Annotated in this window: 98 protein-coding genes, 1 tRNA gene and 1 pseudogene; 34 read left to right on the top strand and 66 right to left on the bottom strand. The window is 72.7% G+C overall.

Annotated elements, in window-relative coordinates:
• Positions 1-90 precede the first annotated feature (90 nt).
• Positions 91-1,284 carry an acetyl-CoA C-acetyltransferase gene (locus ACIRG9_RS22420; protein ID WP_402859037.1) on the bottom strand — a complete coding sequence of 398 codons (1,194 nt, stop codon included), beginning with the start codon at positions 1,282-1,284 and terminating at the stop codon, positions 91-93.
• A gap of 60 nt (positions 1,285-1,344) precedes the next feature.
• Between ACIRG9_RS22420 and mce the strand changes: the two genes are divergently transcribed.
• The 5 genes from mce to ACIRG9_RS22395 all read left to right on the top strand — a co-directional run bounded on the left by mce (position 1,345) and on the right by ACIRG9_RS22395 (position 8,754).
• Positions 1,345-1,812 carry a methylmalonyl-CoA epimerase gene (gene mce / locus ACIRG9_RS22415; protein WP_402859034.1) on the top strand — a complete coding sequence of 156 codons (468 nt, stop codon included), beginning with the start codon at positions 1,345-1,347 and terminating at the stop codon, positions 1,810-1,812.
• Between the two features lie 246 nt (positions 1,813-2,058).
• Positions 2,059-3,414 carry a crotonyl-CoA carboxylase/reductase gene (gene ccrA, locus ACIRG9_RS22410; RefSeq protein ID WP_402859454.1) on the top strand — a complete coding sequence of 452 codons (1,356 nt, stop codon included), beginning with the start codon at positions 2,059-2,061 and terminating at the stop codon, positions 3,412-3,414.
• A gap of 309 nt (positions 3,415-3,723) precedes the next feature.
• Positions 3,724-4,974, top strand: a complete 1,251-nt coding sequence (locus tag ACIRG9_RS22405; protein WP_402859031.1) for a DivIVA domain-containing protein — start codon at positions 3,724-3,726, stop codon at positions 4,972-4,974.
• A gap of 168 nt (positions 4,975-5,142) precedes the next feature.
• The gene (locus ACIRG9_RS22400) at positions 5,143-7,413 is read left to right on the top strand and encodes a hypothetical protein (protein WP_402859029.1); all 2,271 of its coding nucleotides are present in this window, start codon (positions 5,143-5,145) and stop codon (positions 7,411-7,413) included.
• A gap of 90 nt (positions 7,414-7,503) precedes the next feature.
• A complete protein-coding gene (locus tag ACIRG9_RS22395; RefSeq protein ID WP_402859027.1) occupies positions 7,504-8,754 on the top strand; it encodes an AI-2E family transporter in 1,251 nt (416 codons plus the stop codon).
• A 4-nt stretch (positions 8,755-8,758) separates the two neighbouring features.
• Here ACIRG9_RS22395 and ACIRG9_RS22390 read toward each other — a convergent pair whose 3' ends face one another.
• The 6 genes from ACIRG9_RS22390 to ACIRG9_RS22365 all read right to left on the bottom strand — a co-directional run bounded on the left by ACIRG9_RS22390 (position 8,759) and on the right by ACIRG9_RS22365 (position 14,697).
• Positions 8,759-9,568, bottom strand: a complete 810-nt coding sequence (locus tag ACIRG9_RS22390; RefSeq protein WP_402859024.1) for an alpha/beta hydrolase — start codon at positions 9,566-9,568, stop codon at positions 8,759-8,761.
• 66 nt (positions 9,569-9,634) lie between these two features.
• Positions 9,635-9,961 carry a hypothetical protein gene (locus tag ACIRG9_RS22385; RefSeq protein WP_402859021.1) on the bottom strand — a complete coding sequence of 109 codons (327 nt, stop codon included), beginning with the start codon at positions 9,959-9,961 and terminating at the stop codon, positions 9,635-9,637.
• A gap of 68 nt (positions 9,962-10,029) precedes the next feature.
• Positions 10,030-11,082, bottom strand: a complete 1,053-nt coding sequence (locus ACIRG9_RS22380) for a hypothetical protein (protein WP_402859018.1) — start codon at positions 11,080-11,082, stop codon at positions 10,030-10,032.
• Positions 11,079-11,573, bottom strand: a complete 495-nt coding sequence (locus tag ACIRG9_RS22375; RefSeq protein WP_402859016.1) for a SigE family RNA polymerase sigma factor — start codon at positions 11,571-11,573, stop codon at positions 11,079-11,081. Before ACIRG9_RS22375 ends, ACIRG9_RS22380 begins: the two co-directional genes overlap by 4 nt.
• A 40-nt stretch (positions 11,574-11,613) precedes the next feature.
• The gene (locus ACIRG9_RS22370) at positions 11,614-13,458 is read right to left on the bottom strand and encodes a 3-hydroxyacyl-CoA dehydrogenase family protein (protein ID WP_402859014.1); all 1,845 of its coding nucleotides are present in this window, start codon (positions 13,456-13,458) and stop codon (positions 11,614-11,616) included.
• A gap of 174 nt (positions 13,459-13,632) precedes the next feature.
• The gene (locus tag ACIRG9_RS22365; RefSeq protein ID WP_402859011.1) at positions 13,633-14,697 is read right to left on the bottom strand and encodes an alpha/beta fold hydrolase; all 1,065 of its coding nucleotides are present in this window, start codon (positions 14,695-14,697) and stop codon (positions 13,633-13,635) included.
• A gap of 294 nt (positions 14,698-14,991) precedes the next feature.
• Between ACIRG9_RS22365 and ACIRG9_RS22360 the strand changes: the two genes are divergently transcribed.
• The gene (locus ACIRG9_RS22360) at positions 14,992-16,491 is read left to right on the top strand and encodes an aldehyde dehydrogenase family protein (protein ID WP_402859008.1); all 1,500 of its coding nucleotides are present in this window, start codon (positions 14,992-14,994) and stop codon (positions 16,489-16,491) included.
• Positions 16,492-16,531: 40 nt separating this feature from the next.
• Here the strand turns inward: ACIRG9_RS22360 and nucS are convergent, their stop codons facing one another.
• Positions 16,532-17,191, bottom strand: a complete 660-nt coding sequence (gene nucS, locus ACIRG9_RS22355) for an endonuclease NucS (protein ID WP_402859005.1) — start codon at positions 17,189-17,191, stop codon at positions 16,532-16,534.
• A gap of 71 nt (positions 17,192-17,262) precedes the next feature.
• Between nucS and ACIRG9_RS22350 the strand changes: the two genes are divergently transcribed.
• A complete protein-coding gene (locus tag ACIRG9_RS22350; protein WP_402859002.1) occupies positions 17,263-17,880 on the top strand; it encodes a DUF4126 domain-containing protein in 618 nt (205 codons plus the stop codon).
• An 18-nt stretch (positions 17,881-17,898) separates the two neighbouring features.
• On the opposite strand, the gene ACIRG9_RS22345 is transcribed toward ACIRG9_RS22350, so the two are convergent.
• From ACIRG9_RS22345 to ACIRG9_RS22335, 3 genes are all read right to left on the bottom strand, one after another.
• Positions 17,899-18,501 (bottom strand): zinc ribbon domain-containing protein, encoded by a 603-nt coding sequence (locus ACIRG9_RS22345; RefSeq protein ID WP_402858999.1) that lies wholly within the window; start codon positions 18,499-18,501, stop codon positions 17,899-17,901.
• 27 nt (positions 18,502-18,528) lie between these two features.
• Positions 18,529-18,948 (bottom strand): hypothetical protein, encoded by a 420-nt coding sequence (locus ACIRG9_RS22340; protein WP_402858997.1) that lies wholly within the window; start codon positions 18,946-18,948, stop codon positions 18,529-18,531.
• 512 nt (positions 18,949-19,460) lie between these two features.
• On the bottom strand, positions 19,461-20,051 hold the full coding sequence (locus ACIRG9_RS22335; protein ID WP_402858994.1) for a hypothetical protein: 591 nt from the start codon (positions 20,049-20,051) through the stop codon (positions 19,461-19,463).
• Positions 20,052-20,937: 886 nt separating this feature from the next.
• Between ACIRG9_RS22335 and ACIRG9_RS22330 the strand changes: the two genes are divergently transcribed.
• A complete protein-coding gene (locus tag ACIRG9_RS22330) occupies positions 20,938-21,234 on the top strand; it encodes a DUF1540 domain-containing protein (protein ID WP_402858991.1) in 297 nt (98 codons plus the stop codon).
• 63 nt (positions 21,235-21,297) lie between these two features.
• On the opposite strand, the gene ACIRG9_RS22325 is transcribed toward ACIRG9_RS22330, so the two are convergent.
• On the bottom strand, positions 21,298-23,304 hold the full coding sequence (locus ACIRG9_RS22325; protein WP_402858988.1) for a protein meaA: 2,007 nt from the start codon (positions 23,302-23,304) through the stop codon (positions 21,298-21,300).
• Between the two features lie 151 nt (positions 23,305-23,455).
• Between ACIRG9_RS22325 and ACIRG9_RS22320 the strand changes: the two genes are divergently transcribed.
• Together ACIRG9_RS22320 and ACIRG9_RS22315 are read left to right on the top strand one after the other, a co-directional pair.
• Positions 23,456-24,304 carry an ABC transporter ATP-binding protein gene (locus tag ACIRG9_RS22320; protein ID WP_402858985.1) on the top strand — a complete coding sequence of 283 codons (849 nt, stop codon included), beginning with the start codon at positions 23,456-23,458 and terminating at the stop codon, positions 24,302-24,304.
• A complete protein-coding gene (locus tag ACIRG9_RS22315; RefSeq protein ID WP_402858982.1) occupies positions 24,301-25,146 on the top strand; it encodes an ABC transporter permease in 846 nt (281 codons plus the stop codon). Before ACIRG9_RS22320 ends, ACIRG9_RS22315 begins: the two co-directional genes overlap by 4 nt.
• Before the next feature lie 116 nt (positions 25,147-25,262).
• On the opposite strand, the gene ACIRG9_RS22310 is transcribed toward ACIRG9_RS22315, so the two are convergent.
• Both ACIRG9_RS22310 and murA read right to left on the bottom strand, forming a co-directional pair.
• Positions 25,263-26,111 (bottom strand): 3-hydroxyacyl-CoA dehydrogenase family protein, encoded by an 849-nt coding sequence (locus ACIRG9_RS22310; RefSeq protein ID WP_402858979.1) that lies wholly within the window; start codon positions 26,109-26,111, stop codon positions 25,263-25,265.
• A 180-nt stretch (positions 26,112-26,291) separates the two neighbouring features.
• Positions 26,292-27,731: a UDP-N-acetylglucosamine 1-carboxyvinyltransferase gene (gene murA / locus ACIRG9_RS22305; protein ID WP_402858976.1), complete on the bottom strand. Its 1,440-nt coding sequence runs from the start codon at positions 27,729-27,731 to the stop codon at positions 26,292-26,294.
• Here murA and ACIRG9_RS22300 point away from each other — a divergent pair.
• Positions 27,730-28,302 carry a cob(I)yrinic acid a,c-diamide adenosyltransferase gene (locus ACIRG9_RS22300; protein WP_402858973.1) on the top strand — a complete coding sequence of 191 codons (573 nt, stop codon included), beginning with the start codon at positions 27,730-27,732 and terminating at the stop codon, positions 28,300-28,302. The genes murA and ACIRG9_RS22300 overlap by 2 nt on opposite strands.
• Positions 28,278-28,697, top strand: coding sequence for a VOC family protein (locus ACIRG9_RS22295; RefSeq protein WP_402858970.1), 420 nt, complete (start codon positions 28,278-28,280; stop codon positions 28,695-28,697). Before ACIRG9_RS22300 ends, ACIRG9_RS22295 begins: the two co-directional genes overlap by 25 nt.
• Before the next feature lie 155 nt (positions 28,698-28,852).
• Here the strand turns inward: ACIRG9_RS22295 and ACIRG9_RS22290 are convergent, their stop codons facing one another.
• The 18 genes from ACIRG9_RS22290 to prmC form a co-directional block, all read right to left on the bottom strand.
• Positions 28,853-29,446: a hypothetical protein gene (locus ACIRG9_RS22290; RefSeq protein ID WP_402858967.1), complete on the bottom strand. Its 594-nt coding sequence runs from the start codon at positions 29,444-29,446 to the stop codon at positions 28,853-28,855.
• 828 nt (positions 29,447-30,274) lie between these two features.
• Positions 30,275-30,730: a DUF2550 domain-containing protein gene (locus ACIRG9_RS22285; RefSeq protein ID WP_402858964.1), complete on the bottom strand. Its 456-nt coding sequence runs from the start codon at positions 30,728-30,730 to the stop codon at positions 30,275-30,277.
• A gap of 12 nt (positions 30,731-30,742) precedes the next feature.
• A complete protein-coding gene (locus ACIRG9_RS22280; RefSeq protein ID WP_402858961.1) occupies positions 30,743-31,021 on the bottom strand; it encodes a F0F1 ATP synthase subunit epsilon in 279 nt (92 codons plus the stop codon).
• Between the two features lie 129 nt (positions 31,022-31,150).
• Positions 31,151-32,296, bottom strand: a complete 1,146-nt coding sequence (locus tag ACIRG9_RS22275) for an LCP family protein (RefSeq protein WP_402859451.1) — start codon at positions 32,294-32,296, stop codon at positions 31,151-31,153.
• 212 nt (positions 32,297-32,508) lie between these two features.
• A complete protein-coding gene (gene atpD / locus ACIRG9_RS22270; protein ID WP_402858958.1) occupies positions 32,509-33,945 on the bottom strand; it encodes a F0F1 ATP synthase subunit beta in 1,437 nt (478 codons plus the stop codon).
• The gene (locus ACIRG9_RS22265) at positions 33,945-34,883 is read right to left on the bottom strand and encodes a F0F1 ATP synthase subunit gamma (protein WP_402858955.1); all 939 of its coding nucleotides are present in this window, start codon (positions 34,881-34,883) and stop codon (positions 33,945-33,947) included. The genes atpD and ACIRG9_RS22265 overlap by 1 nt, the downstream gene beginning before the upstream one ends.
• Positions 34,884-34,885: 2 nt before the next feature.
• The gene (atpA, locus tag ACIRG9_RS22260; protein ID WP_402858952.1) at positions 34,886-36,538 is read right to left on the bottom strand and encodes a F0F1 ATP synthase subunit alpha; all 1,653 of its coding nucleotides are present in this window, start codon (positions 36,536-36,538) and stop codon (positions 34,886-34,888) included.
• Positions 36,539-36,624: 86 nt separating this feature from the next.
• Positions 36,625-37,446: a F0F1 ATP synthase subunit delta gene (locus tag ACIRG9_RS22255; RefSeq protein WP_402858949.1), complete on the bottom strand. Its 822-nt coding sequence runs from the start codon at positions 37,444-37,446 to the stop codon at positions 36,625-36,627.
• Complete coding sequence (locus tag ACIRG9_RS22250; RefSeq protein ID WP_402858946.1) at positions 37,446-37,973, bottom strand: F0F1 ATP synthase subunit B; 528 nt, start codon at positions 37,971-37,973, stop codon at positions 37,446-37,448. The genes ACIRG9_RS22255 and ACIRG9_RS22250 overlap by 1 nt, the downstream gene beginning before the upstream one ends.
• A gap of 28 nt (positions 37,974-38,001) precedes the next feature.
• A complete protein-coding gene (locus ACIRG9_RS22245) occupies positions 38,002-38,244 on the bottom strand; it encodes a F0F1 ATP synthase subunit C (protein ID WP_402858943.1) in 243 nt (80 codons plus the stop codon).
• Between the two features lie 65 nt (positions 38,245-38,309).
• Positions 38,310-39,104, bottom strand: coding sequence for a F0F1 ATP synthase subunit A (gene atpB / locus ACIRG9_RS22240; RefSeq protein WP_402858940.1), 795 nt, complete (start codon positions 39,102-39,104; stop codon positions 38,310-38,312).
• Positions 39,105-39,115: 11 nt separating this feature from the next.
• Entirely contained in the window at positions 39,116-39,352 is a 237-nt protein-coding gene (locus ACIRG9_RS22235; protein ID WP_402858938.1) for an AtpZ/AtpI family protein, read from the bottom strand.
• A gap of 192 nt (positions 39,353-39,544) precedes the next feature.
• Complete coding sequence (locus ACIRG9_RS22230; protein WP_402858935.1) at positions 39,545-39,976, bottom strand: hypothetical protein; 432 nt, start codon at positions 39,974-39,976, stop codon at positions 39,545-39,547.
• Positions 39,969-41,258, bottom strand: a complete 1,290-nt coding sequence (gene glyA / locus ACIRG9_RS22225) for a serine hydroxymethyltransferase (protein WP_402858933.1) — start codon at positions 41,256-41,258, stop codon at positions 39,969-39,971. Before glyA ends, ACIRG9_RS22230 begins: the two co-directional genes overlap by 8 nt.
• 57 nt (positions 41,259-41,315) lie before the next feature.
• Positions 41,316-43,430 (bottom strand): transglycosylase domain-containing protein, encoded by a 2,115-nt coding sequence (locus ACIRG9_RS22220; protein ID WP_402858930.1) that lies wholly within the window; start codon positions 43,428-43,430, stop codon positions 41,316-41,318.
• 149 nt (positions 43,431-43,579) lie between these two features.
• Positions 43,580-44,191: a phosphotyrosine protein phosphatase gene (locus ACIRG9_RS22215; RefSeq protein ID WP_402858927.1), complete on the bottom strand. Its 612-nt coding sequence runs from the start codon at positions 44,189-44,191 to the stop codon at positions 43,580-43,582.
• A complete protein-coding gene (locus ACIRG9_RS22210) occupies positions 44,192-44,833 on the bottom strand; it encodes an L-threonylcarbamoyladenylate synthase (protein WP_402858924.1) in 642 nt (213 codons plus the stop codon).
• The gene (prmC, locus tag ACIRG9_RS22205; protein ID WP_402858921.1) at positions 44,833-45,780 is read right to left on the bottom strand and encodes a peptide chain release factor N(5)-glutamine methyltransferase; all 948 of its coding nucleotides are present in this window, start codon (positions 45,778-45,780) and stop codon (positions 44,833-44,835) included. The genes ACIRG9_RS22210 and prmC overlap by 1 nt, the downstream gene beginning before the upstream one ends.
• A gap of 73 nt (positions 45,781-45,853) precedes the next feature.
• Between prmC and ACIRG9_RS22200 the strand changes: the two genes are divergently transcribed.
• Positions 45,854-47,407 (top strand): GGDEF domain-containing protein, encoded by a 1,554-nt coding sequence (locus ACIRG9_RS22200; RefSeq protein ID WP_402858919.1) that lies wholly within the window; start codon positions 45,854-45,856, stop codon positions 47,405-47,407.
• Positions 47,408-47,508: 101 nt separating this feature from the next.
• On the opposite strand, the gene prfA is transcribed toward ACIRG9_RS22200, so the two are convergent.
• A complete protein-coding gene (prfA, locus tag ACIRG9_RS22195; protein WP_402858917.1) occupies positions 47,509-48,597 on the bottom strand; it encodes a peptide chain release factor 1 in 1,089 nt (362 codons plus the stop codon).
• A 116-nt stretch (positions 48,598-48,713) separates the two neighbouring features.
• Positions 48,714-48,938, bottom strand: a complete 225-nt coding sequence (rpmE, locus tag ACIRG9_RS22190; RefSeq protein ID WP_387107386.1) for a 50S ribosomal protein L31 — start codon at positions 48,936-48,938, stop codon at positions 48,714-48,716.
• Positions 48,939-49,205: 267 nt separating this feature from the next.
• Between rpmE and ACIRG9_RS22185 the strand changes: the two genes are divergently transcribed.
• Entirely contained in the window at positions 49,206-50,102 is an 897-nt protein-coding gene (locus ACIRG9_RS22185; protein ID WP_402858914.1) for an AAA family ATPase, read from the top strand.
• A gap of 82 nt (positions 50,103-50,184) precedes the next feature.
• On the opposite strand, the gene rho is transcribed toward ACIRG9_RS22185, so the two are convergent.
• Both rho and thrB read right to left on the bottom strand, forming a co-directional pair.
• Positions 50,185-52,209 carry a transcription termination factor Rho gene (gene rho / locus ACIRG9_RS22180; RefSeq protein ID WP_402858911.1) on the bottom strand — a complete coding sequence of 675 codons (2,025 nt, stop codon included), beginning with the start codon at positions 52,207-52,209 and terminating at the stop codon, positions 50,185-50,187.
• 295 nt (positions 52,210-52,504) lie between these two features.
• Positions 52,505-53,443 carry a homoserine kinase gene (thrB, locus tag ACIRG9_RS22175; RefSeq protein ID WP_402859448.1) on the bottom strand — a complete coding sequence of 313 codons (939 nt, stop codon included), beginning with the start codon at positions 53,441-53,443 and terminating at the stop codon, positions 52,505-52,507.
• 111 nt (positions 53,444-53,554) lie between these two features.
• Here thrB and ACIRG9_RS22170 point away from each other — a divergent pair, with 111 nt between their 5' ends.
• Positions 53,555-53,965: a hypothetical protein gene (locus ACIRG9_RS22170; protein ID WP_402858908.1), complete on the top strand. Its 411-nt coding sequence runs from the start codon at positions 53,555-53,557 to the stop codon at positions 53,963-53,965.
• A 28-nt stretch (positions 53,966-53,993) separates the two neighbouring features.
• Here ACIRG9_RS22170 and ACIRG9_RS22165 read toward each other — a convergent pair whose 3' ends face one another.
• The 7 genes from ACIRG9_RS22165 to argS form a co-directional block, all read right to left on the bottom strand.
• The gene (locus ACIRG9_RS22165; protein ID WP_402858905.1) at positions 53,994-55,238 is read right to left on the bottom strand and encodes an MFS transporter; all 1,245 of its coding nucleotides are present in this window, start codon (positions 55,236-55,238) and stop codon (positions 53,994-53,996) included.
• 21 nt (positions 55,239-55,259) lie between these two features.
• The gene (locus tag ACIRG9_RS22160; protein ID WP_402858902.1) at positions 55,260-56,069 is read right to left on the bottom strand and encodes a polysaccharide deacetylase family protein; all 810 of its coding nucleotides are present in this window, start codon (positions 56,067-56,069) and stop codon (positions 55,260-55,262) included.
• Positions 56,070-56,468: 399 nt separating this feature from the next.
• Positions 56,469-59,729 (bottom strand): efflux RND transporter permease subunit, encoded by a 3,261-nt coding sequence (locus tag ACIRG9_RS22155; RefSeq protein ID WP_402858899.1) that lies wholly within the window; start codon positions 59,727-59,729, stop codon positions 56,469-56,471.
• A gap of 215 nt (positions 59,730-59,944) precedes the next feature.
• Positions 59,945-60,994 carry a threonine synthase gene (gene thrC / locus ACIRG9_RS22150; RefSeq protein ID WP_402858896.1) on the bottom strand — a complete coding sequence of 350 codons (1,050 nt, stop codon included), beginning with the start codon at positions 60,992-60,994 and terminating at the stop codon, positions 59,945-59,947.
• A 115-nt stretch (positions 60,995-61,109) separates the two neighbouring features.
• Complete coding sequence (locus ACIRG9_RS22145; RefSeq protein WP_402859445.1) at positions 61,110-62,423, bottom strand: homoserine dehydrogenase; 1,314 nt, start codon at positions 62,421-62,423, stop codon at positions 61,110-61,112.
• An 8-nt stretch (positions 62,424-62,431) separates the two neighbouring features.
• A complete protein-coding gene (lysA, locus tag ACIRG9_RS22140; RefSeq protein ID WP_402858893.1) occupies positions 62,432-63,817 on the bottom strand; it encodes a diaminopimelate decarboxylase in 1,386 nt (461 codons plus the stop codon).
• A gap of 4 nt (positions 63,818-63,821) precedes the next feature.
• On the bottom strand, positions 63,822-65,489 hold the full coding sequence (gene argS / locus ACIRG9_RS22135; RefSeq protein ID WP_402858890.1) for an arginine--tRNA ligase: 1,668 nt from the start codon (positions 65,487-65,489) through the stop codon (positions 63,822-63,824).
• A 97-nt stretch (positions 65,490-65,586) separates the two neighbouring features.
• On the opposite strand from argS, the gene ACIRG9_RS22130 reads away from it, so the two are divergent.
• From ACIRG9_RS22130 to ACIRG9_RS22115, 4 genes are all read left to right on the top strand, one after another.
• Entirely contained in the window at positions 65,587-66,405 is an 819-nt protein-coding gene (locus ACIRG9_RS22130) for a DUF3105 domain-containing protein (protein ID WP_402858887.1), read from the top strand.
• A 10-nt stretch (positions 66,406-66,415) separates the two neighbouring features.
• Positions 66,416-67,084, top strand: coding sequence for a DUF305 domain-containing protein (locus ACIRG9_RS22125; RefSeq protein WP_402858884.1), 669 nt, complete (start codon positions 66,416-66,418; stop codon positions 67,082-67,084).
• A 183-nt stretch (positions 67,085-67,267) separates the two neighbouring features.
• Positions 67,268-67,963 carry a winged helix-turn-helix domain-containing protein gene (locus ACIRG9_RS22120; RefSeq protein ID WP_402859442.1) on the top strand — a complete coding sequence of 232 codons (696 nt, stop codon included), beginning with the start codon at positions 67,268-67,270 and terminating at the stop codon, positions 67,961-67,963.
• A gap of 162 nt (positions 67,964-68,125) precedes the next feature.
• Positions 68,126-68,197: transfer RNA gene (locus ACIRG9_RS22115), tRNA-Arg, on the top strand.
• 53 nt (positions 68,198-68,250) lie between these two features.
• On the opposite strand, the gene ligD is transcribed toward ACIRG9_RS22115, so the two are convergent.
• Both ligD and ACIRG9_RS22105 read right to left on the bottom strand, forming a co-directional pair.
• Positions 68,251-69,210, bottom strand: a complete 960-nt coding sequence (gene ligD / locus ACIRG9_RS22110; RefSeq protein WP_402858881.1) for a non-homologous end-joining DNA ligase — start codon at positions 69,208-69,210, stop codon at positions 68,251-68,253.
• Between the two features lie 49 nt (positions 69,211-69,259).
• Positions 69,260-70,039 carry an isocitrate lyase/phosphoenolpyruvate mutase family protein gene (locus tag ACIRG9_RS22105; RefSeq protein WP_402858878.1) on the bottom strand — a complete coding sequence of 260 codons (780 nt, stop codon included), beginning with the start codon at positions 70,037-70,039 and terminating at the stop codon, positions 69,260-69,262.
• 53 nt (positions 70,040-70,092) lie between these two features.
• Here ACIRG9_RS22105 and ACIRG9_RS22100 point away from each other — a divergent pair, with 53 nt between their 5' ends.
• Positions 70,093-71,529, top strand: a complete 1,437-nt coding sequence (locus tag ACIRG9_RS22100) for a PLP-dependent aminotransferase family protein (protein ID WP_402859439.1) — start codon at positions 70,093-70,095, stop codon at positions 71,527-71,529.
• Here ACIRG9_RS22100 and ACIRG9_RS22095 read toward each other — a convergent pair.
• On the bottom strand, positions 71,510-72,985 hold the full coding sequence (locus ACIRG9_RS22095; RefSeq protein ID WP_402858875.1) for an MFS transporter: 1,476 nt from the start codon (positions 72,983-72,985) through the stop codon (positions 71,510-71,512). The genes ACIRG9_RS22100 and ACIRG9_RS22095 overlap by 20 nt on opposite strands.
• A gap of 79 nt (positions 72,986-73,064) precedes the next feature.
• On the opposite strand from ACIRG9_RS22095, the gene ACIRG9_RS22090 reads away from it, so the two are divergent.
• From ACIRG9_RS22090 to ACIRG9_RS22080, 3 genes are all read left to right on the top strand, one after another.
• Complete coding sequence (locus tag ACIRG9_RS22090; protein WP_402858872.1) at positions 73,065-73,460, top strand: winged helix-turn-helix transcriptional regulator; 396 nt, start codon at positions 73,065-73,067, stop codon at positions 73,458-73,460.
• Between the two features lie 77 nt (positions 73,461-73,537).
• The gene (locus ACIRG9_RS22085) at positions 73,538-74,083 is read left to right on the top strand and encodes a TetR/AcrR family transcriptional regulator (protein ID WP_402858869.1); all 546 of its coding nucleotides are present in this window, start codon (positions 73,538-73,540) and stop codon (positions 74,081-74,083) included.
• Between the two features lie 35 nt (positions 74,084-74,118).
• Positions 74,119-76,332, top strand: a complete 2,214-nt coding sequence (locus ACIRG9_RS22080; RefSeq protein ID WP_402858866.1) for an MMPL family transporter — start codon at positions 74,119-74,121, stop codon at positions 76,330-76,332.
• 115 nt (positions 76,333-76,447) lie between these two features.
• Here ACIRG9_RS22080 and ACIRG9_RS22075 read toward each other — a convergent pair whose 3' ends face one another.
• Positions 76,448-77,704, bottom strand: coding sequence for an erythromycin esterase family protein (locus ACIRG9_RS22075; protein WP_402858863.1), 1,257 nt, complete (start codon positions 77,702-77,704; stop codon positions 76,448-76,450).
• Between the two features lie 127 nt (positions 77,705-77,831).
• Here ACIRG9_RS22075 and ACIRG9_RS22070 point away from each other — a divergent pair, with 127 nt between their 5' ends.
• A complete protein-coding gene (locus ACIRG9_RS22070; protein WP_402858860.1) occupies positions 77,832-78,023 on the top strand; it encodes a DUF2795 domain-containing protein in 192 nt (63 codons plus the stop codon).
• Between the two features lie 19 nt (positions 78,024-78,042).
• Here the strand turns inward: ACIRG9_RS22070 and erm are convergent.
• Positions 78,043-78,828, bottom strand: a pseudogene (gene erm / locus ACIRG9_RS22065) (ErmE/ErmH/ErmO/ErmR family 23S rRNA (adenine(2058)-N(6))-methyltransferase); the annotation flags it as partial.
• Positions 78,829-79,225: 397 nt separating this feature from the next.
• The gene (locus ACIRG9_RS22060) at positions 79,226-80,140 is read right to left on the bottom strand and encodes a Gfo/Idh/MocA family protein (RefSeq protein ID WP_402858857.1); all 915 of its coding nucleotides are present in this window, start codon (positions 80,138-80,140) and stop codon (positions 79,226-79,228) included.
• A gap of 190 nt (positions 80,141-80,330) precedes the next feature.
• On the opposite strand from ACIRG9_RS22060, the gene ACIRG9_RS22055 reads away from it, so the two are divergent.
• Entirely contained in the window at positions 80,331-80,726 is a 396-nt protein-coding gene (locus ACIRG9_RS22055; protein WP_402859436.1) for a hypothetical protein, read from the top strand.
• A complete protein-coding gene (locus ACIRG9_RS22050) occupies positions 80,719-81,123 on the top strand; it encodes a hypothetical protein (RefSeq protein ID WP_402858854.1) in 405 nt (134 codons plus the stop codon). Before ACIRG9_RS22055 ends, ACIRG9_RS22050 begins: the two co-directional genes overlap by 8 nt.
• A gap of 77 nt (positions 81,124-81,200) precedes the next feature.
• Here ACIRG9_RS22050 and fabG read toward each other — a convergent pair whose 3' ends face one another.
• Positions 81,201-81,959, bottom strand: a complete 759-nt coding sequence (fabG, locus tag ACIRG9_RS22045; RefSeq protein WP_402858851.1) for a 3-oxoacyl-ACP reductase FabG — start codon at positions 81,957-81,959, stop codon at positions 81,201-81,203.
• A gap of 55 nt (positions 81,960-82,014) precedes the next feature.
• A complete protein-coding gene (locus tag ACIRG9_RS22040) occupies positions 82,015-83,667 on the bottom strand; it encodes an alpha-amylase family protein (protein ID WP_402858848.1) in 1,653 nt (550 codons plus the stop codon).
• A gap of 77 nt (positions 83,668-83,744) precedes the next feature.
• On the opposite strand from ACIRG9_RS22040, the gene ACIRG9_RS22035 reads away from it, so the two are divergent.
• Positions 83,745-84,338: a DUF1349 domain-containing protein gene (locus tag ACIRG9_RS22035; protein WP_402858845.1), complete on the top strand. Its 594-nt coding sequence runs from the start codon at positions 83,745-83,747 to the stop codon at positions 84,336-84,338.
• Between the two features lie 43 nt (positions 84,339-84,381).
• Here ACIRG9_RS22035 and ACIRG9_RS22030 read toward each other — a convergent pair whose 3' ends face one another.
• The 4 genes from ACIRG9_RS22030 to lysX all read right to left on the bottom strand — a co-directional run bounded on the left by ACIRG9_RS22030 (position 84,382) and on the right by lysX (position 91,436).
• Positions 84,382-85,926 (bottom strand): cellulose binding domain-containing protein, encoded by a 1,545-nt coding sequence (locus tag ACIRG9_RS22030; RefSeq protein ID WP_402858842.1) that lies wholly within the window; start codon positions 85,924-85,926, stop codon positions 84,382-84,384.
• Between the two features lie 194 nt (positions 85,927-86,120).
• The gene (locus tag ACIRG9_RS22025; protein WP_402858839.1) at positions 86,121-87,554 is read right to left on the bottom strand and encodes a carbohydrate-binding protein; all 1,434 of its coding nucleotides are present in this window, start codon (positions 87,552-87,554) and stop codon (positions 86,121-86,123) included.
• Between the two features lie 75 nt (positions 87,555-87,629).
• Positions 87,630-88,025 carry a hypothetical protein gene (locus tag ACIRG9_RS22020; RefSeq protein ID WP_402858836.1) on the bottom strand — a complete coding sequence of 132 codons (396 nt, stop codon included), beginning with the start codon at positions 88,023-88,025 and terminating at the stop codon, positions 87,630-87,632.
• Between the two features lie 81 nt (positions 88,026-88,106).
• Positions 88,107-91,436: a bifunctional lysylphosphatidylglycerol synthetase/lysine--tRNA ligase LysX gene (gene lysX, locus ACIRG9_RS22015; protein ID WP_402858833.1), complete on the bottom strand. Its 3,330-nt coding sequence runs from the start codon at positions 91,434-91,436 to the stop codon at positions 88,107-88,109.
• A gap of 162 nt (positions 91,437-91,598) precedes the next feature.
• Between lysX and ACIRG9_RS22010 the strand changes: the two genes are divergently transcribed.
• Together ACIRG9_RS22010 and ACIRG9_RS22005 are read left to right on the top strand one after the other, a co-directional pair.
• Positions 91,599-92,969 carry an FAD-dependent oxidoreductase gene (locus ACIRG9_RS22010; RefSeq protein WP_402858830.1) on the top strand — a complete coding sequence of 457 codons (1,371 nt, stop codon included), beginning with the start codon at positions 91,599-91,601 and terminating at the stop codon, positions 92,967-92,969.
• A 132-nt stretch (positions 92,970-93,101) separates the two neighbouring features.
• Positions 93,102-94,523, top strand: coding sequence for a WGR domain-containing protein (locus ACIRG9_RS22005; RefSeq protein ID WP_402858827.1), 1,422 nt, complete (start codon positions 93,102-93,104; stop codon positions 94,521-94,523).
• Between the two features lie 48 nt (positions 94,524-94,571).
• Here the strand turns inward: ACIRG9_RS22005 and ACIRG9_RS22000 are convergent, their stop codons facing one another.
• A complete protein-coding gene (locus ACIRG9_RS22000) occupies positions 94,572-96,332 on the bottom strand; it encodes a hypothetical protein (protein ID WP_402858824.1) in 1,761 nt (586 codons plus the stop codon).
• Between the two features lie 16 nt (positions 96,333-96,348).
• A complete protein-coding gene (locus tag ACIRG9_RS21995; protein WP_402858821.1) occupies positions 96,349-97,074 on the bottom strand; it encodes a class I SAM-dependent methyltransferase in 726 nt (241 codons plus the stop codon).
• A gap of 133 nt (positions 97,075-97,207) precedes the next feature.
• Here ACIRG9_RS21995 and ACIRG9_RS21990 point away from each other — a divergent pair, with 133 nt between their 5' ends.
• Positions 97,208-98,077 carry an aminoglycoside phosphotransferase family protein gene (locus tag ACIRG9_RS21990; RefSeq protein WP_402858818.1) on the top strand — a complete coding sequence of 290 codons (870 nt, stop codon included), beginning with the start codon at positions 97,208-97,210 and terminating at the stop codon, positions 98,075-98,077.
• A gap of 6 nt (positions 98,078-98,083) precedes the next feature.
• Here the strand turns inward: ACIRG9_RS21990 and ACIRG9_RS21985 are convergent, their stop codons facing one another.
• Positions 98,084-98,893, bottom strand: a complete 810-nt coding sequence (locus ACIRG9_RS21985; protein WP_402858815.1) for an Fpg/Nei family DNA glycosylase — start codon at positions 98,891-98,893, stop codon at positions 98,084-98,086.
• A gap of 232 nt (positions 98,894-99,125) precedes the next feature.
• Between ACIRG9_RS21985 and ACIRG9_RS21980 the strand changes: the two genes are divergently transcribed.
• The 3 genes from ACIRG9_RS21980 (at position 99,126) to rocD (ending at position 102,428) form a co-directional block, all read left to right on the top strand.
• On the top strand, positions 99,126-100,025 hold the full coding sequence (locus tag ACIRG9_RS21980; protein ID WP_402859433.1) for a thrombospondin: 900 nt from the start codon (positions 99,126-99,128) through the stop codon (positions 100,023-100,025).
• Between the two features lie 373 nt (positions 100,026-100,398).
• On the top strand, positions 100,399-101,214 hold the full coding sequence (gene ddaH, locus ACIRG9_RS21975; RefSeq protein WP_402859430.1) for a dimethylargininase: 816 nt from the start codon (positions 100,399-100,401) through the stop codon (positions 101,212-101,214).
• Positions 101,214-102,428: an ornithine--oxo-acid transaminase gene (gene rocD, locus ACIRG9_RS21970; protein ID WP_402859427.1), complete on the top strand. Its 1,215-nt coding sequence runs from the start codon at positions 101,214-101,216 to the stop codon at positions 102,426-102,428. The genes ddaH and rocD overlap by 1 nt, the downstream gene beginning before the upstream one ends.
• A 137-nt stretch (positions 102,429-102,565) precedes the next feature.
• Here the strand turns inward: rocD and ACIRG9_RS21965 are convergent, their stop codons facing one another.
• The 6 genes from ACIRG9_RS21965 to ACIRG9_RS21940 all read right to left on the bottom strand — a co-directional run bounded on the left by ACIRG9_RS21965 (position 102,566) and on the right by ACIRG9_RS21940 (position 111,236).
• Complete coding sequence (locus ACIRG9_RS21965; RefSeq protein ID WP_402858812.1) at positions 102,566-103,714, bottom strand: FHA domain-containing protein; 1,149 nt, start codon at positions 103,712-103,714, stop codon at positions 102,566-102,568.
• A gap of 160 nt (positions 103,715-103,874) precedes the next feature.
• Positions 103,875-104,927 carry a fatty acid desaturase family protein gene (locus tag ACIRG9_RS21960; protein WP_402858809.1) on the bottom strand — a complete coding sequence of 351 codons (1,053 nt, stop codon included), beginning with the start codon at positions 104,925-104,927 and terminating at the stop codon, positions 103,875-103,877.
• A 121-nt stretch (positions 104,928-105,048) separates the two neighbouring features.
• Positions 105,049-108,648: an SCO7613 C-terminal domain-containing membrane protein gene (locus ACIRG9_RS21955; RefSeq protein ID WP_402858806.1), complete on the bottom strand. Its 3,600-nt coding sequence runs from the start codon at positions 108,646-108,648 to the stop codon at positions 105,049-105,051.
• Between the two features lie 358 nt (positions 108,649-109,006).
• Positions 109,007-109,324 carry a divalent-cation tolerance protein CutA gene (cutA, locus tag ACIRG9_RS21950; protein WP_402858803.1) on the bottom strand — a complete coding sequence of 106 codons (318 nt, stop codon included), beginning with the start codon at positions 109,322-109,324 and terminating at the stop codon, positions 109,007-109,009.
• Positions 109,325-109,380: 56 nt separating this feature from the next.
• Positions 109,381-110,403 (bottom strand): 1-acyl-sn-glycerol-3-phosphate acyltransferase, encoded by a 1,023-nt coding sequence (locus ACIRG9_RS21945; RefSeq protein ID WP_402858800.1) that lies wholly within the window; start codon positions 110,401-110,403, stop codon positions 109,381-109,383.
• Positions 110,403-111,236: a patatin-like phospholipase family protein gene (locus ACIRG9_RS21940; RefSeq protein WP_402858797.1), complete on the bottom strand. Its 834-nt coding sequence runs from the start codon at positions 111,234-111,236 to the stop codon at positions 110,403-110,405. The genes ACIRG9_RS21945 and ACIRG9_RS21940 overlap by 1 nt, the downstream gene beginning before the upstream one ends.
• Before the next feature lie 179 nt (positions 111,237-111,415).
• Between ACIRG9_RS21940 and ACIRG9_RS21935 the strand changes: the two genes are divergently transcribed.
• Positions 111,416-112,948 (top strand): protein kinase, encoded by a 1,533-nt coding sequence (locus tag ACIRG9_RS21935; RefSeq protein ID WP_402858795.1) that lies wholly within the window; start codon positions 111,416-111,418, stop codon positions 112,946-112,948.
• Positions 112,949-112,952: 4 nt separating this feature from the next.
• Here ACIRG9_RS21935 and ACIRG9_RS21930 read toward each other — a convergent pair whose 3' ends face one another.
• Together ACIRG9_RS21930 and ACIRG9_RS21925 are read right to left on the bottom strand one after the other, a co-directional pair.
• A complete protein-coding gene (locus tag ACIRG9_RS21930) occupies positions 112,953-114,014 on the bottom strand; it encodes a glycosyltransferase family 4 protein (RefSeq protein ID WP_402859424.1) in 1,062 nt (353 codons plus the stop codon).
• A 127-nt stretch (positions 114,015-114,141) separates the two neighbouring features.
• The gene (locus ACIRG9_RS21925; protein WP_402858792.1) at positions 114,142-114,813 is read right to left on the bottom strand and encodes a BON domain-containing protein; all 672 of its coding nucleotides are present in this window, start codon (positions 114,811-114,813) and stop codon (positions 114,142-114,144) included.
• Positions 114,814-115,033 lie beyond the last annotated feature (220 nt).

Raw genomic sequence — 115,033 nt, 5'->3', positions numbered from 1 at the left:
ACCGTGGCCGGGGTGTTCGCGTCGTTCACAGTGCCGCCTTCGTTCGCGACTGCGGGGCTCGCAAACCCGGCTCACTCCTCACGCTCACTGCTAGCTCTCGCCACCGCTCGGGACGTGGATGATCAGGGCGTCGCCCTGGCCGCCACCGCCGCAGAGCGCGGCCGCACCGGTGCCGCCGCCCCGGCGCTTGAGCTCCTGGGCCAGGGTGAGCACCAGCCGGGCGCCGGACATGCCGATCGGGTGCCCGAGCGCGATGGCGCCGCCGTTGACGTTGACCTTGTCCGGGCTGATGCCCAGGTCCCGGGTGGACTGGATGCCGACCGCCGCGAACGCCTCGTTGATCTCGATCAGATCGAGGTCGGAGACGCTCAGGCCGCCCTTCTTCAGCGCGTGGTTGATGGCGTTGGACGGCTGCGAGTGCAGGGAGTTGTCCGGGCCGGCCACGTTGCCGTGCGCCCCGATCTCGGCGAGCCAGGTCAGCCCCAGCTCCTTGGCCTTGGCCTTGCTCATCACGACCACCGCGGCGGCGCCGTCGGAGATCGGCGAGGAGCTGCCGGCGGTGATCGTGCCGTCCTTGGTGAAGGCCGGGCGGAGCTTGGCCAGCGACTGGACCGTGGTGTCCGGCCGGATGCCCTCGTCCTCGCTGACCACCAGCGGGTCGCCCTTGCGCTGCGGGATGATCACGGGGGTGATCTCGTCGGCGAAGTGGCCGTTCTTCTGGGCGGCGGCGGCGCGCTGGTGGCTGGCGGCGGCGAAGGCGTCCTGCTCCTCGCGGGTGATGCCGTGCCTCGCCCCGTGCCGCTCGGTCGACTCGCCCATCGAGCAGCAGTCCCAGGGGTCGCTGAGGCCGTCGAGCGCCATGTGGTCCTTGATCGTCACGTCGCCGTACTTGTAGCCGGACCGCTGGCCGAGCAGCAGGTGCGGCGCGTTGGTCATCGACTCCATGCCGCCGGCCACCACGACGTCGAACTCGCCGGCCCGGATGAGCTGGTCGGCCAGGGCGATCGCGTCCAGGCCGGAGAGGCAGACCTTGTTGATGGTCAGCGCCGGGGTGGACATCGGGATGCCCGCCTCGACCGCTGCCTGGCGGGCCGGGATCTGGCCGGCGCCGGCCTGCAGCACCTGCCCCATGATCACGTACTGCACCTGGTCCGGTGCGACACCGGCGCGCTCCAGCGCCGCCTTGATCGCGATACCACCGAGCTTGGTCGCGGGGAGGTCCTTGAGGTTGCCCAGCAGGCGCCCCATCGGGGTCCGCGCGCCGCTGACGATCACCGAAGCCATACCTGCCTCCGAGGGGGTGCCGACCATATTCCTGAACGAATGTTCAGTCAGACTAGCGCCATGGCTGAGAACTCCCCCGTCGAGCCCGCTGCCGACTATGTCACAGACATCGGGCTGCGCCGCATCGACCATGTCGGGATCGCCGTCGCCGACCTGGACGCGGCGATCGACTTCTACCAGCGGACCTTCGGGATGCGCTGCGTGCACACCGAGACCAACGCCGAGCAGGGCGTACGCGAGGCGATGCTGGCCGTCGGGCCGACCACCGAGGGCGGGTGCGTGCAACTGCTCGCCCCGCTGTCGACGGAGTCGACGATCGCGAAGTTCCTGGACCGCCACGGGCCCGGGGTGCAGCAGGTCGCGTACACCGTCGTCGACATCGACGCGGCCTGCGCGGCGCTGCGCGAGCGGGGCGTACGGCTGCTCTACGAGACCCCGAAGCGGGGCACCGCGGACTCCCGGATCAACTTCGTGCACCCGAAGGACGCCGGCGGCGTGCTGATCGAACTGGTCGAACCGGCCCGCTGAGGTGCCGGGTTGCGCGCGGCGATGCACGGTTCGCCGGCCCTCCGGACATCTCCACGCATCGGCCGATGCAGTTTTTCACAGCGGACTTCCGGCCCTAACTACCGTTCAGTAACATCTGGCTCCACGGAAGCGCGACCGGTGCCGCATGTGTCGATTGCCGACATGGCGGTCCCGTCGCACCGACGCCGACGATGGCAGCACCCCTGCCCCGGCGTGGGCGCGGGTGCCGACGAACGGGAGGTCACCGTGCAGGACATCCTCGAAGCGATCATGGCGGCGGAGGGCTCCGCGCAGCCGGAGCGGGAACTCGCCGGCCTCGCCGGACTGCCGGTACCGCCGACCTACCGGGGCGTGGTCGTCCGCGCCGAGGACACCCGGATGTTCGACGGCCTGGCTACCCGGGACAAGGACCCGCGCAAGGCCTTGCGCCTGCAGGAGGTGCCCACCCCGGAACTCGGCCCGGGCGAGGCGCTGGTCGCGGTGCTGGCCAGCGCGATCAACTACAACACGGTCTGGACCGGCATCTTCGAACCGCTGCCGACGTTCCGGTTCCTCCAGCGGTACGGCCGGGTCTCCGCGCTGGCCCGTCGGCACGACCTGCCGTACCACGTGGTGGGGTCGGACGCGGCCGGCGTGGTGCTGCGGACCGGCCCCGGGGTGAGCCGGTGGCGGGCCGGCGACGAGGTGGTCGCGCACTGCCTCTCCGTGGAGTTGGAGGACGCCGCCGGCCACGACGACACCATGCTCGACCCGCAGCAACGGATCTGGGGCTTCGAGACCAACTTCGGCGGCCTGGCCGAGCTGGCCGTGGTCAAGGCCAACCAGCTCATGCCGAAGCCACGCCACCTGACCTGGGAGGAGGCGGCCAGCCCGGGCCTGGTCAACTCCACCGCGTACCGGCAGCTGGTGTCCCACCACGGAGCGAACATGAAGCAGGGAGACGTGGTGCTGATCTGGGGCGCCTCCGGCGGCCTGGGTGGCTACGCCACCCAGCTGGCGCTCGGCGGCGGTGCGATCCCGGTCTGCGTGGTCTCCTCGCCGGAGAAGGCCGAGCTGTGCCGGAAGATGGGCGCCGAGCTGGTCATCGACCGGGCCGCGGAAGGGTTCCGGTTCTGGAAGGACGAGCAGACCCAGGACCCGGACGAGTGGCGCCGCTTCGGCGAGCGGATCCGCGAGCTGACCGGCGGCGAGGACCCGGACATCGTCTTCGAGCACCCCGGCCGGGAGACCTTCGGCGCCAGCGTCTACGTCGCCAGGCGCGGCGGCACCATCGTCACCTGCGCCTCCACCAGCGGCTACCAGCACCAGTACGACAACCGATACCTCTGGATGCACCTCAAGCGGATCGTCGGCAGCCACTTCGCCAACTACCACGAGGCGTGGCAGGCCAACCGCCTGGTGGCCCTCGGCAAGGTCCACCCGACCGTGTCCCGGACCTACCCCCTGGAACAGACCGGCCAGGCCGCGTACGAGGTGCACCGCAACGCGCACCAGGGCAAGGTCGGGGTGCGCTGCCTCGCCCCGGCCGACGGGCTCGGCGTCCGGGACACCGAGCTGCGCGCCCGGCACGAGACCGCGATCAACCGGTTCCGCGGCCACTGACCCGGCTGCCCGACGAGCCGACACGTCGACGCCGTCCGGCCGATCCCGGCCCACCCGTGGGGGCGAGCGGGCATTGCCTTTTTCCGCTCCGGGACACCATTTGATCGAGCTCCGACAAAGGGGCCGCGGGCCGCCTCCCGCGGGGTCTTTGTCGCCCCCCGCACGTCCTGCCCGGCACGCCCGGGACCTGCCGAGATCGCCTTTTGGTCCGGCCTCCCTCCGGACCGGGGAGATGACCATGTAAAGAGGACACGAAAGCTGCGTACCGGCCCTTGCGAAGCACCCTGGGGGGTCTGCCAGTATGTCCCAATGCCCCAGCAGCAGTCCTCGCCTCTTGCGTTCTTCGACAACGCGAACTCCCAACCAGATTTCACCGTCGGCCTGCGCGGCTACAACACCAATCAGGTCGACGACTTCATCGGTCGGCTCACCGCCGCCCTGAGCCAGTCCGAGCAGGCCCGGGCCGAGGCCGAGCAGCGGATGAACGACGCCCAGCGCCGACTCCGGCAGGCCGAGCAACGCCAGAGCGCGCTGGAGCAGAAGCTCGCCGAGGCCAGCAAGCAGCTCGAGGAGAACAGCCGGCCGACTCTCTCCGGCCTGGGCACCCGGGTCGAGCAGATCCTCCGGCTGGCCGAGGAGCAGGCCAACGACCACCGCAACGAGGCCAAGCGCGAGTCGGAGGGCATCCTCTCCGCCGCCCGCCTGGAGGCGCGGGAGATCACCGACAAGGCGCGCGCCGAGGCGGCCGCCATGAAGGCGTCCGCCGAGCGGGAGGCCGGCAGCGTCCGTACCGCCGCGGAGCGGGAGGCCGCCGAGGTCCGGGTGCAGGCCCGCCGCGAGGCGGACACCCTGCGCTCCGACGCCGAGCGGGAGACCAAGCAGCTGCGTACGGTCACCGCGCACGAGGTGGCCGAGCTGAAGTCCACCGTCGAGCGTGAGGTCGCCACCCTGCGGGCCACCGCCGAGCGGGAGATCACCCAGCAGCGGGCGAAGGCCGCCCGGGAGGCCGAGGAGAAGCGCGCCGAGGCGACCAAGCTGCTGACCGACGCGCGGGACAAGCGCGACAAGGACCTCCAGGCCCTGGACCTCCAGCTCGCCGAGCGGCGGGAGAAGGCCGAGCGCGAGGAGTCGGAGCGGCACGCCGCCCAGGTCGCGCAGACCCAGAAGCTGGTCAGCGAGGCCGAGCAGCGGGCCCGCGCGGCACAGGAGCGGGCCAAGGAGATCGAGCAGCGGGCCGAGGCCCGCCGGGTCGAGTCCGAGCGCACCGCCACCGAGACGGTGGACAAGGCCAAGTCGCTGGCCGACAAGACGGTGAACGAGGCGCGGGCCGAGGCGCAGCGCCTGCTCAGCGAGGCCCGCACCGAGGCGGAGCTGACCACGCAGGCGGCCCGCCGCGAGGTCGAGGACCTCACCCGGCAGAAGGACGCGGTCACCTCCCAGCTCGGGCAGATGCTCTCCGGTCTCGCCGGCATCGTGCCGGGCGTGCCGGCGGGCGCCAAGTCGGACGGTGCCAAGGCCGACGGTTCCGACGGAAAGGCCACGACCGAGTCGGCGAAGTAGGCACCACCCGCAATCGGGGCATGAGTCACGGCGCGGGGTGACACCGGGTAACCGGTGTCACCCCGCGCCGTCATGCTTTCCCGCCCGTTTCGACACTTCGGTGAACTAGGTCCCAACAGGGGCGTCCGTATCGCCCCAGCAGGGCCGGATGCGTGTGAGGATGGGAGCATGTCGCACGGCGAGGAACTGTTCGCTCTCGGCGGGGACGTGACCACGGAGCCCAGCTTCGAGTCCGCCCTGCGGGGATACGAGAAACGGCAGGTCGACCGGTACGTCGCTCGCGCGGAGCACGAGATCACAGCGCTGACGGCCGAGCGGGAACAGGCGTACACCCAGATCCACAAGCTGGCCGGGCAGGTGGAGGTCCTGCAACGCGACCTCACCCAGGTGCGCAAGCAGGTGGGCGTGGTGGACCGGGCCTCGTTCCGGCATCTCGGTCCCCGGGTCGAGCAGATCCTCACCATGGCCGAGGAGCAGGCGGACGACATCCTCGCCGCCGCCAACGAGGAGATCGAGGCCCGCCGCGCGGCCGCCGAGCACATCATCGAGGAGGCCCGGCAACAGTCCGCCCAGGCGCTCAAGGACTTCGAGATCGCCCTCTCCGCGCGCCGCGCCGAGGAGGAGCGGCACACCACCGCCCGCAAGGCCGAGGCGGACGCCGCGCTGAAGTCCGCCAAGGAGGAGGCCGAGAAGCTACGCCGGAACGCCCAGGAAACGCTGGCCAAGGCGCAGCAGGAGGCCACCCAGCTCCGGGACACCGCCAAGGAGATCCACACCCGCGCCCAGCAGGAGTCCACCCGGCTGCGCGAGACCGCCAAGGAGGCGGTGGCGAAGGCCCAGCAGGAGGCGACCCAGCTCCGGGAGGCGGCCAAGGAGGTGCACACCAAGGCCCAGGAGGAGGCCAAGCGCCTGACCGAGGCCGCGACCGAGGCCGGCCGGGCCACCCACGCGAAGGCCCTCGCCGAGGCCAAGAAGATCGTCGACGACGCGGAGGAGGCGGCGAAGGCGACTCGGGGCCGGGCCCGGACCGAGGCGCACCGGCTCACCGCCGAGGCCACCGAGGCCGGCAAGCGCAGCCGGGCCGAACTGGACGCGCACATCCAGCGGACGCGGAGCGAGACCGAGGCGTACGTCAAGCAGAAGCGAACCGAGACCGAGAAATACGTCCAGCACACCCGGACCGAGACCGAGGCGTACGTCCAGCAGGCCCGCGCCCAGACGCAGCAGGAGCTGGGCACCTGGCGGGCCGGGGTGGAGCAGGAGGTCAACGCCCGCCGGGAGGCGGCCGACAAGGAGTTCGCCAAGCGCCGGGCCACCGCCGAGCAGGAGTACGCCAAGCGCCGCGACGAGCTCGACAAGCAGCACAAGAAGCGGCAGGACGAGCTGGAGAAGGGTTACAGCGCCCGGCGTAACGAGATCGAGCAGGGTGCCGCCGCGATCCGCCAGGCGGCCGAGCAGGACGCGCACACCATGCGCCAGCGGGCCGAGAAGGAGGCGGCCGAACTGCTCCGCCACGCCGAGACGGACGCCACCGACAAGCGCCGCAAGGCCGACGAGCACGTCGCCACCTCCCGCCGTCAGTTCGAGGAGTACGCGGCCACCACCCAGCAGCACCTCGCCACCACCCAGCAGCATCTCGCCGCCACCCAGCAGGAGGTGGCCGCCGGCCGGCAGCAGCTCGCCCAGGTGATGCTGGAGATCGCCAACGCCCAGCAGGAGCTGGCCGACCTGCGGACCGAGACCTGGAAGTCCCGCCAGGAGTCCGACGACCTCCAGCGCCAGCTCGCCGAACTACGGCAGACGGCGGGCACCGCCACGCCGAGTCTCGCCGCCACTCCGGTCGACCCGGACCGGCTGCCCACCACCCCCGGCGGCGACGCCGGTTCGGCGACCACCCCCGGCGGTGACGGCGGTTCGACGGCCATCCCCGGCGGTGACGGCGGTTCGACGGCCATCCCCGGCGGCGACGCCGGTTCGGCGGCCACGGCCGGCACGGCCCCGGTGACCGCCAAGGGCACCACCGCGGCCACCCCCACCGGCGGCGAACCGCCGGCCCCGGCGGCCACCACGCACCCGGCCACGACCAAGGAACCGGCCACCACCAGGCAGCCGGCGGGAGCCACGGCATCGGCCGGGGTGAAGGAGCCAGCGGCCACCACGGAGCCGGCGGCGGCCACGGAGTCCGGGGCGGCGAACGAGCCGGCGGCCGAGGCCGGCAGCGCCCGACCGGTCGGCGAGCCGGTGACCACCGTGGACGGGGGCTCCGCCACCGCCGGGGTGGACGGCGAGCCGACCGTGGCCGCCGTGCCCGGCGAGGGCGGCCGGGGCGCCACTCCCACGAAGATCACCAGCACCGGCGAGAACGGCAAGCGCCCGACCAAGCCGACCACCGACGAGCGCAGCGCCAAACCGAGCGCGGTCACCGTCGAGAAGGACTGAGTCCCCCGCGGCGGCGGTCCCGCCACCGCCGTCTCCGGCCGTGGCATGCGGCCCGGGCGGCCTCATGTGCCGGGCCGCCGCCGGATCGCGATGGCCGGCGTGCCCCGCACCCCGCTACTCTCCGGGAAGAACGGCTCACACGCGGGCCGGGGAACGTCCGGGGAGGTCCTGATGGGCGAGGGCACGTCGGGCGACGCGCGACCGGGCGACGAGGGCGTGACCCGCCCCGAGCCCGACGCGGCCGGCGAGGGCGGGCCGCCCACCGTCGACGAGCCGACCGAGTTCGAACCGAGCGGACGGTTCGGCGTACCGGGGAAGCCGCTGCGTCGCAGCCCGTTCCTGGTCGGCCTCACCGGGGCGCTCGGCGTGCTGCTGGCCTACACGATCTTCCTGGGCATACGTAACTCCGCCGGCATCCTGGTGCTGGTGGTCATCGCGATCTTCCTCGCCGTCGGCCTGCACCCGGCGGTGGTCCGGCTGCGCCGCTGGGGGCTGCCGCACGGGCTGGCGGTGGCGGTGGTGACGCTGACCCTGCTGCTGCTGATCGTCGGCGGCCTGCTGGCGTTGGTGCCTCCGGTGGTGACCCAGTCCGGCCAGTTCATCGCGCACCTGCCCGGCTACGTCGAGGAACTGCGCCGCAACGAGACCGTCAACGACCTCGTCGAGCGGTACGACGTGATGGAACGGGTCCAGGAGGCGGCGAACGCGGACACCATCGGCCGCGCCCTCGGTGGCGTGCTGGGCGGGGCGCAGCTCATCTTCGGCACCCTGTTCCGGGCGCTGACCGTGCTGGTGCTGACGATCTACTTCCTGGCCTACTTCGACAAGCTGCGCAACCTCGGGTACGCGCTGGTGCCGCGCTCCCGCCGGCAACGGGTCCGGCTGATCGGCGACGAGATCCTCACCCGGGTCGGCGCGTACATGGTGGGCGCGCTGGCCATCGCGGTGCTGGCCGGGGCGAGTACCTTCGTCTTCGCGCTGGCGGTCGGGCTGCCGTATCCGTTCGCGCTGGCCGTAGTGGTGGCGGTGACCGACCTGATCCCGCAGATCGGGGCGACCCTGGGCGCGTTGGTGGTGTCCCTGGTCGGCTTCGCCACCGACCTGCCGGTCGGCGTCGCGTGCCTGGTGTTCTTCCTGGTGTACCAGCAGGTGGAGAACTACCTGATCTATCCGAAGATCATGCGCCGGGCGGTCTCGGTGAACGAGGTGGCGGCGCTGCTCGCCGCGCTGCTCGGGGTGTCACTGCTGGGCGTGGTCGGTGCGCTGATCGCCATCCCGACCGTGGCCGCCCTCCAGCTGATCCTCCGCGAGGTGGTCCTGCCGCGGCAGGAGTCCCGCTGACCGGTCAGCCCGCCCGACGCTGCTGCGGCCCCGGCACCGGGGTGTCGGCGAAGGCGGCCACCGTCCGGTCGGCGTACGCGCTGACGTCGCCGGTCTCCATCGGGCCGTCCCAGGTGGTCGGCAGCGGCACCGGCACGGCCGGATTGACCCGCCGGACGATCTCGTCGAGCACCGTCTCCGCGTCACCGACCCACAGGTGCTTGGCGCCGGGCACCCCGACCACCTCGGCCTGCGGCACGGCCGCGAAGCGCTGCCGGGCCTCCTCAGGGCGCAGATAGTCGTCGAACTCCGGCACCAGGGCGGTGAGCGGCCTGCCCGACTCGGCCCAGACGGCCAGGTCCGCCGGCTGGGAGAAGCGCAGCGGCGGGGAGAGCAGGATGGCGCCGGCCAACGCCGGGTCGCAACCGTACTTCAGCGCCAGGTCGGTGCCGAACGACCAGCCGACCAGCCAGATGTTCGGCAACTCCTGGAACTCGGCGTACTCGATGGCGGCGGCGACGTCGAACCGCTCGCCGACCGCGGCGTCGAAGGTGCCCTCGCTGGTGCCCCGGACGCTGCTGGTGCCCCGGGTGTTGAACCGGAGCACGGCCAGGTCGGCCAGCGCGGGCAGCCGCCAGGCGGCCTTGCGGAACACGTGGCTGTCCATCATCCCGCCGTGGGTGGGCAGCGGATGCAGGCAGACCAGCGTGCCGGCCGGTGGCCGGTCCGCCGGTCGGGCCAGCTCGCCGACCAACGTCAGCCCGTCGGCGGTGTGCAGCTCGATGTCCTCCCGGTGACCGGGCAGGATCGACGACGCACGGATCGGTGTGCTCACCGTCCCAGTCTCCCGCGCCGCCGCCCGCGCCGCCCGCCCGGCCGCGAACAGGGTGACCCAGATCGCTCAGCCGTGCCGAGGGGCGCCGTGCCCGCGCTGAAGGTTCGGCCCGCGCCGATCCCGGGCCCGCCAGCAGCCGGTGTGCCAGTGCCGCCGGTCGGTGAGGTCGCCCCGGTCGTCGGCCGGCCAGGCCACCACGTGCGCCACCCCCGGGCGGATCTCCTGGTCGCAGCCCGGACAGCGGTACGTCTTGGTCGACGCCCCGCCGCTGATGCCGCGTACCTGCCAGTCACCGTCGCGCCACTGCTGGACCGTGGGCACGCCCTGGCGTACCCGGTCGGAGTCCAGGTGGGCGGTCTCGTCCCGACGGGGACGGTTGCGACGGGGGCTCACGGTTTCAAGCGTACGATCCGCCGGCCGGACCGCCCCGGGTCGGGCGGCCCGGCCGGCGGTACCGGTCCCTACCAGGTCTCCGGGTCGGTCGCGCTCTCCGCCACCCGCGCCCCGGCGAGGACGACAGCGGCGTCGGCCTCGGTCAAGCCGGTGCTCTCGGGCCAGAATTCCGCGGCCACCGTCGTCTTGGGAGGCAGGCCGAGCAGTTCCAGACTTTCCCCGAGCGGCGACAGGTACGCGGGCCGGCCGTCGATGGTCCGATTCCCCTCGGTCCGGTTGCCCGCCGTCTCCGTCGCGTACCGATAACGCACCGTCATGCTCTGGTCGCTGCCTCGCCGGATGACGAACTGTACGGTGATCAGGCGGGGGTACGAGGCGACGTCCACCGAGCAGCTGCGGACCCGGGCCCCGGCGGGCAGCGCGGTGAGCCGCAGCGGCCCGCCGCACCGGCGTGCCTCGTCCCAGCGGACCGCTTCGATGGCCCCGCTGAGGGCGAACGGGTCCGTCGCGCGCATGCTCGCCCGGGCGTAGAGCCCGGTTGCCGGCCGCCACCAGGTGACATATCCGGGGCTGCCGTCGTTCAGCGCCACACGTTGGATGGTGCCGTCGAAGGTCGCCTCCGGCAGCGCATCCACCGACCACCCCTCAATGCCGACATCGTCGAAGGCCGCCGCGGAACGGGCCACCTCGACGGTGACCGCGCGCCCGCCCCCGGGGTCGAACCGGACCGACTCGATCTGGAGCCCGTTGACCTCCCAGCCCAGATATCGGCCCTTGGCCGGGTCGACGCCCAGATGCAGCACCTGCGGGTCGGTGCCGACCAGGTCGGGCCGCTGGGCGGCACCCGGCGCCCCGTCAGCCCGGGGCGGTACGGGCGCGGCGACGGCCGGTGTGGCCGCGGTCCACGGCGGCCGGCCGGGAAGTCCGGTGATGCCCGTCCCGGTCACCCCGACGACGCCGAGCACCCCGACCAGGGCGAGCGCGCCACCCGTCACGGCCCGGCGGCGCAACTGCCGCCGGCGTCCCCGGGCCCGGGACCGGTTCAGCAGCCGGTGGGTGTCGATCTCCCCTTCGGCGCGCTCCCGCAGCACCGAGGAGATCCGTTGGTCGAGGTCGGTCACGGCCGGCTCCCGTTGGTCGTCGGGGCGCCGCAGCGCTCCCGCAGGTGGGCGAGCGCCCGCATCGCGTGGGTACGGACGGTGACCGGCGAGCAGTCGAGGATCTGGGCGATCGTGGCGTCGTCCAGATCCTCGTAGTAGCGCAGCACCAGCACGGCGCGTTGGCGGTCGGGCAGTGCCCGGATCAACCGCCACATCTCGTCCCGGTCGGCCGCCTCGCCGCTCACGTCGTCGCGGTCGGCCCGCTCGGCGAAGGTGTCCACGGCCAACTCGCGGCTGGACCGCCGCCGCCACCACGAGTGGTTGGCGTTGACCAGCATCCGGCGCACGTACACGTCGGGCCGATCGGCTCCGGCGATCTTGCGCCAGTGCACGTACGCGCGTGCCAGGACGTCCTGGGTCAGGTCCTCGGCGCGGTGCTCGTCGCCGGTCAGCAGCCGGGCCAGGCGCAACAGGGCCGGGCCGCGGCTGCCGACGTACTCCTCGAAGGTCACACCCTGAAGACGCCCTCACCGGCGTCCGGTGTTGACCGGATCAGCGGTTGGTGTGGTCGCGGAAGCCGCGACCGCTCTTGCGGCCCAGGTAGCCGGCGGTGACCAGGTGCTCCAGCAGCGGCGCGGGGGCGAATCCGGGCTCGCGCAGCTCCAGGTAGAGCTCCCGCTGGATGGCCAGCGCGACGTCCAGGCCGACCACGTCGAGCAACTCGAACGGGCCCATCGGGTAGCCGCAGCCGAGCTTCATGGCGTGGTCGATGTCGTCGGCGGTCGAGTAGCTGGCCTCCAGCATCTTGACCGCGTCGTTCAGGTACGGGAAGAGCAGCGCGTTGACGACGAAGCCGGAACGGTCGCCGCAGACCACACCGGTCTTGCCCAGCGCGGCGCAGACCGCCCGGGCGGTGGCGGTGGTCTCCGCCGAGGTCCGGATGGTCTGCACGATCTCCACCAGCGACATGACTGGCGCCGGGTTGAAGAAGTGCAGGCCGATCACGTCGGCCGGCCGCTGGGTGGCCATCGCCAGGTCGATCACCGGCAGCGACGAGGTGGTGGTGGCGAGCACCACGCCCGGCTTGCAGACCTCGTCGAGGCTGGCGAAGAGCGCCTTCTTGACGCTCAGCTCCTCGACCACCGCCTCGACCACCAGGTCGACGTCGGCGAGGTGCTCCAGGGTGGCGGACCAGGTGACCCGGCCCAGCGCGGCGTCCCGCTCCGCCTCGCTCAGCTTGCCCCGCACCACGCCCTTGTTCAACGAGGTCTTGACCGCCTCGCAGACCGTGGCCGACTTCTCCACGCCCCGGGTCACCGAGACGACCTCGTACCCGGACCTGGCGAAGACCTCGATGATGCCGGTGGCCATGGTCCCGGAGCCGACAATGCCGACCTTGGTCACGACTGCGGGGCTCGCAAGCTCACTCCTCGCGTTCCCGATGCCCACCTTCGCGATGACCCGGGCGCCGTCGGCGAGCGCCGCTTCCGTCGCTGCCGGCGTCTGCTCGTCCGGTACGACCCTCGGCGAGCCCGGCCGCTCGTAGGTGTAGAAGCCCCGGCCGGACTTCCGGCCGAGCAGCCCGGCGGTGACCATCTGCTTGATCAGCGGCACCGGGGCGTGCCGGCGGTCCCGGCCACCGCGCCGGTACATGGTGTCCAGGATCTCGTACGCGGTGTCCAGGCCGATCAGGTCCATCAGCGCGAGCGGGCCCATCGGCAGGCCGCAGCCGAGCTTCATCGCGGCGTCGATGTCCTCGCGGGTGGCGTACCGCGCCTCGAAAATGCTCACCGCGTGGTTGAGGTAGCCGAAGAGCAGAGCGTTGGCGATGAAGCCGGCCCGATCGTTGATCGTCACGTCGACCTTGCCGAGCCGCGCGCAGAGCGCCTCCACGTCGGCCACCACCTCGGCGGAGGTGACCACCGTGCGGATCACCTCGACCAGCTTCATCACCGGGGCCGGGTTGAAGAAGTGGATGCCGATGACCTGGTTGGGCCGGGTGGTGGCGACGGAGATCTCGGTGACGCTCAGCGAGGAGGTGTTGGTGGCCAGGATCGCCTCGGGCTTGCAGACCCGGTCCAGCTCGGCGAAGAGCCGCTGCTTCAGGTCCAGGTGCTCGGGGACGGCCTCGATCACCAGGTCCACCGAGTGCAGCGCCGCCAGCCCGACCTGGAAGTTCACCCGGCCGAGCAGCGCGTCCCGGTCCGCCTCGGCGAGCTTGCCCTTGGCAACGGCCCGGTCGGTCGAGCCGGTGAGGGTGGCCCGACCGCGTTCCAGGGCGGCCTCGGAGATCTCCACGGCCACCACGTCGATGCCGTTGCGGGCGAACACCTCGACGATGCCGGCACCCATGGTGCCCAGACCCACCACACCCACACTGGTGAACTCGCGCGCCACGACCGGCCTCCCCTGGTTGACTCCGCCGCTGTCGCTGAACGGCGGCTAAGGTTATGGGCCGGAGTCTGCCACGTGACGCTGTGTTGTCGAGGCGCCGTGGGGTATTTCACGACGCCCGTCACTCTCCGGCTCGGACGGTCGGGGTCCGGCGGATCCGGCCGCGCGGGGGGCGGGTCAGGCCGTGGTCGGCGCCCCGACCAGTGCCAGCAGCTCCGCGACGAACTCGGCCGGCCGTTCCAGGTGCGGGCTGTGGCCACAGCCGGGCAGCGCCACCTCCCGGTACGTCCCGCCGGCCGCCGCGTACCGGTCCAGCACGGCCCGGGTCTGGCCCACCATGGGCTGCGGCGGGCAGTCCGCCGCACCCGGCCAGCCGGGGACCACCCCGAGCGACCCCAGGTACGCCAGGTCGAACAGCGAGGTGTCCGAGACGATCACGTCGGCGTCACCGCGTACCCAGGTCACCGGCGGCTTGGCCGGGACGGCGACCAGCTCGTCGGCGATCCGGAACCACGCCGGTGCCAGTGCGTTGAGCACGCCGCGCTCCCCCGCGGCCGTGCCCGGCCAGTGCGGCGAGGTGACGGACGTGCCCGGGTAGTTGTCGTCCCCGGTGGCGGTGGTGAGCATGCTGTCGAGCAGCAGCTCCTCGTCCTCGCCGAGCGACGCCGGGTCGGCCACGTAGGCCGCGCGCAGCACGTTCCGCGGGCTGGTCGGGGTCTCCCCGCCCCGGTCCTGCGCGGCGAGCCGGGCGACGAAGTCCGGGTTGGCGCCGCCCGCACCGGTCCCGGCGAAGTCCGGTGTGGTCGGCGTACCGTCGAGGTCCCGGGTCCCGCCGAAGCCGTACGGCGACACCGGCGCCTCCAGCAGCAGGCCGGCGACCCGCTCGGGGTGGTCGACCAGCAGCCGCATCGCCACGCCACCACCCAGCGAGTGCCCGACCACCACCGGCCGCGCGCCGGGAGCGAAGAGCCCGGGGACGTCGAGCAGGGCCGCCACGTCGTCGGCGAAGTCGCCGAGACCCCGGGTCGCGTCGACCGGGGTGACGTCGCTGTGGCCGTATCCGCGCAGGTCGGGGGCGACGACGCGGAGCGTGTCCGGCAGCCGGGACAGCAACGGCTCCCAGAACGCGGACGACGAAACATTGCCGTGCACGAGCAGCACCGGTACGCCGTCCGGCGGGCCGGCCACCCGTACCGCCTGGGTGATGCCGTTGGCCTGGACGGTGTTCCGCTCGCTCCGCATTCGCGCATGCTGCCACGGCCCGGCCGGCCCCGTCCATGTGCCCGGTCGCCACCCCGCCCCGCCTTTCGGTGTGGCCGCGCCCCGCACTCGGGCGGGCCGAGCCAGCGGAGGACGTCCTCCCCGGCCAGGCTGGTGACGGTGGTGGGGCCGCGACGTGCTCCGGCCCGGCGACGGGCTCGACCGGAACAAGCTGCCCGGCCAGCCCTGGCTCGGCCCACCGTGCGGGCCGACCTGGAACGAGCCGGGGGCCACGCCGACCTACCGGCGAGTAACGGACGGGTCTAGACTTCGGCCATGACGGCTGTGCGTGTTCCGGGAGCCCCGGTCATCGAGGACGGCCAACTGATCTCCACCAGCCCGGCTACCGGTGTCGAGGTCGGCCGGTTCCCGGCGGCGACCGAGGCGGACGTGCGGGGCGCCGTCGAGCGGGCCCGCGCCGCGGGCGACTGGTGGGCCGGGCTCGGCTTCACCGGCCGGCGGGAACGGCTCCTGCGCTGGCGGGGGCTGCTCGCCCGCCGGATCGAGGAACTGGCCGAGCTGACACACGCCGAGGGCGGCAAACCGGTCGCCGACGCCATCGTGGAGATCCTGACCGCGCTGGAGCACATCGACTGGGCCGCCCGCAACGCCCGGCGGGTGCTCGGGCCGCGGCGGGTCCGCTCCCGGCTGATCCTCGCCGAGTTCACCGGTCACCTCGAATACCAGCCGTACGGGGTGGTCGGCGTGATCGGCCCATGGAACTATCCCGTCTTCACCCCGATCGGCTCCGTCGCGTACGCCCTGGCCGCCGGCAACACCGTGGTGTTCAAGCCGAGCGAGTACACGCCGACCGTCGGCCAGTGGCTGGCGGACCGCCTCGCCGAGGTGGTGCCGGAGCAGCCGGTCCTCACCGCCGTGCACGGCCTCGGGGACGTCGGTGCGGCACTGTGCCGCTCGGGCGTGGCCAAAGTGGCCTTCACCGGTTCCACCGCCACCGCCAAGAAGGTGATGGCCGCCTGCGCCGAGTCGCTCACCCCGGTGCTGGTGGAGGCCGGCGGCAAGGACGCGATGATCGTGGACGCCGACGCCGACCTGGACGCCGCCGCCGAGGCCTGCGTCTGGGGCGCACTGACCAACGCCGGGCAGACCTGCATCGGCATCGAGCGGGTCTACGCGGTCGACCAGGTCTTCGACGCCTTCGTCGGCAAGGTGGTGAGCAGGGCCGACCGGCTCACCGTCGGCCCGGACGGCACCGACATCGGCCCGATCACCATGCCGTCCCAGCTCGACATCATCCGCCGGCACATCGAGGACGCCGTCGCCGCCGGCGGCCGGGCGGTGCTCGGCGGCCTCGACGCGGTCCAGCCGCCGTACGTGCACCCGACCGTGCTGGTGGACGTCCCGGAGGACTCGGCCGCCGTCCGCGAGGAGACCTTCGGCCCGACACTCACCATCAACCGGGTACGCGACGTGGACGAGGCCGTCGAGCGGGCCAACGCCCTCCCGTACGGCCTTGGGGGTGCGGTCTTCGGCCGGAAGCGGGCCGTGGCGGTCGCGCGGCGGCTGCGCTCCGGGATGGCCTCGATCAACTCCGCGCTCACCTTCGCCGGCATGTCGACGCTGCCGTTCGGCGGGGTCGGCGACTCCGGCTTCGGCCGCATCCACGGCGAGGACGGGCTGCGCGAGTTCGGCCGGGCCAAGGCCATCACCCGCCGCCGGGCCCGCTCGCTGCTGCCGTCGATGACCTTCGAACGCACCCCCGCCGACGTCGCCCGCCTCGTCAAGGCCGCCAAGGCGATGTACGGCCGCCGCTGACTTCCCCGCCCCGGGAGGCTCCCCCCGGGGCGGGGACACCTCAGAACAGGGTCAGCTCGTCGCGCTCGATGCCGCGCAGCTTGTCGTAGTCGACCACCACGCAGCGGATGCCCCGATCGGTGGCGAGCACCCGGGCCTGCGGCTTGATCTCCTGCGCGGCGAAGACGCCGGTGACCGGGGCGAGCAGCGGGTCGCGGTTCATCAGTTCGAGATAGCGGGTGAGCTGCTCCACTCCGTCGATCTCCCCGCGGCGCTTCACCTCCACCGCGACCGCGCCCTGGTTGGCGTCCCGGCAGAGCAGGTCGACCGGCCCGATCGCGGTCATGTACTCCCGCCGGACCAGGGAGAAGCCCTCGCCGAGGGTCTCCGGGTTGGCGGCCAGCAGCTCCTGCAGGTGCGCCTCGACGCCGTCCTTACGCAGCCCCGGGTCGACGCCCAGCTCGTACGAGGTGTCCTGGAAAATCTCCTCCAGGGTGATCCGCAGTTCCTCGCCGGCCTTGTTGACCACCCGCCACACGCCGGGGGCCTCCTCCAGCCGGCACGGCGGGCTCATCCAGTTCAACGGCTTGTACGCCCGGTCGTCCGCATGGATCGACACCGAGCCGTCCGCCTTCACCATGAGCAGTCGGGTGGCCGGCGGCAGGTGTGCCGAGAGCCGTCCGACGTAGTCCACCGAGCACTTCGCAATCACCAACCGCACCCGACGAGGGTAGCCGAGCACCCGGCATCGGCCCACGCGCGCCACTGGCGTACCGGTGCGATATTGAGATCGTGCTCGAAGTCCTCACTGGTTCCGGTCTCGCCGCGTCGGCCGGCCTGAACGCGTACATCCCGTTGCTCCTCATGGGTCTGCTGGCGCGCTACACCGACCTGGTCGACCTGCCCAGCGGTTGGCAGTGGCTCGGCAACGGCTGGATCATCCTCATCCTCGCGGTGCTGCTCGCCATCGAGGTGGTCGCGGACAAGGTGCCGGTGGTCGACCACATCAACGACGTGGTGCAGACGGTGGTCCGGCCGACCGCGGGCGGGCTGGCCTTCGGCGCCGGCTCCAGCTCCCAGACCGTCACGGTCAGCGACCCGGACAGCTTCTTCTCCTCGCACCAGTGGATACCGGTCGTGGTCGGCGTACTGATCGCGCTCGGTGTGCACGTGCTCAAGTCGGCAGCCCGCCCGGTCATCAACGCGACCACCGCCGGCTTCGGCGCCCCGGTCGCCAGCACCGCCGAAGACGCGACGAGCGTGATCATGTCGGCGGTGGCGATCCTGCTTCCGGTGCTGGTGCTGGCGTTCCTGCTCGGATTCGTCGCGTTCCTGTTCTGGTTCCTGCCCCGGCGTAGGGCGCGGCGCCGGGAGCTTCAGGCCGCTCGGGCTGCGGGGTTCCGGGTCTAGTGCGGTGTCCACTAACGTTCACCGGGTTTCCGATGCGCTGTTGTGGATCCTCGCCGTTGAGGCGAGCGACTCCCCACGTGGGGCGGGCCTCCGCGGGCCAACTGATCCTCGCGCCGCCACGGGTGGGCGGCGGGGGTCACGCCGGGACGGGCCGGCACCGGGCAGGTGCCGGCCGGCTCGACGGTGCGTGACCACCTCGGGCAGCACGACGGGTGCTGTGGGGATGGTGGGTCCGCCGCCCGGGGTGCGGGTGGCGATGATGGCGGCCGCGACCAGGTCGCGGTGCCCAGTGGACTGGCAGTGCGGGCAGGACAGGGTCCGGCCACGAGGTTTCGGTACCCGCCGCAGACAGGCAGGGCAGGTGGAGGACGTGCCGCGCTCGTCGACCGGATCGACGCTGATGCCCGCCTGGACAGCTTTGTCGGTGAGGACCTGCATCAGGCGGCCGATCTGCCATTGCCGCAGCCGCAGGTTGTGCCGCCGCCCCGCGTCGATGTCCAACACACCGAGCGGGTCACCCACCCTGAGCACACCGACCCGCTGCTCCACCGCCCACGACACCACTGCGCGGGCGGCTTCGTGTTGGGCCTGCCGGACCCGGCGCCGGTGCCGGCCCTCCACCAGCCTTGCCCGCCGCCGGTACTTACGCTACCGCCGAGACCCTCGCTGGCCCGGCTTCGGCGCACGCCGGGCCACGGCCCGGCGGCGGGTTTTGGTGTCAGCCAGGTGCATGCGGTGCTCGGCGCGGATCGCCCGCGCCGACACCAACAACCCCTGCCCGGCCGGGCCGGCCACCGCGTACGGGTGGATGATCCCCAGGTCGACCCCGGCCACCCGGCCTGGGTCCGGTCCCTCACCGGGCGGATACACCGCCACCGGCACCTCGGCGGTCACGTCGAGATACAGCCGGCCACCCTCGCACAGCAGGGTGACCGACCGGACCTGCTCGACCGGATAGGGCACCTCCCGCGCCAACCTGACCCACAACGGCGGCATGCCCTTGGCCACCGGGATACGCACCCGCAGGCCGTCGAGGGTGAAGGTGCCGTGATACCAGCGCACCGGCATCAACGCCCGCCGCCGACGCGGGAACCGTGTCGACGAGTCACCGTCCTGGCGGGCTTTCGCCGCCGCGAACCACGCATCCGAAAACCGGCGCAACACCGACCAGGCACCCACCGAATCCAGCTCACCGAAGGTGCCCGGCCCCGACCCTGACAGCTCCCGACACAACTCCTGATAACCGACCAGCGGCGGATCCTGGCGACGACGTCGCCACCCGTTGATCTCCAGGACACACTCCCACGCGTCACCAGCCGAACGCAGCAACCCGAAACACCGCCGCCGCTGCCCAACCGTCACCCGCACCGCAACACGAGCCGTGCGATACACCACCCTAGGCGCGGCGGGATCCCGACGACGAGGCACGACCACACCCAACACCACCAGTACGACAACTTCCGGCAGCCGCCAACCCGGCGAACGTTAGTGGACACCGCACTAGCCCGGTCTGGAGACCCTGCTGGCCGGCACCCCTGTGTTCGGGGTGCCGGCCAGCGTGTTCACGCCTTGTTCGGTTGTCAGTTGTTCCAGTACTGGGCGACCAGGTCGGCGGCCTGCTGCTCCCACTGGGCGTAGGCATCCGGGTAGGCCGACACCTGCACCGTCTGGGCGGCCTTGGTCAGCGGCATGTCCTGCCAGCCGTCGACCTGCTTGAGGCCCTTCAGGAATGCGGTGGTGGAGTACTCGGGGTCGGTGATCTGCTCCGGGCTGCCCCAACCGCTGGTCGGGCGCTGCTGGAACAGGCCCAGCGAGTCGTGGTCGTTGGCGTCGCCGAGGTGACCGAGGTTCTCCAGCTTCGACTCCTGCAGGCTGGTGCCGATCGAGATGACCGCGGCGCGTTCGGGCATGCCGGCCTTCTTCGTCGCGGCGATGATCGCCTTGGCGTTGGCGGTCTGCTCGTCGTTCAGGTTGATCTTCGACTGGGCGCCCTGCACACCGTGCGGGATCAGCTTGCCGGTGTCCGGCTTGTCGGCCTGGGCGACGGCGGCAGCGACCGGGGTGGTGTGTACCGGGTCGGCGGCGTGCGCGGCGATCGGACCGGCGAACACGCCACCGGTGAAGGCCAGACCAGCGATACCCAGAACGCTCTTACGGAAGATCGTGTTCATGGCAAAGCTCCATTCGGGGGTTGGCGCACACACCGACCGGGGGGTCGGCAATATCGCGTGCGCAAGCACCGTCAGGCGCTCAAAACCGAGGGGAAAGTCTTTCGACCGGCTCACTCGCGGGGCAAGGGAGATCGCCTCTTCGCGGCGCCGGGACCATGCACAACGACCGACGGCCCGCCATCATTCCCGGGGACCGGGGCGCCCGTCGAAGCGGGCCGGCCCGGGGTTGGGGCCTTCCTCGGCCGTGCAGCCAGCTACAACGATCGGCGGCCCTCCATCATTCCGAAGACCGGGCAGCCACCGAGAACCGGGCACCTACCAAAGCGGACAGGCCTGCATATACCCGCCGGAAGCGGACAGTCGTCACACCGGCACCCGAGGCCCGGGCCCTTCTCGGCCGTGCAGCCCTGTCCAACGGCCCCGACTCGCCGGCCATCTTCGCCCCGCAGCACGCGACCAGGCCTCCAAGCCAGGCAAACCGCCCACCTGGGCGCGTTGGTCTGCCGGGGTGTCCACCCCCGGGCGGTGGCGGTTCGGTGGAACGCTATGGATGTCACCGGAGCCCCGAGACATACATGGCGTTCCACCCGAGCTGCCGATCAGGGTCCGGTCGGGGACGCGCCAACGACTTGGTGATCCACTCCATGTGGCGCACACAGCGGCATCCGATGCCCGGCGAGACCACCACATCCCGCATATGGAGTCGATCAAGGACTGCCCGAAGCGGCCAGCCCGAAAGCGGCCAGCCCGAAGGCGGCCAGCGTGGGCGGACAGCGTGGGCGGGCGGCCCGAGGCGGGCAGCGTGGGTGTGGCCGCTGCCGAATCGAGGGCGGGGGGCGACGCAGACTCTTACAATCGAGGACAAGAGTGAATAAAGGAGGCAGTGGTGACCGCAGCGGTGGAAATGCCCCGAGTCCAGGAGTGCACCGTCGCCTCCTGCGCCTACAACCGCACCAACGACTGCCACGCCTTCGCCATCACGATCGGCAGCAGCGATCACGCCCGCTGCCACACTTTCGTCGAGATGCCGGTACGTGGCGGAAGCGAGCAACTGGTCGCCCAGGTGGGGGCCTGCCAGCGCTCCGACTGCCAACACAACTCGGACCTGGAGTGCCACGCCCCGGCGATCACGGTCGGCGCGGCGATGGACCTGGCCGACTGCATGACCTACCAGAGTCGCTGATCCGAGCACAGGCGTCCGGAAGGGCCCCTGCACAACGCCAGGCGTTAAAAGGTGCCCTTGCATTCACCTCAGGTTGTTGGATTCGCGGATCACGGTGACCAGCTCGTCGATGATGCCGGTCAGCGCGAAGTCCTTCGGGGTGAAGACGCGGGCCACGCCGGCCGCGCGCAGGGCGTCGGCGTCACCAGCCGGGATGATGCCACCGACGACCACGGGCAGGTCGCCCCGCCCGGCGGCGCGCAATCCATCGAGTACGGCCGGCACGGCGGCCAGGTGCGAGCCGGAGAGCACCGAGAGACCGACCAGGTCCACGTCCTCCTCGACGGCGGCGGCCACGATCTGCCCCGCGGTCAGCCGGATGCCCTGGTAGACCACCTCGAAGCCGGCGTCGCGGGCGCGTACCGCGATCTGCTCGGCGCCGTTGGAGTGTCCGTCCAGGCCGGGTTTGCCGACAAGCAGCCGCAGCCGGCCGCTGCCCAGCTCGCGAGCGGTGGCGGCGACCCGTTCGCGGACCGTCGCGAGCCGCGCGTCGCCGCCGGCTCCGGCCCCGCCCGAGAGGCCGGTCGGTGCCCGGTACTCGCCGAGGATCTGGCGCAGCGCGCCCGCCCACTCGCCGGTGGTCACCCCGGCTCGGACGCAGGCCAGGGTCGCGGCCATCAGGTTCGTCGTGGTCGCGGCGTCCGCCTTCAACCGTGCGAGCGCGGACTCGACGGCGGCCGCGTCCCGGCCGGCCCGCCATTCGCGTACGGCGGCTGCGGCGGCCGCCTCGACGGCCGGATCGATCTGCTCGATCGCCTCGGCCCCGGCCGCGGTCAGCGTCGACGGCTCGGTCTCGGTGAATCGGTTGACGCCCACCACCACGTCGGTGCCGGCCTCCATCCGGCGGCGGCGTTCGGCGAGCGAGGCCACCAGGGCGCTCTTGAGGTAGCCGGTCTCCACGGCGGCCACCACGCCGCCCAGCTCCAGCACCTTGGCCAGCTCGACCCGGGCGCCGGCGACGATGTCGTCGACCAGCGCGGTCATCACGTGCGAGCCCTCGAACAGGTCCGGATGTTCCAGCAGGTCCGACTCGTACGCCAGCACCTGCTGCATCCGCAGCGACCACTGCTGGTCCCAGGGGCGGGGCAGGCCGAGCGCCTCGTTCCAGGCGGGCAGCTGTACCGCGCGGGCGCGGGCGTCCCGGGAGAGGGTGACGCCGAGCATCTCCAGCACGATGCGCTGGACGTTGTTCTCCGGTTGGGCCTCGGTGAGGCCGAGCGAGTTGACCTGCACGCCGTACCGGAAGCGGCGCTGCTTCGGGTTCTCGACGCCGTACCGGTCACGGGTGATCTCGTCCCACAGCGCGCCGAAGGCGCGCATCTTGCCGATCTCCTCGACGAAGCGCACCCCGGCGTTGACGAAGAAGGAGATGCGCTGGACCACGTCGCCCATCCGCTCGGCCGGCACCTGGCCGCAGTCGCGTACGGCGTCGAGGACGGCGACGGCGGTGGCCAGGGCGAAGCCGACCTCCTGCACCGGCGTCGCGCCCGCCTCCTGGAGGTGGTACGAGCAGATGTTGACCGGGTTCCATCTCGGCATCTCGCACAGCGTGTACGCGATCACGTCCACGGTCAGCCGCAGCGACGCGGCCGGCGGGAAGATGTGGGTTCCCCGGGACAGGTACTCCTTGACGATGTCGTTCTGTGTGGTGCCGGCGCAGCTGGCCAGCTCCGCGCCCTGCTCGGTGGCGACCGTGGCGTAGAGGCCGAGCAGCCACATGGCCGGCGCGTTGATGGTCATGGAGGTGTTCATCTGGGCCAGCGGGAGGCCGTCGAAGAGTGCTCGCATGTCGCCGAGGTGCGCCACCGGCACGCCCACCCGGCCCACCTCACCGGCGGCCAGCTCGTGGTCCGGGTCGTACCCGGTCTGGGTGGGCAGGTCGAAGGCGACGGAGAGACCGGTCTGCCCCTTCGCCAGGTTGCGGCGGAAGAGCGCGTTGGTGGCCGAGGCGGAGGAGTGCCCGGCGTAGGTGCGCATCACCCAGGGCCGGTCGCGCTCCGGCAACCGCCCGGCAGGAGCCTTCTCGTCCATGACGGGAGTTTAAGTTACCGTTCAGTAGAACGGTCTGTGGAAAACCACACACGTCCATGGAGAGGATCTCCGGGCACGAGCGGCGCGACATGGCGGAGACCGCCACACCCCGGCCCTCCGACCCTGGCGGCGAGGTCGCACACTGGACGTCATGGATGACGAGCTGGCGATCTCCGTACGAGGACTGCGTAAGGCGTACGGCGACAACGTCGCGGTGGCGAGCGTGGACCTCGACGTCCACCGGGGCGAGGTGTTCGCCCTGCTCGGCCCGAACGGGGCGGGCAAGACCACCACCGTGGAGATCCTGGAGGGCTACCGGCAACGCGACGCCGGCGAGGTACGCGTGCTCGGCGCCGACCCGGCCCGCCCGGCCCCCGAATGGCGCTCCCGCATCGGCATCGTGTTGCAGGGCACCGGAGAGTTCGACGAGCTCAACGTGGGCGAGATCGTCCGGCACTTCGCCGGCTTCTACCCGGCCGCCGACGACCCCGACAAGGTGATCGAACGGGTCGGGCTGGCCAGCAAGTCCAAGGCCCGGACGCACACCCTCTCCGGCGGGCAGAAGCGCCGCCTCGACGTGGCGCTGGGCATCATCGGCCGCCCCGAGCTGCTCTTCCTCGACGAGCCGACCACCGGTTTCGACCCGGAGGCGCGGCGGGAGTTCTGGGAGCTGATCCGGGACCTGGCCGCGGCCGGCACCACCATCGTGCTGACCACCCACTATCTCGACGAGGCCGAGGCGCTCGCCGACCGGGTCGGCGTGATCGCCGGCGGGCGGGTGGTCGAGGTGGCCCCGCCCCAGCAGCTGGGCAACCGGCAGGAGGCGCTGGCGACGGTCTCCTGGCGTACCCCGGACGGGACGCTGGAGCTTGCGGAGAGCGCGACGCCGACGGCGCTGGTCACGGAGCTGGCCGCGCGCTTCGGCGGCGAGGTCCCGGGCCTCACGGTTACCCGGCCGACTCTGGAAGACGTCTACCTGAAGATGATCGGACACCGATGACGACCACCACGAAGCCGGCGACCCCGGTCGCCGCTCCCGCGGCCCGGCGGCTCGGGCCGGGCGCGCTCGCGCTGCGGCAGGGCCGGATGGAGATCAGCCAGTTCCTGCGCAGCCGGGAGTCCGTCGTCTTCACGATGGGCTTCCCGATCATCATGATCCTGATCTTCTCCTCGATCTTCCACGGCGAGATCGGGGGCGGGGTGAAGTTCACCCAATACTTCATCACCGGCATGATCGCGACCGGGCTGATGACGGTGAGCTTCCAGAACCTCGGCATCTGGATCCCGATCGAGCGGGACCGGGGCGTGCTCAAGCGCTACCGGGGCACCCCGATGCCCAAGTGGGTGTACTTCGCCGGCAAGGTGATCATGGTGGTGGTGATCGGCGTCTACGAGACCGTGCTGCTGCTGCTCGCCGCCGTGCTGCTGTTCGACCTGAAGCTGCCCGACACCGCCGCGAAGTGGTTCACCTTCGGCTGGGTCGCCGCGCTCGGCGTCACCGCGTGCACCCTCGGCGGCATCGCCATCTCCTCGTTGGCCCGCACCGCCCGTAGCGGCTCGGCGGTGGTCACCCCGGTCGCGCTGATCCTCCAGTTCATCTCCGGGGTGTTCTTCGTCTTCACCGAGCTGCCCGGTTGGATGCAGCAGGTGGCGGCGCTCTTCCCGCTGAAGTGGATGTGCCAGGGGCTGCGTTCGGTCTTCCTGCCGGACAGCTTCGGCGCCCAGGAGCCGGCCGGCTCGTTCGAGCTGGGCCGGGTCGCCCTGGTGCTGGCGCTCTGGTGCGTGATCGGCCTGGTCCTCTGCCTGACCACCTTCCGCTGGACCACCAAGCGCGACGGCTGAGGGGTAAGGAAAGGAAGGGCCCCCTGTTAACGCGTGGCGCATAACAAGGGGCCCCTCCTGACACGGCGGCTCGGGGGCTGGCGCGGCCAGGCGCGCCCGGGGGTCGGCAGAGCGGATCAGTAGGCGTAGAAGCCCTGGCCGGTCTTGCGGCCCAGGTCGCCCGCGGTGGCCATGCGCTGGAGCAGCTCCGGCGGGAAGAACTTCTCGTCGGCGGTGTCGGTGTAGATGTTCTTCGTGGCGTTCAGCAGCACGTCCACGCCGGTCAGGTCGACGGTGGCCAGCGGACCCATGGCGTGCCCGAAGCCGAGCTTGCACGCGGTGTCCAGGTCCTCGGCCGACATCACGCCCGACTCGACCAGCCGGACCGCCTCCATGGCCAGCGCGCAGATCAGCCGGGTGGTCACGAAGCCGGCGATGTCCCGGTTGACCACGACCACGGTCTTGCCGACCTCCTCGGCGAACGTCTTCGCCCGGCCCAGCGTCTCGTCGCTGGTCTTGTAGCCCCGGACCAGCTCGCAGAGCTTCATCATCGGCACCGGGGAGAAGAAGTGGGTGCCGACGACCGACTCGGGGCGCTCGGTGGCGGTGGCGATCTGGGTGACCGGGATGGCCGAGGTGTTGGTGGCCAGCACCGCGTCGGCCTTGCAGATCTTGTCCAGCGCGCGGAACACCTCGTGCTTGATCTCGATCTTCTCGAAGACCGCCTCGACCACGATGTCCGCGTCGGCCGCCGCTTCCAGCTCGGTGGTCGGGGTGATCCGGGCCAGCGTGGCCTCGACCTCGGACGCCTCGATCTTGCCCTTCTCGGCGAACTTCTCCAGCGACTTCCGGATGCCTTCGACGCCCCGCTTGGTGGCCGCGTCGTCCAGGTCGCGCAGCGTCACCTGCCAGCCCGCCTGCGCCGCGACCTGGGCGATGCCCGAGCCCATCAGCCCGGCACCGACGACCGCGAGTCGACCCGCCATCTGCTTCTCCCTCGCCTGATTTGAGTGTCTGTCAGCACCCTAGTCGGCGAGCCTGAACGACTGCTAAGGGCCGTCTGGCGGGGCCGGCCGGGCACGCCGGTCGGCCGCCCGAGCACAAGGGTCGGCCGCACAGGGCATGCGGATCGGCCGCCCGGGCACGCCGGTCTGCCACCGGCGCCCTCAAATGGCGAGATCCGGCTCCTCTGGCGCGGTGCCGCGTTCCACCTCCACGCCGAGTGCCCGCAGGTCGGCGACGAAGTCCGGGTAGCCGCGATCGACATGGTGCACGTGGGAGACCTCGGTGACCCCGTCGGCGCAGAGCCCGGCGATGATCAGGCCGGCGCCGGCCCGGATGTCGGTGGCGCGTACCGGGGCGCCGGAGAGCCGGTCGCGGCCGCAGACCAGGGCGTGGTGGCCGTCGGTCCTGATGTCCGCGCCGAGCCGCATCATCTCGTTGGCGAACATGAACCGGCCGTCGAAGATGTTCTCGGTGATCAGGGATCCGCCGTCGCTCACCGCAGCCAGCCCGATCGCCATCGGCAGCAGGTCGGTGGCGAAGCCGGGGAACGGCAGGGTCACCACGTCGACGGCGGCGGGTCGGTCGTCGACGCGTACCCGGAAGGCGTCTTCCCGGGTCTCCACCAGGCCGCCGGCCGAGACCAGCTTGTCGAGCGCGACCGCCAGGAACGCCGGGTCGATCCCCGTCACGGTGACGTCCCCGCGGGTCATCGCGGCGGCGAACGCCCAGGTGCCGGCGACGATCCGGTCGCCCACCGTGGCGTGCCGCACCGGGTGCAGCTCGGGCACCCCGACGATGTGCAGGGTGGAGGTGCCCTCCCCCTCGATCCGGGCCCCCATCCGGATCAGCATCGAGCAGATGTCGACGATCTCCGGCTCCCGGGCGGCGTTGTCGATCGTGGTGGCGCCTTGGGCCAGCACCGCCGCCATCACCAGGTTCTCCGTCGCGCCGACGCTCGGGAAGTCCAGCACGATCTCCGCGCCGTGCAGCCCATCCGGGGCCTCGGCGATGACGAATCCATGCTCACCGGAGATGTTCGCGCCCATCCTGGTCAGACCGGAGATGTGCATGTCCAGGCCGCGCGAGCCGATGGCATCCCCGCCGGGGTGGGCCACCCGCACGTACCCTCGGCGGGCCAGCAGCGGGCCGAGCACGCAGATCGACGCCCGCAACCGGCGGACCAGGTCGTAGTCGGCCTCCGCACCGGGCCGTTCGGGTACGTCGACGACGACCGACCGGGAGCGCTCCACCCCGCCCCGGGCCACCATCGGGTCGACCGGGTCGTCGGCGGCGAACCGTACGCCGCAGCCGAGCCTGCGCAGCACCTCCCCCATGATGGCGATGTCGGTGATCCGGGGGACGTTGGTGATCATGCTGCGCCCCGGGGCGAGCAGGGCGGCGGCCATCAGCTTGAGTGCCGAGTTCTTCGCCCCGACGACGTGCACCGTGCCGGCCAGCCGGGCCTCACCGTTCACCCGGATGACGTCGACGTCGCTGACCGCCGGGTCCCCGGCGTCGCCCGGCCCGACGCCGGCCGTCCAGCCGCCCTGGCCCGGCCGAGCGGGGATGGTCAGGTCCGGTATCCGTAGGCTGTGCGTCATGGCCGTCCACCTCACGCGCATCTACACCAAGGCCGGCGACGCCGGCATGACCAGGCTGAGCAACAACGAGCAGGTGCCGAAGACCGATCCGCGGATCGCCGCGTACGCGGACGTCGACGAGTGCAACGCGGCGATCGGCGTCGCCCTCGCCCTCGGGCAGCTCGACGACGAACTCCGGGTGGTGCTGGAGTCGATCCAGAACGACATGTTCGACGTCGGCGCGGACCTGGCGACCCCGGTGGAGCCGAACCCGGCGTACCCGCCGCTACGGGTCACCGAGGAGTACGTGGAGCGCCTCGAAGGCTGGTGCGACGAGTACAACGGGCGCCTGGGCAAGCTCGACTCCTTCATCCTCCCCGGCGGCACCGCGGGCGCGGCGCTGCTGCACGTGGCACGGACGACCGCCCGACGCGCCGAGCGTGCGGCCTGGGCCCTGGTCGCCCACGACCCGGAGCGAACCAGCCTCCTTCCGGCAAAGTATCTCAACCGGCTCTCGGATCTGCTCTTTATCCTGGCAAGAACGGCAAATCCGAACGGAGATGTGCTATGGGTCCCGGGCGGCAAGCGCTGACCGTCGGCGGCCTGCACCACGTCGAGGTCTGGGTACCCGATCTCGCCGCCGCCAATGCCGGTTGGGGCTGGCTTCTCAACGAGCTGGGCTGGACGCCGTACCAGGACTGGCCGGCCGGCCGATCGTGGCGGCTCGGTCCCACGTACCTGGTGATCGAGGAGTCCCCGGCGTTGAGCGGCCGGGTGCACGACCGGTTCGCGCCGGGCCTCAACCACCTGGCCTTCCACGCCGGCCCGCCGGCCGCCGTGGACCGGCTGGTCGCGGCCGCCCCCGAGCACGGCTGGGAGCTGCTCTTTCCGGACCGGCACCCGCACGCCGGCGGCCCCGGCACCTACGCCGCCTACCTCACCGACGGTCAGGGCTACGAGGTGGAGCTGGTAGCCGCGCTCGACTGACGGCCGCTTCCTTCCCTGGCACGCGCATGTGTGGCTTGCGGATCTTGGACAGTTACCGGTCGTGGTGGACGGTAACTGTCCAAGATCTGGAGACGTCGCTGGCCGGCACCCCGTGTTCGGGGTGCCGGCCAGCGTGTTCACGCCTTGTTCGGTTGTCAGCTGTTCCAGTACTGGGCGACCAGATCAGCGGCCTGCTGCTCCCACTGGGCGTAGGCATCCGGGTACGCCGACACCTGCACCGTCTGCGCGGCCTTGGTCAACGGCATGTCCTGCCAACCGTCGACCTGCTTCAGACCCTTCAGGAACGCGGTCGTCGAGTACTCGGGGTCGGTGATCTGCTCCGGGCTACCCCAACCACTGGACGGACGCTGCTGGAACAGGCCCAGCGAGTCGTGGTCGTTGGCGTCGCCGAGGTGACCCAGGTTCTCCAGCTTCGACTCCTGCAGGCTGGTGCCGATCGAGATGACCGCGGCCCGCTCCGGCATGCCGGCCTTCTTCGTCGCCGCGATGATCGCCTTCGCGTTGCCGGTCTGCTCGTCGTTCAGGTCGATCTTCGACTGGGCGCCCTGCACACCATGCGGAACCAGCTTGCCCATGTCCACGGCCGGCTTGTCGGCCTGCACGGCCGCGACCGGGGTCATCGCGGTGCTGGGCGTGGTGTCGTGGTGGTTCAGCGGACCAGCCGCCAGACCACCGGCGAACGCCAGACCAGCAATACCCAGAACGCTCTTACGCAGCATCGTGTTCATCACAAAGCTCCATTCGGGGGTTGGCGCACCAGCCCACGGGGGTGAGCAGGGCACGCAAGCACCGTCAGGCGCCCAAAACAAAGGGGGAAAGACTTCCGACCGGCTCGCTCGCGGGGCAAGGAGGATCGCCTCTTCGCAGCGCCGGGACCATGCACAACCACCGGCGACCCGGCAACATTCCCGGGACCCGGCACCCGCCGAAGCGAGCGGCCCACAGGGTGGGGCCTTTCGGGGGCGGCCCCCGGGGCGGGGCCTTCCTCGGCCGTGCACCCATCTACAACGACCGGCGGCCCGCCATCATTCCGGGGACCGCGCACCCACCGAAGCCAGCGGGCCGAAGCGGACAGGCTCACACACACCCACCCGCAAGCGGACACCCATCACGCCAGCGCCCGGGACCGGGGCCCTCCTCGACCGTGCAGGCCGGCACAACGGCCCCCACCCGCCGGCCATTCCCACCCCCGCAGCACCCGACCACACCCGCCAAGCGGACAAATCACCCACCATGGCCCAGTCGACCAGGGATCTGCCCACACGACTCGGGTGATCCACTCCGTGACCCGCACACGGCGGCATCCGAGGCCCGCCGAGGCCGCCACATCTCGCACACGGAGTCGATCACGGCTCACTCGGGACGGTCGGCGACAGGGCCGGCCCCGGGAGGGGTCAGGCCGAGCCAGTCCTGGAAGACCAGACGCAGCGAGGCCGCTCCGGGAGGGCCAGGCAGCGGGCCAGTCCAGGGAGACCAGACGCAGCGAAGCCGCCCCGGGAGGCCAGGCAGCGGGCCAGTCCCGGGAGACCAGACGCGGCGACGCCGTCCGGGGAGGGTCAGGCGGCGGGCCAGTCCCGGGAGGCCAGACGCGGCGAGGCCGCCCCGGGCGGGGCGGCCTCGAGCCAGGAAAGGAAGCCGGTGACCGTGGACCTTGCCATGGCGATCTCCACCGGCGCGTGGTGACTGGTACAGCGCAGGATGATCCAGTCGGCCGGCATGGAGAACTGCTCCTGCCCCTCGGGCAGTCGGCGGCGTTCCACGACAAGCCCCTTGCGGGAGAGCACCCGCTTGGGCCGCAGCGCGAAGCTGAACATGCGGTACCAGCGGAGTTGGTCGCCAACGAAGCGGCCGAAGCCGGGCGACCAGCCTCGGCCGTCGAGAATCGTGGAAACCCGCACGCTGAGGCGGATGATGCCTCCGCTGCGGGTGTACAGGGCCCGCCGGACGAAGAGGATCACGAGCGCGGCGAACACGACCGCGACGCCGATTCCGATCCCTTCCACGATCTCCATCGGCGGGTCGGCTCAGCGCGCCGGGTTGGCCGGGGTCGCGTTCTCGGCGAGGATGGTGACGCCCTCACCGGTCACCGACAGGAAGCCGCCGGCGATGTCGTACGCGAGCTGCTGGCCGCCGGACTGCTTGATGCGGATCTGGCCGGGCTCGGCGAGCTGGCCCAGCAGGGGCGCGTGCCCCGGCAGCACACCCAGCTCACCCTCGGTCGTCCGGGCGACGACCATTTCGGCCTCGCCGGACCAGACCTTCTCCTCGACGGCTACAAGCTCGACGTGAAGCTGCTGTGCCACGCTGTCTCCTTGCTGCGGCGGCGGATTGCCGAAAGTCTAGTCGCGGGCCCGAGCGCCACCCAACGCGGGTGCCGAGACCTGCGACACGGTCACAGATCCCGACACCCGCGAGGGTCCGCTGGCGCTAGGCTAGCGGGTCTTCTGCTTGAAGTCGGGGTGCTCCAGCAGGAACGCGTCGAGCTGTTCGTCGCGCATCGCCGCGAAGAAGTCCTTGGCCACCGACTGCAGCTGCTCACCCTGGTACGTCCCCGAGCTGCTGGTGACCGGCCCGCCCGGCAGTTTGATCATCTCGATGGAGTCGGCCCGGATGTTCTTCAGGGCCAGCCCGTAGTCGATCACGCTGTTGCCGCGCCCGTTGAAGACCAATGACTCGCCGGCCGCGCGGAGTACCTTGTCCAGCTTGATCGGATTGGTCACCACGTCGGCGCTGAACGCCTGGCTCACCATCGCCTTGACGAACTGCTGCTGGTGCCGCTGCCGGCCGTAGTCGGAGTCCGGCACGCCGTTCTTCGGGTAACGCTGGCGTACGTAGTCCAGCGCCTCCCAGCCCTTGAGGTGCATGTTGCCCTTCGGGTACTTGGCCTGCGGGCCGAGGTAGCCGCCGCCGCCCGCCTTCAGCTGGCGCATCTTGCCGTCGGGCTGGCGGTGCTCCGACCGCACCTCCCGCTCGATGTACATGTCGACGCCGCCCATCGCGTCAACGATCTTCTGGAAGCCGTTGAAGTTGATGATCACGCCGGCGTCGAAGCGCTTGATCCCGGTGACCTTCTGGGCGGTCTTGGCTAGCAGTTCGAACCCCTGCGCGGCATCCGGGTTCTGCCCCTTCACCACACTGCCGTGCGACATGGCGGCATTCAGCCGGTCGTTGCCGCCCGGGTAGCCCGCCTTCGAGAAGGCGGGGATGTCGACCCGCAGGTCGCGCGGCAGCGAGAAGAGGTAGGCCCGGTCCAGGCCCTCCGGCACGTGCAGGACCATGATCGAGTCGGACAGCGGCCGCGCCTCCGGCTTACGGGGGTCGATGCCGACCATGAGGATGTTGAGCGGGCCCTTGATGTTGCTCTTCTTCTCGGCCGCGCCGGCCGCCTGGTCGCCGAAGAGGTCCCCCTTGCCGACCGCGCCCTCGTAGCGGGCCACCAGAGCCTGGTAGCCCACCAGCACGCTGCCGCTGAGCATCATGAGGACCACACCGAGAATGGTGCACGCCTTGGCCCACCTCGGCACGCCCCACCAGATGGACCGCTTGCCGCGGTTCCCGCCGGCCTTACCCACGAGAATCTCCAATCGTTACGCCCACGACTGGCAGACGGGCGCACGGAACCGTTTCGTTGCAAGGGATCAAAAACGTGACGTGAAGTCGTGTCACGAACGGTACCGTGCGGTCGGCGGCACCGCTTGCCCGCGTATGGGGCATCTGGTAACGGCGGGCCTGAACAGGCAAAGGCCGCCCCGACAACGCCGGGACGGCCTTCGCAGGAGTGACGGGGCTCTCAGCCCTCCATCAGCTCCTTTGCCTTACGCTCCAGGTCCTCCAGACCACCGCACATGAAGAAGGCCTGCTCGGGGAAGTGGTCGTACTCGCCCTCGCTGATCTTCTTGAAGGCCTCGATGGTCTCCTTGATCGAGACCGTCGAGCCCGGCACACCGGTGAACTGCTCGGCGGCGTAGGTGTTCTGCGACAGGAAGCGCTCGATCCGCCGCGCGCGCTGCACGGTGATCTTGTCTTCCTCGGAGAGCTCCTCGATACCGAGGATGGCGATGATGTCCTGCAGGTCCTTGTAGCGCTGCAGGATCCGCTTCACCTCGCTGGCGACCTGGAAGTGCTCCTGACCGACGAACTCCGGGGCGAGGATCCGGGACGAGGACGCCAGCGGGTCCACGGCCGGGTAGATGCCCTTGTCGGAGATCGACCGCTCCAGGTTGGTGGTCGCGTCCAGGTGGGCGAACGTGGTGGCCGGCGCCGGGTCGGTGTAGTCGTCGGCGGGCACGTAGATCGCCTGCATCGAGGTGATGGCCTGGCCCCGGACGGAGGTGATCCGCTCCTGGAGCTCGCCCATCTCGTCGGCCAGGGTCGGCTGGTAACCCACGGCGCTCGGCATGCGGCCGAGCAGCGTGGAGACCTCGGAACCGGCCTGCGTGAAGCGGAAGATGTTGTCGATGAAGAGCAGCACCTCCTGCTTCTGCACGTCGCGGAAGTACTCCGCCATGGTCAGCGCGGAGAGGGCGACCCGCAGCCGGGTGCCCGGCGGCTCGTCCATCTGGCCGTAGACCAGCGCGGTCTTGTCGATGACGCCGGACTCGGTCATCTCGGCGATGAGGTCGTTGCCCTCACGGGTGCGCTCACCCACGCCGGCGAAGACCGACGTACCACCGAAGTTCCGGGCCACGCGGGTGATCATCTCCTGGATGAGCACCGTCTTGCCCACGCCGGCACCGCCGAACAGACCGATCTTGCCGCCCTTGACGTACGGGGCGAGCAGGTCGATGACCTTGATGCCGGTCTCCAGCATCTCGGTCTTCGGCTCGAGGTCCGCGAAGGCCGGGGCCTTGCGGTGGATCCCCCAGTGGTCGTCCGGGTTGAGGGTCTCGCCCTCGGTGAGGTTGAGGCACTCGCCGATCGCGTTGAACACGTGGCCCTTGACCGCGTCGCCCACCGGGACGCTGATCGGCGCGCCGGTGTCCTCGACCTCGGTGCCGCGGACCAGGCCGTCGGTCGGCTGCATCGAGATGGCGCGGACCAGGTTGTCACCCAGGTGCTGGGCGACCTCCAGGGTCAGCGTCTTCTCGCCGCCGGAGAGCGTCACGTTGACGTGCAGGGCGTTGAACAGGTCCGGCATGCCGTCGCGCGGGAACTCGGCGTCGACGACCGGGCCGATGACCCGGACCACGCGACCGGTGGCCGTCTTGGTCTCTACTGGGGCAGTCATCACACTTCACTTCCCGCCGCGGCCAGCGCGTTCGCGCCGCCGACGATCTCACTGATCTCCTGGGTGATCCCGGCCTGGCGGGCCGAGTTCATCTCACGCGTGTACTTGTCGATCATCTCTTCGGCGTTGTCGGTGGCGCTCTTCATCGCCCGCCGACGGGCCGCCGACTCGCTCGCCGCCGACTCCAGCAACGCCGCGTAGATCCGCGTGTTGATGTACTTCGGCAGCAGCGCGTCGAGCAGGGCGTCCGCCTCCGGCTCGAACTCGTACGCGGGGAGCAGCCCCTGGGGGGCCTCCGACCGCGGCCGCTCGTCGACCTGCATCGGGCCGATGATCCGGGTGACCGGCGTCTGGGTCATCAGGGACTTGAACTCGGTGTAGACGATGTGAAGCTCGTCGATGCCGAGAACCCCGTCCGCCCCGGCGTCCCCGTCCGTGTCGTCCGCGCCGGCCGTGAACGCCTTGATCAGCGTCTCGCCCACCTCGCGCGCGTCGGAGAAGGTCGGCTGCTCGGAGAAGCCGGTCCAGCTCGCCTCGATGTCCCGGTTACGGAACCGGTAGAAGGTCACGCCCTTGCGACCGATGACGTAGAGCACCGGCTCCTTGCCGTCGGCCCGCAGCCGGGCGATCAGCGACTCCGCGGTCCTGATCGCGCTGGAGCTGTAACCACCCGCCAGGCCACGGTCGCTGGTGATCATCAGGACGCCCGCCCGCCGCACCCGCTCGCGCGGGGTGAGCAGCGGGTGGTCGATCCGCGCGTTGGAGGCCAGGGCCGTGAGCACCCCGGTGATGGCCCGGGCGTACGGCAGCGACGCCTCCACCCGGGCCTGGGCCTTGGCGATCCGGCTCGTCGCGACGAGCTCCATCGCCTTGGTGATCTTCTTCATCGACTTCGCCGAGCGGATCCGTTGACGAAGGACGCGAACCTGGGCGGCCATCGTCAGCTCTCAGCCGGGCGGTCGGTCGCACCGTCGCGGAAGCGGGTCACCGACTCGCGGTTCTGCTCGCCCTCCAGCGGCTTGGCCTCGGCCTCGTTGATCCGCACCTCGTCCTCCTTGCCCAGGAAGACCTGCTTGAACTCGGTGATGGCCGAGTCGAGCGAGCCGATGAGGCCATCGTCCCACTTGTTGTCGGCGATGCCGGCCAGAACGCCCGCGTGCTTGTGCCGGAGGTACTGCAGGAACTCCGACTCGAAGCGGCGGACCTCGCCGACCGGGATGTCGTCCAGCTTGCCCTCGGTGCCGGCCCAGACCGAGACGACCTGCTCCTGCACCGGGTACGGCGCGTAGTTCGACTGCTTGAGCAGCTCGACCAGGCGGGAACCGCGGTCGAGCTGGGCGCGGGAGGCCTTGTCCAGGTCGGAGGCGAAGGCGGCGAAGGCCTCCAGCTCGCGGAACTGGGCCAGGTTGAGCCGGAGCGAGCCCGCGACCTTCTTCATCGGCTTCACCTGGGCGGCGCCACCGACCCGGGAGACCGAGGTGCCGACGTTGATGGCCGGCCGGACGCCCTGGTTGAACAGGTCGGTCTCGAGGAAGATCTGGCCGTCGGTGATGGAGATGACGTTGGTCGGGATGAACGCCGAGATGTCGTTCGCCTTGGTCTCGATGATCGGCAGACCGGTCATCGAGCCGCCGCCCAGCTCGTCGGAGAGCTTGGCGCAGCGCTCCAGCAGGCGGGAGTGCAGGTAGAAGACGTCACCCGGGTACGCCTCGCGGCCCGGCGGGCGGCGCAGCAGCAGCGACACGGCCCGGTACGCCTCGGCCTGCTTGCTCAGGTCGTCGAAGACGATCAGGACGTGCTTGCCGCCGTACATCCAGTGCTGGCCGATGGACGAGCCGGTGTACGGGGCGAGGTACTTGAAGCCGGCCGGGTCGGAGGCCGGGGAGGCGACGATGGTGGTGTACTCCATCGCGCCCGCCGCCTCCAGCGTCCCCTTGATGGAGGCGATGGTGGAGGCCTTCTGGCCGATGGCGACGTAGATGCAGCGGACCTGCTTCTTCGGGTCGCCGGAGCGCCAGTTCTCCCGCTGGTTGAGGATGGTGTCCAGGGCGACCGTGGTCTTGCCGGTCTTGCGGTCACCGATGATCAGCTGGCGCTGGCCGCGGCCGATCGGGGTCATCGCGTCGACGGCCTTGAGGCCGGTCTGCAGCGGCTCGTCGACCGACTTGCGGGACATCACGTTCGGAGCCTGGAGCTCCAGCTCGCGGTAGCCCTCGTTCGGGATCTCGCCGAGGCCGTCGATCGGCTGGCCGAGCGCGTTGACCACGCGGCCGAGGAAGGCGTCGCCGACCGGGACGGAGAGCACCCGGCCGGTGCGCTTGACGCGCTGCCCCTCTTCGATACCGCCGAAGTCACCGAGGACGACGACACCGATCTCCCGGACGTCGAGGTTCAGCGCCACGCCGAGCGTGCCGTCCTCGAACTCCAGGAGTTCGTTGGTCATGGTCGAGGGCAGACCCTCGACGTGGGCGATGCCGTCGCCGGCGTCGGCGACGGTGCCAACCTCCTCGCGGGAGACGTCGGCCGTGTAGGAGGAGACGTAGCGCTCGAGGGCGCCACGGATCTCCTCCGTCGAGATGGTCAGCTCGGCCATCCTCTGCTTCCTTTAAGTATCAGGGGCCCGGGATACCTAGTACCGACCGGTCCGATGGCGTCGAATCAGGGCTGCGGAGACGCTGGTCAGCGCTTCGCGAGCGCGTTGCGGGTCTCGTTGAGGCGGCGCAGGACGGTGCCGTCGTACAGGTCGGAGCCGACCCGCACGCTCACCCCACCGAGCACCTCGGGGTTGACCGTCTGCTTGACGGAAACCTCTCGACCGTACATCGCGGAGAGGCGGTCACCGAGGCGTCGCTCCTCCTCGTCACTCAGCGGGGCCGCCACGGTCACGTACGCGACCTGACGGTCCCTCCGGTCGGCGGCCAGCTCCACCAGCCGGGTGAGCGCTCCGACGAAGGAGCGTCCCCCGAAGCCGGCCAGTGCGGCCTCGACGAGGCGGACGGTGACCGGCCGGGCCTTGCCGGCAAGCAGTTCGCCGGCGAGCGTGGCCCGCCGCTCGGCCGGGGCCATCGGGTCGGAGAGCGCGTTGGACAGGTCCGCGGAGCCCGAGACGACCTGCCCGAAACGGAACAGCTCATCCTCGACCTCGCCCAGCTCGCCGGCCTTGTCGGCGCCCGCCAGGAGCGCCTCGACACCCAGCCGCTCGGTGCCGTCGAGCAGTTCCGACGGTGCCGACCAGCGTCCGGAGACCAGCGAGGTGAGCAGGTCGAGCGCGTCGGCGCCGACCTTGCCGGTCAGGATGCCAGTGAGCAGACCGTTGCGGTCGTCACCCGGGCGGGCCGGGTCCGACAGCGCCCGGCGCAGCCGCGGCTCCCGCCGCAGCAGCGCGGCGACGGAGAGGATGTCGTCGGCGGTGGCGGCCACCGCCGACGGCTCCGCGCCACGGACGTACGCGTCGAGACGCTCGGCCCCGACCTTGTACGACTCCCGGCTGGCGGCCTGCATCAGCGGGCCCCCGCGCTCTCGAGACCGCTCAGGAACCGGTCGACGGTGCCCTTGCGACGCGCCTCGTCGGCGAGCGACTCGCCAACGATCTTGCTGGCCAGGTCCACCGCGATGGAGCCGACCTCGCTGCGCAGCTCGCGCACGATGGTGGCCCGCTCGGCGGCGAGCTGCTCCTTGCCGGCCGCGATGATCCGGTCGGACTCCTCCCGCGCCTTGGCGAGGATGTCCTGGCGGATGCCCTCGGCGTCGGCCCGGGCGTCGTCGCGGATCTTGGCGGCGTCGGTACGAGCCTCGGCCAGCTGTGCGCGGTACTGCTCGAGCAGCTGGTTGGCCTCGGCCTGGGCGGCCTCGGCACGCTTGATGCCACCCTCGATCGCGTCGACCCGGGCCTGGAAGGTCTGCTCCATGCGCGGGAAGACGAACTTCATCAGCACGACGCAGAGCACGATGAAGGCGATGCTACCGACCACCAGCTCCTGCCAGAGCGGGATGATCGGGTTGTGCTCGGCAGCGGCGAGCAGGGTCATGGAAAGACCTCCCGGTCGAAGGGCAGGATCAGGAGAGCGTGCCCTGCCAGATGAAGCCGAACGCGATGCCCAGCAGCGCGAGCGCCTCGATGACGGCGAAGCCGATCCAGACGTACGGCAGGGTCATCCGGGACGACTCCGGCTGCCGGGCGGTCGACTGGATGTAGGCGGCGAAGACCAGGCCGACGCCGATACCGGGGCCGATGGCGGCGAGGCCGTAGCCGATGGCGGCGGTGCTGCCGACTACACCTGAGGCGGCGAGAACGTCCATGGGTTGGTTCCTCCTGGATATCACGCGTGACGATCACGCGGGACGACAACGGTTGGTGCGGTGGATCAGTGCTCTTCGGCGAGCGCGCCCTGCACGTAGCTGGCGGTCAGCACGGTGAAGACGTAGGCCTGCAGGACGATCACCAGGAATTCGAGGAAGGTGAGCGCGATGGTCATCACCCAGGACAGCACCGACACCGGCGCCAGCCAGGCGTTGGCGCTGAGCATCGCGAAGCCGCCGAGCGTGAAGACCAGCAGGAGCATGTGGCCGGCGAACATGTTCGCGAAGAGACGGACGGCCAGCGAGAACGGCCGGACCAGGAAGGTCGAGAAGAACTCGATCGGGATCAGCAGCGGCAGGATGTACCACGGCGCCGGCGGGATCAGCGAGTGCTTGACGTACTTCACGAAGCCGAAGCGCCGGATGCCGACGTAGATGAAGAGCACGTAGCTGATCGCCGCGAGGAACGCCGGGAACGCGATGTGCGAGTTCGGCGAGATCTGGAAGAACGGGACGATCGCGAAGAAGTTCGTCAGCAGGATGAAGCAGAACAGCGTGGTGAAGTACGGCGCGAACCGCACCCCCGCGTGTCCGATCATTTCGACCGCGATGTTGTTCCGCACGAAGCCGTAGATCGACTCGGCGAACCACTGCTTCTTGGTCGGCACCAGCTGGGGATTCCGGTAGCTGGCCAGGAAGAAGATGATCAGCACGCCGACGGCGATCCAGACCATCGCGGTGATCTTCGTGAACCAGAGGGATTCGTGTCCCCAGGGCAGGATGCTGGGCAGGTAGAAATCCCCCACCGTGGGTGGGAATTCAGACTGCCCTTGAGCCAGGACGTTCGCCTGTCCGAACACCGCGTCCCTTCCTAAGTAGGCGTGCCCAGTCGGCGGACGACCAGGATGATCCCCCCGGCCATGCCGAGCACGACGCCGATTCCGGTGGCGATGCCGCCGGTGTCGAGCCACTTGTCGACCAGCCAGCCGATGAAACCCCAGACGAGCATGCCCCCGATGAGGTACGAGAGCGCGGTCCAACCCTGACCGGCACCGGACGGATAGTCGCCCGGGCCGCCAGTGTTGGGGGGTTTCTGGTCACCGGCCATGACGGGGCGAACGATATCAGTCGAGAAGACAAGGCTGTGCCTCACCCCCCGCACAACCTGGTTGTGTGGGACACGGGTGGGCGAAGTCTTCTGGAGGCACGCTACTCCCCTCCGGCCACTGAGAGAATGACCGATCGCGGACACATCGGCGCGCCGTCCGAAGCGTGGGACGGCACGCCGTACCTCCGCAGGTCAGCGTCGGGAACGACGGGCGTGCACAGTGGTCAGCCACCAGATGTGCACCCCGGTCCAGACCAGCACGCCGGCGGCGATGCCCAGGCAGAACGGGACCAGCCCCGACCAGCCCGTCGAGGCCACCCCCACCATCACCGCGCCGAGCACGGTCATCTTGGCGACGTACGCGCCGAGCCCGAAGGGCAGCACCAGCTGCGGGTCGCGGGCGTCGGCCCAGGCCAGCAGGACCGTGGTGAGCGTGTAACTGAGCGCGGTGACCGCGACCCCGAGCGCCGCGCCGAGCGCGCCGTCCGCTCCCCGGGTCGTCCCGCCGACCACCGCCGCCGCCGCACCCAGCACCGCCGACGCGATCAGCAGCACCGGCAGGTGCCGCAGCCGCCAGCCGCGGTCCGCGACCGCCTCCGCCGCGCGCGCCCCGGGCTCAGCCACGGGGGTACGCCGGGAAGGCGGTGACCAGCTCGGTCACGTCGGCGGCGATCCGGGTCAGCTCGTCGGCGCCACCGGGGGCCGCCGGATCGGTGCGGACTGCCCGGGCGATCAGCGTGGCGATCCGCCGCATCTCGCCCTCCCGCATGCCCTGGGTGGTTACGCTCGGCGTACCCACCCGCAGGCCGGAGGCGACCATCGGCTTCTCCGGGTCGTACGGGATCGCGTTCTTGTTGAGCGTGATGCGCGCGGCGTCGCAGCGCGCCTCCGCGTCCGCCCCGGTCACCCCGAGCGCGCGGAGGTCGATCAGGGCCAGGTGGGTGTCGGTGCCGCCGGAGACCGGCCGGATGTCCTCGGCGGCCAGTCCCCCGGCGAGCGCCTGTGCGTTGCTGATCACCTGGGCAGCGTACGCGCGGAACTCCGGCTGGGCGGCCTCGCGCAGCGCGACCGCCTTGGCCGCGACCGCGTGCATCAGCGGGCCGCCCTGGGTGAACGGGAAGACCGCCTTGTCGATCCGGGCGGCCAACGCCTCCCGGCAGAGGATCATGCCGCCGCGCGGGCCGCGCAGCACCTTGTGGGTGGTGGCGCAGACCACGTCGGCGTACGGCACCGGGGACGGGATCGCCCCGCCGGCGACCAGCCCGATGAAGTGCGCCGCGTCCACCATCAGGTACGCGTCGACCTCGTCGGCGATCTCCCGGAACCGCGCGAAGTCGATCAGCCGCGGGTACGCCGTCGCGCCACAGATGATCATCTTCGGCCGGTGCGCCCGGGCCAGGTCGCGAACCTCGTCGTAGTCGATCAGCTCGGTGTCCCGCCGGACCCGGTAGCCGACCGCGTGGAACCACTTGCCGGAGAAGTTCACCCGGCTGCCATGGGTGAGGTGGCCGCCGTGCGGCAGGTCCATCGCCAGCACGGTGTCCCCCGGCTGCAGCAGGGCGGCGTACGTGGCCAGGTTGGCGTTGGCGCCCGAGTGCGGCTGGAGGTTGGCGTGCTCGGCGCCGAAGAGCTCCTTCGCCCGGGCCACGCCGATCTCCTCGGCCCGGTCCACCTCGGCGCAGCCGCCGTAGTAGCGCCGGCCCGGGTAGCCCTCGGCGTACTTGTTGGTCAGCGTGGAGCCGAGCGCGGCCAGCACCGCCGGGGAGGTGAGGTTCTCGCTGGCGATCAGCTGCAACCCGCCGCGCAACCGGGCCAACTCTCCCAGCACCACCCCGGCGATCTCCGGGTCGACGGCGCTGAGCTGCTGGAAGTCCGGCCCCCAGAAGGTTTCCCTCGCGTTCTCCACAGCGAAGGAGTCTACGGAGGCGCTCGCCGGAAGCCGGGCGATACCTCGCTACCCGCGTCAGTTGCCCGTGCGGGGACCGGTGCGCTGGAAGGCGACGGCCTGGCTGGGCGGCACGAAGTCCCGCACCGGCTGATCGCGCAGCACGTACGACAGCACCTGGCCCACGGCGGCGATCTGCCGGGTCTGCACGCCGCCACCGACGGCATCCCGGGGATCGTCCGGGTTCGCGGCGATGGTGGCGACGGAGAGTTGCGGGGTGAAGGCGACCACGGTCTCGGTCGCGTTCCCGTCCGAGCTGCCGGTCTTGCCGGCCAGCGGGCGATTGACCGCCTTCCGCAGGTCCTCGGCGGTGCCGCCGTCACAGCGCCGGTACATCGACTGGTCGCCGACCGGGCAGCGGGACGCGTCCGCCGCCGCCCGGGCCACGTCGGTGTCGAGCGCCTGCTGGCAGTCCGGACCGCCGGCGGCGACCTTCCGGCCCGAGGAGTCGGCGATGGAGGTCACCGGAGTGGGGCGGCACCAGGTGCCCTCGGCCGCCACCGTCGCGTACGCGCCGGCCAGGTCGAGCGGGGTGGTGTCGACGACGCCGAGGGTGAACGGCCCCCAGCTCCGCGCCCCCTCGCGGGCCAGCCGGGCGTCGTCGGGCGCGCGCAGCACGATGCCCAACCGCTCGGCCATCTCCACCACCCGGTCCGGCCCCACCTGCTGGCTCAGCCAGGCGAAGTAGGTGTTCACCGACCTGCCGAACGCGTTCCACATCGTCCGGGGGCCGTCCATCCAGCTCGGGTTGGCGTTGGACGGGCACCACTTGCCGCCGCAGCTGGCCGGCCCCGCGCTGGTCGAGTAGTTGCTGACGAAGACGGACGGGGCGTCGTACTCGGTGTCCAGCGGCAGGCCGGATTCCAGGGCGGCCAGCATGGTGAAGAGCTTGAAGGTCGACCCGGCCTGATAGCCGGTGATCCCGCCGCCCCCGGCGACGAGCTGGTTGACGGTGTTCGGGTAGTTCTGCTGCCCGGACGGGTTCTCGGCGACGCTGTAGTTGCGGTTCACCGCCATGGCGAGCACCCGGCCGGTGCCGGGCTGCACCACCGCGGTCGGAGCGGCCCGCTTGTTGGTGACGGCGTAGATGCTCAGCACCTGCTCGATGGTCTTGCTCTGCACGTCCGGGTCGAGCGAGGAGACGATCGACCAGCCGCCCCGGCGCAGCGTCCGCTGCCGCTCCTCCGGGGTGTTCCCGAAGGTGGGCTGGGCGTTCCACCACTGGGTGAACCAGTCGCAGAAGAAGCCCCAGTCGTTGTGCTCGGCCGGCACCGCGGCGCAGTCGTTCGGCGTGGTGCTGGGCCGCAGGTCCAGTTTCGTGGCCTTGGCCCGGTCGCCGTCGAGGGGGTTGATCTGGTTGGTCTCCACCATCCGGTCCAGCACGTACGCCCGGCGTGCCAGGGCCGCGTCGGCGTTCCCGTTGATCGGGTCATCGCTGTCGGGCGAGCGGACCAGCCCGGCCAGCAGCGCCGCCTGGGGCAGGGTCAGCTTCTCCGGGGTGGTGGAGAAGTAGCGCTTGCTGGCCGCGGCGATGCCGTACGCCCCGGCGCCGAAGTACGCGATGTTCAGGTAGCGGCTGAGGATCTCGTCCTTGCTCAGCTCGCGTTCCAGAGCCAGCGCGTACCGCATCTCCCGGATCTTTCGACCCGCGCTGATCTCGGTCGCCTTGGCCCGCTGCTGCTCGGTCAGCCGGGGATCGCTGGCCAGCGCGTTGCGCACGTACTGCATGGTCAGCGTGGAGGCGCCCTGCCGGGTGCCGTCGTCGCGCCGGTTGGCGGTGAGGGCCCGCGCCACTCCGCGTACGTCGACGCCGTGGTGCTGGTAGAAGCGGACGTCCTCGGCGGCCACGATGGCCTGCCGCATCAGCGGCGCCACCTCGGTGACCGGCACGTCGACCCGGTCCTCGACATAGAACGAGGTGATCAGGGTACGGCCGTCGTTGGCGTAGAGATTGGAGCGCTGGGCCGGCTGCGGCGCGCGCAGCGACTCCGGCAGCTGGGTGTAGGGCATCAGCCCCTTGAAGCCGACCCCGAACACCAGCGCGGCCGGCAGCGCGGCCGCGGCCACAGTCAGCCCGGCGAGCGCGCCGGCGATCAGGACGGTGAACAGCTTGTCGAGATGGGCCCGGTTCATCAGCTCTCCCCGCAGGAGCCGGCGGCATGAGACTGCTTCAGAATGACCGGAATCGGGCCTTACCTCGCCACCTTCCCCAAAACCCGCAGAAAATTCGCGAGGAAGGATGAAACTAGACAGAACGCCCTACGGGCGAGCCATCCGGGGACTCAGGACAGCAGCGCGGTGGCCAGCGGGTGCACGGTCTCCTCGATCTCGTCGGCCACCCGGGTGAAGCACTGGTCACCCCGGCCCCACGGATCGTCGAGATCGTCGGTGGGCAGTGCCGCGGCACCCTGCCGGGCCGCGTCCACCGCCGCCACCAGGGCCACGCCCCGGGCGTATACCCCGGCCGGGGTGACCTCGACCGGGGGCAGCCCCGACCGCTCCACCCCGCCCAGCAGCCGGCCGAACTCGCCGAGCACGAAGGTGCGGGCGGCGGCGTCCGGGCGCAGCGCCACCACGTACTCCTGCTGGTCGGCGGTGGCGGTGAGGACCAGGTCGGCGGCGTCGATCAGATCGGAGCGCAGCTTGCGGGCGGCGAAGCCCGCCACCTCACCGCCGCGCGAGGTCACCTGCCGGGCGGCCGGCGGGTTCATCTCCTCGCCGGCGTGCCAGCCGCCGGTGCCGGCGCTGTGGCTGTGCACCAGCTCGTCGGTGGCGGCCGGATCCACGTCGAGGCGGCGCAGCCGCTCCTGGACGGCGAGCACCAGCAGCCGCTCGGCCATCGGCGACCGGCAGATGTTGCCCATGCAGACGTGCAGGACGGTGAACGGCGGCACTCAGACCCCCTGCTCGTCGAGGATGTCCGGCGCCACGTCGCGCAGCTGCGCCAACGACACCGCGCCCTGGCGCAGCAGCCGGGGCACATCGCCGGTGAGGTCGACGACGGTGCTGGGCACCGGATCGACGGCCGGACCGGCCTCCAGGTAGGCGCGGACGCCGTAGCCGAGCTGGTCGCGGGCCTCCTCGGCGGTGAGCGCGGCCGGCTTCCCGAGCTTGTTGGCCGAGGCCACCGCCATCGGGCCGGTCTCCCGCAGCACCTCCAGCGCCACCGGGTGCAACGGCATCCGCACCGCCACCGTGCCGCTGGAGTCGCCCAGATCCCAGGCGAGGCTCGGCGAGTGCTCCACCACGATGGTCAGCGCGCCCGGCCAGAACGCCTCGACCAGGTCGCGGGCCGCGCGGGGCAGCGAGAAGACGAGGCCGTCGAGGGTGTGCCGGGACCCGATCAACACCGGGGGCGCCTGCCGGGAACCCTTGGCGTCCGCGAGGGCCTTCACCGCGTACGGGGTGAAGGCGTCGGCGCCGATGCCGTAGACCGTGTCGGTCGGCAGGACGACGAGCTCCCCGTTCTTGACCGCCTCCACGGCAGCGGCGATGCCGCGGTCCCGGTCGGCCGGCGACCGACAGTCGTAGAGCATCACGAGGAAGCAGTCTGCCACGCCGGGTCGGGCTCGTCGTGCCGGCCGTCCGACCGGCGGGACGCGGTGGCGAACCGGGCACGCCCGACCAGGTCGCGGTGCTCCTCGACCCGCTCGTACCGCCCGTCCCCGGCGAGCAGCGCGGGCACCGCCGTCCCGTGGGTGTCGTCGTGCTCGACGCCGAGCACACCGCCGGGCCGGAGCAGCTCGGCCGCCCGGGCGACCACCGGTCGGATCACGTCCAGCCCGTCCGTGCCGCCGAAGACCGCCTCGTCCGGGTCGTGGCCGGCCACCTCGGGCGGCACCACCACCGACCGCGGCACGTACGGCGGGTTGCAGAGCAGCACGTCGACCCGGCCGACCAACTCGGCGAGCAGCTCCGGATCAGTGACGTCGGCCGGCACCACCTCGACCGGGGTGTCTCCCGCGGCGGCCCGGTCCGCGGCGTTGCGCCGCAGCCAGGCCAGCGCCGCCGGGGAGCGTTCCACCGCCACCACCCGGGCCCCGGGCAGCTCCTGGGCCACCGCCAGGGCGATCGCGCCGGAGCCGGCGCACAGGTCCACCACCAGCGGGGACCCGCACCGCCGCCCCTGCTCGACGCCCCAGCCGGCGAGCAGCTCGGTCTCCGGACGGGGCACGAACACCCCCGGACCGACCGCCAGCTCCAGGTGCCGGAACCCGGCCGAGCCGGTGAGGTGCTGGAGGGGTTCCCGGGCCACCCGGCGAGCCACCAGCGCGTCGAGCCGGTCGCGCTGATCCGGGGTGAGGCCGTCGGCCAGCGCCAGCCGGCCGCGCGGCACGTCCAGCACGTACGCGGCGAGCTGCTCGGCCTCCGCGCGGGGCGCCTCGATCCCGGCCGCCGCGAGGACCCGGGCCGCCCGGGCGACCGCCAGGGAGGGGCGCTCGCGTTCTGTCCCTTTGGATGGGTGTTGCGGGAGGAAGGCCACGACATAATCATGAAGCGTCGCGGGCCGCCGTACGAGCGAGTGCGCCGCGACCCACATTGACAGGGAGGTCCGAGTGGGCTGGCTCGACCGGGTCGACGACCAGGTTGACGCCCTCCGACGCGCCCGGGCGTTGCAGGAGGTGAGCCGCTCCGCGGAGGCCTGCGCCCTGCTCGACCGTGTGATCCGGACCACCACCGACCCGTACGCCCGGGCCGACGCGCTGGTCCAACGCCTCTCCGCGTTGATCAACCTAGGTCGGACGGCCGAGTTCACCCGCGCCATCGAGGAGGCGTCCGCCGCCGTCCGGGACCTGGCCGAGCCATACCTGCACGGGCATCTCAACGCCCTGGCGGCGCTCGCCGCGCACCACCAGGGCGCGCTGGACCGCTGCGTCACCCACCTGGTCAAGGCGGCCCGGGCGCTGACCGCCGACGACGACCCGGACCGGGACACCGCCTGGGGCTGGCACGACCTGGCGATGGCCTACTCGTACCTGAGCTTCCACGGGCACGCGCTCGGCGCGATCGAGCGTGCCCGCCAGGTGGGGCTCACCGCCGGCATCCCCGAGGAGACGTTCGCCGCGCCCGGCATCCGGCTGCGCAACGCCGTCGCGCTCGACCACCACGGCGACAGCGACGGCTGCCTGCGGGTGCTGCGCGACGTGGCCGGCGACTTCAGCCGCTTCCTCCGCCAGGGGCGGGCCGGCAACATCCGGCCGAGCAGCCTGGCCGCGTACGGCTACGCCGCCGCCCGGCGGGCCGCGCTCGGCGACCGGGTGGAGTCCGGCGGCGACGAGGATCCCGCCCGGCTGCTCGGCCACGGCGGGGACAGCGCTCGCGCCCGCGACCTGCGCGAACTCGGCCAGGTCTGCCTGGCCGTCGCCGACGGCCGGCCGATCGAGGCGGTGGCCCGGCTGGACACCACCCGGGTGTCGGACGAGACGCTGGGCGCGGCCGAACCACCCCGGCTGCGCAGCATCGCGCTGGCCTGGGCCGGTGACCACGCCGGCGCGCACCGGGCCGACCGGCACGCGTTCCGGCTGGCGACGCAGCGCAGCGACCGGCTGCGGGACGTCTACATCGACGGCATCGCCGCCCGGATCGACCACGAGGAGATGCGCCGCGAGGCCGCCCGGTACGAGGGCGAGGCGCTCACCGACCCGCTGACCGGGCTGCCCAACCGGCGCCGGCTGGAGCGCTACATCGGGGCGGTGGTGGCCCGGGGCGAGCGGGTGGTGATCGGGGTCTGCGACCTGGACGGCTTCAAGGCGGTGAACACCCAGCACGGCCACCACTCCGGCGACCTGGTGCTGCAACGGATCGCCGGGGTGATCAACCGGGTGATGCGGCGGGGCGACTTCGTGGCCCGCTACGGCGGTGACGAGTTCGTGGTGGTGCTGCCCGGTACGGGGATGACCGAGGCGTCCGACGTGGCCCGGCGGATCCAGGCCGCCGTACGCACCGAGGACTGGGAGACGCTGGTCCCCGGCACCCCGGTCGGGGTGAGCATCGGCTTCGCCGAGGTCAGCGGCGCCTCCGGGGTGAGCGTCCGGGAGGCGCTGGGCACCGCGTTCGAGCTCGCCGACCGGGAGATGCTGCGCGCCAAGGACCGCCTCCGCGCCTCCTGACCATCCCGCGCGCCCCACCCTGTGGGCCCTTTTTCACGGAAAGAGTGGCCATTCGGCGCGGAATGGCCACTCTTTCCGTGAAACTGCGCGTGAGGCGGGGGTCAGCGGCGGGAGAGTTCCGTTTCGCCGGCTAGGCGGGCGGCCCGGTCGGCCTCGGCCAGGGCGGCCAGCACGCCGTCCAGCTCGCCGGCCAGAGCCAGGTCCAGGTTGTACGCCGTGTAGCCGATCCGGTGGTCGGTGATCCGGTTCTGCGGGAAGTTGTACGTGCGGATCCGCTCCGACCGGTCCACGGTGCGCACCTGCGCCTTGCGGGCGTCCGAGGCGGCCGCGTCGGCCTGCTCCTGCGCCGCGGCGAGCAGCCGGGCGCGCAGGATCCGCATGGCCTGCTCCCGGTTCTGGAGCTGCGACTTCTCGTTCTGGCAGGAAACCACGATGCCGGTGGGCACGTGGGTGATCCGGACCGCCGAGTCGGTCGTGTTGACCGACTGCCCGCCGGGCCCGGACGAGCGGAACACGTCGATCCGCAGGTCGTTCGGGTCGATGGTGACGTCGACGTCCTCGGCCTCCGGCAGCACCAGCACGCCGGCCGCGCTGGTGTGGATCCGGCCCTGGGACTCGGTGACCGGGACGCGCTGCACCCGGTGCACGCCGCCCTCCCACTTGAGCCGGGACCAGACCCCGTTGCCACCCTCCGGCACACCCTTGGTCTTGATCGCCAGGGAGACGTCCTTGACCCCGCCGAGGTCGGACTCCTGCGAGTCGATCACCTCGGTGATCCAGCCGTGCCGCTCGGCGTACCGGGTGTACATCCGGAGCAGGTCAGCGGCGAAGAGCGCCGACTCCTCGCCGCCCTCGCCCGCCTTGATCTCGACGATGACGTCCTTGGCGTCGTGCGGGTCGCGCGGGATCAGCAGCTCCGCGAGTCGCTCCTCCAACGCCGGCAGGGACGCGGCGATCGCCTCCGCCTCGGCGGCGAAGGCCGAATCCTCGGCGGCCAGCTCGCGGGCGGCGGTCAGGTCGGCCCGGGCCTGCTCCAGCTCACCGGCGGCCTTGTGCAGCGGGACCAGCTCCGCGTAGCGCCGGCCGACCCGGCGCGCGGTGCCCTGGTCGGCGTGGATGGCCGGGTCGGCCAGCCGCTTCTCCAACTCGGCGTACTCGTCGAGGAGGGCGGCCAGGCGCTCACTGCTCATGCTGCTGATGCTCCTTCGGCGACGACGGGGACCGGACGGCAGGCGGAATCAACTGGGCGGAAACGGACGAACGCCCGCGCCCGGCGCGAAGCCGGACACGGGCGTCGTCGGAGCAGCTACTTGGCCTTCTTGGCCTGGACCTTGGCGTACTTCTGCTGGAACTTCGCGACCCGACCGGCGGTGTCGAGGACGCGCTGCTTGCCGGTGTAGAACGGGTGGCAGGCGCTGCAGGTCTCGACGCTGATCTGACCGCCCTTGGCGGTGCTGCGGGTCGTGAAGGTGTTACCGCAGGAGCAGCGGACCTCGGTGGTCGCGTACTCCGGGTGGATGTTGGGCTTCATGTCGCCTCGGTCCTTTCGTCGGTGGTCGCCGGGTCGCCGTCGGGTGGCCCCGTCGTTGCGACGGGCTCGGGCGTGAACCGGAACCGGTGGCCGATTGACCAGTGTGCCATGGGCGTACGCCGACCCGGCGAGCGGGCCGCACAGCGGGTCCGGCAGGCGTAACGCTCGCCTCCTGGTACGCATTCCCACCGGGTGTGCGGGCATTCCACCGGGGCGTACAGTGCGCCCCGGCGGGGACCGGGACCGGACGGACCGGGGGTGAGCGGGATGTTCCGCCTGATCGCGACCCGTGGGCTGCCCGCCTCCGGCAAGACCACGTTCGCCCGCCGCCTCCAGCCCGGTGTGGTCCGGATCAACCGGGACGACCTGCGCCGGATGATGCACGGTGAGCGGCTCTTCACCCAGTGGGCCGAGGGGCAGGTGACCCGGGCCCAGCGGGCGCAGGTGGAGGCGCTGCTGGCGGCCCGGGTGAGCGTCTGCGTGGACGACACCAACCTGCGCTCCCGCACCCTGCGCGACTGGGCGGAACTGGCCGAGCGGTTCGGCGCCGCGTTCGAGGTGCACGACTTCACCGACGTGCCGCTGGAGGAGTGCCTGCGGCGGGACGCCGCACGGCCGGAGGTGGACCGGGTCGGCGAGGCCGCGATCCGCCGGCTGCACGAGCGTTACCTGGCCAACCGCCCGCTGCCGCTGCCGACCCCGACCGTACGCACCGGCGGCCCGGCCCGGGTCCACCAGGCGCGGGCCGAGCGGCCGGACATCGTGCTGGTCGACATCGACGGGACGATCGCGCTGAACGTGTCACGCAGCCCGTACGACATGACCCGGGTCGCGGAGGACGCGCCGAACGAGGCGGTGATCGCGGCGGTCCGGGCGATGCACGCGACCGGACACGGGGTGGTCTTCTGCTCGGGGCGGGACGCCTCGGCCCGGGCCGACACGGTGGCCTGGCTGGCCCGGTACGTGAAGGTGCCGTACCTGGCGCTGCACCTGCGGGCGGCCGGCGACCACCGCAAGGACGTCGTGGTCAAGCAGGAGATCTACGAACGGGAGATCCGGGACCGGTACCGGGTGGTCGGCGTCTTCGACGACCGGCAGCAGGTGGTCCGCATGTGGCGCTCGCTCGGCCTGACCGTCTTCCAGGTCGCCGACGGCGACTTCTGAGGCGGGTGCCGAAGGGCCCTGGGAAACGGCGAGGGGCACGACCCGCAGGCCGTGCCCCTCGCCGGTGTCGCTTCCTACCGGGTCACTCGCCCGGTGTGGACTTCGCGATCTGCATCAGGAACTCGATGTTCGTGCGGGACTGCTTGAGCCGGTCCAGCAGGAGGTCGAGCGCCGCCTGCGAGTCCAGCGAGTGCAGCACCTTCCGGAGCTTGTGGATGATGGCCAGCTCCTCCGGCGCGAGCAGGACCTCCTCCTTGCGCGTACCGGAGGGGTTGATGTCGATCGCCGGGAAGACCCGCTTGTCGGCGATCTTCCGGTCCAGCTTCAGCTCGGCGTTACCGGTGCCCTTGAACTCCTCGAAGATGACCGTGTCCGCCATGGAGCCGGTCTCCACCAGCGCGGTGGCGAGGATGGTCAGGGAGCCGCCGTTCTCGATGTTCCGCGCCGCGCCCAGGAAGCGCTTCGGCGGGTAGAGCGCGGTGGAGTCGATACCACCCGACATGATCCGGCCGCTGGCCGGCGCCGCCAGGTTGTACGACCGACCGAGCCGGGTCACCGAGTCGAGCAGCACGACCACGTCGTGCCCCAGCTCGACCAGCCGCTTCGCCCGCTCGATCGCCAGCTCCGCCACCGTGGTGTGGTCCTGCGGCGGACGGTCGAACGTGGCCGCGATGACCTCGCCCTTCACCGACCGCTGCATGTCGGTGACCTCTTCCGGCCGCTCGTCGACCAGCACCACCATCAGGTGGCACTCCGGGTTGTTACGGGTGATCGCGTTCGCGATCGCCTGCAGCACCATCGTCTTACCCGCCTTCGGCGGCGAGACGATCAGCGCCCGCTGGCCCTTGCCGATCGGCATGACCAGGTCGATCACCCGGGTGGTCAGGATCTGCGGCTCGGTCTCCAGCCGCAGCCGCTCCTGCGGGTACAGCGGGGTGAGCTTGTAGAACTCCGGCCGGCGCCGCGCCTCCTCCGGCTCCATCCCGTTGATGGTGTCCAGCCGGACCAGCGGGTTGTACTTGTCGCGCCGCTGCTCGCCCTCGCGGGCGGCCCGCACGGCACCGGTGATCGCGTCACCGCGGCGCAGGCCGTACTTCTTGATCTGGGACATCGACACGTACACGTCGTTCGGGCCGGCCAGGTAGCCGGTGGTCCGGACGAAGGCGTAGTTGTCGAGCACGTCGATGATGCCGGCGACCGGGACGAGCACGTCGTCCTCGCCGACCTGCGGCTCGCGGCCGCCCTCGCCGCCCTCGGCCCGCTCGCCGCGGCCCCGTCGACGGTCCCGGAACCGGCTGCGCCGGCCGCGCCGGCCGCCGCCCTCGCCGTCGTCGTCCCCGTCGTGGTCACGCTCGGCACGCTGGCCGCGGTCGTTGCGGTCAGCCCGCTCGCCGCGGTCGGCCCGCTCGCCACGCTCGGCCCGGTCGCCGTTACGCTCGCCGCGCTCGGCCCGCTCGGCCCGCTCGCCCCGCTCGCCCCGCTCGCCCCGCTCGGCCCGCTCGCCACGCTCGGCCCGCTCACCGCGCTCGTTGCGTTCGGCCCGCTCGCCACGCTCGGCCCGCTCGTTGCGCTCGGCCCGCTCACCGCGCTCGGCCCGCTCCCGGGTCCGGCTTTCGCCGCGTTCACCGCGCTCAGCCCGCTCGCCGGTCTCGGTGGCAGCCTCCTCGGTGCGCGTCTCGGCCGGCCGAGCCTCGGTCGCCGCGGCCGCCGCGGCGGTCCGGCCACGCCGGCTACGGGTACGCCCCTCGGTCGGCTCGGCGGCCGGTGCCTGCTCGGCAGGGCGGCGCTCGGCCTCGGCCCGCTCCTCGCGTACCTCGGCGTGGACTTCGTCCCGGGCGGTCGCGGCAGCTGCCGCGACCTCGGCGCGTGGTCGAGGGGTCCCGGCGGCGGCGCCGCCCTGCCGCTCGGAGATCGCGCTGATCAGCTCGCCCTTACGCATGCGAGCCGTGCCCGAGATGCCGAGCGACGCGGCCAGGCTCTGAAGCTCCGGCAGCAGCATCGCCGACAGGCCGGTGCCGCTGCGCCGGCGACGCGCGGGGGCGGCGGCGGTGGTGGCATCGCCAGCGACGTTGGAAACATCCGACGTCACGTCGGTGGTGTCGCTCAATGGATTCCTTCCCTCGATAGGCCGGGACTGCCCGGAGTCGAAACCAGGTGGCCGGGCGGCCTCGGTGCACCCGCCTCGCATGGACGCGTCGCGGGAGTCTGTAACACAGCAGCCGGTCGGTTTCCCGACTCACCAGCCTCGGTGAGCAGGTCTCGCCGTCTGCGGCGACCTGTGGAAACTGCGGTGCGGCGTGGGCCTTTGGCAGGGGTGACGGGCTACCGCCGAGAGCTTCGGGGGTGCGCCGCCCCGCAGGAAGATCGCATGCTTTCGCGGCTGTGCTGAGTCTAGAGCGTAATCAACTCTTCCGACCTGCGGCAACAGGGTCCCGCTCGGCGTGTCCAACTCTACCCCGGGCGACCCGGGCACCGCTGACATCTATCGGCAACTCCCAGCGCTGCCAATCTGTTCCCGCAGTAAATCCCGCGGAAACCTCGGTCAACGCCAGCACGGTCGGGCCCGCCCCACTGACCACGGCCGCCACACCAGCCTCACGAAGCACAGCGACCAGGGCGGCCGTCGCCGGCATCCCCTCGGCCCGGTAGTCCTGGTGCAGCCGATCGACGGTGGCGGGCAGCAGCAGCGCCGGATCGACGGTCAGCGCGTGCACCAGCAGCGCCGCCCGGCCGGCGGTCAGCGCCGCGTCGGCGTGCGGCACGGTGGCGGGCAGCGCGGCCCGGGCGGTGGCGGTCAGGCCCCGCTCGCCGGGCACGAAGACGGTGGGGCGCACGCCCTCCGCGACGGCCAGGGAGACCGCCCGCGCCCCGACGGGCTCCGTCCAGGCAACCGTGAACCCGCCGAGCAGGCAGGGCGCGACATTGTCCGGGTGGCCCTCGATCTCGGCGGCCAGCCGGAGCGCGGCGTCGTCGTCCAGCCGCGCCGCACCGTCGTCGACCAACGCACGGGCCAGCAGCACCCCGGCGACGATCGCCGCCGAGGACGAGCCGAGACCCCGGGCCTGCGGAATCCGGTTCACGCACTCCACCGCCAACCCGGGCGGCTGCGCGCCGAGCACGTCGAAGGCGGCGCGCATGGACGTCACCACCAGGTGCCGGTCGTCCTCCGGCAGCTCACCGGCGCCCTCTCCGGTCACCGTCACCCGGACGCCTCCGGTGCTCACCTCGGCCACCACGTCGTCGTACAGCCCCAGGGCCAACCCGAGCGCGTCGAAACCCGGACCCAGGTTCGCGCTGGTCGCTGGCACCCGGACCCGGACGGGGCCAGAGGCGAGAATCATCGGCACCGGCTCATGCTAGGGCCCGGGTCCGACCGCGCGTCGATTCGCCCGGAGCGTGGGAAGTGATCATCTCTGTTAGCCTGCCCACGATCAACGGCATCCGGAGGCAACATGGACACTCTATCCGCCATCCTGTCCGTCGCCGTGAAACTGCCCAGCATCGTGGTGCTGGTGATCGGTCTGGTGTTGGCCGTGGCACGCCGCGATCGGCTGCCCCGACCGGCCCGGGCCCTCCTGCCCGCCGGCGTCGTCGTGCTGCTGGTGGTCGCGCTGGCGGCCCTGAGCTGGAGTCTCATCCTCACCAACCTGGCGGCCGACTGGATCCGCGACGGTGGCTACCAGCGGCTCAGCATGCTCGGCCTGATCTTCGACGGGTTGGTCTCGCTCGGAAACCCGATCGGGTTCGGTCTGCTGATCGGCGCGGTCCTCGCCGGGCGGCGGCCCGCCGAGCCGCCGGTCGCCCCGGCGTCCACCGCCGCCGCACCGGGCTGGGGCGGCACCACGCCGGGCGCCGGCCGGTAACGACACCGGCCGCGACCGACCCACGGCGTCAGGAGGCCCGGCTGGGCTCCGGCTCCGCAGCCGGCTCGGCGAGCGAGAGACGCCGGGTGGCGAGCCGCCAGCCCACCGCGTAGACCACGGTGACCAGGCCGCAGCCGGCCAGCACGGTCCGCTCGCTCACCTGGTCCACCACCAGCGCCACCACCAGCTGGCTGACCGAGATGGCCAGTGTCGCCAACATCATGTCGGTGGCGAACACCCGGCCCCGCAGCCGGTCCGGCACCTCGCCCTGCAGGGCGTAGTTGGACAGCACCCAGTTGCTGCCGCCGCCGAGGTGGGCCAGCAGGACCAGCACCAGCACCAGCGGGAACCAGCCGACCACCGACGCCCCGACGTAGGCCAGGCCGTAGAGGGACATGGACACGGCCAGGGCGGTGAGCAGCCAGGCCCGGTTGGTGAGCACCCGTCGCATCAGAATCGGCCCGACCAGGGCACCCGCGCCCCGGAAGGCGAAGAGCAGGCCGGTGCCGACCGTGCCGACCCCGTACACCGCGGCGAGCAGCGGGAAGACGGTGAGCACGCCGTTGCCGAGGCCGACCGCCGACTTCACGGTGACCAGCGCCAGCACCCGCGGCCGGTGCGCGATGTAGCGCAGCGCCTCGTGGATCGCCGGCCAGGTGCGCGGATGCGGCAGCGCGGGGTCGCGGGGCGCCTGCAGCGGCCGGCGGATCCGGGTGGCCAGGCCCGCGGCCACGACCAGGCCGCCCGCCGCCACCCAGAAGCTGACGTACGGGCCGGCGGCGGCGCTGAGCAGGCCGCCGAGCGACGCGCCGACCACGGTCATCGTGCCCCAGGCCGAGCCGGCGACGGCGTTCCCCGCGGCCAGGTCAGCGGGATCGAGCACGTTGGGCAGGGCGGCCTGGGCCGCCGGCGAGTAGAACGCCTTCGCCACCGCCACCGCCGCGATAGCGACCAGGGCCAACCACGCCGTTCCCGCGCCGCGCACCCCGAGCAGCAGCAGGATGCCGGCCAGCGCGGCCAGATTCGCCCCGATCATGATCTTCTGTCGGTCGAACCGGTCCGCGACGGTCCCGGTGTACGGCAGCAGCAGCGCGGTCGTGCCGGTGTCCACGGCGAGGACCAGCGCGCCCCACACCCCGCTGCCGGTCAACTCCGGCAGCAGCACCAACAGCGGCACCATGACGAACCAGTCGGCGCCGAACACCACCAGTTCGGCGAGGAAGAGATTGCGGAAGTCGCGGTTGCGGACGACGACCGAGACAATGGGCGACACGCGGGAACCCTATCGGGCGGGTCACTCGACGGCAGCGCGGCGGAGCAGTTCGGAGACGGTCACGAAGGTGTAGCCGCGGGCCCGCAGCCCAGTGATCATGTCCGGCAGGCCGCGGAGCGCGACCAGTCGCTGCTTGGTGCCGACGTCGTGGCCGAGCAGGACGGTGCCGGGCTGCACGTCGGCCACGATCCGCCGGGCATGGCCGGCCGGATCGTTCGGGAACTGGCCCTCGACCATCTGCAACGTCCAGAGCACCAGCCGGTAGTCCAGCTGCGCCGCGGCGTGCAGCACCGCACCACCCAGATGCCCCCACGGCGGGCGGAGCAGGCGGGGCGCCACCCCGGTGGCCCTGGTGATCGCGTCGTGGCTGCGCCGCAGGTCGTCGTACGCGGTGTGGGCGTCCATCCGGGCCAGGTCGTGGTGCGCCCAGCTGTGGTTGCCCACCTCGTGCCGACCCATCCGGCCGCGGACGAGCGGGGCGTTGTCCCGGGCCCGGATGCCGACCATGAAGAAGGTGGCTGGTACGTCGTAGCGCTCCAGGGTGTCCAGCACCATCGGGGTCCACTGTGGCAGCGGACCGTCGTCGAAAGTGAGCGCGAGCAGCCGTTCGCTGGTGTGTACGCCCCAGACGGCCTCGACCGTGCCGGCACCCACCTCCTGGTAGTGGCTGCCCAGCGTCGCGCTGGCCGGCCCGCCGGCGATGGGGAGCCGGCGGTCGGCGATCCAGGTGGTCTGCACGGCGCCGACGGCGCCCAGCGCGACGCCCCCGGCCAGCAGGGCGGTCCGGCGCAGCACCGCCCGCCGGCTCCACCGCCCCATGCCGTCCGCCATGGCCCCGCTCCCACGCCGCCCGGCCGCCCCGCGGACGGGACGCCCCGACACCCGTATCAGGTGCCGACCCGCTCACGGTACCGCTCCGGGACCACGCGGACGGTCCCCTCGCACCGCGGCCACCCGGCTCCCGCCGCCGGTGCCCCTCCCCGCCGACAGTCCCCCTCTCCCGGCCGGCCGCACAGCGCCCCGCCACACCAGGAACCCTCCGCGCCGGCCGACGGCCGCGCATCCGGCTGGGGACAGCCCGAAGCCCGCGGTCGCTGGTGCGCAGCGGGAAGGCACGCCACAGGGGGCCGAATCAACGGAAAGAGTGGCCCCCGGACGGGTGGCCACTCTTTCCGTGCGGCTGCGACCGGACACCGGGCGACGCTGGCGGGTGCCGCCCGGTGAGCCGGGTCAGTCGGTGGGCGGCAGCGGGGACTGGCGGCTCTTCGGCAGGCGCAGCACCTCGAACTGGTCCGTACCGTCGATGAGCGCCCGCGACGGGGTCGGCCGGACCGGCACGTCAGCGGACGCGCCGCCCTCCGCCGGGGAGCCGCCGCCGACGGTCACCGGGACCAGGGCGGGCGCCGGCGGTGCCACCGGTGCCGGCGTGTTCCAGCGGTGAGCCCGGCGCTCACGCAGCGCCTCCTTGGTGCGCTCCACCATCGTGTAGAGGGTCGGCACCAGGATCAGCGTCAGCAGCGTCGAGCTGATCAGGCCGCCGATCACCACGATCGCCAGGGGCTGCGAGATGAAGCCGCCCTCGCCGGTGAGCCCGAACGCCATCGGCAGCAGGGCGAACACGGTGGCGACCGCGGTCATCAGGATCGGCCGCAGCCTCCGCCGGCCACCCTCGACCACCGCGTCGGTGACGCCCATCCCCTGCGCCCGGTACTGGTTGATCAGGTCGAGCAGCACGATCGCGTTCGTCACCACGATGCCGACCAGCATGAGCACGCCGATCAACGCGGGCACGCCCAACGGCGTCCCGGTGGCCAGCAGCAGCACGATCGCACCGGTGGCCGCGAACGGGACCGAGACCAGCAGGATCAGCGCCTGGGTCAGGCTGCGGAACGTGCCGACCATGATCAGGAAGACGATCGCGATCGCGGCCAGCACGGCCAGCCCTAGGTCGGCGAAGGCGTCCTGCTGGTCGGCGCTCACGCCGCCGATGGCGAACGTCGCACCCGGTACGTCCAGCGCGTCCAGCCGCTTCTGCAGATCCTGGGTGGTGGTGCCGAGGTCGGAGCCGGTGACCGTACCGGTGACCGAGACGCTGCGCTCGCCGTCGATCCGGGTCACCTGCTGCGGGCCCTCGACCTGGTTGACGTCGGCGATGTCGTCCAGCTTGACCCGGCCCACCGGCATCGCCCGCAGCTCGGCCACGCTCAGCGGGGGCCGGGCCCCGGTGCTGAGCACCACGTTCTGCGGCGTGCCGCCCAGCGTGACCTGCCCCAGCGGGGCACCCCGGTACGCCTGCGCGACGAGCTGCCCGACGGCGGCCTCGGTGAGCCCGGCCCGGGCCGCGGCGACCCGGTCGACTGTCACCTCGACCCGGGGCACCCGGGTGGCGAGGCTGGTGGCGACGTCCTCCACGCCCGGCGTGTCGGCCACCGCGCCCCGGACGGCCTCGGCGGCCCGGGTCAGCGTGTCCTGGTCGGCGGCCTGCACGACCACCTCGAGTTGGTTGGCGGAGCCGCCGCTCTGCCCGGCGCCGAAACTCAGCTCGCCCACCTCGGAGCCCAGGGCGTCGAACTCCGTACGCAGGCTCCGCCGGACGGTCGCGGCGTCGGTGTCCTTGCTGAGCGCGACCGAGAAGGAGGCGGTGTTGCCGGCACGAGCGCCCGCCCACGGCGTGTTGCCCCCGCCGGCCGTGACCTGGTACGTCTTCACCCCCGGGGTACGCCGGAGCACCTCCTCGACCCGGGCTGCGGCCTGGTCGGTGGCGGCCAGCCCGGTGCCCGCCGGCAACCCCTGGCGGATGCTCAGGGTGTCCTGGCCGGAGTCGTCCAGGAAGTTGGTCTCCAGCTTCTGCGCCAGGCCGAACGTGCCGACCAGCACCAACAGGCCCAGCCCCACGGTGGCCCACCGGGTGCCCCGGGACCGGGTGGCGAAGCCGATCGCCGGCAGGTACGCCCGCTGCAACCGGCTGCGCAGCTCCTTCTCCTCGGCGGCGCGCCGCACGCGGGCCTCGTCCCCGGTGCCGCCGCCCGTCTTCAGGAACCAGTACGCGAGCACCGGGATCACGGTCAGCGACACCAGCAGCGAGGCGAGCAGGGCCACCGTCACGGTGATCGCGAACGGCGCGAAGAGCTGCCCGACGAAGCCGCCCACCAGCGCGATCGGCGCGAACACGGCGACCGTGGTGAGCGTCGAGGCGGTAACCGCGCCGGCCACCTCGCGGACCGCGCCGAGGATGGCGGCGCGCTTCGGCTCGCCGTACTCCAGGTGCCGCTTGATGTTCTCCAGCACCACGATGGAGTCGTCGACGACCCGGCCGACGGCGATGGTCAGCGCGCCGAGGGTGAGCAGGTTGAGCGAGTGGCCCTCGGCCCAGAGCACGAGCAGCGCGACCAGCACCGAGAGCGGGATGGAGACCGCGGTGACCACGGTGGAGCGGACCGAGAGCAGGAAGACCAGGATCACCACGACCGCCATCAGCAGACCGAGCAGGCCCTCGGTGGTGAGGCTCTCGATGGACCGCTCGACGAACGGTGCCTGGTCGAAGACGACGGTCAGCTCGGCGCCGGAGGCGGCCTTCAGGTCGTCGAGGCGGTCCCGGAGGTCATGGGAGATGCGGACCGCGTTGCCGTCCGGGGCGGCGGTGACCGCGATGCCCAGGCTGGGCTTGCCGTTGGTGCGGGTGAACCCGGTGGCCGGGGCGAGTTGCTGCTCCACCTTGGCCACGTCGCCGAGGCGTACCGGGGCGGCGGGGGCGGTGGTGAGCACGATGCCGCGCAGCTCGTCCACGGTCCGGATCGGGGTGCCGACCTGCACCGGGAGCGACCGGGTGCCGTCGGCCACCGCGCCGGCCGGCAGCGCGACGCCGTTGGTCTTGAGCGCCTGGCCGATCGCCATGGGGGCCAGCCGGGCCGCGGCCAGCTTCGCCGGGTCGGGGGTGACCAACACGACCTGGTCGCGGGTGCCGGTCACGGCGACGGTGCGGACGCCGTCCAGGCCCTCGAGCTCCGGTACGACGGTTCGGCGCAGCTTCTCCGCCAGGGCCTGCTCGTCGTCGCCGCCGGTCGCGGCGACCACCACCACGGGCAGGTCGTCGGTGCTGCCGGCGATGACCTGCGGGTCCACCCCCTCGGGGAGCTGCCCGTCGATGCGGTTGAGCGCGGTCTGCATCTTGTTGACCACGTCGTCCAGGTTGGTGCCGAACGCGTACTGCACCTGGACGGTGGCGGCGCCCTCATGAGAGGTGGAGGTGACCTTCTCCAGCCCCGGGATGCCCTGGAGGCTGTTCTCGATCGGCTCGGTGACCTGGGACTCGACGATCTCCGGTGCGGCGCCCGGGTAGGCCGCCACGATGAACGCGGCGGGGAACTCCAGCGACGGCAGGAGCTGCTGCTTCAGCGACGGCACGGCGTACGCCCCGAACGCCGTGGTTACCAGCGCGATGAGGGCGACCAGCCCCCGGTTGGCAAGGCTGAATCTGGCGAGCAGCGACATCAGCGTGGCTCACTCCTGAAATGGGGTGGGTTTGATCCACAAAGTCTGCCTCACCCCCTCCCCCCGACTGCCACCACCCCACCCCCGCGCAACACATGGTTGATCAAGACGTTTCGGTCACGAATCGGCGCTACCGTGACGCAAACTTCTTGATCAACTCAGGCGACCAGGGGGTGACCGACGGGTGGCCGGGGGGGGTGGGGGTGGGTTGGGGGTTAGGCGAGGTTCAGGGAGCGGGCGGCGGCCAGGGGATCGTTGGAGATCGTGACCGGGACGGGGGCGGTGGAGATGGCCCACTCGGGGTCCTTGAGGCCGTGACCGGTGACCGTGCAGACCACGGTGGAGCCGGCCGGCACCTTCCCGGCGGCGGCCTGCTGGAGCAGACCGGCCACACTGGCCGCACTGCCCAGCTCGACGAACACGCCCACCTCGCGGGCCAGCAACCGGTACGCCGCCAGGATCTCCCGGTCGGTGACCGCCGAGATCAGGCCGCCGGAGGCGTCGCGGGCGTCGAGGGCCTTGGTCCAGCTCGCCGGGTTGCCGATCCGGATGGCGGTGGCGATGGTCGACGGCTCCGGCACCACCTGGCCGGTGACGATGGGCGCCGCGCCGGCCGCCTGGAAGCCGTACATCCGCGGGGCCTTCGTGGCGTTGCCGGCCGCCAGGTCCTCCGAATAGCCGAGCCAGTAGGCGGAGATGTTGCCGGCGTTGCCGACCGGCAGGCAGTGGATGTCGGGGGCGTCGCCGAGCGCCTCGACGATCTCGAAGGCCGCGGTCTTCTGGCCGTGCAGCCGGTCGATGTTGACCGAGTTGACCAGGGCGACCGGATAGTCCTGGGCGAGCTTGCCGGCCAGCCCCAGGCAGTCGTCGAAGTTGCCCTGCACCTGGAGCAGCTTGGCGCCGTGCACCAGCGCCTGGGCCAGCTTGCCCAGCGCGATCTTGCCCTGCGGCACCAGCACCGCGCAGGTGATCCCGGCGCGGGCCGCGTATGCCGCGGCGGAGGCACTGGTGTTGCCGGTGGAGGCGCAGATGATCGCCTTGTTGCCGGCCCCGACCGCGGTGGAGACGGCGACCGTCATGCCCCGGTCCTTGAACGAGCCGGTCGGGTTGGCCCCCTCCACCTTCAGCCAGACGTCGGCGCCGGTCTCGGCGGAGAGCACCGGCGCCGGCAGCAGCGGCGTGTTCCCCTCATGCAGGGTGATGACCGGGGTGGCGTCGGTGACCGGCAGCCGGTCCCGGTACGTCTCGATCAGACCCCGCCACATTTCGCTCTCCTCGGCTCGACCGGCCCCGGTGGTGTCGGGGCTCCTACCAGCGTGGACCAGGTTCCCGGACCGGCCGCCGGCACACCCCGACCTAACCATCAGGCGGGACGGGAAGCTACACCCCGCCCTCGACCCGCAGCACGCTGGTCACCGAGCGGACGATCGCCAGCCCGCGCAACTCCCGCACGGTGGCCGCGAGCGCGGCGTCCGGCGCCACGTGGGTGACGATGACCAGTTCGGCGTCCTCGCCCCGACCGGCCGGGCCGCCACCCGCCGGCCCCTGCCGCACGGTGGCGATGGAGACCTCGTGCCGGGCGAAGACCCCGGCCACCGCCTCCAGCACACCCGGCCGGTCGGCCACGTCGAGGCTGATGTGGTAGCGGGTGAGCGCCTCTCCCATCGGCCGCACCGACAGGTCCGCGTACGCCGACTCGCTGGCGGCGTGCACCCCGGCCAGGCGGTTGCGGGCCACCGCCACCACGTCGCCGAGCACGGCGCTGGCGGTCGGCGCACCGCCCGCGCCCCGGCCGTAGAACATGAGCTGCCCGGCCGCCTCGGCCTCGACGAAGACCGCGTTGAACGCGTCGCCGACGCTGGCCAGCGGGTGGGTCCGCGGAATCATCGCCGGATGCACGCGCACGCTGACCGTCTCCCGGCCCGCCGCGTCGGCGCCCCGGGCGGCGATGCAGAGCAGCTTGATGGTGCAACCCATCGCCTTGGCGCTGGCCACGTCGGCGGCGGTCACCTCGGTGATGCCCTCGCGGTGCACGTCGGCCGCGGTGACCCGGGTGTGGAACGCCAGCGAGGCGAGGATGGCGGCCTTGGCGGCGGCGTCGAAGCCCTCCACGTCGGCTGTCGGGTCGGCCTCCGCGTAGCCCAGTTCGGTGGCCTCCTCCAGGGCCTCGGCGAAGCCGGCGCCGGTGGCGTCCATGGCGGAGAGGATGAAGTTGGTGGTGCCGTTGACGATCCCGGTGACCCGGTTGATCCGGTCGCCGTGCAGCGACTCGCGCAGCGGCCGCAGCAGCGGGATGGCCCCAGCGACGCTCGCCTCGTAGTAGAGGTCCGCGCCGCCCTCGGCGGCGGCGTCGTGCAGCGTCGCGCCGTCCTCGGCGAGCAGCGCCTTGTTGGCGGTGACCACGCTCTTGCCCGCGCGCAGCGCCTCGACCAGCCAGCTCCGGGCCGGCTCGATGCCGCCGACGACCTCCACCACGACGTCCACGTCGTCCCGCTTGATCAGCCCGAGCGGGTCGGTGGTGAACAGTGCGGGGTCGACCGGCAGGTCGCTGCGGTCCCGGCCGAGCCGGCGTACGGCGATGCCGGCGATCTCCAGCGGGGCGCCGATCCGGGCGGCGAGGTCGGCTGACTGCTCGTGCAGCAGCCGTACCACGTCACCGCCGACCGTGCCGCAGCCGAGCAGCGCCAAACGCACAGGTGCCGTCATCCCACATCCAATGCGAGCAGGTCCGCTTCCGTCTCCCGGCGGACGATCAGCCGGGCCCGACCGTCGCGGACGGCGACGACCGGGGGCCGCGGGACATGGTTGTAGTTGCTGGCCATGCTCCGGCAGTAGGCCCCGGTGCCGGGTACGGCGACAAGATCTCCGGGCTGGACGTCGGCGGGCAGGAATTCATCCTTCACCACGATGTCCCCGGACTCACAGTGCTTTCCCACCACTCGGGCGAGCATCGGTTCCGCCGACGAGGCCCGGTTGGCGACCGTCGCCGAGTACGACGCGTCGTAGAGCGCGGTGCGGATGTTGTCGCTCATCCCGCCGTCCACGCTCACGTACGTCCGCAGGCCGTCGACGTCCTTGGTGGTGCCGACCTGGTAGAGGGTGAGCACGGCGGGGCCGACGATGGCCCGGCCCGGCTCGATGGACAGGTGCGGTACGGCCAGGCTCTCGGCCGCGCACTCCCCGTCGACGATCTTGCGGAGCCGCTTGGCCAGCTCGTGCGGCGCGGCCGGGTCGTCCTGGGTGGTGTACGCGATGCCGAAGCCGCCGCCCAGGTCCAGCTCGGGCAGTTCCACCCCGCGGGCGTCGCGGATCTGCGCCTGGAGGCTCAGCACCCGGCGGGCGGAGACCTCGAAGCCGCTGGCGTCGAAGATCTGTGAGCCGATGTGCGAGTGCAGCCCGCGCAGCTCCAGCACACCCTCGTCAATGATCTTGAAGGCCGCCGCCGCGGCCGCCCCGCCGGCCAGCGAGAAGCCGAACTTCTGGTCCTCGTGCGCGGTGGCGATGAACTCGTGGGTGTGCGCCTCCACCCCGACGGTGACCCGGACCAGCACCTTGGGGCGCACCCCCCGCTCGCGGGCGAGCGCGGTGAGCCGGTCGATCTCGGCGAACGAGTCGACGATGATCCGCCCCACCCCGGCGTCCACCGCCCGGGTCAGCTCGGCCACCGACTTGTTGTTGCCGTGGAATCCGATCCGCGCGGGCTCCATCCCCGCCGACAGCGCGGTGGCCAGCTCACCACCGGTGCAGACGTCGAGGAACAGGCCCTCCTCGGCGATCATGCGAACCACCGCGCGGCAGAGGAACGCCTTGCCGGCGTAGTAGACGTCGGCGTCGGGGAAGGCGGCCCGGAACTCGCGGCAGCGCGAGCGCAGGTCGTCCTCGTCCAGCACGTACGCCGGGGTGCCGAACTCGGCGGCCAGGTCGCGGACGTCCAGGCCGGCGACCACCAGCGCGCCGTCCGCGCCGCGCGTGACGTGGCGCGGCCACAGTTGCGGCACCAGGGCGTTGACGTCGACCGGGGTACGCAGCCAGGCGGGCCCCCGGTGGCCGATCTCGCCGTGCAGAGCACCGGCCTCGTGCGCGCGCACCGGACTACATCCGTTCCGGCGCGGAGACGCCGAGCAGGTGCAGGCCGTTGGCGACGACCACCCGGGTCGCGTCGAGGAGCCAGAGCCGGGCCCGGTGGGTGTCGGTGATCTCCTCGTCGCCCCGGGGGTTGACCTGGCAGCTGTCGTAGAACCGGTGGAAGGCTGGCGCGACGCTCTCCTCGAGGTAGCGGGCGACCCGGTGCGGCTCGCGCAGCTCGGCGGCGGTGGCCACCACGGCGGGAAACTCGGCGAGCGCCTTGAGCAGCTCGTTCTCCTTCTCGTGGCCGAGCAGCTCCGGGTGGAACGCGTCGGCGTCACCGCGGGTCAGCCCGACCTCGGCCGCGTTCCGGGCCACCCCGGCCGTCCGCGCGGCGACGTACTGCACGTAGTAGACCGGGTTGTCGCGGGTGGCCCGGGTCCACAACTCCACGTCGATGTCGATCGGCGAGTCGCTGGAGTAGCGGGCCAGCGCGTAGCGGGCGGCGTCCACGCCGATCGCGTCGACCAGGTCCTCCAGGGTGACCACGGTGCCGGCCCGCTTGCTCATCCGCACCGGGGCGCCGTCGCGGACCAGGTTGACCAGCTGGCCGATGAGGATCTCGAGGTTGACCTCCGGGTCGTCGCCGAAGCAGGCGGCCATCGCCCTCATCCGGCCGAGGTAGCCGTGGTGGTCGGCACCCAGCATGATCACCACACGCTCGAAGCCGCGTTCGCGCTTGTCGAGGTAGTAGGCGCAGTCGGCGGCGAAGTAGGTCCACTCGCCGTTGGACTTGCGCAGCACCCGGTCCTTGTCGTCGCCGAAGTCGGTGGTGCGCAGCCAGGTCGCCCCGTCGGCCTCGAAGATGTGCCCCTGCTCCCGCAGCCGGACCAGCGCCTTTTCCAGCTCGCCCCGGTCGTGCAGGTCCTTCTCGTTGAAGTAGGTGTCGAACTCGACGCCGAAGTCGCGCAGCGACGACTTGATCTCGTCGAACATGAGCTGGACGCCCTCGACCCGGAACACCTCCTGGGCGGCGGCGTCCGCCAGCTCCATCACCTCCGGCCGGCGCTTGACCACCTCGGCCGCGATCTCCGCGATGTACGCGCCGCCGTAGCCGTCCTCCGGGGCCGGCTCGCCCTTCGCGGCGGCCAGCAGGGACCGGGCGAAGCGGTCGATCTGCGAGCCCGCGTCGTTGAAGTAATATTCCGTGCCGACCTCGGCGCCGGTGGCGCGGAGCAGCCGGCTGAGGGCGTCGCCGACGGCCGCCCAGCGGACACCGCCGATGTGCACCGGGCCGGTCGGGTTCGCCGAGACGAACTCCAGGTTGATCTTCTGGCCGGCGAGGGTGTCACTGCGGCCGTACTCCGGGCCGGCCTCGACGATGACCTTGGCGAGCTGGCCGGCGGCGGCCGCGTCGAGCCGGATGTTCAGGAAGCCCGGGCCGGCGATCTCCACCGACTTGATCCCCGGCGCCCGCCCGAGCTGCTCGGCCAGGGCGGCGGCCAGCTCCCGCGGGGATACGCCCACCTTCTTGCTGAGCTGCAGCGCCAGCGTCGAGGCGTAGTCGCCGTGCTCAGGGTTACGAGGTCGCTCGACGGTGGTCTGCGCGGGCAGCGCGGCGCGATCCAGGCCCCGGTCTTCGAAGACGGCGTGGGCTGCGGAGAGGACGACCTCGGCGAGTTCTGCGGGAGTCACCGATCCATGTTATCGGGGGTAGACTCGGGCACCGCGGCGGCGACCAGCATGTGAACCGGGTCGCGGCTCCCCTGACCGACCGACCTGACGAGGCACGATGAGCATCAGCACCCCGGGCGGCCCGGAGCGCCGTCCGACCGTGGTCAGCACCGGCAAGAAGCCGGCGGCCGGCCGGCCGGCCGCGGGCGGCAAGCCCGCCGGCGACAAGGCGGGGGCCGGCAAGGGCACCCCGAGGGCGGGCGCAGGCGGCAAGGGACGCAAGCCGATCGCGCCGGTGAAGGTCAGCCAGGGCCGGTCGTGGGGGCCGATCGCGCTCTTCGTCGCGGTCGGCGTGCTGGCCGTCGGCATCATCGGGGCGGGTGCCTGGGCGGTGTACCAGGGCGCCCAGCCGTGGGAGAAGCGGGCCGACGCGATCAAGGGCGTGGTCGACTACCGCAAGAAGGACAAGGATCTGGTCACCGGCGGCCGGCACGAGCAGGGCGCGATCAAGTACGACGTCCTCCCGCCGGTGGCCGGGCCGCACAACCCGACCTGGCAGAACTGCATGGGCGACGTCTACGACGCCCCGATCGCCAACGAGCACGCGGTGCACAGCCTGGAGCACGGCACCGTCTGGATCACCTACCGCCCGGACCTGGCGGCCGACCAGGTGGCGAAGCTCAAGGCCAAGGTGCAGGGCAAGGAGAAGCTGATGCTCAGCCCGTTCGAGGGGCTGGACAAGCCGATCTCGCTGCAGGCCTGGGGCTTCCAGCTCAAGGTCGACAACGCCGACGACAGCCGGATCGACGACTTCATCAAGACGCTGCGGGTGAACGCCTCCGTCGAGGGGCCGAACGCCAACTGCGACCAGGGCGTCACCGCCACCGGCACCACGCCGCGTGACCTGGGCAACCAGATGGACCAGCCGACCCAGTGAGGACGCCGCGATGACCGCTGCCGTGACCACGGACACCGACCTCGACGAGGCCCCGACCACCGATGACGGTGGCCGGCGGGGGATTCGCCGCTTCGGCACCCTCGCCCTGGCCGCGGCCGTCGTGGTCGGTCTCCTCCTCGGGTACGCGGGCGGCCTGCTCACCCCCAGCTTCACCCGTCCGGGTGACAACTCGGTGGAGGCCGGCTTCGCCCGGGACATGACCACCCACCACGCGCAGGCGGTGGCGATGGGGCTGATGGCCTTCCAGCAGGGCGAGGATCCGGAGGTACGCCAGATCGGCGGCGACATCGCCACCGGCCAGCAGGGTGAGATCGGCACCATGCAGACCTGGCTGCGGCTGTGGAAGCTGGACCCGACCGGCGACCAGCCGCCGATGGCCTGGATGTCGGACGGGGCCGCCGTGGTCAAGGACGGCCTGATGCCGGGCATGGCCACGCCGGACGAGATGACGAAGCTGCGGGAGGCGCGGGGGCACGAGTTCGATCTGCTCTTCCTCCAGCTGATGATCCGGCACCACCTGGGCGGGGTCCACATGATCCAGGGAGTCCTCGACGGGGGGCACGACAAGGACGTGCTGCTGGTCGCGCAGACAATGAAGAACACCCAGCAGACCGACCTGACCAACCTCCAGGCCGCGCTCAAGCGGCTCGGCGGCTGAGCCGGTCACGTCTGTTCCGAGGGCCCGCGTCGGGAACGACGCGGGCCCCTCGCATGCCTGGAGTCATCTTTGCCCGTTATGCCGGATTATAACGTTTTGGCGCTGTCCGACCCATAGTGCGCCTTGGAGACTTTTCTCCCCACATATCGTGACCAGTTGCGATTCGGGCTCGTTGCGCAGGACGTGGGGGTTGCACTCAGAGACGCAGGGCGGTCGGTGACCAGCTGGTGCCGACGCCACACCATCGGCGGTGACGGGGCGGTGGCAGCCGTCCGTCGCGGACAGCGGCCGGGCGAGTCGGGAACGCTCAGCCGCGAACAGGAACTCGACCTGATCGACGCGCTACGGGGCGTCCACCCCGACGAGTTCGGCCTGGACGAGGAGCTCTGGACGCGACAGAGCCTGACCACCCTCATCCAGCGCCGGTTCGACCTGGCGATGGACGCCGGCACGGTCGGGGCGTACCTGCGGGCCTGGGGGTTGGGTCCGCGGGAACCCCGGGAGCGCGCCTGCGGGCTCTGCGTGGGCGCGGTCGAGCGCTGGGTACGCACCGAGTACCCGTCGATCACCGGGGCCGCCCAGGAGCACGCCGCGGAGGTCTACTGGATCGGCCGGATACGACTGCGCGGCACCATGCCGGCGGCCGACGTGATCTCGGCGGTCTCCTCCCGGGGCCGGGTGCGCTTCATGATCACCACACCCTCGGTCGACCCGCCGCTCCCGCGCGACTTCGTGCTGCGCCTCAGTGGCGCCGAGGAGCGCACGGTGCACCTGATCGTCGACGGCTCGTGGCCCCGCAACGAGTGGCCCCGCCGCCTTCCCCGGCGCATCGTCCTGCACCCGCTCCCCAGCTGCGGCCGCTCCCTCGCCGCCGCCTGACCCGCCCCGAATCTCCTCCGATGATCATGAGGTTGGCGGCGTTGATGATCTCCGTGGCTGCCGCCAACCTCATGATCAGCGGTGGCGGTGGGGGCGGGGCGGCGCGCGGGGTGCCGATTGGGTGATCCGGAGGCGGGTTTGCTACTCTTCTCGGGTCGCTGAGCCCCCGTAGCTCAGGGGATAGAGCACCGCCCTCCGGAGGCGGGGGCGCAGGTTCGAATCCTGCCGGGGGCACAGACACCAGAAGCCCGGGCCGTCGGCCCGGGCTTCTTCCGTGTCCACAGCGGTCAGCCGGCCTCGCGGCGGGCCTTCGCCCGGCGTTTACCCTCGTGCATCGCCTGTACCCGGGCCACCGGGATGGCCCGCCCCTCGGCCACCAGGTCGTCCGGTAGCCGCTGCGGAGCCGGCAGCGCCGCCGCCCACGGATCCCGCTCGGCGACCAGCGCCGGCACGGTCCGTACGGTGAAGTCGGCGGGCGTGACCGATTCCAGGTCGTCCCAGCCGACCGGGTACGACACCGGCGTACCCGGCCGGATCCGCGGGCTGTACGCCGCCACCACCGTCGCCCCGTACGCCCGGGTCGAGTCGACGAACACCCGACCGCCCCGGTCTTCGACGATGAAGGCGGTGGTGGCCAGCGCCGGGTCGAGCCGCTCGGCGTGGACGGCGATGGCCCGGGTCGCGGCGGCGGCCTCCTCGGCGGTGGTTCCGGCGTCCACCGGCACGATCACGTGCACGCCCTTGGCACCGCTGGTCTTCACCGCCCCGGCCAGCCCGACGTCGGCGAGCGCCTGCCGGACCAGCAGTGCGGCCCGGACCGCCGCGCCGAACGAGTCGCCCGGGGGCGGGTCGAGGTCGAGCACCAGATGAGTGGGGTGCTCCGGCCGGCCCGCGAGGCCCAACGTGGCGTGGTACTCCACCGCCCGCTGATTGGCGAACCAGAGCAGGGTCCGCCGGTCGTCGCAGAGGGCGTACGAGATCCGGCGGCGGGACGCCTCCGCCCACACCGAGGTGCGGCGCACCCAGTCCGGGGTGTACTTCGGCAGGTTCTTCTGCATGAACGGGTCCTGCCCGGGCCGCACCCGGACCACCGAGAGCGGCCGGTCACGCAGCTCCGGCAGGATCCGCTCGTGCACGGCGTCCAGGTAGTCGACCAGGTCGCGCTTGGTCGCCCCGGCCCCGTCGAACAGCGGCTGGTCCAGGTTGGTCAGCGATACCCCGTCCCGGGTCTCGTCAGCGGTGGCCATCCGTTCACCTTTCCGGCCCGGGGACGCCCCGGCAACCCCGACACCCGGTCTACTCCGCGTCCGGAAACACCTCGCCACCGGCCCGGATCGCGGCGAGCATCTCGACGGTACGGGCGCGGGCGGCCGCGTACACGCCGGAGCCGAAGCTGATCCGGGCCACCCCGAGGGCGGCCAGCTCGGCCACGGCCGGCGCGCCGGGGCGGGCGAACACGTTGACCGGAGCGTCCGCCTCGGCCACCAGGGCCCGGATCGCCGCCGGGTCGGCCAGCACGATCGGATAGACGCAGTCCGCGCCGGCCGCCCGGTAGCGGCGGGCCCGCCGTACCGCCTCGGCGAGCCGCCCCGCCGGCGGCCCGTACGCCCGCAGGTGCACGTCCACCCGGGCGTTGAGCACCAGGTCCACCCCGGCCTCCCGGGCCGCCGCGCGAACCCCGGCGAGCAGGTCGGCCTGTTCCTCCACGTCGCACAGTTCCCGGGTACGCGGGTCGGAGTCCTCGATGTTGCACCCCACCGCGCCGGTGGCCAGCAGCCGGTCGACCAGTTCGGCCGGGCGCAGCCCGTACCCCCGCTCCAGGTCTGCGGTGACCGGGACGGGCACGGCGGCGGCGATCCGGGCGACCGCGGCGAACATCTCGCCCGCCGGGGTGGCCTCGTGGTCGGCGTGGCCGAGCGCCTCGGCGACCGCGCCGCTGCTGGTCGCGACGGCCGGGAAGCCGGCGGCGGCCACGGCCCGGGCCGACCCGGCGTCCCAGGCGTTGGGCAGGATCAGTGGATCTCCAGGGCGGTGCAGCGCGCGCAGCGCCGCGGCCCGCTGGCTCAGCTCGATCATGCGGCGATTCTCGCCGGGTGCGGTGTCCGGCCCTAAGCTCCAATTCCGTGCCGATGGACTGGGCCGATTTCGGCGTCGACCTGCACCTGGAGCTGGACGCGAGCGGCGGCCGGCGGGCCGGGCTGGAGCGGGCGCTGCGCGACGCCATCCGCGACGGCCGGCTGCCGCCGTCGACCCGGCTGCCGGCCACCCGTGTGCTCGCCACCGAGCTCGGGCTGTCCCGGGGCACGGTCAGCGCCGCCTACGACCAACTGGTCGCCGAGGGCTGGCTGGTGGCCCGGGTCGGTGCCGGCACCGAGGTCAGCCCGCTGCGCCAGGCCGCGCCGGCACCGGCCGCGCCGCCGGCCGGGCCACCACCTTTCCGGTACGACCTGCGCCCCGGCAGTCCCGACGTCGGGCTCTTCCCGGTCACCGCCTGGCTGCGGGCCACCCGGCGGGCGCTGGCCGTGGCCCCGGCCGAGGCGTACGGCTACGGCGATCCGCGCGGCCGGCCGGAGCTGCGGAACGCGCTCGCCGGCTATCTGGGGCGGGCCCGCGGTGTGCTCGCCGACCCGGAGCGGATCGTGGTCACCACCGGGTACGTCCAGGCGCTGGTCCTGCTCACCACCGTGCTCCGGGACGCCGGTACGCCGACCATGGCGATGGAGGACCCGGGGCTCGCCTTCCACCGGGAGGTGGCCCGCCGCCACGGCGGAACCGTGCTGCCGCTGCCGGTGGACGACCGGGGTGCCCGTACCGACCTGCTCGGCACCGGGCACCTCGCCCGGGTGGGCGCCGCGGTGGTGACCCCGGCGCACCAGTTCCCGACCGGGGTGACGCTGCACCCGGCCCGCCGGCACGCGCTGGCTGACTGGGCCCGGAGCACGGGCGGCCTGGTTGTCGAGGACGACTACGACGGCGAGTTCCGGTACGACCGGCAGCCGGTCGGCGCGGTCCAGGGCACCGCCCCCGAGCAGGTCGCGTACGTCGGCACGGCGGCGAAGACGCTGGGTCCCGCGCTGCGCCTGGCCTGGCTGGTGCTGCCCGCCCGGCTGGTGGATCCGGTGGTGCACGCCAAGCGCCACCTCGACCTGCACACCGAGACGATCGGCCAGCTCGCTCTCGCCGACCTGATCACCATGCACGGCTACGACCGGCAGATCCGTACCGTCCGGCGGCGCTACCGGCAGCGGCGGGACCTGCTGCTGGACCGGCTGGGCGGGCTCGGCGGGCTGGGCGGGCTGGGCGGGCTGGGCGGGCGCTTCGCCCTGAGCGGGATCTCGGCGGGCCTGCACGCCACCGTCCACCTGCCATCCGACGGCCCGCCCGAGGCGGAGGTGCTGGCGGCGGCCGCCGCGCGCGGGCTCGCCCTCAGCGGGCTGGGCGGGCACCGGCACCACCCGACGGACCGGCCGCCTGGCCTGGTCGTCGGGTACGCCCACCCGCCGTCGCACGCGTACCCGGCGGCGGTGGAGTTGCTGGCCCGGGTGCTCACCGACCTGAGTGCCTGACCCTGACCCCGCCGAGGGTGGTGCTCGCCTGCGCGGGCGCTTCGGATTCGGCGGGCGCGGGCCGGCGGGTCGACCGGCCGGTGAGCAGGGCGACCAGCAGGGCGGCGGTGACGAGGGCGGCGCCCACGGCGAACGCCGTACGGTAGCCGGCGGCGAGGGCGGCGACCTGGTCCACGCCGGCGGCGCGCAGCGTCCCGGTGCGGGTCGCGGCCAGGGTGGCGAGGGCGGCCAGCCCGACCGCGCCGCCCACCTGCTGGGTGGTGTTCGCCAGCCCGGAGGCGAGCCCGGCGTCGGCAGGTGGGGCGCCGGCCATGGCGAGGGTGGTGACCGACGGCAGGGTCAGCCCACCCGCGACCCCGAAGACCAGCATGGCCGGGAGCACGTCGCGGGCGTAGGCGGCGTCCACCGGGAGGCGGGCCAGCAGCAGGAAGCCGACCGCCGCGAGCGCCAGCCCGCCGGCCAGCACCGTCCGGGCGCCGAACCGGGCCACCAGCCGGCCGGCCAGCCCCAGCGACACCGCCGCGATCACCAGCGGCGCGGGCAGGAACGCGAAGCCGGTGGCCGCCGGGTCCAGGCCGAGCACGAGTTGCAGGTGCAGCGCGAGCAGGAACTGGAAGCCGAAGTACGCGGCCACCATCAGGAACTGAACGGCGTTGGCGGCGACCAGGCCGGGCGCCCGCAGCACCCGGGTCGGCAGCAGCGGGGCCACGGCGACCCGTTGCCGGGCCGCGAAGCCCGCGAGCAGCGCCACGGCCAGCCCGGCCGCGCCGACGGTACGCGGCGCGACCCACCCCTGCTCCCCGACGCCGACGATGGCCAGCACGGCGGCCATCAGCCCCGTCGTCACCAGCACCGCGCCGAGCAGGTCCAGCCCGGCCCGCAGACCGACACCGGAGTCCGGCGCGATCAGCCGTACGGTGGCGGCCAGGATCAGCACGCCGATCGGCAGGTTGATCAGGAAGATCGACCGCCAGCCGGCCAGGTCGGTGAGGACGCCACCGACCAGCAGGCCGAGCGAGGCGCCGGCCGCTCCGGTGAAGCTGAACACCGCGATCGCCCGGGCCCGTTCGGCCGGCTCGGGGAAGAGCCGGACGACCATGCCGAGGCCGACCGCGGTGGTGAGCGAGCCGCCGACGCCCTGCGCGAACCGGGCGGCGACCAGGGTGGCCGGCCCGACGGCCACCGCGCAGAGCAGCGAGGCGAGGGTGAACAGGGCGACTCCGGCCAGGAACACCTGCCGCCGGCCGAGCAGGTCGCCGAGGCGCCCGGCGAGCAGGAGCAGGCCGCCGAAGGCGACCAGGTACGCGTTCACCACCCAGGCCAGTCCCGCGGCGGAGAAGCCGAGGTCGGCCTGGATCGCCGGCTGCGCCACGGCGACGATGCTGCCGTCCAGGATGATCATCAGGCTGCCGGCGCAGAGCACCAGCAGCGCGGGCCAACGGTTGGTCCCCGTCATCGAAGTGCCTCCTTGGTGCATGTTTTGTTACCGAGGCCATGGTCTGTGACCATCAGGCGGAGCGGAAGGAGGCACTTTCGTGTCCCAGGAGAACAGCTGTGTGACCGTGACCGCCCAGCAGGCGCGGGCCTGCACGGTGCGGGAGGCGCTGGACCGGGTCGGCGGCAAGTGGAGCATCGGCATCCTGATCGCGGCCTCGCGGGGACCGATCCGCTTCACCGAACTGGAGCGGCAGGTGGAGGGGATCAGTCGCCGAATGCTCACGCTGACCCTGCGCAACCTGGAACGGGACGGCCTGCTGCACCGGCACGTGTATCCGACCGTCCCACCGAAGGTGGAGTACACCGCCACCCCGATGGCGCTGGAGCTCTACGCGTCGCTGGTGGCGCTGACCGAGTGGGCGGAGCGGCACCGCGCGGCGATCAGCGCAGCCCGGGCGGCGTACGACCGGCAGCACGGGACGCCGGTCGGGTGAACGGTGTGGCGAAGACCACCCGAGGAGTCTGACCGATCGGTCAGGCGCTGACCGATCGGTCAGGCATGCTGGACGGCATGGCACGGCCGGTACCGGAGACCCACGACGACATCCTCGCCGCGGCGGCGCGACGTTTCGCCGTCACCGGCTACAAGGGCACCTCGTTGCAGGACATCGCCCGCGAGGTGGGCTGTTCCAAGGCCACCGTGCTGTACCACTTCGCCAACAAGGAGGCGCTGCTCGGCGAGCTGATGGCGCCGGCCATCGCGGTGCTCGAGGCACTCGACGCGCGGATCGCCGGGCACACCGGCGCCGACGCGCAGCGGGTCGCCGCCGAAGGCTTCGTCGACCTGGCGGTGCGTCTCCGCCGGGAGATCGCGCTGTTCCGCGGCGAGTTCCCCGACCTGCTCCGGCAGCCGGCCTTCGCGCACATCCAGCAGATCTCCGAACGGCTCGTCGAGGCGTTCGCGGGCCACTCCGACCGCCCGTCGGCGCGGATCGCCGCGCTGGTCGTGCTGGCCGGGATCGCCGAGACCTGCGCCGAGTTCATCGACATCCCCGACGAGGTGCTCCGGCCCGCGCTGCTGGCCGTCGTCCACCGGGCACTCGAACCCACCAACTGATCCCAGCTCCGATCCTGAGGAACAAAGGAAGCTCCATGGCGACCCTGCTCTACCGGCTCGGCCGGGCATCGTTTCGCCGGCGGCGGCTCGTCGCCGTCGTCTGGCTCGTCGTGCTCGTCGGCCTCGGCGCCGCCGCGCTCACCCTCAAGGGCCCGACGGCGAGCAACTTCACCATGCCCGGCACCGAGTCGCAGCGCGCGATCGACCTGCTCGCCGAGCGCTTCCCCGCGGCCAGCGGGGCGACCGGCACGATCGCCGTCAAGGCACCCCAGGCCGGTCAGCTCGGCACCCCGCAGGGGCAGGCCGTGATCAAGCAGGTCACCGAGGAGGCGGCCACCCTGCCCGGCGTGGTCGGCGCGGTCGACCCGTACCAGGCGCAGGCGCTGACCCCGGACGGCCGGTACGCGCTGATCCAGGTGCAGTTCGCCGGGCGCGCGGACGAGGTGACGGACGCGCAGCGCACCGCGTACGAGAAGGTGGGTGCGCAGGCCGAGGCGCAGGGGTGGCAGATCGCCCCCGGCGGCGAGGTCCTCAACGCCGAGCCCGAGGTCGGCTCGACCGAGGCACTGGGTGTGCTGGTCGCCGCGATCGTCCTGATCCTCACCTTCGGTTCGCTCGTCGCGGCCGGGATGACCATGCTGAACGCGCTGATCGGGGTCGGCGTCGGCATGGCCGGCCTGTTCGCGCTCAGCGGCGCGGTCGAGCTGACCAGCACCGCGCCGATCCTGGCCCTGATGCTCGGCCTCGCGGTCGGCATCGACTACTCGCTCTTCATCACCTCCCGGCACCGGCAGAACCTGATCGACGGGCTCTCCCCCGAGGAGGCCGCGGGCCGGGCGGTCGGCACCGCCGGCTCCGCGGTGGTCTTCGCCGGCGCGACCGTGGTCATCGCGCTCGCCGGTCTGGCGGTGGTGAACATCCCGTTCCTCACCGTAATGGGTCTGGCCGCCGCCGGCACGGTGACCGTCGCCGTCCTGGTGGCTATCACCCTGGCCCCGGCGCTGCTCGGCTTCGCGGGCCGCAAGGTGCTCCCCCGCCGACTGCGCCGCCGGGCGGCAACCGGCGGCGGCGCGGAGGCAGCCGGCACCGGCACGGATGCGGTCGGCACCGGCACGGAGGGTCGCGCCGGCTTCGGCTTCCGCTGGGCGCGCTGGGTGACGAAGCTGCGTATCCCGGTCATCCTGGTCGGCCTGCTCGGCCTCGGCCTGCTCGCCCTCCCCGCCCAGGACATGCGCCTGTCCCTGCCGGACGCCGCGACCGCCGCCGAGGGCACCCCGGCGCGGACCAACAACGACCTGATCCAGGAAGGCTTCGGCCCGGGCTTCACCGGCCGCCTCGCGGTGCTCGTCACCGCCGACGACCCGCAGGCCACCCAGGCCGCCGTACCGCAGGTCACCGCGTTGATCCAGAAGACGGACGGGGTGGTCGCGGTGACCCCGCCGCAGTTCGACCCCACCGGCCGGACCGCGTTGCTCGGGGTGGTTCCGAAGACCGGCCCGACCGACGCGGCCACCGAGACGCTGGTGCACGACATCCGCGCCCACGTCGCCGGCATCCGGAATGCCGACGTGCTGCTGACCGGCGCGACCGCGATCGGCATCGACGTGTCGGAGAAGCTCTCCGACGCGCTCCCGATCTATCTGCTGCTGGTCGTGGGCCTGTCGGTGCTGCTGCTGATGCTGGTGTTCCGCTCGGTCCTGGTGCCGGTCAAGGCGGCGCTGGGCTTCCTGCTCACCGTGGCGGCCACCTTCGGCATCACGGTCGCGGTGTTCCAGCAGGGCCACCTGGCCGGCCTGGTCGGGCTGGACACCGCGGGCCCACTGGTCAGCTTCCTGCCGATCCTGCTCATCGGCATCCTGTTCGGCCTGGCCATGGACTACGAGGTCTTCCTGGTCTCCCGGATGCGGGAGGACTTCGTGCACGGTGACACCGCCCGGCAGGCCACCATCAACGGGATGGGGCACGGGGCGCGGGTGGTCACCGCCGCCGCGCTGATCATGATCTCGGTCTTCGGCGGCTTCGTCTTCCTCGACGACCCGGTGATCAAGTCGATGGGCTTCGCGCTCGCGATCGGCGTCGCCATCGACGCCTTCGTGGTCCGGATGACCATCGTCCCCGCGGTGATGTCCCTTCTCGACAGCGCCGCCTGGTGGATCCCCCGCTGGCTGGACCGCGTCCTCCCCAACGTCGACATCGAAGGCGAGTCCCTCCGCGCCCACCTCGCGACCCGCGAACCCGCCGGGGTCTGACCACATCGATCATGGAGTTGTGGCACCGAACAAAGGCCGCAGGGCCGGCATTCCGGGCGCCACAACTCCATGATCGGCCGACTTCCGCGCGCGGGCCGGAAGGAAGAGGGTCGGGTTAGACGCCGGCGGGGTAGGTTTCGGCCTCGCCGGGGGCGGCCAGGGCCGGGAGGGGGTGCAGCGGGGTTGACTCGTCACACCAGATGAAGGCGTCGTAGCGGTCGGCCAGCCGGGTGGGCACGTAGTTGCCCCAGGACTCGAAGCTCGGGTCGTAGACCACCCCGATGGCCCGGTGATCGGCCTCCCCGGTGACCCACTCGGGCTGGTCCGGGCCGCCGAAGACCAGCAGCGCCCGCTCCGGCATCAGCTCGTGCAGCCGCCGCTCCACCGAGCCCTCCCGGGCCGGCGGCACCACCATCGTCTCGGCCGGCGAGCCCCAACGCGGCGCGGCGATCACCGTGCCCCGATAGCTGCCGAAGCCGACCAACGCCACCGCGTCCCGGCCGTACCGCTCCCGGGCGAGCTGGCCGATGTTGACCATCCCGTCCGCCGCCATGTCGGTGGCCCGGGCGTCACCGACGTGGGTGTTGTGTGCCCAGACGATGCCCCGGGAGTCCGGGCCGTAGCGGTCGAGCAGCCGGTCCAGGGTGTCGGTCATGTGGGTGTCCCGGACGTTCCACGACTCCGGACCACCGCCGACCATCGCCCGGTAGTAGCGCTCCGCGCCGGCCACCACCGCCGCGTTCTGCCAGGCCGCGAAGCGGTCCGCGCCGTCGGTGGCGGCCTGTTCCCGGGTACGCGCCAGCAGCCGGACGACCTCCTCCTCGCACCGGGCCGAGACGAACCGGCTGGCCGTGGCGTACTCCTCGAACCGCTTGCCGTACGGCTCGAAACAGCGGTACGCCTCCTGTGCCGCCTCCAGCGAGGACGGATCCTCCTCGCCCAGGTAGTCGAAGATGGCCTGCATGGACTCCCACAGGCTGTAGACGTCCAGCCCGTGGAAGCCGGCCCGCTCCGCCTCGGGGCGGTCCAGGTTCCAGGCCCGCAGCCAGCGGCAGAAGCGGGCCACCTCGGCGTTGGCCCACATCCAGGTCGGCCAGCGTTCGAAGCGCTCCAGCGCGACCTGCGGATCGGCCAACCCGCCCCTCCCGCCCGTCACCGAGCTGTGCACCCGGTCGCAGTCCGGCCAGTCCCCCTCCACCGCGACGAAGTCGAAGCCCTGCTCGGCGATGAGCCGCCGGGTCAGTTGCTCGCGCAGCCGGTAGTAGTCGTAGCTGCCGTGCGTCGCCTCCCCGATCATCACGATCCGGGCGTCCCGGACGCGGTCCAGCAGCGGGTCGAAGTCGCTCGGCGCGCCGAGTCGCTGTACCAGCATGCCCGCGGCTACCCCCGGACCCGCCCGGGCAAACCGCCCGCCGGAGGCAGGGAAGGTCCGCTTGTTATCGCGAGGCGATAACAAGGGGCCCCTGCTTACCTGCGGGCGGAGCGGGTAGCCGGCCGGTATGACGGTCACCGGGATGCAGTGGCAGGAATTCCTGGCCGGGCTCGACTACCCGGTCTCCCGCGAGGATCTCGTCCGCTGGTGGCAGGAGAACGGCGGCAGCACCGAAACGCTGCAGATGCTCAAGGCGCTGCCGGCGGAGGAGTTCGCCTCCCCCGCCGAACTGGACGCGGCGCTGAAGACGTTGGCCTGAGCCCCGGATCGACGGCGTGCAGCAGCCGGAACACCACCAGCCACTGCTCCGGCCAGACCAGGCCAACCGGAATGTCCGGATCGAGCCGGGCGGCACGCAGCGCACCCTCGACCCGGCGGCGCGGGTGGGCGGCACGCAGCGAGGCCGCGAGCGAGCCGCCGACCCCGCCGAAGCCGAGGTCCACCATCCTCCGGTACGCGGGCAGGGCCGCCCGGGGCAGCAGCGGCTCCGGGCGGCGTTCGATGCGCAGGATGCCCCCGTCCACGGCGGGCACCGGGCGAAACGCGGTGCGGGGCACCCGGCCGGCCAGCCGCCAGTGGTGCTCGGGCCAGCTGAGCACGGTGAGGCGGCTCCACCGGCCGTGGTCGCCGGTGCGCTTGCGGGCGTACGCGAGCTGGGTGAGCAGGGTCGCCGACCGCAGGCCGGGCGCGGCGAGGCACCACCGGACCACGGCGGCGGTGAGTGACCAGGGAATGTTGCCGACCACGGCGAACGGCTCGGCGGGCGGATCGGCGGCGAGGAAGTCGGCCGCCTGGATCTGGACCCGCGGCAGGTCCGCGCAGACCGCGGCCAGCCCCGGCAGGACGGCCGGGTCGACCTCGTACGCGATCAACCGGCGGCAGCGGGCGGCGAGCGGCCGGGTCAGCCGGCCGTCTCCGGCGCCCACCTCCAGCAGCAGGTCGTCCGGGCCGGGGCGGGCCGCCCGGACCATCCGCGCGACGGCGGCCGGATCGGCGAGGAAGTTCTGGGACAGTACGCGACGGGACCGGTCGCGTGCGGTGGTACGGGGTCGGCGGGGCGCCACAAGATCGTCCTGTCTGTCGCCGGACGGCGACGGTACGGACAGGCAGCGCGGAGCGGGGCCTGTCCGAGTGGAATCGGGACTCGGACGACCCTGGAGAGTCGGCGGAACGCGAAGGCGACACGCGGCAGTCACCGGACCCGCGTCGGGGCCGGCGGCACCGGACCTGCCACCGGCAGGCGGCAGGCGACGGCCGGCCCGGTTCACGGGCCGGCGGTGCGGACGGTCAGGTCAGGCGCGGTGGGCGTTCCGGCCGGCCAGGGCCGGACGCCGGACTCGCGGACGGGCGACCAGGAGGAGGCCCCGCGCGGCCGGCGTGACGGCCACGTCGATCAGGGCATGCGTACACATGGCGGCCAGGCTAGCGGCCCGCCCGCCACCGCACCAGGCGATTTCCGGCTCAGAGGTCGACCGTGCGGCCCTGGGCGCGCGCGGTCTCGGCGGCGTCGAGCACCGCCACCACCTCCCGGCCGAACCGGACGTCGCAGCGGTGGTCCCGGGTGCCCGCCTCGACCTCCTCCAGCAGCTGGTCGATCGCCGTGCCGAACGCCTGGAGGGCACTGCCGTCGCCGGGCGGGACGGTCTCGGTGCCGTTCTCGCCGAAGAAGACGAAGTCGTGGGTGGTCGCCTCGGCCGGCGCGTCCAGGGTGAGCGAGAGGGTGCTGGTGGCGCCGCCGTCGTGGGTGAGCAGCAGGTGCACCAGGCCGCTCGGGCCGTCCATCGCGGCCACCCGGTTTACCCGGCCGAGCACGGGCAGGATCAGCGACAGCGCGTGCGGGCCGATGTCCCAGAGCGCGCCCCGCTCCCGCCGCCACGGCGAGTTCCCGTACGGGTTCCCCGGCTGGAAGATCGAGGCGAACATGGTGGCCCGGGCGTGCTGCCAACCGCCGGCCGCCGCCGTCGAGGCGAGGAAGCCGGTGACGTTCGGGTGGAAACGCTGGGTGAAGAAGACCACCGAGGCCACCCCGGACGCCTGCGCGGCGGCGACCACCCGGTCGGCCTCGGCGAGGCTCAACGCCAGCGGCTTGTCCAGCAGCAGGTGCCGCCCCGCGGCGGCGGCCCGGACGGCGATCTCGGCCTGCACGTCCGGCGGCAGCGCGACCGCGATCGCGTCACAGGCGGCGAGCAGCTCGTCGACGTCGCCGAAGGCGGGTACGCCGTGCCGGACGGCCAGCGCGGCGGCCTTCTCCGGGTCCCGGCCCCAGACCCCGGCCAGCTCGGCCTTCGGGTGGGCGTCGATGGCCGCGGCGTGCGTCTCCGCCGCCCAGTAGCCGGTGCCGAACAAGCCGAACCGCAGCACGTGTCCCCCTGCCATCGTCGTCCACCACGGCGTAAGCCCGTGGCCGTGATCCACGGTAGTCGTCCGGCCGGTGCCACACCGCCCCGACGCGGCAGGCGACCTCGCCCGCGATCCGCGCCGGCCGCCGGGCGAGCCGGGCGACGGTGGCTACTACGACCCTTAGTAGGCTGTGCCGGTGAATGGGACTGCTTCGCCGGTGGCGTCGATGACCAGCGCCGCGGCGGCCGGCTCGCCGGTGGACGGGATCCTCGCGACCGTCGCGATCGTGCTGTCGCTCGTCATCGCCGCCTGGGCTCTGGTGGCGGCGCTGCGCCACCGGGCACCGGACCGGCTCCAGTTCGTCGGGCTGGCCGCGCTGGAGGCGGTGCTGCTGGCGCTCTCCGTGCTGGCCCTGGTGGCGATCGGCGGCGGCGAGCGGCCGGGCGAGCCGGGCGCGTTCTTCGGCTACCTGGTGACGCTGGTCTGCCTGCCGCCGCTGGCCTGGGTGCTGGCCCGGATGGAGCCGACCCGGTGGGGCTCGGCCATCGTCTGCGCGGTCTGCCTGGTCACCCCGGTCGTGGTGGTCCGCCTCCAGCAGACCTGGGAGGTCGTCGGTGGCTGAGCCGCGTACGACGAACCGGGGACCGGGCCGGCTGCTGATCGCGGTCTACATCCTCTTCGCCATCGCCGCGACCTCGCGGGCGGGCCTGCAGATCGCCACCAAGTTCGACCAGGCGCCGGTGGCGTACCTGCTCTCCGCGGTGGCCGCGCTGATCTACATCGTGGCGGCGGTCGGACTGGGCCGGGCCGGTCACACGGGTCGCCGGGTCGCCCTGGCCTGTCTCTCGGTGGAACTGCTCGGGGTGGTCGCGGTCGGCGTCCTCAGCGTGGCCGACAAGGCGCTCTTCCCGGACGCGACCGTCTGGTCCGGGTTCGGCAGCGGCTACGGCTACATCCCGCTGGTCCTGCCGATGCTCGGCCTGTACTGGCTCTGGCGCACCCGCCGCGACCCGGCCTGACGGTCCCGGCCCCGCCCGGGTCCTCTCCGGCCGGGTGCCGTCCCGCGCGGCGGGGACCGGGCGGGACGGCGACACGGTCAGTCCTTGGGGCCGCCGGCGACGTAGATGACCTGGCCGGAGACGAAGGACGCGCCCTCGGAGACCAGGAACGAGATGGTGTGCGCGACGTCCTCCGGCCGGCCGGTGCGGCGGACCGGGATCTCGGCGGCGGCGTGCTGCTGGAGCGCCGCGAAGTCGACCTTCATCCGGGCCGCGGTGGCCGCGGTCATGTCGGTGACGATGAAGCCGGGCGCGACCGCGTTGACGGTCACCCCGAACGGGCCCAGCTCGATGGCGAGGGTCTTGGTGAAGCCCTGCAGGCCGGCCTTGGCCGCGGCGTAGTTCGCCTGGCCCCGGTTGCCCAGCGCCGAGGTGCTGGAGAGGTTGACGATCCGGCCCCACTTCCGCTCGACCATGTGCTTCTGGGCGGCCTGGCTGAACAGGAACGCCCCGCGCAGGTGCACCCCCATGACGGTGTCCCAGTCGGCGTCGGTCATCTTGAACAGCAGGTTGTCGCGGAGCACCCCGGCGTTGTTGACCAGTACGCCCGGCGCGCCCAACTCGGCGGCGACCCGTTCGACGGCGGCCTCCACCTGGGCCCGGTCGGAGACGTCGGCACCGATCCCGAGGGCCCGGCCTCCGGCGGCGACGATGGCGTCCACGGTCTCCTTGGTTACCGCCTCCTCGATGTCGACCACGGCGACGGCCATGCCGTCGGCGGCCAGCCGGCGGGCGGTGGCCGCGCCGATGCCGCGTGCGGCTCCGGTCACGATGGCGACGCGGGGCTCCTCCGACATGATTACCTCCCGGTAACTTGGTCCCGATCGAAGGAGCTTAACGCCGGTCCCGCCGTCACAGGCCGTTGCCCCGGCAGAGCCGGATCCACCGGTAGCCGTAGCCGGCGAGCTTGAGGCGGTCCAGCTTGCCGACGTCCGCGTAGTTGCGGTCGGTGAACACGTCGATCGGCAGGTCCGCCTCGAGGGCGAGGATGCCCAGGTCGACCTCGACGTCCTCGGTGCCGAGGTGGTGCAGGAACACCATGGCCCCGGTCGGCCCGTCGGCGCGGTGCGCGAGCACCCCGGGCGGCATCGGCACGTCGATGTGGGAGGTGGTGCCCGAGCCGACCTCCGGGGCCTCCCGGAGGGTACGGATCATCCGCTCGAACCAGCCCAGCAGCGACCTCGGGTCCCTGCGCTGGGCGGTCACGTTGACCCGCTGGTAGCCGTACTCGCCCTTGTCGACCACCGGACGGACCAGCTTCTCCGGGTCGGCCGTGGAGAACCCGCCGTTCTCCTGGTACGACCACTGCATCGGGGTCCGGATCGCCTCCCGGCCGGGCAGCGACAGGTCCTCGCCCATGCCGATCTCCTCGCCGTAACGCAGCACCGGCGTGCCGCGCAGCGAGAACTGGAGCGCGTACGCCAGCTCGATCCGCCGGCGGTCGTTGCCCAGCATCGGGGCGAGCCGGCGGCGGATGCCCCGACCGTAGAGGCGCATGTCCTCGTCGGGGCCGAACTGCTCGTACACCTGGTTGCGCTGCTCCGCGGTGAGCCGGGACAGGTCGATCTCGTCGTGGTTACGCAGGAAGGTCGCCCACTGCCCGCCCGCGGGCAGCGCCGGGGTGTCCCGCAGCGCCTCGATCACCGGCTCCGGGTCCTTGCGGGCGAGGGCGAGCATCAGCCGCCCGTTGAGCATGAAGTCGAAGAGCATGTGGATCCGGTTGGCCGAGCCGCCGCTGTCGCCGAAGTACGTCGGGAGCTGGTCGGGCTCGACGTTCGCCTCGGCCAGCAGGATCGCGTCGCCCCGCCGCCACTGCACGTACTGGCGCAGCTCGGTGAGGAAGTCCAGGTCCTTCGTCGAGTCCGGGTTGCCCGGCTCGGTCAGCTCGATGATGAATGGGACGGCGTCCATCCGGAACCCGGAGACGCCGAGCTGGAGCCAGAACGACATGATCTTCTTGATCTCGGCCCGGACGTGCGGGTTGGCGACGTTGAGGTCCGGCTGGAAGTCGTAGAAGCGGTGGTAGTACCAGGCCTTGGCGGTGCGGTCGTAGCTCCACGTCTCGGTCTGCTCGCCGGGGAAGACCATGCCCTGATGGCGGTCGGACGGCGCCTTCGCCGACCAGACGTACCAGTCCCGGTGGGGCGAATCGGGCGAGGAGCGCGCGGACTGGAACCAGGGGTGCTCGTCCGAGGTGTGGTTGACGACCAGGTCGATGATCACCTGGACGCCCCGGTTCTGCGCCTGGTGCAGCAGCTCCGCGAAGTCGCCGAGGCTGCCCAGGCGCGGGTCCACGTTGTAGAAGTCGGTGACGTCGTAGCCGCCGTCCCGCCGCGGGGACGGGTGGATCGGATGCAGCCACAGGCAGGTCACGCCGAGCCGGGCCAGGTAGTCCAGCCGGCCGATGAGGCCGCGGATGTCGCCCACCCCGTCGCCGTTCGAGTCCGCGTACGTGTCGATGTCGAGGCAGTAGACGACCGCCTCCTGGTACCACCTCTCGCCCATGCCCGGTCTACTTCTCCCCTGCGGGGCTCCGGCAAACCGGCCCTCCTCTGTGGGCGCCGGGCGGGTACGGTGCCGGCATGAGCCATGACAGCCACCCCGTCGACTGGTCCACCGGCACCTGGCTGAACCCGCCGGTACGCGCCGACGAGTCCGCCGACGGACTGCTGGTCGAGCCGCACGGGGGCAGCGACTTCTGGCGGCGGACCAGCTACGGCTTCGTACACGACGACGGGTCGGCGTTGCTGGCGCCGTTCCCTGTGGACAGCGCGGTGGAGGTCAGCTTCCGCCTCGACTACGGCGCGCAGTTCGATCAGGCCGGGGTCCTGGTCCGGGTGGACGACCGGCGGTGGACCAAGGCCGGGGTCGAGGTCAGCGACGGCCAGCCGCAGGTCGGCGCGGTGGTCACCGACGAGGTGTCGGACTGGTCGGTCGCCCCGGTGCCGGAGTGGTCGGGGCGGGAGGTGACCGTCCGGGTCAGCCGGGCCGGGGACGCGCTGACGGTACGGGCCCGGGTGGACCGCGAGCCGTGGCGGCTGGTCCGGCTGGCCCCGCTGGACCCCGCGGCCGTCGCCTCGGCCGGCCCCTACTGCTGCTCCCCCACCCGCGACGCCCTACTGGTCCACTTCACCGCCTGGCACCAGACCCCGGCCGACCCCACCCTCCACCCCTGACCCCGCCCGGGCAGGGGCGGGGCCAGGGGCAGGTTGGGGGTGGTCAGAACCTGGCGGTGATGGTGGTGAATTCCCAGGGGTTCTGGGCGATGCCGGAGCAGTTGGAGACCACGCCGCCGCCCGGGCAGGACCGGTCCCGGTTGACCGACCAGAAGGTGAACCGGGCCAGCCCACGGGCCTTGGCCCAGTCCCGGATCTGGGTCCAGGTGGCCGGGGAGGTCAGCTCCTGCTGGTCGGAGAGGCCGTTCATGCCGGAGATGCCCATGTGGGTGTAGGCGGTGGCGTCGGACCAGCCGAACGCGGTCTTGAGCGCGTTCTTCAGCCCCTCGGCCGCGTTGACCGTGTTCTGGTACATGTTCGCGCCGCCACCGAAGTCGAACGGCATGATGGTGAAGACGTCGACGTTGGCGCCGAGCGCGGCGGCCTGGTTGATCAGCCGGGTGCCCCACCAGGACGGGCCGGTGGTCGACGTACCGATGGTGACGATCGTCTTGATCCCCGGGTTGTTCTGCTTGACGATCTTCAAGGCGCCGAGGATCCGGTCCTGCACCGCCTCGTTCTCGAACTCGTCGGTGTTCTCGATGTCGATGTCGATGGCCTTCAGCCCGTACGCGTTGATGACCTGCTGGTAGGCCCCGGCGAGGGCGCTGGCCGAGGAGCAGTTCGGGCCGAGCTTGTTGCCGCTCCAGCCGCCGAAGGACGGGATCACGTCACCGCCGGCCGCCCGGATCGCGGCGATGGTGTTGGCGTGCGCGCCGCCGGTGAGTGGGCCGCTGCCGTCCCAGGCCGGCGTGCAGCCGCCGCCGGAGAGCACGAACGCGATGGTGAACCACTTGACCCCGGTCGCGCTCATCACCGTGGACGGCGCGGGCGGGTCGCCCCAGCCGGGGTAGAGGTAGGGCGCGGCGGCCATCGCGCCGGTGCCGCCGCCGGTGCAGCCGGTGGTGGTGGCCGGCACGGCCGCCGACTTCGCCGACTCCCCGCTGGCGTTGTACGCGGTCACCGTGTAGCTGTACGTCGAGCAGGCGGCGAGGCCGGAGACGGTGGCCGAGGTGCCGGTGACGGTGGCCTTCACGCTGGCACCGTCGTACACCCGGTAGCCGGTGACCGTGCCGGACACGGCGTTCCAGGCCAGTGAGACCGACGTGTTGGTGGTGCCGGTGACCCGCAGGCCGCCGGGGGTGGCCGGGGCCCCCGGGTTGCCGCCGCCACCGCCGGTGCACGAACCGCCGTTGACGGTGCAGTTGGTCGGGTCGCCGTTGCCGTTGACGTTGAAGCCGAAGGTGGTGCTGGCGCCCGGGGCGAGGGTGCCGTTCCAGGACTGGTTGACCGCGGTGACGTGCTGGCCGGAGGCGGTCAGCAGGGCGTCCCAGTAGACGCCGAGGCTGCTGCCGGCGGGCAGGTCGAACTGGACGTTCCACGAGGTGATGGTCGAGGAGGTGTCGTTCTTGACGGTGAACTTCGCCTCGTATCCCGTACCCCAACTGGAGACGCGGGTGAAGGCGGCGGTGGCGGCGGAGGCGGGAGGCGCGGCCACGACGGTGGCCGCGACCAGGGCGGTGGCGAGCGCGGCGGCGAATGTCGCCACGCGAGTGGGGCGGAGTCTCACGGCGTCCTCCAGGGACCGTTGTGGTGGGAGGTGCCGGCCTGGCCGGGCCGACCTGCAAGGCATTCACGACCGTCGACGTCACGCATATTATTAAGACTGTTAACTGTTTCTGTCCAGAGGGCGGCCTGACATGAAGCGGGGCCCCTCCCGGAGGAGGGGCCCCGCGCCTGCGGTCAGCGGCGGAAGGTGAACCAGTTGACGTTGACGAAGTCGGCGGGCTGGCCGCTGGAGAAGGTCAGGTAGACGGTGTGCCGGCCGGTCACCGCGCTGACGTTGCCGGGCACCGAGCGCCAGGTCTGCCAGCCACCGGTGTTGGCTACCGCGAAGCTGCCGATCGGCGCGCTGGTCGCGCTGTCCACCCGGACCTCGACCAGCCCGCTCACCCCGGCCGGCGCGCCTGAGGCGACCCGGGCCAGGAAATCCTTCGGCGGGGTGGCACCGAAGTCGACGTTGTCGTAGCGGGCCCAGTCACCGTTGCTCAGCCAGCCGATGTCCTGCCCACCCTCGGAGCACGTCTCCACCTGCACCCCGTTCTGGGCGTTGAACGCCTCGGCCTGGATGGTCGAGTACGCGTCCACCGCACCGCCGGGCGGCGGCGTGGTCGGCGGCGGCGGGGTGGTCGGGGGCGGGTTGCCGCCGCCCCGGGTGTAGGCGGCCACGTAGTCGACCAGCATCGGCCGGCCGGAGACGGTGGCCGAGGTCGGCGTGCCGCCGCCGGCCACCCCGTTCGGGAAGCTGCCGCCCATCGCCACGTTGAGCAGCATGAAGTAGCCGCCGTGGTTGGTCATCTGCCCCCAGTACGGGTCGCCGACCCGGCTCTGGCTGACCGAGTGGAAGAGCTGGCCGTCGACGTACCAGCGGAGCTGCTGCGGGCTGACCGAGGCGTCCCACTCGAAGCGGTACGTGTGGAACGCCGACTGGCAGCTGCTGCCCGGGCAGGCCCGCGAGGTGCCGATGCCGTTGAACTCGTCGCACGGCCCACCGGGGGCGACGCCGCAGTGCAGCACCCCCCAGACCGAGTTGATCCCGTTGACGTTCTCCATGATGTCGAACTCGCCGACGCCCGGCCAGTTCTGGTAGTTGCCCCGGTACGGCGAGCCGAGGGCCCAGAACGCCGGCCAGTAGCCGGCCGCCTCCGCGCCGGTGACGTTCGGCATCTGGATCCGCCCCTCCAGGGCCAGGACGCCCCCGGCCGGCGGCTTGAAGTCGGTCCGGACGGTCTCGATCCGGGACGAGGTCCACCGGCCGGCGCCGTCCCGCAGCGGGGTGATCCGCAGGTTGCCAGCGCCGTCCTGGCTGACGTTGGCGGTGTTCGAGGTGTACGTCTGGATCTCGCCGGTGCCCCAGTTGGCCGGACCCCCCGGGTAGCTGGTGCCGGTGTCGATGATCCAGTTGGCGGACGAGGGCAGCGTGCCGGCGGCGCCGGTGAAGTCGTCGCTCCACACCAGGTTCCAGCCGGACGGCGGCGGCGGTACGGCGGCGTTCGCGGTCATCGAGACGGCGGCCAGCGCGGTGGTGGTGGCGACCACGGCCGCCGCCAGGGAGAGCCGCCGGCGCGATCGGCGCACGGCGGACGGGGCGGCGGACGCCGCCAGGACAGGATTCATCGGATTGCCTCTCTGCGGGGACGGGGCGAGAGAGCGCTCTCTGGTTGCGATTTGTACGCCCCGCCCCCGCACTTGTCAACGTCTGTCGATGCCTGCCGGCTGCGGACGGCGCAGGACGGCCTGCTCCAGGGCGGTCCACCCGGTGGTGGTGACCAGGTAAAGCACCGCCGCCAACGGCACCACCAGGGCCACCAGCACGGTGGTGAACGGCAGCAGCGGCACCAGCCGGCCCAGGACGGCGGTCGGACCTTCGGCGGGCGTTCCGGCGGCCGCGGCCGCGCGGCGGGCCCGGCGGGACGACCACCAGGCCAGCGCGAGCAGGGCCACCAGCAACAGCCCGAAGACCGCCAGCACCGGGCCGGAGAGCCCGTCGCCGAGGCGCCAACCCAGCGGTACGCCGGCCAGCCGCTCGTGCAGCAGGCCCGGCGAGCCGGCGTGGTCGAGGCCGTCGCCGCCGGTCGCGTTGATCAAGGAGGTCGCGTCGGGAATCCGCCGGATCAGGACGCAAACCTCTTGATCAACGACGTCGGGGCAACGAAGCGGGGAGGCGGGTCAGGAGTCGCGGAGCAGGGGGAAGGGGAGGGTTTCCCGGATGGAGCGGCCGGTCAGCAGCATCATCAGCCGGTCCACGCCGAGGCCGAGTCCGCCGGTCGGCGGCATCGCGTACTCCAGCGCGGTGAGGAAGTCCTCGTCCAGCTCCATCGCCTCCGGGTCGCCGCCGGCCGCCCGCAGCGACTGCTCGGTGAGCCGGCGCCGCTGCTCGGTCGGGTCGACCAGCTCGGTGTACGCGGTGCCCAGCTCCAGCCCGAACGCCACCAGGTCCCACCGCTCGGCCAGCCGCGGGTCGTGCCGGTGCTGCCGGGTCAGCGGGGACACCTCGGTCGGGAAGTCCAGGTAGAACGTCGGCCCCTCGGTCCGCGCCTCGACGAGCCGCTCGTACAGCTCCAGCAGCACCGCGCCGCGCCCCCAGCCCGGGTCGTACGGCACGCCGGCGGAATCGCAGAGCTTACGCAGGGTGCCCAGCTCGGTGTCGGCGGTGACCTCCTCGCCCAGCGCGGCGGAAACCGCGACGTTGACCGTCCGCACCGGCCACTCACCGCCGAGGTCGACCGGCTCGCCGCCGGGACGGCGGGCCACCGGGGTGCCGTGCACCGCCACCGCCGCCGCGACGATCAGCTCCCGGGCCAGCTCCCGCATGTCGTGGTAGTCGGCGTACGCCTGGTACGCCTCCAGCACGGTGAACTCCGGGTTGTGACTGTGGTCGACGCCCTCGTTGCGGAACGCCCGGCCCAGCTCGTACACCCGCTCGACCCCGCCCACGGCCAGCCGCTTCAGGTAGAGCTCCGGCGCGATCCGCAGGCTGAGCCGCAGGTCGTACGCGTTGCTGTGGGTGACGAACGGGCGGGCGTTGGCGCCGCCGTGCACCCGCTGGAGGATCGGCGTCTCCACCTCCAGGAAGCCCCGCCCGACGAGCCCGGAACGCAGGCTGTGCAGGGCCGCGCCGCGCGCCCGGAGCAGTTCCCGCGCCTCGGCGTTGATGGCCAGGTCCAGGTAGCGCTGCCGGACCCGGGCCTCCGGGTCGGCCAGCCCGTGGTGCTTGTCCGGCAGCGGGCGCAGGCACTTGGCGGTGAGCCGCCAGTCGGCGACCCGGACCGACACCTCGTCGTGCCGCGTCGCGTACACCTCGCCGGTGGCCCCGACGTGGTCGCCGATGTCGATCGCGGCCCGCCAGCGGTCCAGGTCGTGCTCCAACATGAGCTGGAGGTCACCACTGCCGTCCCGGACCGTGGCGAACAGCACCCCGCCGTGGTCGCGGACCAGCAGCACCCGGCCGGCCACCGCCACGGTCTCCCCCGTCCCGGTGTCCGGGGCCAGCCCGGCGTGCCGCTCCCGCACCGCCGCGCAGCTCTGCGTCCGGGGATAGCCCACCGGGTACGGGTCGACCCCGCCGGCGCGCAACCGGTCCAGCTTGGCCAGGCGTACCCGGACCTGCTCGGGACGCCCGGTCGGGGCCGGCTCCGGCGGTACGGCCCGGACCGTCGCGGCGGCCGGCGGCACGAAGCGCACCCCGCCGCCGGGCGGCGGGACCCCGTACAGCGGGGTGGGCCGCCCGCCGGGCAGGGCGAGGAAGCCCTCCGCGATCGCCGCCGCGATGCCCACCCGGGCCAGCTCCCGGCGCTCGGCGAAGCAGAGGTAGCGGGGCAGCCAGTTCGGCTGGTACTTGGCGTTGGACAGGTAGAGCGACTCGAGCTGCCACCAGCGGGAGAAGAAAAGCAGGGCGTGCCGCCAGAGCCGGATGACCGGACCGGCGCCGATCCGCGCGCCCTGCTCGAAGACCGAGCGGAACACCGCGAAGTTCAGCGACACCCGCTCGACGCCCAGCCGGGGGGCGGCGCCCAGCAGCGCGGCCACCAGGAACTCCGTGATCCCGTTCTCGGCCGCCCGATCCCGGCGCATGAGGTCCAGCGAGAGCCCGTTCGCACCCCACGGGCTCAGCGACAGCAGCGCCCGTACCCGGCCCTCGGCGTCCCGGGCGTCGACCAGCACGCAGTCGCCGTCGGCCGGGTCGCCGAGCCGGCCCAGCGCCATCGAGAAGCCCCGCTCGTTCTCGGTGTCCCGCCAGGCGCTGGCCAGCCCGGCCAGCCGGGCCATCTCCTCCGGCGGTATCTCGGCGTGCCGCCGGGTCCGGGCGACGTAGCCGGCGCGTTCCACCCGGTGCACCGCCTGGCGTACCGGCCGCATGTCCCGCCCGTCCAGGTCGAACTCGCGGGTCAGCAGGATCGCCTCGTCGCCCAGGTGCAGCACCTTCAACCCGTGCCGCTGGTACGCCCGGGCCCCGGCCTCCCCGGTGCCCATCACCGCCGGGATCCAGGCGTACGCGCGGGCCTGCCCGAGCCACGCCTCGATGGCCGGGCCCCACGCCTCGGGATCGCCCACCGGGTCGCCGCTGGCCAGGCTGACCCCGTTGACCACCCGGTAGGTGATCGCCGCCTTACCGCTCGGCGAGAAGACGGCGGCCTTGTCCCGCCGGGTGGCGAAGTAGCCGAGGGAGTCCCGCTCGCCGTGCCGGGCGAGCAGCTCGCGGATCCGCTGCTCCTCGTCGGGGTGCAGCACGGCGTTGGCGCGCTGGGACCGGAGCAGGGTGAACAGGCCGGCGACGAAGGCGATCGCGCCGAAGAGTCCGAGCAGCAGGTTGACCCAGCCGGGCGCCTGGCCCCGGCGGGTCACGTCGAGCGTGATCGCGCCACCGAACACCTTCTCGACCGCGTACCCGAGCCGGTCCGACCAGGTGCGCAGGCTGCCCGGCTCGACCAGGAGCAGCAGGTAGCCGAACCCGACCGAGACCGCCGCCAGGCCGAGGAAGACGCCGAGCGCCCGCCAGGTGCTGCCGCTGCGTACCCGCGCGTAGAACTCCCGCCGCGCGGCGAGCAGGAGGGCCAGCGCGCCGGCGGCGAAGGCGATGCCGACCCACACCCCGACGGTCTCCAGGGTGGTGAAGAGCCGCTGCCCGGCGGCGGCGTTGAGCCGGTTGCTGCCGATCACCAGCAGCAGCACCCCGGCCAGCACGCCGACGATCAAGGTGAGGCTGAAGTACGCCACCAGCACCCAGTACGCCAGCCGCTTGCGCCGCAGCACCGCCGAGGCCAGGGTGCCGAGGAAGACCGCGTACGCCAGGTTGGCCGGCGCGGGCACCAGCAGGGCGTCGATCGCGGTGCGGACCGGCTGGAAACCCGTCCGGAAGGCGCTGCTCAGCGCCGCCAGCGCGCAGACCACCGCCACGACCCAGAGCAGGGTGGCGAAGCCCCGGGGCACCTGTCGTCGCCAGTCCCGGTCGGTACCCCGGGCCTCGGTCACCCTCCGCGACGTGCTGCTCGGAGTCATGCGGCCTCCCTGGCTGTCGGCGGTGACGCCGGCCGGCCCCATCGTAGGCGCGCCGGCAACGATCGGCCGGCTGACCAAGCTGGTGGCGGGCGTGTCCGGCGACCCGGGTGAGCCTCGGCGGGAGCGGCCCGCGGTCGATTCCCGCGTGTCAGGATGGACCTCGTGGCGGAACGGCTGGTCGTCGTCGGCGGGGACGCGGCCGGAATGGCGGCCGCCTCCCAGGCCCGCCGCCGTCGTGACCCCGACGAGCTGGAGATCGTCACCTTCGAGCGGGGCCACTTCACCTCGTACTCCGCCTGCGGCATCCCGTACTGGATCAGCGGGGTGGTGCCGGACCGGGATCAGCTCGTCGCCCGCGACCCGGCCACCTTCCGGGAGAGGTACGACATCCACGTCCGGCTGCGGCACGAGGTCACCGCCATCGACCTGGGCCGCCGCGAGGTGGTCGCCCGCGATCTGGCGGGCGGCGGCGAGGTCCGCGAGCGGTACGACACCCTGGTGTACGCCACCGGAGCGAGGCCGGAGCGGCCCGAGTGGGCGTGCGCCGGCGTCGCCGGGGTGTTCGGCGTGCAGACCCTCGACGACGGCACGGCACTGCTCGACTGGTTGGAAGGCGAGCCCCGGCCCCGCCGCGCGGTGGTGGTCGGCGGCGGCTACATCGGCGTGGAGATGGCCGAGGCGCTGCTCCAGCGCGGGCTCTCGGTCGAGCTGCTCGAGCAGGCCGCCCAGCCGATGTCCACCGTGGATCCGGAGTTGGCCGAGCTGGTCTCCACCGCGATGCGCGGGGTCGGCATCGTCATCCGTACCGGCGTGACGGTCACCGACCTGCGGGAGCGGGACGGCCGGATCGCCGTGGTGGACACCTCGTCGGGGCCGATCGCCGCCGACGTCGTGGTGCTCGGTCTCGGCATCCGCCCGAACTCCGCGCTCGCGGACGCCGCCGGCCTGCCGATCGGCCCCACCGGTGGAGTGCGCACCGACCGCCGGATGCGGGTGCCCGGGGTGCCCGGCGTCTGGGCGGCCGGCGACTGCGTGGAGACCCTGCACCGGGTCAGCGGGATGCCGGTGCACATCCCCCTGGGCACCCACGCCAACAAGCAGGGCCGGGTCGCCGGGATCAACATCGGTGGCGGGTACGCCACGTTTCCCGGGGTGATCGGCACGTCCGTGACCAAGGTCTGCGACCTGGAGGTGGGGCGGACCGGGCTGCGGGAGCGGGACGCGCTGGCGGCCGGCTTCGAGTTCGTCTCGGTGATCGCCGAGTCGACCAGCCGGGCCGGCTACTACCCGGGCGCCCGGCCGATGACGGTCAAGCTGATCGCCGAGCGGCCCAGCGGCCGGCTGCTCGGGGCACAGATCGTCGGCTGGTCCGAGGCGGCCAAGCGGATCGACGCCCTGGCCGTGGCGCTGTGGAACGAAATGACGGTGGACGAGATGACGGCACTGGACCTCGGCTACGCCCCGCCGTACGCCCCGGTCTGGGATCCCGTGCTGATCGCCGCCCGCAAGGCCGTCGACGCCCTCACCCGGTAACGAAGGGCCCCCTCTTAACGCCTGCCGCATAGCAGGGGCCCCTTCTGACACCCGCTCTTGTCGGTGGGCGCGGTTAGCGTGTGGGCGCTGTCGCGGTGCCGGTTCCGGCCCCCTTTTCCTCGGAGGCATTCCATGTCGCAGGAGACGACCTACCTCGAACTGTCTGAAGTGGACGGAGGAGCGCACAAGTTCTACGAGGTCGTGGTGGAGGACACCGCGATGACCGTGCGCTACGGCCGGATCGGCGACCAGGGCCAGGTCAAGACCAGCAACTACCCGGACAACGCCCGCGCCCGGGCCGCCGCCGCGAAGAAGATCGGCGAGAAGGTCCGCAAGGGGTACGCCCCGGCGGTACGCGGCGTACGCCAGAGACGGTCGGTCTCCCGCCGGCAGATCGTCAGCACCCGCTCCACCGCCCGCACCGCCCCCGTCCTCTGGCGGTACGACTCGGGCGCGCCCGCGTTCGGCATCTTCGTCGACGGGCAGCACTGCATGGTCGGCAACGAGCACGGGGTGATCACCACGTTGGGCCACGACGCTCGGGTGCTGAACCAGGTCCGGCTCCCCGACGGGGTGAAGTGCATCGTCGCCGACGACGCCTGGATCTACGCCGGCTGCGACGACGGCAACGTCTACGACCTCTCCGGCAAGGTGCCCCGGGTGGCGTACGCGATCGCCCCGGACATCGACATCTACTGGCTGGACATCCACGACGGGGTGCTCGGCGTCTCGGACCGCGAGGGTGGCATCGCCGCGGTCGACCACGAGGACGAGTTCCTCTGGCGCCGGCCGGGGCAGGGCCGGTACGCCTGGATGGTCCGCTGCGACAGCGACGCGCTCTACCACGGTCACACCCAGGGCGTCACCGGCTACGACTGGCGTACCGGGCGGGAGCTGTGGCACACCCGGACCGGGGCGGTGCTCTTCGGCTGGCAGGAGCGGGACACCGTGTTCGCCGGCACCGGCTCCCGCGAGGTGGTGCGGCTGCGCAAGAACGGGCGCGCCGAGCAGACGTACCGCTGCGACTCCGCGGTCTTCTCCTGCGCGACGGCCGAGGGCGGCCGGTACGTCTTCGCCGGCGACAACGCCTCCTCGATCTACTGCTTCGACGCGGCCGGCAACCGGCTGTGGAAGCTCGGCACCGGCTGCGGCTCCGCGTACTCGATGCAGTATCACCAGGAGCGGCTCTATGTGGTCACCACCAGCGGCCACCTGGCCTGCATCGACGCCAGCGAGCCGGCGATCCGGGCCGCCGAGGCGGGCAGCGTGCCGGAGGTCGTGGACGTCAAGGCACCGGCCCGACTCCCCGAGCCGGCCGCCTGGACCACGGTGGAGGTGACCACCGACGACCGGTCCGGCGTGGTGGTGCAGTGCGTCGAGAACGGTGGCCGGCTGCGCATCCACGTGCTCTCGGACGGCTACCGGCGGGACTGGTCGGTGCAGTTCCCCAAGGGCATCCGGGAACCGGGTGCCCGCTACCTGGTCACCGAGATCCGGGAGTCCGGCCGCGGCGGGTTCTACCGGGCGTACGGCGACATCCGCCGCCTCCGCTGAGCGTCCGGGTAGGCGTAGGCGCCGCCGTTCGGGCGACCAGAACCCGCTTCAGAGGCGATAGAGCACCGCGTTGCCGATGTCCTCGCGGGTGATGCCGAGGCCGTCGACCGGCCGGCTGGGCACGCCGTCCCAGGGGGTGCCGGGCAGGTAGTCCGGCAGCACGAGCACGTCCTTGACGCCGATGCCGCGCAGGTAGGCGATCGAGGTCTGGTCCGGGAACGTGGCGGTGGCCGCCCGGGTCTCCGCCTGGGTGGCCGGCTCGAATCCGGCCAGGCCGTTGGTGATCCGTGGCCAGCCGTCGACCGTCCACATCATGTAGTGCAGCTCGACCAGCCCGGCCGCGGGCAGCACCAGCAGCGGCTCGCGGGCCTGCGCGAACGCGGCCGGCGGCTGCGGCACGGGCGGGTGGCCGGTCTTGTTCACACCCTCGCCGATCACGAGTAGCAGCGGGATGACCAGCGCGACCCGTGCCACGACGCGGCCGGCCCCCCTGAGCCTGCCCGCGTTGCGGACCGCCTCGCTGATCGCGCCGGCGGCGAGGACGGCGAGCAGGAGGCTGGTCCAGATCATCAGCCGGCCCGGCGTGCGTAGCGCGTCCCAGCCGGGCAGGTGCTTGGAGAGCGTGATGTATCCGGGGTCGCCGTCCCCGCCCAGCGTCGCGCCCAGTCCGAGCAGTGCGGTGCCCACGGTGGCCACGGCCAGCATGATCCGGTGCCGCACCGGGAAGATCGAGAAGAACAGCCCGGCCGCGGCGAGCACGATCAGGCAGACGCCCGGCAGCAGCGCCATCTCCGGCGGCCAGGTGAGCTGCTCGCGGGCGGCGGCGTGCCGGTCACCCCAGAACCACGACTCGGCGGGCGCGGTGAAGAAACCCTTCACCGGCGGGGAGAACATGATGGTCCACTCCAGGCCACGCTTGCTGCCCGGGTTGAGCTCGGTGACCTTCAGGTACGTCATCGCGAGCGAGATCGTGACCAGGCCGAACAGCGAGCCGCCCACGAGCTCGGCGACGAGCAGCCTGCGCCCGAAGGGCGGCCGCGCCTTCCTGCGCCACCACGAGAACGCGTACGTGCCGGCGGCGACCAGGCAGGCGCCGACCAGGAAGTACACGAACGGCAGGCCGATGGCGAAGCCGAGGCTGATCTGCCACGCCGCGGTCAGCCAGCCGGCCACCACCCAGCCGGGCCGGCGTTTGTCCGGCTGGTAGCCGCCGGTGAGGGACCAGCCGTGGCCGCGGGCCAGCATCGCCAGCGAGAGCGCGATGCCGCCAGTGGAGAGGATGTTCATGTGGCCGCCGTGCGCCAGCCGCCACGGCGAGAACGCCCACGCCACCCCGGCCACCGCCGCGCCCAGCCGGCCCGCGCCGAGCTGGCGGACCAGCGCGTACGCGCCGATGAACGCCAGCGCGTACAGCAGCACGTACATGATGTTGTAGCGGACGATCGTCGCCTCGAGGCCGGAGCCGATGAAACCGGCCGGGGCGTAGCCGAGCAGCGAGTCCGAGTAGGCGTACGTGTACCGCTCGGGATAGAACGTGTTGGAGTCCCACAGCGACAGCGGATCGGTCAGCAGCGCGTGCCCACCCCACGCGATCTGCCACGACTGCACGGTCGGGTCGCCGATGTCACCCGGGATCGTGGACGCCGGGTGCTTCAGCGTCGGCCAGGTCAGCACCACCGCGAGCAGCAGGCCGCCGAGCACGGCGAGCGTCCACTCGTGCCGCAGCACCCGCCAGACGAGCGCGCGTCTCGGCCCGCCTGCCGGCTCGTCGTCGGTCTCGGGCGCGATCGCGGGCGCTGCGGATTCCATAGCAGTCGATGCTAGGTCAGGCGCCCGCGCCGGCGCCGTCCCGTACCCGGGCGTGCACCACGCTGAACGCGTTCAGGTGCCAGCCGGGCACCCGGAACGGCCGCCAGCTGACCGCGACACCGTCGGTGCCGAAGACGTGTCGCACCTGGGCCAGCAGGGACGGGAAGTGGTTGCGGTGGTCGAGCGCGGTGACCACCTGGTACAGGTCGGCTATGCCCTGCCGGCGGGCGGCACGACCGGAGGTGAGCGCCTTGCCCAGCCGGTACACGACGCCCGGGTCGGTCGGGAGCAGGATCGTGACGGTGCCGCCGGGCGCGGCGACCCGGCGCATCTCGCGCAGTGCCGCGAACGGGTCGGGCAGGTGGTGCAGCAGGCAGGTCGCGATCACCCGGTCGAAACCGCCGTCCGGGTACGGCAACTCGGACACGTCACAGGCCGCCACCCGGATCCGGGGATCCGCCGCCACCCGCTCGGTCGGGCGGGGCTCGCGCAGGTCGGTCAGCAGATACTCGTCGAACTGGTGCCGCACGTACGGCACGTGCTCGCCGCGGTTGCCGCCCACCTCCAGCACCCGGGCGTACCGCACCTCCGGACCGTACGGCGCCTCCATCGACCGGTGCAGGTAACGCTCGAAGAGCGACCCGTCCGCCGTCGCGGCCGTCGTGGAGTAATGGTCCTCGTACCACCGGGTCAGCAGATCGTGCGCGCTCTGCACGGGAGCGGGGTCGTCGCGTGGAGGCATGGCAGTCCCTAGGGGATGGGTGGCCGAATGCGTCCGAATGTTACCGGGGCAGCGCACCAGGCGAAATACAACAAGACGGCCATCGCCGGGAATCGGTTGGGCCGGACGGGCGGGGGCCGCGCAGGATGACCGGATGGAGATCCCTGAGAGCTTGCGGTGGACCGAGCGGACCCCGGCCGGCCGGGCGTGGCGGGCGGTGCTGCCGAAGCGGCTGGCGGAGTGTGTCGACCGGTGGGAGCTCCGGGTGGCGGGACGCCCGTTCGGGTACGCCTTCGCCTCGCTCGCGGTGCCGGCCGAGCTGCCCGACGGCACGGCGGCGGTGCTGAAGCTCCAGTATCCGGACGAGGACAGCGTGCACGAGGCGACGGCGCTCGCACACTGGGCCGGCCGGGGCGCGATCCGGCTGCTGGCCCACGACCCGGATCGCCGGGCGCTGCTGGTCGAACGCTGCGTGCCCGGCACCCCGCTGTACGAGCTGCCCCTCGACGCGGCCCTGGACGTGGTGGTCGAGTTGCTCCCCCGGCTGGGCGTGCCGGCCGGCCCGCCGTTCACCCCGCTCGCCGAGGAGGCGGCCGGATGGGCGGAACGGATGCCGGCCAACTGGGAGCGGGCCAACCGCCCGTACGAGCGGCGGCTGCTGGACGCCGCGCTCGGGCTGCTCGCCGAGCTGGTGCCCAGCCAGGGCGAGCAGGTGCTGGTCAACCAGGACCTGCACGCCGGCAACGTGCTCCGGGCGGCCCGGCAACCCTGGCTGGCCATCGACCCGAAGCCGCTGGTCGGCGAGCGGGAGTTCGCACCGGTGCCGATGGTGCGCGGGGCGGAGTTGGGGCACTCGCCCGAAGCGGTCCGGCACCGGCTGGACCGGCTCAGCGCCGAGCTGGGCCTCGACCGGGAGCGGGTACGGGGCTGGACGATCGTGCACACCGCGGCCTGGAGCATCGGCGGGGACCAGGTGTTCCCCGGCAACGTCGAGGTGGTCCGCTGGCTGCTCGACGCGCAGTGACGGCGGTCAGCCGGCCTGGCAGGTGGCGCACCAGTAGAGGTTGCGGCCGGCCAGCTCGCCCCGGCTGACCCCGGTGCCGCAGACGTGGCAGGGCGCGCCGGGGCGGCGGTAGACGTACACCTCGCCGCCGTGCCGGTCGACCCGGGGCGCCCGGCCCATCGCCTCCGGCAGGTGGATCTCGCGTACGGTGTCGATCCGGCCCCGCTCGACCGCGCGGGTCATCAGCACGACCAGATCGGCCCAGAGTTCCCGCCAGCCCGCCGGAGTCAGTTCGCGGCCGGGCAGGGTGGGCGGCAGCCCGGCCCGGAACAACACCTCGGTCACGAAGATCAGCCCGGTGCCGGCCACCACCGACTGGTCCAGCAGCAGCGCCGCCAGCGGGGTGCCGCCGCGCCGGATGCGCGCGTACGCCCGGTCCGGGTCGGCGTCGGCGCGCAGCGGGTCCGGGCCGAGCCGGTCGCGCAGCGCCGCCACCTCGGGCGGGGTGAGCAGTTCGCAGGCGGTCGGTCCACGCAGGTCGAGCCAGTGCCGGTCGCTGTTGAGACGCAGCCGGATCTGCCCCACCGGGGGCGGTGGCTCGCCGGGGCCGTCGGCGAACTTCCCGTACAGCCCGAGGTGCACGTGCAGGGTCAGCTCGCCGGCGTAGTGGTGCAGCAGGTGCTTGCCGTACGCCTCCGTACCGTCGAGGATGCTGCCGGTGAGCCGGGCCGCGCCCTCGGTGAACCGGCCCTGCGGGCTGGCGGTGTGCACCTTGTCGCCGGCGAACAGCTCGGCGTGCCGGGCCGCCAAGCGGTGGATGGTGTGTCCTTCTGGCACGGACGCCAAGCATAGGCCGGGCCGGACGCTCGAAACCGTTGGCCGCTCGAGATGCCGCAAACGGTGGTCTCCAAGCCGTCGGTAACCACCGTTTGCCGCAATCCGTATGGGCAGGCGCCGGCCTCCGACGGGTGTCGACACCTGTCGACTGGTGTCGAACTCTCCGGCGCTGGGTACCTCCCGACCGTGATGCGCGGCCTCCGCGCACTGATCAGGAGGTGTCGAAGTGAAGATGATGTCCCGCCGGAACGCCCCGGCGCAGTCCCGGAACGGTCCGGCGCGCAGTGCGGATGTTGATGACGACGGTGCCGCCGAAGCCCGCGACGACAGCACCCTCGCGGAGCGGGTGGACAGCCGACCGGTGGCCACCGACCGTGACGCGGAGGGGACGACGTACCGGAGCGGCGCGACCACCACCGAGACGAAGCCGGCCACCAGAGCGGAGCTGGCCGCCAGGGCGGAGCCGGCCACCAGAGCGGAGCCGGCCACCAGAGCGGAGCCGGCCACCAGAGCGGAGCCGGCCACCAGAGCGGAGCCGGCCACCAGGGCGGAGCCGGCCGGAGAGGCGGAACCGACCACCGAGGCGCGTCCGGTGACCGGGGCGGAGCGGCGCGCGGCGGAGCGAGCCGCCGCCGCGCGGGCGGCCACCGGCCGGCCGTTGGGCACGGATGCCCCACGCACCGGTGCCGCGGTCGCCCCGGACCGGTCCGAGGAGCGCACCGTCGACGTGGACCGGGACGGCCGTCCGGACCGGCCGGCCGAGGAGCCCGACGTCGACCCGCGGACCGCCCCGGTGGCCCTCGGTCCGAAGCCCCGGGCCAGCCTGCTGGCCACTCTGGGGCTGATCGTGTCGGTGGTCGGCGCGCTGTTCGTGCTCTCCGGCACACTCGCCGGTTACGGGATCGGGCTCGGCGCGGTCGGCGCGGTCGGCGCCGTACTCGGCCTGATCGCGACCCGCCGCCGGCACGTGGCCGGCAAGACGGACGCCCTGATCGGCATCGCGGTCGGCCTCGCCGCCGTGGTCCTCGGCGTGGTGGCGATGACCGGCCGGTTCGACTGGCCGACCACCGACGGCGAGTGGGTCGGCCGGTTCCGGGAGTGGCTCGACTCACAGTTTGCCGGCCGATTCTGACGGGCACTGTCCCGCTCGCCGGCGGGTCGCCGGCGCGCCCGATCGACGTTGGTGGTTCACCAGCCGGGCATCCTCTCGCTCGGGGGCGGCGGTTTCGCCGCCCCCGAGGCGTGCGCATGATCCACTCCAGGTACGGCAGGTGGGGGTAATCCGGTGTCCAGGACACCGCGACTTGCCGTATCCCGCGTCGCGCAGTCCCGCCCCGACGCAACGATCTGTTGATTTTGTCGGCTCAGACGCAACGATCGGACGACGTACGCAACTTCTCGCGGTGGATGTCGCCGGCCCGGGCCGCATACCGTTGGACCACGGCGCCAGCCCGTGGGCCGACGGTGGCCGGGGCGCGCCCGACCCCTGGGAGCACGACATGACGATGGACGCCACCCGCCAGCGCTTGCTGATGTGCCGGCCGACGTACTTCGCCGTCGACTACGCGATCAACCCGTGGATGGACCCCACCGCGCCGGTGGACGCCGACCTGGCGATCCGGCAGTGGGAGCAGCTCCGCCAGACGTACGTCGACCTGGGCCACGAGGTCGAGCTGATCGACCCGGTCGCCGGCCTGCCGGACATGGTCTTCGCCGCCAACGGCGGCACGGTGATCGACGGCAAGGCGATGGCGGTGCAGTTCCGCGACCCGCAGCGCGCCGACGAGGCTCCCGCCTACCGCGCCTGGTTCGAGGCCGCCGGCTTCGAGATGTACGACCCGAAGCACGTCAACGAGGGCGAGGGCGACATCCTGCTGGCCGGCGACCACCTGCTCGCCGGCACCGGGTTCCGCACCGCGCACGCCTCGCACGCGCAACTGCAGGAGGTCTTCGGCTACCCGGTGGTCACCATGCAGCTCGTGGACCCGCGCTTCTACCACCTGGACACCGCGCTCACCGTGCTCGACGAGCGGACCGTGGCGTACCTGCCGGAGGCGTTCTCGCCGGGCAGCCGCGCGGTGCTCCGCCGGCTCTTCCCGGACGCGATCCACGCCACCATGGCCGACGCCGAGGTGCTGGGGCTGAACGCGGTCAGCGACGGGCGACACGTGGTGCTGCCCGCCCAGGCCACCGACCTCGCCGCCAAGCTGCGCGACCGGGGCTACCAGACGATCGGGATCGACCTCTCCGAGCTGCGCAAGGCCGGGGGCGGACCGAAGTGCTGCACGTTGCGACTCCGTCAGGGAAAGGCAGTCAAGTGATCATCGACGACATGCTGCGGACGCCCGCCGCAGTACAGGACGCAGAGCGTCACACCGCGCACAACTACCACCCGCTGCCCGTGGTGATCTCGTCCGCCGAGGGCTCCTGGCTGACCGACGTGGACGGTCGCCGCTACCTGGACTGCCTGGCCGGCTACTCGGCGCTGAACTTCGGCCACCGGCACCCGAAGCTGATCGAGGCCGCGCACGCGCAGCTCGACCGGCTCACCCTGACCAGCCGTGCGTTCATCCACGACCAGTTCGCCGACTTCTGCCGGGAGCTGGCCGAGCTGTGCGGCAAGGACCTGGTACTGCCGATGAACACCGGCGCCGAAGCGGTGGAGACCGGCATCAAGGTCGCCCGCAAGTGGGGCTACCAGGTCAAGGGCGTGGCTCCGGGCCAGGCGAACATCGTGGTCGCCGAGGGCAACTTCCACGGCCGGACCACCACCATCGTCAGCTTCTCCACCGACGAGGACGCCCGCGCCGACTTCGGGCCGTACACCCCGGGCTTCACCGTGGTCCCGTACGGCGACCTGGACGCGCTGACCGCCGCGATCGACGAGAACACCGTCGCCGTGCTGCTCGAGCCGATCCAGGGCGAGCAGGGCGTCGTGGTGCCGCCGGAGGGCTACCTGCCTGGCGTCCGCCGGGTCTGCACCGAGCGGAACGTGCTCTTCATCGCCGACGAGATCCAGTCGGGTCTGGGGCGGACCGGCGCGACGTTCGCCTGCGAGCACGAGGGTGTCGTGCCGGACATGTACCTGCTGGGCAAGGCGCTCGGCGGCGGTATCGTGCCGGTCTCCGCGGTGGCCGCGAACGCCGACGTGCTCGGCGTGCTCAAGCCGGGCCAGCACGGCTCGACGTTCGGCGGCAACCCGCTGGCCTGCGCCGTCGCCACCGAGGTGGTCCGGCTGCTCGCCACCGGCGAGTTCCAGCGGCGCTCGGCCGAGCTGGGCGAGCGGCTGCACGCCGGCCTGCGCGGCCTGATCGGCAAGGGCCTGGTCGCCGTCCGGGGCCGGGGCCTCTGGGCCGGCCTGGACATCGACCCGGCGCTGATGACCGGCCGGGAGGCCTGCGAGCGGCTGATGGAGCGCGGCGTCCTGGCCAAGGACACCCACGGCTCGACCATCCGGCTCGCCCCGCCGCTGGTGATCACCGAGGAGGAGATCGACCACGCGGTGGCCCAACTCGCCGCCGTCCTCGAAGCCTGACCTCCCGCCGTACCCCGAAGGGCGCCGGAACCGTCGAGGTTCCGGCGCCCTTCCCCGTCAGATGATCATGAAGTTGGTGTCGCGACCCGCCGGAGCAGTCGACAACAACCTCATGACCGACGCACCCGGGAGGGGGGTCAGGGACGCGGCAGCCGCATGGCCATGGTGGGGGCCTCGGCCATGACCGAGTTGGGGGTGAACTTCGCGTCGCTGGCCAGGTCGGCGGCGCGGCCGACCTGCACACCCGGGTAGAGCTCGATGATGTCGCCGCCGGCCAGCACCCGGGACTGCTGCGGGGCCAGGGCGATCCGGTCCGGTTCGGCCATCGAGCCGCCCGGCCGTACGCCCGAACCGTTGGTGCTGGTGTCGGTGACGATCACCTCGCCGACCCTGAGTTCGAGCCGGACGTGGCTGCGGCTGATCCAGCGCCGCGCCTCGTCGTTGAGCCACTGGCCGAGCACGACCCCGCCGGAGGAGTCCGGTGCCCGACCGATCAGCACCGGCTGGGCCTCGGTCAGCGCGAAGCGCCGCCGGACCAGTCCGCCGATGCGGACCGCCAGCACCTCGGTACGCGGCCGCGGCCCGGCGTCGCCCAGCCGGGCGCCGTGCCGCGGGCAGGTCGGCACGCCGTTACGCAGGGCGGGTGGCGGCTGCCCGGCCGGGGCACGGTCGACCCGGGCCAGGTCGGCGAAGGCGCCGCCGCCCCCGCCGCTGCCGAAGAGCGCGCAGCCGGACTCGGGGCAACGCCACTGCCGGGCCAGCAGCTTCACGCCGGCCGGCGACCGGTTGCCGGAGGCCGGGTTCTGCCCGCCCCCGAGGTGCGCGATGAACACCGGGCCACCGGCCCCGGGCACCGGGGCGAGCACCCGCCCGGCCTGACCGAGCCACGGGTAGCGCCCGCTCAGCCCGTCGAAGCGGACCCGGCTGAGCACCGGCAGCCCGAGCAGATCGGCCACCTCCAGCATTCGATCGCCGGGGTGGTCCAGCACCTCGACCAGGCCGTCGTCGGCCCAGCGCCGGACCACCATCCGTTCGTTGGAGGTCAGGTCGGCGTCGGAGAGCAGGGCCCGGTGCACGATCGCGTAGACCGGGACGCTGTCCTCCTCCATCTGCCGGGACAGGGCGTCGATCACCATGCCGAGCCGCAGCAGGCTGGCCGGCCGCCCGCCGTCCAGATCCTGCCAGCGGATCACCTCGGCCAGGTCCACCACGGCCCGGGCCAGCGAGGGGTCGGTGCAGACCCGTCCCTCGATGGCGTCGAGCACCTTGCTGATCTCGAATCTCATGCGGCACTCCGGGCGCTGTCGTCGATCCACCGGGTCGGGGTCGACCCACCCGGCGCGTCCCGCACCACTTCGGCGGTGAGCACGTCTGCCATGCGCCGACCCTACCGGGCACCCCGGCCCGGCCCCGGCACGGCCTGAGCAGGCCCGGAGCCGCCGGCGGTCACCCGGCCCGCAGCGGGCGCCCGACCTCGTGCAGGTGGGCCAGCGCCTGGCGGTACGACTCGACCAGCCCGGTCTCCGCGTACGGGATGCCCTGCTCGGCGCAGTACGCCTGGACGATCGGCTGGGCCCGGCGCAGGTTGGCCCGGGGCATGTTCGGGAAGAGGTGGTGCTCGATCTGGTAGTTCAGCGCGCCCAGCGCCACGTCCACGAACCGGCCGCCCCGTACGTTCCGCGAGGTGAGCACCTGCTTGCGCAGAAAGTCCAGGTCGTCTTCGGCGGTCGGCATCGGCATGCCCTTGTGGTTCGGGGCGAACGCACAGCCCATGTAGAGGCCCCAGAGCCCCTGGTGGACGGCGATGAAGAGCAGCGCCTTGCCCGGCGACATCACCGCGAACAGCAGGCCGAGATAGCCGGCGGCGTGCGCGATCAGCAGCAGGCCCTCGACCGCGCGGTGCCGCACCGGGGTGCGCCAACGGCCGTCCGGCTCCCGGCCGACCAGCGCCTGCACGCTCGCCACATGCAGCGCCAGCCCTTCGAGCAGGAGCAACGGGAAGAAGAGGAACGCCTGCCGGCGGGCCATCCACCGGCCCAGCCCGCGGGTCTCCGCCGCCTGCTCGTGCGTCCAGACCAGCGCGCCCGCCCCGACATCCGGGTCCTCGTCGGCGTGGTTCGGATTGGCGTGGTGCCGGTTGTGCTTGTCCACCCACCAGCCGTAGCTCAGCCCGACGGTGAGGTTGCCGGCGACCAGTCCGGCCAGTTCGCTCGGGCCGCGCCGGCGGAACATCTGCCGGTGGCCGGCGTCGTGCCCGAGGAACGCCACCTGGGTGGTGGCCACCGCCATCCCGGCCGCCAGCAGCAGCTGCACCCAGGAGTCGCCGACCGCGACCACCACCGCCCAGCCGGCCAGGAAGGCGCCCAGGGTGAGCCCGATCCGGACCGCGTACCAGCCCGGCCGGCGGCCGAACAGCCCGGCCTCGGCGACCCGGCGGGACAGCTGCGCGTAGTCGCTGCCCCGCCGCCCCCGTGGCGCCGCCAGCGTCGATGAGGTCATGCCGATACCCGTCCCCTCGGTCGGTTGTCACGCCAGCGGCGCGACTCTCCGTAACCAAGCATGCCCTGATCGGCTGCGCTGCGTAATCCAGTCTGCACCCCAGCCACGGGTGGGGTTACCCCTACCCCAGTCGGCCGACCAGGGTTCGGAGCCGGGCCAGGTCGCGTCGGCGCCGCTCGTAGGTGGCGGCCAGCGTGATCAGCGCGAGCCCGCCCAGACCGAGGAAGATCCAGCGGGGCAGCAGGTCCCAGCCCCGGGCCAGCTCGTGCAACGCCAGCGGGACCAGCGTGGCCGCGCCCAGCAGGACGGGCGCCTGCCAGCGTCGGACCGCCCCGCCGAGCACCGCGCCCAGTGCCACCAGGCCGAGCGCCAGCCGCCGCCCCGGCTGCGGGACCGGTGCCACCAGCACCGACACCAGGCTGGGCAGCAGCGCCGCGGCGAGCCCCGGCCCGAGCGCCAGCCAGCTGTTCAGGCCGGGCCGGGTCCGCAGCGCCACCAGCCCCGCACCGAGGGCGAGCGCCGCCGCCGGCACGGTGTACGCCTCCAGCACCGTCACCCCGCCCGCGGCCAGCAGCAGCCAGCCGCCGAGTAGTTCGCTGCCGCCCGCCACGCCGGCGAGGACCCGCCGTCGGGCCGGCGGCTCGCCCCGTCGCACCACGCGTACCGCCACGGCTGCGCCCCAGAGCGCGCAGACCGCCGCCGCGTGGCGCAGCGCGCCGACGGTGAGCAGCAGCGCCAGCAGGGCTACCGCCTGCGCCGCGACCTCCAGGGCCGGCGCACCGACCCGGCCGGCCCGGGGCGTTGCGGTGCCGGCCACCGCCGGGGACGGCGCCGCCACGCCGGCCGTCCGGGCGCGCAGCAGCGGCACGGCGTGCAGGGCCGGCACCGCCACGACCAGCACCGCGAAGGCGGCGGTACGCAGCGGCAGCCCGCCGGCCAACGCGGCGGTCACCGCGAAGCCGGTGGCCGCGGTCAGGGTCAGCAGCCAGCCGGCGAGCCGGGTGTCGGCGTGCCGCCCGACCGCACCGACCACGGCCGCCGCGACGACCACCGCGCCCAGCCCGACGAGCGTCCCGGCCCGGGTGGCGAGCAGCCCGCCCAGCCCGGCGGCACCCAGCGCCAGCCCGAGCGGCAGGGCGACCGGCAGCAGCGGCGGACGCACTGCGGCGAGCGCGGCCACCAGCAGCACGGACAGCCCCGTCCCGAACGCCACCGCGGGCACCACCGGCCAGGGCAAGCCGGCCGCCGCCAGCAGCACCGGCAGGGCGATCGCGCCGAACGGCAGCGCGACCAACGCGGGCAGCCACCAGCCACCGCTCCGACGGCCCCAGTCCTGCCCGGGTGCCGGCGTCGTCCGGGGAGTCGCCGCGCCGGGATCGGCAGCCGTCGCCACCCGGGCGTACGCCGCGCCGGCGGCGCCGAGCAGCAGCAGCGCCAGCCCGGCCCGGGCCGCGCCCGGCACCGGCGCCACGGCCGGCACCCCGGACCAGACCGGTACGGGCAGCTCCAGCAGCACCCGCAGGGCTGCCGGGGCGGCGGCGAGCAGCGCCAGCCCGGCCAGCCCGGCGCCGACCACCCGTGGCGCGTCGCCGGGACGGGCCGTCCCGCCGGAAGCGAGGGCGAGCAGCACACCCGCCGCGGCGTAGAGGGCCACCGGTTCGGCGCCGGGTACGACCAGCGGCGCGGACCCGACCGCGGCGAGCGCGACGGCGAAGCCGGTCGAGGCGTACCCGTGCAGGTCGGGCCAGTGTCGACGGACGGTGGGGACGGCGACCACCAGCACCGCGACGGCGACCGCCGCGCCGCGCAGCTGCCACCAGGACGGCGCGCCGAAGCCGAGCAGCGCCACCGCCACCCCCGCCGGTACGGCGAGCAGCGCCGAGCCCAGCGCCCCGCCGGCGACGGCCCGCTGCGCGGCCCCGCCCCGGCGGCCCCGCGCCGCCACGGCCGGGCCGACGGCGGCGAGTACGGCGAGCGCCGCGCCCGCCCCGGCCGGCGCGGCGCAGCCGACCAACAGGGCATGGCCGGAGAGGACCGCCGCGGCCAGGGCGGAGACCAGCACGGTCGAGTGCCGCCGGCTCGGCCGGAGCACGGCACCGGCCAGCAGCGCGGTTGCGGCGACCAGATCGGACGCCAGCACCAGCGGCCACGAGATGTTCGCCCCCGCCGGCGCGGCCAGCACCGCCAGGGCACCACCGATCGCCCCGACCGCCGCCCGGCCCGCCCGGGGCACCAGCAGCGCCACCGCCCCGGCGGTGAGCAGCACGGCGACCGGAAGCTGCCAGCCCCAGGACGGGGTCGGCAACGTCCGCCCGCCCTGCCAGGCCGGGAAGGCGGCGACCGCACCGGCGCCGGCGACGAGCACGGTGAGCGTGGTGGCGGCCAGACCCAGTCCGGCCACGACCACGAACGCGCCCACCCGCGGCCCGACCCGCAGCCGGTGCGGCAGCGACCGCACCGCGCCGGCCGTCCCGACCACGACCAGCCCGGCCGCCACCAGCAGCAGCCCGGGGCGCAGCGCCGCGACCGGCCGGATCAGCGCGGTGGCCAGCGCCGGCACCAGCAGTCCGGCGGCAACCACCCGGTGCACCCGGCCGCCGGCCGCCAACGCCCCGGCGAGCAGGGCCAGCGCCACGAGCACGAGCGGTCCACCGGCCAGCAGCGGAGTGCCGGCCGCCCGGCCGCGCACGAGCAGCACCAACGCGCAGCCGGCCGCGGCGGCGAGCGCGGCGCCGTGCCCGATCCAGCCGAGCACCCACCCGGCGAACACCGCCGATGCCCCGCCGGCCCCGGGTGCCGGTGCGAGCCGGCTCCGCAGGGCCACCACCACCGCGAGGTCGCCCAGCGCCAGGCCGGTGAGGACCACCGCCCAGCCGGCGGCCGACGGCTCGGCCGCGACCACGGCCAGCGGCAGCACCGGCTGCGCGACCAGCAGCGCCGCGAACCACGGCACGGTGAGCCGGCTGAGCCGCGCGTACCCGGCGGCGATCGCCGCGCTGGCCCCCCCGACCAGCGCGGCGTACCGGCTCCCCGGCCAGCCGGCCACCCCGAACAGATCCACCGACCAGGCGGCGTACCCGTCGAGGAGCACCAACAGCAGCCCCACCGCGGCGAACGTCTCGGCGGTGCCGCGCAGCCCACGCCGGCGCGCCACCAGCGGGCCGGCGAGGGCGAGCGCGGTGAGGCCGAGCAGGATCAGCGCCCGGCCGCCGACCCCGAACGCGGCCCAGGCGACCGCGGTGAAGACCACCGCCGCGGTGCCGAGCAGCAGCCCGCCGAGCACGAAGAGCAGGCCCTGCACGGCGCGGGTCGAGGTCTCCGCGCCCCCGGGTCGCGGGTTGGCCACCGACGCCGGCCCACCCGGACCCGGCGGCACCGTACCGACCGCGCCGCGCGACGGCGCCGGCCCGACCGGACCGGCCACCGGCTGCGGTCCGACCGGGCGCGGCGGCACCGAACCTGCCGGGCGCGGCGCGGGAATCTCCGACCGGATCCGTGCGGCCAGCTCCGCCCGAAGCTGCCGGGCCGTGCCGAGCCGGGCCGCCAGCCCCTGGTACGCCACCCGAGCCTGCTCGACCTGCGGTGTCAGCGTGACGATCTCCCGATCCAGCCGGACCACCTCGGCGGCCGGCGGGTACGGCGGGCGACCGCAGCCGGGACAGCCGGAGACGAGATCGGCGGGGGCGCCACAGCCGGGGCAGGGATATCCGGTGTTCTCCACCCGGCCATCATCGTGATCGGCGGGCAGATCGGACAGAGTAGCGGTACCTAGACCCTGATAGCCGGAGGTCACCGCACATCCAGTGGGCCGGTGGATGGCGATGGTGTCGGCGAGGAGTGCCCGGGCGGGCTTTCCATGCAGCACACCTGCGAGAAGAATCGCTTCCGCCAACGCCGTCCGGATGATGATGGACGTCTCGAAAGCGTCATGTCTCTCAGACATATTTATGTCTCAGCGACATGTCGCTCGTCGGCGATGTGCCCGCTGACAGCATCACTGTGAGTAGCGAGCCGTCAGTGTCAGCATGCGCCCGACCGGACGCCGCGGTCGCTGGACTGCGGCACCGTCGGTTGACGGTCTAGGAGGTTTGTTCGCGCACCCAGGCCGCGTAGTCGGGGTTGCCGCTCTCCACCCGGGTCACCAGGATCTCCGGCACCTCGTACGGGTGGGTGGCACGGATCTGGTCGACCAGCGCGGCCACCCGGTCCGAAGTGGTCTTGAACCGCACCGACCACTCGACGGTGGTCTCGATCGCGGACTGCCACCAGTAGGTGCTGTCCACCTGCCCGCCGACCTGGGCGCACGCCGCCAGGCGTCCGGCCACGGCGGCGGCCGCCAGCTCGTCCGCGACCTGCCGGGCGTCCACCACCGTCGTCACCACGCAGATCTGCTCCACGAAGCGCACGATACGTGGGATCCCCGCCAATGCGCCGCGTCCCCACCCGGGAGAGCTCAGCCCCCGGCCGGCCCGTCCCGGTGCGCCGCGATCCACCGGTCGATCCGCGCCCACCAGTCGAAGAGCCACTCGATGCGTTCCTGCTGCCCGGCGGGAATCTCCTCCGGCGGCACCGACCAGAACCGCATCACGATCCGCTTGTCCATCGGCAGTTCCCGCCACACGTCGGTGACGGTGAGCATCCGGTCCAGTCCGGTGTGGGCGACGAAGACGACCCCGGCCTGCGGGGCGGCGTCCAGGGCGGCCAGCAGTCCGCCCGGCTGCGGGGCGAGCACGTGCCGCATCCGCTCCGCGCGGGACGCCATCCGGTCCAGTCCGAGCGCGCGCAGCCGGGCGATGGCCCGCAGCCGCCGACCGGGGGTGAAGTTGCCGCCCTCGGGAAAGATCACAAAAGCGTCGTCGTCGTCCAGGTCCGCGGCAAGGCGGCCGATCTGCGCGACCGCCGCCTCCCGGCCGTCCGGCCCGGGCGCGATGAACCGGTTGGGCAGCCGGTTGAGCAGGACGTCGATCGCCGGGTCCCACTGGAGGCTCTCCTTGAGCACGATCCGCGGTTCCCGGTGGAACCAGTTCACCAGGGCGTGGATCAGGATGAACGAGTCACCGGGCCCGGCGTGCCGGCAGATGACCAGCTCGGGGCGGTCCGGCAGGGCGACGTCCGGGTCGGCGCCGGTCACGTCGATGCGCAGTCGCAGCGCCCAGCGGGAATGCCAGAACAGCACCCGCAGGAACCAGCCGGCGAGGCGGTAGTGCGCCCGTTGGAAGCCCGGCGACCGCTTGCGCGCGCCGAAGCCGGCGGCCAGCCAGAGCGCGAAGAGGGCGAGCAGCGCGGCGGCGTCCCACACCAGGTAGACGGTGCCGATCCAGAGCAGCCGCAGCGGGCGCAGCCGCCCCGGCACCAGCGGCGAGGCGGCCAGCGCCAGCAACGCCCAGGCCGGCAGCGTGGTCACCACGGCGACCGCGAGCAGCACCACGCCGGGAGCCAGCAACAACCGGCGTAGCCACCGGGGCGGCAGCGGCATCAGCGTTCCAGCCGGGTGTCCAGGTAGCGGCGGGAGGCGGTGTACGCGCGGCTGATCCGGCGCCCCACCGCCGCCAGGTCCCGGTACGCCCACGGGCTGTCGTCGCGCGGATCCAGCCCGCCGGTGGGCAGCACGTGCACCTCCACCCCGTCGGGCAGGGCCGCCATCTCCCGGGCGAACCGGTGCCGCCGCGCGATCTCGAAGGCCACCTGGGCGATCTCCCAGGGCCGGCGGGGTGGACTGAGCGCACGCTCGATCCGGCCCACCTGAAGCACGAAGATCTGCCGCGCGCCGAGGTCGACCGCCTCGCCGACCGGGATGGAGTTCACCACCCCGCCGTCGATGTAGTGCTGGCCGTCGATCTCCTTCGGCGGGAGCAGCCCGGGCACCGAGGCGGAGGCGAGCACCGCCGGCACCAGCGGCCCGCTGTGGAACCAGTGCTCGGCGGCGCGCTCGATGTTCGCCGCGCAGCAGCGGAACGGGACCTTCAGATCGGCGAAGGTGGTCTCCTCGCCCAGCTCGTTCTCGAGCAGCCGGCGCAGTGGCCGGGGCGAGTGCAGGTGGGTACGGGCGGCGAACCGGCGCACCTGCCGGGCGATCGAGTCGCCGTACACCTCGCTCGCCTCGGGGGAGGCCCAGAGCCGGACCAGCCGGTCGGTGACCGCCTCGGTCGGGTCGGCGGCGACCAGGGCGCCGTTGACCGCGCCGATCGACGTACCGAGCACCATGTCGGGCCGGATCCGGGCACGGAACAGGGCCCGGAGCATGCCCACCTCGACCGCGCCGAGCACGCCGCCACCGCCGAGCACGAATGCCACCCGACCGCCTGCCATGCCGTTCATCCTGGCACGCGGCAGGTAGGGCGGCCGGCTGGAGCCGACCGGCCCGGGCCGCCGCCGCCACCCCGGAGCAGCCCTCGGAATGCGCCTTGTGACAACGGACCGGACAGCCGTTGACAGCCCGGACACATTCCCGCAACCTGATACCGCTCCCAAGCCCAGGCAGGTGCGATGTGAAGGCGTCACTGCACGCCGGTCGGTTGCTGGCCCGCAGGTACCGGCTCATCGACCAGATCGGGGCCGGCGGCATGTCCGTGATCTGGCGGGCCCGGGACGAGGTGCTGGACCGGATCGTGGCGGTCAAGGTGCTCGCCCCCTCACTCGCCGCCGACACCCGGTTCCGCGACATGGTGCGCGAGGAGGCCCGCTCCGCCGCGCAGCTCGTGCACCCGCACGTCACCGCCGTGCACGACTACGGCGAGACGGTGGCGCCGGACGGCGGCATCACCGCCTTCGTGGTGATGGAACTGCTCAACGGCGAGGAGCTGGAATACCGGCTGACGGCCGGGCCGCTGCCCTGGCGGGAGGCGGTGGAGGTCGGCGCACAGGTGGCCGAGGCGCTGGCCGCGGCGCACCGGCTGGGCATCGTGCACCGGGACGTCACTCCGGCGAACGTGATGATGACCCAGGTCGGTGCCAAGGTGCTCGACTTCGGCATCGCCACCCGGATCGGCGCGCCCGACGAGGACGAGGACGGCGGCACGTTCGGCACCCCGGCGTACGTGGCACCGGAACGGCTGGACGGGGCACCGGCCCAGCCCGCCACCGACGTCTACTCACTCGGCGTGCTGCTCTTCGAGGCGCTGACCGGCCATCCGCCGTACCGGGCGGACACCTGGGAGCAGCTCAGCACCGCGCTCGCCGAGGCCGGGCCGCCGACGCTGGACGGCGTACCCGGGTTGCCGCCGGCGGTCGCGGACGTCTGCCTGCGCTGCCTGGCCCGCGAGCCGCAGCAGCGGCCGACCGCACACCAGCTGGCCACCGTGCTGCGCGACCAGCTCCTGCCGGCCGACCCGCAGGCCGCCACGATGCTCGCCCCGACGATGACCCTGCCGGCGGTCGCCGCACCCGGGTCACCCGGGCCGGCCCCGCACCCCGCCGCAGCACCGGGCCCGGCCGCCGCCCCACCTCGACCCGCGTCCGACAATTCACCCGCCGCGCCGGACGGCGACGTCACCGGCCGGAGGCGGCGACGGGACGGCGGGCGGCGACCGCGGTCCCTGGTCCTGGTGGTGGGCGTGGTGGTGGCCGGCGGCGGTGCGCTGCTGACCCCCACCCTGCTCCCGGACCGACAGCCGTCTCCCGGAGGGCTGCCGACCGTCGAGCCGACGGTGATCCCCTCCACCGGGCCGTCGAGTCCTCACCCGGCACGTACCCAACCGTCGCGCCGCCCGACCCGACCGGCCCCGGCGACCAGCAGCGCCGCGCCGGTGCCACCGACCGGCGGGCTGACCGAGGCGGCCAACCGGATGGACGGGCTGATCGAGCAGGGGCTGGCGGCCGGCCAGATCCGCCGCGATGTCGGTGTCGACCTGCGCAACCTGCTGCACAACGTCGTCGCCGCGACCGGCGAGGGCGCGCTGACCACCGCCGTGGACCGGCTCCGCACCAAGATCGGCGAACGACGACGCGAGGGGAGCATCACCCCGACGTACGCCGAGCGGCTCGACCAGGCGGCCGCCCAGCTAACCGCGGCCCAGGCCTGACCCGTCAGCGGGCGGTGACCGGCACCGGCGCCCGCTGACCGGTCACGGCCACGCGGGCGGCGAGGAAGCTGCGGTAGACGGCCTCGTAGCCGACGGCCATCCGCTCCGCGGAGAAGTTCTCCGCGACGTGCGTCACGCAGTCGGCCGGATCCAGGCGGGACGACTCGAGCAGCGCCGCCGGCAACTCGTCGGGGTCGTCGCAGACCAGTCCGGTCACCCCGGGGCGGACCAGCTCCGGCACGGCGCCCCGGCGCAGCGCCACCACCGGCGTACCGGTCGCCATCGCCTCCACCATCGCCATGCCGAACGGCTCCTCCCACTGGATCGGCATGATCAGGCAGCGGGCGTCGACCAGGAGCCGCAGCGTCGCCTCCCGGTCGGCGTTCAGCACCAGGGTCACGTCGTCGTCCAACAGCGGCTCGACGACCTGCTCGAAGTAGCGCTGCTCGGCCGGCTCGTTGCACTTGCCGGCCAGGGTGAGCGGCAGACCGGCCTCCCGGCAGGCACGGATCGCCACGTCGGGCCCCTTGTCCGGGCTGAACCGGGCGAGCCAGAGCACCGGGCCGCGCCCCGGCGACCACTTGTGCGGGAAGTCCCGCAGCGGCATCGCGTTGTGCACCGTCCCCACCCAGGGCAGCCCGAGGTTCGCCCGGCGCTGGGCGTGGGAGATCGCCACCAGCCCCACCCCGCGGTCGGTGTCGCTGAGCACCGTGCCGTACTCCCCCACCGGGTTGCCGTGCACGGTGGCCACCGTGGGTACCGCCCGGCGGCCGGCGACCAGTGGGCCGATGGTGGTGTGGTCGTGGATCACGTCGAAGTCGGCGGGGTCGATCAGGTGGTTGATCCGCGCCAGGTGGGCCAGTTCGGGCAGGGACTCCCCGAGCCGGGCGTACTGGAGTTCCGGGCCGGTCGACACGAAGTCCGCGGCGGTGCCGTGTTCCCGGCCGCTGCCGAAGATGGTCACCCGGTTGCCCCGCTGGACCAGGGCGTCCACCAGCCCGGCCACCACCTGCTCCAGCCCGCCGTAGCCGGGCGGGGGCACCGACAGCCACGGCGGCACCACCATTGCGATCCGCAACGGCCGATCCCGCGTGCGGTCCGACGGCTGGTGGTTCACGGCCACGAGTCCTCCCCGATGGTCCCGGCGTGCGTGATCGGCGGCGCTTTCCCGGCCTGGTCGGGCGCAAACGGGCTCAGCCGGCCACCACGATCCGGTCCCGTACCTCGCGTACCCCGGGGGTGGCCCAGGCCGCCCGTTCCGCCTCCTCCCGCTGCCACCACGAGCGGACCACACCGTCGAGCACCACGGTGTTCCCGGCGACCCCCACCCTGATCCGCTCCGTGCCGGTCCGCCGCAGCAGGACCCGTTGCAGGTCACGGCGGGTCTGCTCGTCGCTGCCCGGTGCGGGCGGCCGGACCTCGACCAGGTTGGTGACCCCGCGTACGCCGCGCAGGCGGCGCAGCTCCCGCTCGGCGGTACGCCGCTGGAACCCGTACTCCACCTCGCCGCGGAGCATGATCCAACCGTCGGCGACGGTCACGTCCAGTCGCTCGGCGGGGACGAAGCTGTCCCACTCCAGCGCCCGGCTGGCCGCGATCGCGATGTCCGCGTCCGTACGCTCCTCGGCGACGGGCAGGCGTACCTCGATGTCGCTGGCGACGGCGCGGACCCCGCGTACCCGGTGCGCGCAGCGCTCGGCCGCCCAGCGAAGGGCGAAGCTGTCCACCTGGCCGGTGAGCGTCACCACGCCGTCGACCACGGTCACCCCGATGTCGGTGGGCCGGGTCTGCGCGTCCCAGTCCAGCTCGGCGAGCACGTCCCGCTGGATCTCCGGATCGGTACGGACGGCGGCGGTGGTCGTCATGGCGTCCCCTCCCGTGCGGTTTCCCGGTCAGTCGAGGGTGCCGCCGGACGGGGTGAGCCCGGCTCACCCGGACCGGGTGGGAAACAAGAAGCGGCGGGGGGGGGGGGGGGGGGGCGCCCGCCCCCCCCCCCCCCCCCCCCCCCCCCCCCCCCGCGCCGGGGGGGGGGGGGGGGGGGGCCGCCCCCCCCCCCCCTCGGCCGGGTTCACGTCGACCCGAGAC

Source organism: Micromonospora sp. NPDC093277 (assembly GCF_044765245.1).
GTDB lineage: Bacteria > Actinomycetota > Actinomycetes > Mycobacteriales > Micromonosporaceae > Micromonospora.
The sequence above is the reverse complement of the archived record's forward strand: the minus strand, read 5'-3'. Positions and strand labels throughout refer to the sequence as shown.

Coding starts and splice junctions, on each gene's coding strand:
- ACIRG9_RS22080 (WP_402858866.1), top strand. CDS start 74,119: ATGGCGACCCTGCTCTACCGGCTCGGCCGGGCATCGTTTCGCCGGCGG.
- ACIRG9_RS22325 (WP_402858988.1), bottom strand. CDS start 23,304: ATGGACGAGAAGGCTCCTGCCGGGCGGTTGCCGGAGCGCGACCGGCCC.
- ACIRG9_RS22000 (WP_402858824.1), bottom strand. CDS start 96,332: ATGGAATCCGCAGCGCCCGCGATCGCGCCCGAGACCGACGACGAGCCG.
- ACIRG9_RS22310 (WP_402858979.1), bottom strand. CDS start 26,111: ATGGCGGGTCGACTCGCGGTCGTCGGTGCCGGGCTGATGGGCTCGGGC.
- ACIRG9_RS22405 (WP_402859031.1), top strand. CDS start 3,724: ATGCCCCAGCAGCAGTCCTCGCCTCTTGCGTTCTTCGACAACGCGAAC.
- ACIRG9_RS22210 (WP_402858924.1), bottom strand. CDS start 44,833: ATGCTCTACGACTGTCGGTCGCCGGCCGACCGGGACCGCGGCATCGCC.
- ACIRG9_RS22235 (WP_402858938.1), bottom strand. CDS start 39,352: ATGGCCGGTGACCAGAAACCCCCCAACACTGGCGGCCCGGGCGACTAT.
- ACIRG9_RS22365 (WP_402859011.1), bottom strand. CDS start 14,697: ATGCGGAGCGAGCGGAACACCGTCCAGGCCAACGGCATCACCCAGGCG.
- fabG (WP_402858851.1), bottom strand. CDS start 81,959: ATGTCGGAGGAGCCCCGCGTCGCCATCGTGACCGGAGCCGCACGCGGC.
- ACIRG9_RS21980 (WP_402859433.1), top strand. CDS start 99,126: ATGATGTCCCGCCGGAACGCCCCGGCGCAGTCCCGGAACGGTCCGGCG.
- atpD (WP_402858958.1), bottom strand. CDS start 33,945: ATGACTGCCCCAGTAGAGACCAAGACGGCCACCGGTCGCGTGGTCCGG.
- ACIRG9_RS22340 (WP_402858997.1), bottom strand. CDS start 18,948: ATGCCGGTGCGCTGGTATCACGGCACCTTCACCCTCGACGGCCTGCGG.
- ACIRG9_RS22220 (WP_402858930.1), bottom strand. CDS start 43,430: ATGAACCGGGCCCATCTCGACAAGCTGTTCACCGTCCTGATCGCCGGC.
- ACIRG9_RS22300 (WP_402858973.1), top strand. CDS start 27,730: ATGGCCGTCCACCTCACGCGCATCTACACCAAGGCCGGCGACGCCGGC.
- ACIRG9_RS21990 (WP_402858818.1), top strand. CDS start 97,208: ATGGAGATCCCTGAGAGCTTGCGGTGGACCGAGCGGACCCCGGCCGGC.
- ACIRG9_RS22055 (WP_402859436.1), top strand. CDS start 80,331: ATGACCAGCGCCGCGGCGGCCGGCTCGCCGGTGGACGGGATCCTCGCG.
- ACIRG9_RS22130 (WP_402858887.1), top strand. CDS start 65,587: ATGAGCATCAGCACCCCGGGCGGCCCGGAGCGCCGTCCGACCGTGGTC.
- ACIRG9_RS21945 (WP_402858800.1), bottom strand. CDS start 110,403: ATGCCGCTGCCGCCCCGGTGGCTACGCCGGTTGTTGCTGGCTCCCGGC.
- ACIRG9_RS22250 (WP_402858946.1), bottom strand. CDS start 37,973: ATGACCCTGCTCGCCGCTGCCGAGCACAACCCGATCATCCCGCTCTGG.
- ACIRG9_RS22035 (WP_402858845.1), top strand. CDS start 83,745: ATGAGCCATGACAGCCACCCCGTCGACTGGTCCACCGGCACCTGGCTG.
- ACIRG9_RS22100 (WP_402859439.1), top strand. CDS start 70,093: ATGGACTGGGCCGATTTCGGCGTCGACCTGCACCTGGAGCTGGACGCG.
- ACIRG9_RS22085 (WP_402858869.1), top strand. CDS start 73,538: ATGGCACGGCCGGTACCGGAGACCCACGACGACATCCTCGCCGCGGCG.
- ACIRG9_RS22420 (WP_402859037.1), bottom strand. CDS start 1,284: ATGGCTTCGGTGATCGTCAGCGGCGCGCGGACCCCGATGGGGCGCCTG.
- lysX (WP_402858833.1), bottom strand. CDS start 91,436: ATGACTCCGAGCAGCACGTCGCGGAGGGTGACCGAGGCCCGGGGTACC.
- ACIRG9_RS22125 (WP_402858884.1), top strand. CDS start 66,416: ATGACCGCTGCCGTGACCACGGACACCGACCTCGACGAGGCCCCGACC.
- ACIRG9_RS21930 (WP_402859424.1), bottom strand. CDS start 114,014: ATGGTGGTGCCGCCGTGGCTGTCGGTGCCCCCGCCCGGCTACGGCGGG.
- ACIRG9_RS22360 (WP_402859008.1), top strand. CDS start 14,992: ATGACGGCTGTGCGTGTTCCGGGAGCCCCGGTCATCGAGGACGGCCAA.
- ACIRG9_RS21940 (WP_402858797.1), bottom strand. CDS start 111,236: ATGGCAGGCGGTCGGGTGGCATTCGTGCTCGGCGGTGGCGGCGTGCTC.
- ACIRG9_RS22105 (WP_402858878.1), bottom strand. CDS start 70,039: ATGATCGAGCTGAGCCAGCGGGCCGCGGCGCTGCGCGCGCTGCACCGC.
- ACIRG9_RS22160 (WP_402858902.1), bottom strand. CDS start 56,069: ATGGCGGACGGCATGGGGCGGTGGAGCCGGCGGGCGGTGCTGCGCCGG.
- ACIRG9_RS22245 (WP_402858943.1), bottom strand. CDS start 38,244: ATGGACGTTCTCGCCGCCTCAGGTGTAGTCGGCAGCACCGCCGCCATC.
- ACIRG9_RS22335 (WP_402858994.1), bottom strand. CDS start 20,051: ATGAACACGATCTTCCGTAAGAGCGTTCTGGGTATCGCTGGTCTGGCC.
- ACIRG9_RS22040 (WP_402858848.1), bottom strand. CDS start 83,667: ATGGGCGAGAGGTGGTACCAGGAGGCGGTCGTCTACTGCCTCGACATC.
- ACIRG9_RS22025 (WP_402858839.1), bottom strand. CDS start 87,554: ATGAATCCTGTCCTGGCGGCGTCCGCCGCCCCGTCCGCCGTGCGCCGA.
- ddaH (WP_402859430.1), top strand. CDS start 100,399: ATGGACGCCACCCGCCAGCGCTTGCTGATGTGCCGGCCGACGTACTTC.
- ACIRG9_RS22170 (WP_402858908.1), top strand. CDS start 53,555: ATGGACACTCTATCCGCCATCCTGTCCGTCGCCGTGAAACTGCCCAGC.
- thrC (WP_402858896.1), bottom strand. CDS start 60,994: ATGTGGCGGGGTCTGATCGAGACGTACCGGGACCGGCTGCCGGTCACC.
- mce (WP_402859034.1), top strand. CDS start 1,345: ATGGCTGAGAACTCCCCCGTCGAGCCCGCTGCCGACTATGTCACAGAC.
- ACIRG9_RS22070 (WP_402858860.1), top strand. CDS start 77,832: ATGACGGTCACCGGGATGCAGTGGCAGGAATTCCTGGCCGGGCTCGAC.
- atpA (WP_402858952.1), bottom strand. CDS start 36,538: ATGGCCGAGCTGACCATCTCGACGGAGGAGATCCGTGGCGCCCTCGAG.
- ACIRG9_RS22095 (WP_402858875.1), bottom strand. CDS start 72,985: ATGACGGGGACCAACCGTTGGCCCGCGCTGCTGGTGCTCTGCGCCGGC.
- ACIRG9_RS22320 (WP_402858985.1), top strand. CDS start 23,456: ATGGATGACGAGCTGGCGATCTCCGTACGAGGACTGCGTAAGGCGTAC.
- murA (WP_402858976.1), bottom strand. CDS start 27,731: ATGACGCACAGCCTACGGATACCGGACCTGACCATCCCCGCTCGGCCG.
- ACIRG9_RS22290 (WP_402858967.1), bottom strand. CDS start 29,446: ATGAACACGATGCTGCGTAAGAGCGTTCTGGGTATTGCTGGTCTGGCG.
- ACIRG9_RS22255 (WP_402858949.1), bottom strand. CDS start 37,446: ATGCAGGCCGCCAGCCGGGAGTCGTACAAGGTCGGGGCCGAGCGTCTC.
- ACIRG9_RS22265 (WP_402858955.1), bottom strand. CDS start 34,883: ATGGCCGCCCAGGTTCGCGTCCTTCGTCAACGGATCCGCTCGGCGAAG.
- prfA (WP_402858917.1), bottom strand. CDS start 48,597: ATGAGCAGTGAGCGCCTGGCCGCCCTCCTCGACGAGTACGCCGAGTTG.
- ACIRG9_RS22295 (WP_402858970.1), top strand. CDS start 28,278: ATGGGTCCCGGGCGGCAAGCGCTGACCGTCGGCGGCCTGCACCACGTC.
- ACIRG9_RS21925 (WP_402858792.1), bottom strand. CDS start 114,813: ATGACGACCACCGCCGCCGTCCGTACCGATCCGGAGATCCAGCGGGAC.
- ACIRG9_RS21965 (WP_402858812.1), bottom strand. CDS start 103,714: ATGAGATTCGAGATCAGCAAGGTGCTCGACGCCATCGAGGGACGGGTC.
- thrB (WP_402859448.1), bottom strand. CDS start 53,443: ATGATTCTCGCCTCTGGCCCCGTCCGGGTCCGGGTGCCAGCGACCAGC.
- ACIRG9_RS22185 (WP_402858914.1), top strand. CDS start 49,206: ATGTTCCGCCTGATCGCGACCCGTGGGCTGCCCGCCTCCGGCAAGACC.
- ACIRG9_RS22005 (WP_402858827.1), top strand. CDS start 93,102: ATGTCGCAGGAGACGACCTACCTCGAACTGTCTGAAGTGGACGGAGGA.
- ACIRG9_RS21960 (WP_402858809.1), bottom strand. CDS start 104,927: ATGACCTCATCGACGCTGGCGGCGCCACGGGGGCGGCGGGGCAGCGAC.
- ACIRG9_RS22400 (WP_402859029.1), top strand. CDS start 5,143: ATGTCGCACGGCGAGGAACTGTTCGCTCTCGGCGGGGACGTGACCACG.
- ACIRG9_RS22395 (WP_402859027.1), top strand. CDS start 7,504: ATGGCCGGCGTGCCCCGCACCCCGCTACTCTCCGGGAAGAACGGCTCA.
- rpmE (WP_387107386.1), bottom strand. CDS start 48,938: ATGAAGCCCAACATCCACCCGGAGTACGCGACCACCGAGGTCCGCTGC.
- ACIRG9_RS22155 (WP_402858899.1), bottom strand. CDS start 59,729: ATGTCGCTGCTCGCCAGATTCAGCCTTGCCAACCGGGGGCTGGTCGCC.
- ACIRG9_RS22075 (WP_402858863.1), bottom strand. CDS start 77,704: ATGCTGGTACAGCGACTCGGCGCGCCGAGCGACTTCGACCCGCTGCTG.
- ACIRG9_RS22315 (WP_402858982.1), top strand. CDS start 24,301: ATGACGACCACCACGAAGCCGGCGACCCCGGTCGCCGCTCCCGCGGCC.
- ACIRG9_RS21995 (WP_402858821.1), bottom strand. CDS start 97,074: ATGCCTCCACGCGACGACCCCGCTCCCGTGCAGAGCGCGCACGATCTG.
- ACIRG9_RS22285 (WP_402858964.1), bottom strand. CDS start 30,730: ATGGAGATCGTGGAAGGGATCGGAATCGGCGTCGCGGTCGTGTTCGCC.
- ligD (WP_402858881.1), bottom strand. CDS start 69,210: ATGGCCACCGCTGACGAGACCCGGGACGGGGTATCGCTGACCAACCTG.
- ACIRG9_RS22060 (WP_402858857.1), bottom strand. CDS start 80,140: ATGGCAGGGGGACACGTGCTGCGGTTCGGCTTGTTCGGCACCGGCTAC.